A 110,838-nucleotide genomic window follows, 5' to 3' on the forward strand; every position below is an offset into this window, starting at 1 on the left:
AAATTGATCAAGTTGACGATGCCGTACACCATCGTGTACCCCAGGGCCACCAGGGCATACATGCTGCCCAGCACCAGCCCGTTAATCAATTGCTGGAAAAATGTTTCCATATGCATCTCCGGTTTGGCTTGGGTGCCGGTTGGCCCCTTGCCCATTCAATGTTCGATGAGCAAAAAAAAACCCGCCGCAAAGTCGGCGGGCCTTGTTGGCCATCAAATCCTGCAGGCTCGCCGCAGATTGTAGGAGTCAGCCATGGCACGTTTCCGATAGTAAATACCCGTATCGACGCCCATGCAAACCCGGCACCTCGCACTTGAATTTCGGACCCGCTGCGCATGTCATAACCTGCCATTCAAGTAGTCTCCGCGCTGCCCACCAATCGCTATTCCGCCCCTGCATCCAGCTCACGCAAAAAGGCCATTTTTTGGGCAATCTTGGCCTCCAGGCCGCGCGGCACTGGCTCGTACCACTGCGGCTCCGCCATGCCCTCGGGCAAATAGCTTTCCCCGGCCGCATAAGCGTGCGGCTCGTCGTGAGCATAGCGATAAGCGTGGCCGTGACCCAGCTCTTTCATCAGCTTGGTCGGCGCATTACGCAAATGCACCGGCACCTCGCGCGACTTGTCTTGCTTCACAAAGGCACGCGCCGCGTTATAGGCTTTGTAGCCCGCATTGCTCTTGGCCGCGACGGCCAGATAAATCACCGCCTGCCCCAGCGCCAACTCGCCCTCGGGTGCACCTAAGCGCTCAAAAGTGGTGGCCGCATCATTGGCGATTTGCATGGCGCGCGGGTCGGCTAGGCCGATGTCTTCCCAGGCCATGCGCACGATGCGGCGCGACAAATAACGTGCATCGGCGCCGCCGTCCAGCATGCGGCACAACCAGTACAGCGCAGCATCAGGGTTGGACCCACGAACCGACTTATGCAAGGCAGAGATCTGGTCGTAGAAGTTATCGCCACCCTTGTCAAAGCGGCGCGAGTTCAGGGTCAGGGCGTTCTGGATGAACTCGGCATCAATCGTCTGTGTGCCGGCGGCCCCGGCGGCCGTGCTGGTTTGCTCCAGCAGATTGAGCAGGCGGCGCGCGTCGCCGTCGGCATAGCCCACCAAGGTGTCCAGCGCCACCGCATCAAACTGCAGATGGGCGAGTTGCTTGCCCTGGGCCAGAGCCACCAATTGCTTGAGCTCGTCCTCGCTGAGCGACTTCAGCACATAGACCTGGGCACGCGACAGCAGCGCGGAATTGACCTCAAAGCTGGGGTTCTCCGTGGTGGCGCCGATGAAAGTCACCAAGCCCGATTCGGCATAAGGCAGCAAGGCATCCTGTTGCGACTTATTGAAGCGATCTAAAATGCAATGCACCTGTTGTAAATCAACAGGTTAGGAACGCATCAAGGGTCGGAATTGCACAAATCAACCCAAAACAAGCACAATGGATTGCCCCATGGGATCTGATTGTGCAATTTGGAGTCGCCATGTCTGTCTATCCGGTGAAGTACAAGGTCCTGAACAAGGATACGGGCCGCAAGGTGAGTGTCACCCGCTGGCGTGCCCAGATTCGCAAGAACGGGGAGAACTTGAGCAAGCTCTTTGAGGAAGAGGAAGCTGCACGGTCGTGGGAGAAATATGAGCTGGATCGGCTCGCCATGGGTGTGCCCCCTGCCCTCATCACTGATTTGAAGTATCAGCTTGAAATGCCTGACATGCAGGTCTTGCTCAAGACCTACTACACCAAGCATGCGGTCAACCACCTTTCCGAGTCGTCACTGAAGACAGCCAAGAACCGTTGTCTGTCTGCCATCCCACGGGTGCCCATCTACTTCGAGGATTTGGGCAAGCGGCTTGAGAAGTACCGCTATGACAATGCTTGGCTTGAGAAGATGATGAAGAACACTCTCGACCAAAACTTCATCGACTTTGGCAGCTTCAAGATTGACACGGTTGATAGCTGGCTGCTCATCCACTACATGAACTCCCGTCGCAAGACTGGAATCAAGGACAACACCATCCTCCGCGAGATTTCGACAATCTCGTCAGCCTTTGAGGCCGTCTACAAGCTCTACCCTGACCAGTTCCCAGATGGATTGGCAAATCCAGTTCGCCTGTTGCCAAAGGCTGAGAAGCCCAAAGCCTATCTTGGCCGCAAGCGGGTGCTGTCCGACGAAGAGGCAGTTCTGATTGCTGAGTGGCTTTCAATGAAGACCAATCAGGAGCCCTATTTCCTCTTCATCACTTGCCTTGAATCTGGAGCCCGCAAGAGTGAAGTTCTTGGTGCTCGTTGGGAAAACCTGAACCTGACTTCTTGGTCCCTCTATCTTCCGAAGACAAAAAACGGAAAGCCTCGGGACATAATGCTTCCCGAAGATGAAGAGTTCAGAAGCTGGCTCAAGGAAAAGCGGCTTGCCAAAGGAATGATTTTCAAGCTCACCGCTGACAACTTCCGTCAGTATTGGGTTGATGCTCTGAAAGCACTTGGGATGTATGACGATGCTGAAGATCGTCTTCACTTCCATGACACAAGAAGAACAGCTCTCACAAAGCTCATCAAGCAAAAGAGGCTCAACAACTGGCAGCTTGCCAAAGAAATTGGAGCCTCACCCGCAACGATTGAAGCTGAAGTTGCCAAAATGCCCAATAGGCTTGAGCCCATCTTTGCGAAGCTTCGCAATGGGCAATCACTCAATGAAGAAGAAATCATGTTGCTGGCTGGACATAGCTCTTCAGCCATCACCAATGTCTACTTCGGTGATCGGAATTAAAAGCTCTTCTCAATGCTGAAGTGATAGGCCGTTGCTTCGTTGTAGGCTTTGAACCTTGGAAGAACGGTCAATCTCAAGCTTGTCTCTTGAGTCAAAGGAATCTTGACACTTGGTGCCAACATCAAGCTGAGCTTGGTTCCTTTTATCTTGTTTGGGTAGCCCGACACAACACCTACTGTCAAGCTCACTGTCTTCACCAATGGAAGACTTGGGGTTTCATAGTCAAAAGTGTAGCCGCCATAAATTGATGTCTTTCTTAGACTGTTGCGGTAGATTCCACCCGTCCAACCGCCAGACCTCACATAAAGACCTGGGTTGACATTGTTGTAGTCACCACGATCATGAATGCTGCCCAAGTGAATTCCCAAGGTCAGTGACTCCTTCACCCCTTCAGTCTTGTCTTGAGCATTTGCTGTCAAAGCACTTAAGGCAATCAATCCTCCAAATATAAGTTTTTTCATCATACAATCTTTCTTCTTGTTGTCTATTTAATATATCAAGTAATATACAAATAGCAAGAGCAAGAAGAAAATAGAAAGGCCATCAATGTGATGGCCTTTTCTACTTGAACTGAAGAAGCTGTTTAATCATCCTCCTGAAGGATTGCCATTTCATAGGCTATGCGATTCTCTTTTGCAATGAGTTCAACTCTTGAAAGAAATTCGTGCCATCTGAGTGAATCATCTCTGACATCACGAATCAACTTCTCAAATGATTGAATGCAGCCACTTGCCACATGCTCAGGGCTCTTCAGGTAGGCCATCATCAGGTTAAGAGTGAATAGATTGATCTGGTCATTGTTCATGCCGCCTCCTTCATCTTGTTCATTGCATAGCAACGGCAAAAGGATTGAAGGTACTTTTTGAACGAAGGATTGTTCAGGTCAAGACCAGTTGATGTCATCAAGACATACAGCTCTTCAATTCCAAGTTGGCACAAGGCATGAAAGCCAATGCCAAGTTTGGCCTCAAGCTTCTTCCTAGCTTGGAATTGCTCATCTGTCATGGGAATGTACAGACTGCTGACCTTGTAGCCTTGAGCACTCCAATACTTTCCGCCTACTGAATCCAGCTTGTAGATATAGGACAGGATGAACTGAATTGCTCTTAGGTTAGAGCAATTCAACTCAATGGCTATGTGCTGTAGAAGCTTGGCGTGCTCACCTGACACCTTGAGGATGTACTTTTTGTGTGGGGTTTTCATGAAGTCCTCCTATTCTTGTTATTCATTGATTTCTCCCTAGCTTGATTAAATATATCAAATAAACAATAGAAATCAATTGCTAATTATAATCAATTCATATATAATTAGAGAATAACAAGGAGAATTGACATGATCATAGACTACAAAGGAGCAGAACTCACCAAAGAACAACTTAGAGACAAGCTGAAACGCGATGTCTTGTTCTATGGGAACTATCAGATAAGACAAAAATTTTATGGAACGGTAAAGGTTAGAGGTGGGCCAGCTTTTCCAGAAACTGAAACCTACTTGCTATGCCATCCAAGCCAAATTGCATTCTGGAGAACCAGGCTTGAACAAATCCTGAACTCCAAAAAGCTTGAATACAGACTCTTTGACGGAAGGAACAACTACATCCTTCTTGATGCTGTAGACCAGATTGCACAGAGCTGGACAAGCAATGACAGCAAGAAGGCAAAGCTACTGAAGTGGTTGGCATCGGCTCAACTTGATTCTTCAAACGAAATTGCTAATATGACTTCATAACTATTATTAGAGGGAGTCAATATGGCAACAACAAAGAAATTTCCAGAAAGAGAAGAGAAGGACTACCAACAGATTTTGACTGACAGTGTCATTGCGAGAATGGAAGAGTCGAAGGCATTGAATTGGTCGAAGCCATGGATTTCTTGCTCAGAAGCACCATTCAACCCAGTGACAGGCACAAGGTATAGAGGGGCAAACTTTGTATCTTGTTTGACAGCAGGCTTTGCTGATCCCCGCTTCTTCACCTTCAACAATGTCCGTGAGTTGGCTGTGAAGACAGGTCAAGACATTCATGTGAAGAAAGGTGCCAAAGGCATTCCAATCTTCAAGGCTCTGCAAGTGAGCTATCTTGACAAGAAGGAAGGTGAGCCCGACGAAGAAGGCAAGCTCCGTTCGTTCGTCAAGATGAAATATGCGGGGACAGTCTTCAATGGAGCCCAGATTGAAGGACTAGAGCCTTGGATTCAGAAGGTCAACAAGGTTCAGGATTTCCAAGAAGCTGAGCTTCTTTCCTTGGCTCTTCAGGAGAGAACCAATCTCATCGTTGAGCATTCCGAAATGGGGCGGGCCTACTACACCCAGCTCGGGCACAAGGTCCATATGCCCAACAAGGACTTGTTCAAGTCCTCTGCCGCTTACTACGACACGCTTGCCCATGAGTTCGGTCATTCAACAGGCCCAGCTCTTGGCCGAGACATGACGGGAACAAAGGGCTCAGCCGCCTATGCGAAGGAAGAGCTGGTTGCTGAGCTGACTTCCATGTTCGTCTGTGCTGAGCTGGGCATTCCCCACGATCCAGCAGCCCATGAGAACCATGCGGCCTACTTGGAGTCTTGGTTGCAGTGCTTGAAGGGGGACAAGAACCTCATCTTCAAAGCAGCGGGCCAAGCCAGCAAGTCAACCGAGTTCCAGATGAAGCACCTACAGGGCTACAAGCTCTCCCATGGCCTCGTTGACCAGGTGGAAGGTCAGAGCAACAAGCTGGAGTCGAAAATCATCCTACCTCCAGCGAAGCAGATCGCCCGCCCTGCCCTTGTGGCCGTCTGATTCCCTCCAGTCCGAATTGAAAAAGCCCTCGCATTGAGGGCTTCGTTCTTTCTGGAGCACATCACATCGAGGCAACTGGGCCTTTGACCTCCTTGGTGGCCTTCGCTGTCTTGGCCGCAGGTTTCTTGGCTGGTGTCTCAGTGCCCTCAGGCTTCGCAGGATCGGGCTTCTGAGCTGCTTTCGTCTTCTGTGTGGCTTCGGGCTTGTCTTGCTGTGGTGAAGCTGAGCCCAAGCTGTTTACGGTGGCCGCCCTCAACCACTCAGGGCCAAACTGGTTGCGAACCTGCTGCAAGAGCCCCTGATGCTCCTTGGGTGTGCTCTTGTAGTCGCCTGTCTCCCAAGCAAGCCCAAGGCTTCGCTTCCAAGAGATCCCGTTGGCCTGCACATAGGCGAGTAATGCGGCCTTCTGCTGCTCGTTCGGTTGCTCAGCACCCTTGGCCTGCTGTGGCTCTGAATAGAGCTTCGGTGCATAGGGTCTGATTTCGATCTTGCTGTCTCTGCCCCAAGCGAAGTAGTACTTCGGCCTGCCCTCCTGAGGGTTCCATGAGTCGGTGCCCTCTGGGAACTTGTTCCTCATGACCTCATCACGGTTCCTGAACTCTTCACCCTGCAAGAAGCGTGAGCTGTTGATCATGCGGACAAAGACTTTTTCTTCGTTCGAGCCGCAGTGCTGAGCCACGAAATATTTGCCAGTTCGGACAATCTCACCAGTTGAGAAGTGATGGTCAGGTGGTCTGTACATAAAGGCCACGGTCTTTCCCTTCTCCATCAAGTCAAAGCTGAGGATGTCTTGAAAGTCCTTCCTCTCAGTCTCTATCTCTCGATGAGTTGTGCGAGCCATTGCCACCTTCTCATTCAAGGCTTTGATGTCGGCCTGGCTGGTAATCTTCAACGAGAACACTGCTCTTGATGGATCTTGCGAGTCCTCACGAGTGCAGAAAGCTGCACCGTTGCTCTTCAAGAGTGGGAAGTAGATTTCATAGTTGTTCGGGGTTTCAATCATGTACTGCTCAGTAGCATGAGCACCAATGACCTCTACTCCATCCGCAAAGCCAATTTTGACTTGACCCGATTGTTTTTGTTGTTGTGCTTGGGTTGCCATAAGTTCTCCATAATAGTTATGGATTACTTATAGCGTGACTGACTTCATTGTCAAGATTTGAAGATTTGCTGAAATAGTCCTTGCTTCTTCTCAGCCTGTGGAGTCGGGAAGTTGACGAACTTGGCTAGGTGCTGGTGAAGGAATTTTGAGTCGCCAGTTTGCATGGATAGCTTGTAAGAGCTGTGAACATCAGGAAGGTATTGCTCCATAAATCTGAAAAACTGATCGTTCGTCTGAATTCTCTTTGCTTCCTCAGGGAAGTCAAAATCAATGGCAAAGCGAACCTCCCTCAAGGTGTTCTTGACCGCCTCTGTCACCTTGAAGTTGATGTTCGGCTCCTTCATCACATTGTTTCTAAGTTCCCATGCCTCGCTTTCATCGGCCTTGGAAAGCTGATGACGAAGCTCAGTGATGAAGTTGACTGCTGGGTCTGTGTTGATTAAATCTTGCATGGTTTCTCCCTAGTTTTATTCATTTAAGCAAAAATAAAGGCAGAGTCAATCTGCCTTCATGTTTAGTTCGGGTTTGAGTAGAACCCTGTTGGTTGATAGGCCGGAACCATCACGATTTTTGGCATGGCCTTCCAATTGACATCCAGCTCAATGGTTGGAGCGATCCCTTGTTCAAAGAGCTTTTCCTTGGCTGCTCCAAAGTCGTCATTGATTTGATCGTCGGCTGGCCTCTTGGTGTCGATCTTCTGACCGGCTATCTTGGCGATTGAGCTGAAGTTGGCCGGTGCTGCTGTGGTGCCCAAGAGGTAGCCATAGGCTTTGGGATCGGTGAAGAGGCTTGCGAGGTACAGGGTGCTTCTCTTGTCCTCGTACACCTTCCCATTGAGCTTGTAGGTGTAGGTGAACTGTTCAGCAGCCTTCTTCGCCAGCTCTGGCACCGAGTTGATGGCATAGGCTTGAACCGCAGTGATGAGCTTCGTGAACTTGGCCGCTCCTGTTGGTCCCACCTTGTAGACGTGGTAGCTCAAAGCAGCCTTCTGGTGAGGTTGCAGCTTGTCGTAGAGGTTGGCACCGACCAGGCCGCGAATCGGCTCCTCAAACTGGGCTCTCATCACCTGTGTTGCCTTGATGGCCTGCTCTGGGCTGATTGAAACCACTGGCAATGCTTGGACTGCCGCCATGCTGGACAAGCTGGCAAGTGAAGCAACTTGGCTGGGTGGAAGGCCGATGGCCTGACCTACCTTCTCGTTGGTTCCCCTTCCCTGCAAGGACACATTCCAGCCGTTGCCGATGGCATAGCCAATGTTGTCTGAGTAGATTTGGGCACGATAGCCCTCGACCTCGCTGACGATGGACTCATAGAAGTTGCCTTGGCTGAGCTGGTCGACGGCGACCTGGCGAGAGGTGGATTTGATCGAGCGGATGAACTGCACTGGACCTGTGGGGTTCACGGCTGGAGTCGCCAGACTTGAGCCGGGGCTGTTGCCTGTAGCGTCAGCTTCAGGCGTGTCCTTCTTGAAGTTGAAGGCCATGTCCTTGTCGAAAAGTGACTTGGGCTCTTCCTTCGTACAAGCCGTGAGGCTTAAAGCAATCACGGCTATGGCTAGAGCTGCTTTTCTTGGAGTCATGCTGCCTCCTTGAAAAGGATCTCTTCGTACTGCTGACCCTCGTTGTCCAGCTCGTTCCAACCCTTGAAGACATCTTCAAAGCCCACTGGTGGCTTGTCAGATACCAAGATTGGCTCGAAGTTCGCATCCAATGGGATGGTCTTGATGATGTCTCTGCGAACAACTCCAGCTCTTTCAATCACGGCAATCGCAGTGAACGGCTCGTTGAGCATCTGCAAGTGATGAGCTTGCAAGACTGGGATTGGCTCTGCTGTCCTCTCAAAGGTGGAGAACTCAGTGATGTTGTTGCCCTTCAAGGAATCTGCAAAGGACTTGCGAAGAGTCATCTTTGCTAATAGCTTGCTTCCATGTCTTCTCAACCATGTTCTCTCTGAGTTCTGGGTGTCGAAGATGGAGCTGGTCAAGATGTGGTTGGATGTTGATCCAAAGGCCAAGGAAGATACTTTTCCTTTTGACACCAAGGCTCTGTGCTTGCCAATTCGTTTGCTGATCAAGTCGTAGGTCGCTTCTGAAGACTGCAAGCAGATGATTGAGCGGAAGGACTCAACGATTGCCTTGGCTCCAGACTCACCGAATCTCTCAACGTAGTTGTCAAAGTTCTGTGTGGCATATACGGCTACCAATCCCAATGAGCGGCCCTGAGGCAAGATGCTCAAGTCAGAGTCGTCAAAGATTTTTTGTGCTTCATCCACGAACAAGCAGACTGGCACCTCTCCGGTGTCTCTCCACTTCTCGCCAAACAATCCACGGTCAGCAATCTTTGTGAAGAGTCTTGCCTTCATCAATGCAGTGATTGCTACCCCAGCGATTCCCAACTGAGACTCTGGAAGCACGAAGCCGATTTTTGAGCCAACCAAGATGGAGTCGAAGTCAAAGTCGGACTCTTCACTTTCAGCCCAGTGTCTGATTTGCTCGGTTTGCACAAAGGGCAAGAGCCATGACTTGAAGGTCGCCTTGATGTTCTTCTTGGTTTCCTCAGGCTCACTCATCAGCTCCATGAGGAACTGAATTGCGTCGTTAAGGACTGTTCCAGGCTTGAACCCTCCAGTTCGGTAGTCCAACTCAGGGTGCCCCTTGAACAGCTCAACGATTGGATGTTTTCCGTCCTTGTCGCAAGGCTCGGTCAACTGCATACCGATGTTAAAAAAGCTCATGTAGCTCTTGGAAGCGGTGCCATGCTTGACAGCTGCTTCTTGGAACACCTTGGCATAGAACACCATGGTTCTTGCCCCTGAAGTGAAGAATGAGCTGTTGCCAGTCTGGCCCTTCTTAGGTGCGAACTGGTTTTCAAGAACTCTTGCCAACACCTCTGGCTTCAAGTCCCAGATGAAGTTGAAGTTCTTGATGGTCTGAGGTGATACGAGGATGTCTAGGTACTTGGCACAGTCTTGAGCCAAGACGGATTTGCCGTCCAAGACCATCATTCCGGTTCTGGATTTTTCGATCTCCTGAGCCTGGACACGCTCCTTGAACACTTGTCTCAAGTTGGTTGTCTTGCCCTTACCGATGGCACCGAAGAAGGCCAAGTTGGTTGACTGATCCTTGGTGGTCTGTCCGACTGGCAAGCCTTGGTCTGGAGCGAACTCGTCACCAGTTTTGCCAAAGGAACCTGTAGCTGATCCGTAGTGGCAGAAGTAGCTGTTGTCCTTCTCTGCATTGGCAGCTTGCAAGAAGCGAGCACGGTTCTTCGCTGTTTTAGGCATGCCATCTGTGGCACCGCCAAAGGTCTTGTCCAAGTTCACCAAAGCCGCTGCTCTGGCTTTCTTCTTGATGAAGAGGTAGACCAATGGGGCCAAGGCTGGGCTGTAGGCCACGGCTGCGAGGATGGTGTTGCTGAAGCCACCGATGACCTGGCCGACAACTGGAAGGCTTGTGGCCATGGAAACGGCTGTTGTGGCTCCTACGGTGCCAGCCAACATCAACATGGTTCCCCAGAACCCAAGGAAGATATAGAAGACGGTGAAGTACAGGACATTCAAGGCCAACGCGACCTTGCCTAGTCCCATCACAGTCAACATTCCACTCAAGATGAAAATGACTGAATAGAAGCCGATGATGAACGGCAAAACTGGGCTGTCTGAGCCGATCCCGATGTCTTCAGGTAGCAAACGTCCAGCGACTGGGAAGCCGTTGTCCGTCATCAAGAAGTTGCCCTCTTTGTCCTTCAAGTCCGCAGGAACAGATTCCCTGTGCGGAACATGGTGGGCATAAGCTATTGAGCGGATTTCTTGGTTGGCCTGCTCTTCCCATTCTTTGGTTGGCAAGAAGCGGCTGATGTTCAGGTAGCTTAATGCTTTCAATAATTTCTCTTTCATAATTTTCTCCCTTGTTCTTTTATTTGGTTAATTCTTGAAATTCTTTGTCAATCTCTCCAACACGCTTCAGGTAGTCTTCCTTTGTGACTTCACCTGAGTTGGCCTTCCTTTGCAGCTCCTGAGCCTCTTGTCTTAGTTGCGCGACTCGTTGCTCTTTGGCTTCCTTGTCGTTGCTTGAGGCTGCAAATTTGGTCTGAACAGTTCCAATTGCTTGCTTTGTTTTGTTGACGGTGAAAAGAAGACCTGTACCGGCCACATATGCACCAGATGCAAAGACAGTGGCTGCAATGCAAGCTGCTGCGAATGCCTTTCTGCGGTGAAAGTTCACTCTCATGTTTCTAGTTTGCTGGCTCCATTGGATGGCTTGAGTCTTCAGCAATGGATTCGCTGCAACTCTGTCAATGGGCATGCAATAGAACTCTCTTGAAGAGCAATCTAATCCCCATTGCTTTGGAGCCCCCATCACCTTTGGCCCGATGAAAGCCAAGATGTTGGATGTGGAGCTGATGATTTTGTAGATGATGGTTGCTTTCATGACTGCTCCCCTGTTGTCTGCACTGGGGTAGCTCTGGTCACGAATGTCTGACCCAAGCCCTTCAAGTTCAACTCGTTGACCAAGTCAGAGCGACGGTCAAAGCATTTCTTCTTGTCTTCAACGGTGTACGGGTCGCCAAACTTCTTGTCCTTCAAGAAGACCTTGACCACGTTCTCACCACTCTCAAGCTCGATGTACTGAGTGAATGTGTCGTTTTCGAGGTAGAGACGCTTCTTGCCCTCTTTCTCCCAAACCTTCCCTTTGAACCCATTCATCAAAAGGTTCTCTGCAATCAAATCAATATTGTCTAACATATAATCTCCTTTTCTATTGCAATATGCTTTATTTAATATATCATGTAATATATAAATAGCAATAGTGTAGAAGGAATAATATGGAGAATATTGAAATTGAAGATATTGAAAAGATAGTTGAAGAGAAAGACAAGCTTGAAATGGTCAAGCTCATTCAAAGGCTTGGCTTGGACAAGAACGATGAGCTGATGGCTCAGCTCTATGCCTTCACCTACATGAGGCTGATTGGCTCAGACATCCCGAAGGCCATTGATGGAGCTGCCGTCAACCTCAATGAGCTGGTCAAGGGTTTCCAGCAGACCTTGATGTTTGAGTCTGGGAGGTTCAGTGAAGTGATCGCTGAGCTGGTCAAGTCAGAGACTGGTGACTTCGAGACCAGGCTGGAAGACTTCTCCCGTGACATCGATGAGTTCGTGGCAGCGAACCAAGCCAGCCTGCATAGCTCAATCACGCAACTGGAAGCCGCCAAGGGGAAGGTTCTGGCCGAGATAAAGGCTGCTGAGGCGAGCTACAGGCAAGCGGTGGACACGATCAAGAAGGACACAACCAAAGCCTTCGTTGAGGCCATCAAGCAGGAGGTCTTCAACCAGACTGCTTGGGACTGGAGAAGATGGGCTCTGACCGCTTCTGCCAGCTTCGCGGGGATGTGGCTCTTCCATGTGCTGAAGAGCATGTTCTGAAGTGCTGCTGACCCATTGAAAAAGCCCTCGCTAGGAGGGCTTCATATTTTCAGGGTCTGGGTTCGTGCTGGAGCTGGCCGCTTCTGAGCTAGTGAGGCTTGAAGCTTCTCATGGGCGATGGCTGACTCAAGTGTCTTGACCGGATCTTTGCCGTTACAGAGTTCTTGCAATTCCCCTGAAGCATGCCGAATTGAGTTTTGATTCTTCGATACAGCCTCAAGAACAACATCTTTATCAGACTTCAAGGTGTCAGAAGCCCACTGGAGAGCATTTCCAATTTGCCTGACAGCAACACAAACAACTTCCTTGTCTGCCTTAAGCTGTTCAGAGGAATGCTTTAGCGAACCTCCATACTTATTCACCGCCTGAAGCACGACTTCCTTGTCAGCTCTTAGCTCGTCAGATGCATATTGCAGTGCCCACGTGTCTTGTTTGATCGCTTCAAGAACAACCCCCTTATCTCCCCTAAGTCTTGGCGATGCATATAGCAAGTCTTGGCCATATTGCTGTACAGCCTGAATCACTGTCTGCTTGTTATCTTGAATCGACTCAGGAGCTTTATCAAGCGTCACATTTCTCTTCCCCTTGAAGTTAAATGGAAGAGTGATAGTCATTCTTTCTGATTCGTTACTCATATCTCACATCCCCATCTTCAAACCGAGACTTGGCTTGTTCTGAGGTCTCATTGCTGCCATGCGTTCCTGAATCGCTGCGATGGCGTCTTTGTGAGCAAGGGCGGCCTTCTCTGCTTGGGACTGGCCTTGTGCCTCCTGTTGACCAGGTTGGGCTTGGCTCAAGTCCTTCTTCACTTCTGGAGCTGCCTGTACTTCAACGGTGCGAGTGGCTTTCTGCTCGTAGCCCATGGTTGAAGCTTTGAAGTCCTTGTACAGGTCTTTCAGCTTCTGCTCTCCATCGAATTGAGCCTGAAGGGTTGTGTACTGCTGCAAGTCCACCTTCTCTTTGTGATCGACATGGTGGCGTTCAAAGGCATGCAGCTTTTCCATGGTTGGCCTGTCTTGGTGATCCACCTTGGAAAGCTCATCCTTGTGCTTCAAGGTCATTTCACGGATGACAGCATCGTTGGCAAGCTGGACTTGTCTGTCGTCCTTCCCCAAGAACTGAGCACGGTACTCACCAGAGTTCATCAGGTTGTGCCTGAAGAAGAAGTTCCTCTGTGTCTCGTGGTTCTTGGTTGTGTCGTAGAAGTTGCGAGGGCCGTTTCTCCAATCCGAGTTCATGCCATTGCGTTCCAAGTCCAAGTTCATCCTTGTCTCAGATAGCTTTGGGTGATCGGGTTGAAGCTCCTTGCCAGACTCACTGATGTAGACGGTCTGTTGCTTCTTAATAGACTGAGCCGCAAAAAAGTCTGATGACCCTGCGGCTTCGTTCTTCATTTCTTCTGTGATCATAGTTTCCTCCTAGATATATCATTTAATATATAGACAGGAAACGAAAAGTCAAATCAGGCAGTCTCAGCAACGATGAGCTTCATGATGTTGGCAACAAGTTGGACTGTGGCTTCACCGGCCTTCATAGAAATCTCAAACCCATCATCAAGCTTCAAATTCACCTCTTCAACAAATGGCTTGTACTTGATTCGACCAACCATCACTTCGGCTTGAGAAGATTCTTCCTCTGGCTCGTTGAATGGGTTGTCACCAGGCTGAATATTCAATATCGACTCAAGCTGTCTGTCAAAGTCTTCTTGAGCTTTGGTTGTGACGATGGTTCCGTTGTATTTGTTCTCTATGAGCAAGCCTTCAACCAAAAGCTGATTGACTGCCTGATTGAAGCGTGAGGGCTTGAAGCAATCCACCTCTGCCAACATGTCAGCCTCAACATCCTTCCTTGTTTCAGGGGATGAGAAATATTCCGAAAGGATGTGCTCTTTGTATGCCTCAAGACTATCTCCAATGTCCCTCTGAAGCCAAGGCTCAGGTAACTTTGCTCTTGGTGAGCGGTAGGCGACATACTTTCTCAAGTAGTCCTGATTCTGTAGGCTAACCTTGTGATAGCCAGTCAGTTCAGCAAGTCTCTTAATAGTGATCTTCTCGCCTGCTGAATCAAGCTCTGCAATCGCCAATTCCACAATTCCCTTATCTAATCTCTGCTTCATAGCTTCCCCTTATTATTGTTGCTATGAATTCAATATATCAAATAGACATTTGATGTCAAATCATGTGCGATGAGAGGAAAGACTTCAGACGATTGGATCGGGAACGACATTTCCTTGAGCTTGACTCTTCTGCTCAAGCTGCCACTCAAGTTCAAGTGAATCAAGTTCGCTAAATTCTGCCGATGATGGCGATAGAGCTTCAGGCTTTTCCTTGTTCCAATATTTGTCCATGTCCTTCCACTTCACTTCAATGGGGGTAGCTGAAATCCATGAAGCTGGCTTGGACTCGTAGAGCACTTCATACGGGATGATCTTGTTCCTGAGCACATAGGCTGGATTCAGTCCATCTGGCAAGTAGAGGTAGTGAATCTCTTTGCCCTTGGTGCCAAGCAAGGTGTTGATTTCGTCAGCCGTGATGACCTGAGCGGTGTCCTTCTGGAAGCTCTCGTTGAACGAAACACCGTCCTTCGATGACGTCTTGCTCTGGCTGCGGATTTGCACCTCTCTCTTGCCCACCAGCTCGGACAACTTCTCAGCGGTGGTGCCTTGGTTGACCCCCATGAGGTAAATGCCAGCGACGTTGGAAGTTAGGAACTGAACGGCCTCAGGCCCGTAGAGCTTTTCAATCTGGCTGAGGTCTTGGAACGCAAGGGTCAGGCCAACACCTCTGGAGCGGTACAGAGCCAATGCGGGCAACAAGAACTTCTCGATGTTCCCGTTGGATTGCAGCTCGTCAATCAGGATTTGGAACTTGCGGGTCTTGCTGTCCTTGAGGTCGGCCAAGATGACCGAGTTGGCATAGAAGAGCATTCCCCTGATGAGCCCTTCTGTGAGTGTTGGGAAGGCTTCTGACGGCTGGAGCACCACAACCTTGACATCAGGGTTTTCGTTCATCAGCCACTCTCTGAACTTCAGCTTTGGCCTCGCTTCGATCACATCCCATGTCTTGGCCGAGGTCACGATGACACTGTTCAGCTTCTTCCAACCTGCGGTATGGCCTGGGCTGAACTTCAGCAAGTCGAACTGCCCCAAGGTCTGTTTGGCTATGGCAAGCTGCTTGTCCATGTCTGTAGCCTTCAGGAAGCGGCCATAGTCGATCCAGTTCCAACCAGGCTGAATCTTGTTCAAGTGGGTGGTGATGGCCTTGAACATGAGGCCCTGCATGTTTCTGATCCCCTCAGGCATGTCGAGATCACTCATCAGGTCATCGGCCACCATGTCCAAATAGTCAGGCAGCTTGAGGGCCGCTGCCGTCGCTTGGCAGATTGGCTTCTTCAAATCAAAGCCATCGTGAATGCGGGCGAGCTGGATGAAGCTGCTGGCATAGGCCCCCACGTTGAACATCACACTGGAAAGGGTCTGCTCTGCTGAGCGGAGAACCTGTGTGGCTTCTGGGTAGTGCTTCATCAAGATTGGACTGAGCTGTTCAGCCGTCTTCATGAGCATGTGGGCCAACATCCCGTAGTTCCAGAGATTCGGTGCAACGGCAATGAGGCTGGCCGTTATGCCTGTGGTCATTTGCCTTGCTGAAGTCGACCAGATCGGGTCTTTGTCGTTCGCAGGAATGACCCCTTCCCAGAAGGCTTGAGCTACCAAGTGATGGTAGATGTCGGTGCCGATGTTCCAGCTCAATGAGCCCTTGGTGTGCGGTGACACCCTGAGCATTTCACTGGCCTTGAACAGGCGAGAAAAGTCCTCTTTGGGCGTATCCACGATGAGCAACTTGAACGGCTCACCTTGCCTGATGTGGTGCCTGATGGGAGCAACCATGTGGGTGATGATGGTCTGTGTCTTCCCTCTCCCGGTGCCTCCGATATACAAGCCATGCCGGGAACGCTTGTCCTCGGGCAGCTCCACCAGGTCAGAAGGTTTCTTCGCATAGAAGCTGGCCTGTCGTGGGTCGTAGCCGCCATAGCAGCCGATGAAGAGTCCTGATGGTGCTTGCAGGCGATAGGCGAGCAGCAAATCAGCAAATGCCTCCCTTCCCTTCAGCAGTCGCTTGCCTCGTAGATGGATCATCCCCGACGTCGGTTTGAAGCCAATGAGGAAGAACCAGATTGCACAGCTCACGCCGGCAATAGAGGTCAGTCCCCATCTGCGGAGAACTGCTGTCTGAAGGGGATCACTGAGGCCCTGCAAGTAGCTCTTGTAGGCCGTCAGACTGGATGAGTCCAGCTTGGGGTAGACCAGCTCCAGCATGGCGAGCAAGTAGCCCTTGAAGTGGTGAACGATGGGCTGATTGCTGGGTGGTCTGGGTAGCCAACTCGTGTTGATGAACATGAGGGCTACGAAGGAGAGGAAGAGGCCAAGTGCCAAACCTAAAAAGCCCATCAAGAGGGCTGATCCGACATAGCGGACTGGCTTAGCACCATCAATTAGTTTTCCTGAGTCTCCCGGCCAAATGTCTATTGGTTTCTGATCATTCATCGATAGGCATGTCCTTTCAATTGTTAGAGTCAAATTTCTTCACAACCATAGGCCCAAGGATTGCCATGGCTGAAAGGCCAAGGATGGACAAGGCACCTACTGTTGGATTGTTCTGAGAAGCGATTGTTAGGCAATACAAGCAAAAGCCTGTTGTAGCTCCTAAGGTCAACGAAATGACAGCCTGTGTGCCTCTAGTGATTGACCATGCGGCTCTTTGCCCCAAGGTTGAAACATGCCCATCTGCTGGGGGTATGTAGCCCTTCATGATGGCTGGTGGAATGTATGTTTCGTGGTCTTGATTGCACCACTCAATGTATTCGTCTACTGGATCAACTGTCTTCTTGCTCATGTGATTCTCCTTATTCTTGTTCTCATAAATTCAATATATCAAATAGACTTCGATAGTCAAATTTTGTAGGATGAACGGTCCAAAATGACCGTTAGTCATTCTCAATTTCTTCATCTAAGTCTTTGTTGACCACAAGGCTTTGAAGATTGTTCTGAAGATAGGATTGAACTGAGTTGGTTCCGCCGTTCTTCTTTGAAGCTGGATCGTTGTGGAAATCAGCAAAGGTCTTCTGAGCTGCTTCACCCAAAGATTGCTTGGCCTCGTCAGAGGAAAGACCTTGGTCTTTGAGCTTCTGAGCCATGTCTTTGAAGGTTTTGACCGCACGGTTGAACTCTGGCCCTTGGTAGCCGTTTCCAATCATTCCGGCCACTCGACCCACTCCTTCTCCGAACTCAGCATTCAGACCCTTATTGAGGGCAGAAGCGATGTGCTCCTGAACTGGCTTGTCTGGTGTCTTCTTGATGGACTCGTTCAAGCGAGACATAAATGCAGCCCCGCCCAAGCTGTCTTTGCCGCCCACGTGATCGATGGCCTCTCTGAGCTTCGCTGTGGTTGCCTGCATGGCATAGCCGCCCTCCTTAGTGCCTGCTCCCCCGGCTTGGTCTTCAGCAAACTTAGCAATGGCTGCTGTACCTGATCCAAGCTCCTTGTCCAAGTCGTCAAAGTTCTTGGTGCGAGCCATGTCCTTCTGCTCGTTCTCGACCTGCAATGACTCGTTGAGCTTGTCGTTTTGCTTCTTGAGCTGGCCCAATCCTTCACCAGTCTGGATGGCCTGCTGAATGCCTGTGTTGGCTGCGATGTAGGTTTGGGTTCCACCTACTGCCTCGGCTGTTCTTCCAAGCTGGGCACCGCCACCGCTGAACCAGTTCAAGAGCTGGTCCGGGATCATGTACATGATGGTGAACAACTTGCTGATCACCTTGAACATGACAATGCAGTAAATGATGGGACCGGCGATAAACGACGCGAGCCAGATGAAAAAACCGCTGTCCTGCTGATTCATCACGAACACATCAGCAAAGATTTTGTTGATGAAGTCGCCCACCACTGAAAGCATGATGAGAGCTGCTGCGAAGCCAAACACCATCAGCACGGGCCTAAGCACAAGGCTCAAGACCAGGTTGTAGCCATTGGCCCCCTTCCCTGCCACATCGTCACCGTTGGGGTGCAAGTGCATAACGGCCCAAATAGGTGCAGCAACGATGGCCTCTACACAGAGGATGAGGTAGCCAACAACAACCCCAATCCACATGATGAAGGGCAAGTTCGGCAACACGAAGCTCAAGGCAAATCCTGTCAGCACGAACACGGGCAAGGTCATGATGGCCGTCACCGCAATCAGCAAGCCAACACCAGGTGCATTGCCGATGGTTGCAAGCAATCCAGCCTTGGCGATGTAGGCAGTCCCTGCAATGCCAAGCAACCAGTTGCCAAGTCTCTTGGTCGCAAGCAGCGGGTGCTCTCCGTCTTGGATGGCGAAGTTGGTTCCCGATGTGAAGGCTTTCTTCATCAAGGGAATGGGATCAAGTCCACCGGCCACCGAGTCTTTAACAGCGTCCCACCATCCAGTATTTGAGCCGCCCTGCTCGTTCCCAACTCCAAAGTTCGCAACACCGCCCTTGGTCTTGATCAGGCTGTCCATCATGGCTGGGTAGACCTGTGCGAAGGACTCCCCGAAGACACCGCCGCCTGTGGCCTTGGCACCAGAAGCAGTTGCCACGTTTGACATGCTGCGGTTCACAAGATCGGTCATATAAGCGAGCTTCATCATCCAAGCCCCAGCGGTTATGAATCCATCATTGGCCGCATTTTTTGAAACCTCTTCAAAGGGTTTCATTTCCGCAATGACCGTTGCCGCTTTGGTTCTGACGGCCTCTTCGTAGGCTGCAACTGCTGAGTCAATTCGCTCTGGTGCGATTGGCTTCTTGGTCTTCACCAACTCAGCGGCCAAAGGCTGCATTGCATTGATGAGCTGAGCAACTTGGTTCTCGTGCTCTGTGGCGATTTCGGACATGCGAGCTACAGCAGCTCCACCGTTCATGACCATGCCAATGGCACTGCCTGATTGAGGGCCAGTGACTGGGGTCTGAAACTTGGCAATCTCCACCTTGCCGCAGACATCGGAACGGAAGCCACCGAGTCCGTTGGTTGCACCGAAGGCCACGGTTTTTGTGAGTGCTCCGCTGTCGTTGGTCATGCCGAACTGGACACCGGGGATGAGGACCTTGCCAGCCTCGGAATTGGCCGCTTCCTTCAGGGCCTCAACACAGACCAGCGACTGAAAAAGATTGGCTCCCAATTCCGAGACTTCTGGCTTCTGAAGTCCAACACTGCTGACCTTTACAAGGTTGGATGAGCTGACGAATGAGGACCATGTTTTGTCGGCCAGGCCGATCCCTTGGACGATGAGCCAGCCCACGATGACTTGCATGACGCAATAGCCACCTCCGACGACTGGAAGGACCAGGGCCGTACCCAATGCGGTTCTGATGGGCACCCAGACAGAAGAGAACTTCTTGCCCAGCATTTCGCCATCGTGAGCCGTGGCCAGGGTTCCAGCAAAGATGGTGTAGGCCACCAGGATTCCGCCTACTGCCAGCACTCCACCGAGGAAGGCATTCATGGGCTCAACGAAGGCATCGGCTCCTGATGTGCCGAACACTCCCAGCTTCCCAAAAATGCTGGCAAGGATGACAAGGGCTTTGTCTCCGGGAACGGGCTCAAAAATGTTGGCCTGAGCATGGGCCAGTGCTGGAAGAAAAGCTGCCAGCATGAGGAATAGCGGCTTTAAGAATTTCATTTGCCACCTCCCACCATCTTGAAGACTTCATGGACTAGGATGACTCCAACCAAGTCCAAGTAGCCCAAGGTGATTGTGGCGACGACTGAGAAGGCAGTCAGAGCTATGAAGAAGACTGCGGTTATCTCAGCCCAACTAATGATTGTGTCTGCCGCCCACAATCCGAACTTCTTGATTGCAAAGACCAAGTGGCTCATGTAGCCATTGATCCACTCCATTACAATATATTCCCACATGATTGAATTCCTTTTTATTGTTATGAATTCAATATATCAAATAGAAATCAACAATCAACCCCAGAATGAAGAAAGGCCAGCGATTTGCTGGCCTTTTCGTCTGTTGCTTGTTTCATATCTTCATTGACTGAGTAGGTCTTTTCGCTGAAGACTTCTGAGCGAGAGTCGATTGAAGCTTCTCGTGTGCGATGTGGCTTTCAAGTGCTTTTGCAGGATCTTTATCTTTACAGATTTCTTGAATTTCTGAGCTAGCAAACCAAATGCTATGAGGATTCTGTTTCACAGCTTCCAACACGACTTCTTTGTCAGCTTGGAGTTGGTAACTGGCATCTGCAAGATATTTGCCTTGGACTTTCACAATCTCAAGAACAAATTCTTTATCACCTCTAAATTTATCCATCTTTTTGCTGGCAAACAGCCTTACATCAACATCCTCCGTCAGCTTCTTGAGTGCAGCATCCCTGTTCTTATATGTCATGAGCAATCCTCAATCAACAGCGTTATAGATGCATGACATTGCAGTCCATGTGACTTCATCAATCCAAGTGATTGAGACTCTGCAAGCTCCAAGGTATGGACTCATAGGTCCTGGGTTGCACCACCGTTTGTCTGGCTTATATTCTTTCGTTACGATTATCTTGTGACAGACATCTATTGAATTTTCTATGCCCCACGGAGTCCACGCGGCACATGAAAGTGTTGAAGCCAATGCCAATGATGTTGCTACCAATACTTTTTTCATAACAGTCTCCTATATTTGCGTTATCCATTCAATATATCAACTGAAATACGAAAAGCAACCCTATAAAGAAGAAAGGCCAGCTCTTGGCTGGCTCTTTGTATTGACTCTATTTATATAGAGAGTGATTTTTGCTTCTGAGCTTGCTGCTGAGTTGCAAGCTGCTTCTGTCTCCCAAGCTCTTGAGCCTTCTGGAGTCTGATTGCCTCGTAGGTTTGCTTCTCTTCACCGCTCAGAACCTTGAAGTCGAAGGTTGTCTTCTTGAAGGCAGTCTTTTGAATCGCTTGGTTCAGGGAAATGAAGTCATCGAGTGGGTGTCGCTTCTCACCTTCAATCTGGTAGTAGGTGTCATTGAGGAACTTACGGGTTTCAAGGAAGCTGCCCAAGGTTCTCTCATCCAGCTCCACACCCTTCTTCTTCGCAATGGACTGGGCGACTTCAACCATGGACTTGGTTGGGCTCTTGTCGGCCAACTGGCTTGCCATCGCGTCCACCATGTTTTTGGAGATGTAAACAAACACATCGTTTTTGTGGCGGCTACAAGCCACGTATGCCTGATGAAGATTGTTGCCGTTCGCTGCTGGAAGCCAGTAGGCAGTTCGTTTCGTCTGCCCCTGTGCCTTGTGAGTGGTCACGCTATAGGCATGGTTGATGTTCTGCTTCTTGCCCGTGCTCATCCAAGACTCTTCCCCGTTGTCCATGCGGATGCGAATGGCACTAACCTTGTCGCCCTTGAAGCTCTTCCTGAAGCCCGCGACTTCACCAGTTTGGGAGTTGTTCAGCTCCGACTCTGCCAGGTCGTCGGATTTCTGGTTCTTGGTGATGATGATTCGATCACCTAGGCCGTACTCCCTCTTGATTCCGTCCTTGCCTTCAATCGGGATGGCCTCGTTGCCCACCTTGCCTGCGGCCACCAAATCTCTGCGAATGAGGTGGTTGAGCAAGTCGACGTCGTCGTTCTTGGCCGCGATGACGATCTTGTCCTTGGCTGCTTGAGGATTGGCCGTGTAGTCCTTGACCAGCTTGCTCAAGCGGTCGCCGTTCGTGTTCTCGATGAAGACCTTGCCTTCGTCGTAGAGGGTCTTCATCGCCTTGGCACCACGGCCAGAAGCAAAGTCCTCAACCATTTCTCGTTGCACGGATTCCTTCTGGCGGTTGATTTCAGTGACCTTGGCTGTGACGAATTTTTCAGAGAACGGTTTGAGGATTTGGCCTGCTCCAACTGCTTGCAACTGGATGGACTCTCCGAGAAGGATGAGCTTCGCCCCGGCCTTGTTCACGTGTTTGATGAGGCGATGGGCTGATTGCAAGTCTAAGAAGCCAGCCTCATCCACGATGACAACAGACTTCGATCCAAGCTGCACGGTGCCCTTGTCCAGCTTCTTCAACAGCTTCGCCATGTTCATGGCTTCGTCAGCATTGAGGCCAGCATCTTTGGCAAGGACCTGGGTTGCGATGGAGCTGGTGGAAGTGCCAAGTACATCGTGGCCGTTGGCCTTGTACTGCTGCACGATGATTTCAGAGAGAGTGGATTTTCCTGAGCCCGCACGGCCTTCAATCACGGCCACTGCACCAGGCTGAGTGGTGCCAGCAAGGATGGCTTCTTTCTGCCCTATGCTGAGTTGAAAGCCCTTGCTGCTCTCGTAGCTCAAGATGGCCTGCTTGACCTCGTTGGGCTTGAGCTTGAACTGTGTTTCGTTCTCTCGGGCCTTCAGGCTGGTGCTGTTGTAGCTGTCCATTTCCATGATGTGGTTCGTGGTGAACCTGACATCACGGGCATAGCGGATCTGAGCATGTTGGTATTCGGCTGGGTCGGTGATTTGGCCGGTTAGAAACGGCTCGTGTTGCTTGGCCTTCTCTGGGTCCATGACCATGACCGCACGGCTGCTGAAGATTCGCTCGGCTTCCTCTTCTGCACGACCTGGCGGCATGTGGCCGATGAGCTGCTTCACGACATGGGCCTTGAAGCTGTCCTCGGTGCATTCAACGGTCTTCAGGTGACGGAAGAAGCTCTCTTCGATCTTGTCGTCGCTGGGCGGCTGCGGCAGCTCCTTGGAAAGCCTTTCCTTGGACTTGGCAAGGTCCGCGGCCATCTGCTCATGTGTCCAGCCGCATTCATCGATGACGGCCTTCCACTGGGCTCTTAGCTCCGATGGGGACAAGTCGGTTTTCTCGTCGCGGGTTTCAAGGCGAGCAATCTCCTTGGCATCCATGCCAGACATCTTCAGCTCACGAAGTTTCTCTTCGATCTCGTTCTGTCGGGCTCTGCGGTGCTCACGGACATTGGCAGGGATAGCCTCGTCGGGAATATCGAAGGACACAACCTTCTGATCGTCGGCTTCAAGGAACTCGTCTTCAACATCGGCCTTGTGAATGACCTTCTCAAAGCCGAAGCCGAATTCTTGTTCTAGACCTTCCTTGCAGGCCATCATGAAGATGGCGTCGTACTTGCTGGCGTTCTCGCCAATCACATCGGTGCAAAGGGAGTAGGTCTTGCCATCGAAGCCCCTTGCCACGTTCATCAAATCGAAGTGGAAGTGGTAGTTGGCATTGAGGCCGTTGGCTCTGTTCTCAGAGTGCATGAACGGAACAACAAGAAGCTCTGCCACCTTCTCCAACTGGGCTCCATCCTTGCCCTTGCGGATGAGGGCATCGTTGAGCATTTCGGGAAGAATTTTCTCGTTGAAGACCTTCATGCAGACATCGCGGAAGCGAAGCTCTACTGCTGGGTCATTGGTCGCCATGTGCCCGATGACGGTGCTGAGGTTCGACCCGAAAGTGAAGAGGAATTCAGTGCCCGGTCTGTGGGCCTTCTCACCCTCCTTGGGCTGGTAGTAGCTGCCGTCTGGATTGATCGGGGTGCTCGCATTGGTGAGCTTCAACATCTGACCCCTTGGGGTGTCGATGAGCTGCTTCTTCGGAAAGCCGTGATTGGCTGGAAGCAATTCGGCTGGTAGCCATCCTTGGCTCAAGTCCCTCCACAGGTCCACGGTCATGACCTGGCTGGAGATTCCTAAGGATTCAGCAAGTCCACCAATGGGCTGAGGATTGAAGGGGCTGTTATTGATGATGTCCCAATATTTCGGATTGCTCAAATCCACAGGGGCATCAGCAGCAAGAGCCTCACTCTTTCTTATCTCAGCAAGTAATCCAGTTAAGTTGTATTCAATCTGTTTCTCATGGTAGGCAAGGGACTCCATTGCCTTGTAGCGCCTCATCATCATGATTGACCTCCCTGCACATCCAGCTTGAAGTAAAGCTGCTGAATTGAGTCATTGAGGGTTTGGATGGTGGAGCGAAGCTCAGCAACCTCTCTGGGTAGCTGGTGCAAGTCCACATAGGTCTTCAAGGCCACTCGGTAGGCTTCGGACTTGTTCTTGTTGCCCGATTTCTCCATCACATAGCTCAAGGCTTCGTCGTCCTTTTTGGAGACCTTGAAGGTGTCGGTGCGGATGTGCTCGTTCATAACTTCAACCCCACTCTCTGCTTAGGGGCTGGAGCCTTTTGGGCCAATGTGGATTGAAGCTTCTCGTGGGCAATGACTGATTCAAGTGTCTTGACTGGATCTTTGTCTTTACAGAGTGCTTGAATGTCATCCGAAGCGAATTGGATTGATTCTGATGATTTTCTTACTGCCTCAAGGACAACTTCTTTGTCAGCCTTCAATTCATTAGAAGCAATACTAAGAGCCCATCCACGAGACTTGACAGCTTCCATGACAACTTCTTTGTCAGCCTTCAAATCAACAGAAGCATACTGAAGAGCCCATCCTTGTTGCTTAACCGCTTCCAAAACAATTTCTTTGTCAGCCTTTAATTCATTAGAAGCATAGTCAAGAGCAGTTCCATCCTGCCTAACTGCTTCCAAGACAACTTCTTTGTCTTCACGGAATAGGTCAAATGGTTTGTTGGAGAAGTCTTTTCCAGCGCGAATGTGCTTGATTGCTGTTTCTTTTGTTTTGTAGTGTGTGCTCATATGCCACCTCTCATAATGATTGCGGCTGAAGATATCAAGAGCCCAGCCATGACGATGACCAGGCAGAGCACGGCATGTTTGAGCCCTTCGTTCTTCTGGGCGAGTTGGTGATTGGTATTGGTGAGGTCGTGACAGTGCTCGTTCAGAATGTCGATCTGAGCACTGGCTGATTTGGAAAACTGCTTGTATGCCTGCAACTGACTGTTGAGTCTGTTGATTTCTTCTTGTGGGGTCAGGTAGTTCATATAGCCACCCCGCAAGCTCTGTAGTCAGAAGCTACTTTGTCGTAGAACTCTAGGACTGACTCTGAGAAGCTTTCTTCATCTGTGGAAGAAAGAAGAACCTCATGGGATAGACCCATCATGCGGGCTGGGAAGTCCGCTTCTTTATATATAGAGGTTAGTGCAAAAACCTTCCCTTTGGACACTTTAATCTTGAATCCGAAGGTCTTGAGCATTTCTCCTATTTCTTTGTAGTTGGACATAATTTTTCTCCTTGTTATGAATACAAGGTATCAAATTCAAGTCCAAAGTCAAGGTATTACCTGAGTGAACGGCAAGAATTGACGGAATGATTAGGATTTATGCGGGTTCGCGGGATATTTTCTCGGCACAAACATTTTAATGTGATAAGTGCTTAGACCCAGGGAAAGCCGAAACCAAGAACAATCTGCATTCATCCGAGTTCCAATTTCTCAATCCGAATCCATTCTGTATTTGACCTGTATTACATCCGCATGCCATCCGGGTTCACTTCTGCATATCGATCCGAGTGAATATCTTGACTTTCCAAGTATTTTTGATAATTTGATGTATGAATCCGTATGAATTGGAGAATTTATGACACTGCAAGCAGACCTAGATGATTTACTTGAACAAGCGAAGAGAGAAGCCTTGAATGTAGCCCCGAAAGACAAGCTCATTGATGTATTTCGAGCCAACCATGACAACTGGGTAGAAATCGTTTTTCCTTCTTGGAAGATGAATGGCAAGAACAATTGCTATGCGTTGCTTGCTGGATTTCTTCGTGATCGCGGCTTCCCGAACATCACTGACGATACTGTTTCCTCATACATGAAGAAAGTCCGAGATGAGAGGAAGAAGTCCGGCCAACCTACTGAGAAGAAAATTCTTAAAGCCACTCCTGTAGGCGTTACTCCTACATCTGAGCCGGTTGTCTTCAATGACATTGATAGAGACTGGAGAGCGATTGAGAAGCTTGCCAAGGGTGCTACTGAGTGGACTCCTGAAATGGAAGAGGCATGGCTTCATCTGAAGTGGATTGCTGATCAGAGGAAAATTCCATTCCAAGCAAGAAGGGCCATGGACATCTGGGCTCAAATCGGTGGGGAGCCAATGAAATGTGCTTGGCTACAGCTCAAGTTAAGACGAAAAGATTATTCAATGAATCCTGATTTATGAAGCTCCCCCGGGAGCTTTTTCTTTATCTGAATATATTAAACACTATTGCAAATTCAATTCTATTTGATATATTGATTTCATAACACAAATAAAAGGAGGATGTTATGAAATACAGATTAGGCGCGATAGCGACTGCAATACTTTTTCTATCAATCAATGCTTATGCCGATGGTGTCAATGCAACCAAAGTTGGTGTGGGCGCTACAGCAGAGGGGGATGACTCAACGGCGGTTGGTGTGAATGCCACGGCCTCTGGGAATCAATCAACTTCAGTAGGTAAAGATTCTTCTGCCACTGGGCTTGGTGCCACGGCCACTGGATCGAATGCCAAAGCCTTAGGTGATTTTTCAATTGCCAATGGTCTGGCTGCAAATGCGACTGGGCAGTCTTCTATAGCGATTGGCCTCAGTGCTCAGAGCTTAGGGATTGGCTCGATGGCTTTCGGTCCTTCTTCTCAGGCTTTGAAGAATGGATCAATGGCCTTCGGTGGGAGTGCTATTTCCAATGCTTTGGACGCGATTGTTTTTGGAACATCTGCCAATGCAACGGGTGACTACTCCATCGTTTTTGGTCGTTTGGCTTCTTCCACAGCTATGCGATCCATCGTCTTTGGAGACTCAGCCCAAGGAACGGGAATCAACTCCATCGTCATGGGCTTCAATGCAAGAGGCCAGAAGGATGGATCTATCGCTATCGGTAAGGTGGCGAATAGCAATGGAACGGGTGCGGTTGCGGTTGGTGACTCTGCTGCTGCCCTAGGAGACAACTCAGTTGCTGAGGGTGCTGGTGCTCAAGCGACTGGGAACTTGTCCTTGGCAGAGGGCTACGGGGCGAAAGCCTTGAAGGACAAAGCGGTAGCTCAAGGGTCAGGGGCGAACGCCAATGGTGTGTCTGCGGTCGCGGTGGGCGAATCTGCTTCTGCTGCAAATGATGAGGCCGTGGCCATCGGCAAGGGGGCAGTGGCCATGGGCTTGGATTCCACATCCGTTGGAGCTGGAACATCTGCAACAGCTATCAACTCCACTGCCCTTGGAAATGGCTCTACAGCTCAGGGAACTTCAGCCCTTGCTGCCGGCGATCAGTCTCAAGCTCTTGGTGCAAATTCGGTTGCTCTTGGTGCTCAAGCTCATGCTGACGTGAACGGGGCAATTGCGGTTGGCGACCAGGCCGCAGCAACTGGCATAAACAGCATCGCTGAAGGCACTTTGTCCAAAGCACAGAAGGACAGAGCCGTTGCGATGGGCCGTGGAGCCAATGCGAACGGTGTTGAGGCTCTTGCTTTGGGTGATGGGGCCTCTGCAACCAATGACCAGGCTACAGCGGTGGGCAAGTCCACTAATGCTTCAGCAATTGGCTCTACCGCCGTGGGTGATGGTGCTGCGGCCATTGCAGGCAATGCAACCTCGTTGGGTCATGGTGCCTTGGCAAGTGGAGCTTCCAGCTTGGCTGGTGGTGATAGTGCAGTGGCTTCAGGAACTTCAGCAGTTGCCTTGGGCAAATCCAGCTCTGCAACAGGAATGAACTCAACCGCAGTGGGTGGAAGTTCAATTGCGGCCTACATCGGTGGAACCGCTTTGGGAAACAACTCCAGAGCCAACCAGAACTTCACAACTGCTTTGGGTGGTGGTGCTCAGGCCAATGCCATGAACTCCGTTTCTATCGGCTACAACACCATCAACAACGAAGCCACAACTGTGGCGGTGGGCAACCGCAAGGTCACTCAGGTTCTTGATGGTGTGAACAACAACGACGCGGTCAACGTCCAGCAGCTCAATGCGGCGAAGACCAGTGCCAATGCCTACACAGATGCAAAGATTGCGGCCTTACCAACTGGTGGTGGCGGCGGGATTACACAGGCCCAGCTCGACGCTGCGGTAGCTGAAGCGAAGTCCTATGCGGACACCAAGAAAACTGAGGCCATCACATCCAGCCAGTCCTATGCCGATGGGACCAAGACCGCTGCTGTGAACGAGTCCAAGACCTACACCGACAACTCATCTTCAACAACTTTGACTCAGGCGAATGCCTACACAGACTCAAAGATTGCGGCTTTGCCGTCTGGTGGTGGCGGTAGTGGTGGCATCACCCAAGCTCAGTTGGACGCTGCCAAAGCTGAAGCGATCTCCACTTCCAACACCTTCACCACAACTTCTGTGGCTGCTGGGGTAGCAAGTGCGAACGCCTATACCGACTCCAAGATTGCTGCTTTGCCACCAGGCGGAAGCACTGTGAACCAAACCGACATTGACAATGCCATGAACAATGCAATCAATGTCTCCAAGGTCTACACCGACAACTCATCTTCTACAACTTTGACTCAGGCGAACAACTACACCGATGTCAAGGTAGCTGGAATTCCTTCTGGTGGATCTGGAAGTGGTGTGACTCAAGCAGATGTTGACTTGGCCAAAGGGCAAGCAATCAGCACATCCAACAACTACACCGACATCAAGGCCATAGACACCTTGAATCAGTCCAAAGCCTACACTGATTTAAAAACTGGTGAAACATTGGTTCAGGCCAACACTTACACCGATTCAAAGATAGTGGAAGTCAAGAGCTATGTGGATGTGAAATCAGCTCAAACCCTCGTTCAGGCCAATGCTTATACAGACAGCAAGGTTGGAGAGGTGAAAAGCTATGTTGATGTGAAGTCTGCTCAGACTCTTGTTCAAGCAAATAACTACACCGACTCAAAAGTTGGTGAGGCAATCACCATCAGCAAGAACTACACAGATGAAGTTGGGGCTGATGTCTTGAAGAAGGCTAATGCCTACACTGATGTTGCAAAAGTTGAAGCAGTCAACATAAGCAAGGTCTACACCGATAAATCAAAGGCTGAGGCGGTTGCTGAGTCCAAGGCTTACACAGATGTCAAAACATCAGATGTGTTGGTTAAGGCGAACAACTACACCGACATGGCGAAGTCTGAAGCCATGGAGTATGCAGACAAGCTTTCTGAGCAAGATAGACATTACACCGACTCAAGAATTTCTGAAGTCAAGGGTGACATTGCAGCATTGAGAGGTGAAATCAAAGGCTTCGACAAGAAGATTGATTCATCCAATGCAATGGCTTCTGCTCAGTCCAACATTGTATTCAACCCATACGGCGGAAGAATGCAAGTTGGGGTTGGAGTTGGTAGCTCTGGTGGATCAAGTGCGATTGCCTTCAAGCTAATGGGAGTGACTGATGGCGGGAAGATTTTCTCAGTCGGAATCTCTAAGGGTGGCAAGGGCAAGGCGAGCATCGGAGCTGGGATGACTTGGAACATCCGTTGAGCCCGGAAAGCTGAAATGAAGAAGCCCTCCTAGCGAGGGCTCTTTTCATGGTCGAGAACGTGCAGCTCTTGAAAGTGGCCGTCAAGCGGCTGGATGAGTACGGCTACGACATCCGCCAGTTCGCCAACATGATCATCAAGAACAACGTCATCGTTGCCACCTCGTCATGCTCGGAGGCGAGTTCTACGACAAGGAAGGCTACTTCCGCCACGCGGTGCAAGGGCTGGAGGAAAAGAAGCAAATCCTCTATCTGCTAGGCCCGGTTTAAGACCTGAAGTGCTCTTTTGGGCGAAATTCGGCCACAGATTGCTGAATCAAATCAAGAACTTAGATGAACTAGCCGTCACGCTCAACAACCCGATGACTGCGGACGGATTGCGTGACCATCGACGGCAACATCCAAATAAATCAACGACTTGGAAGCCTTGCCCTGCCTGGAAAAGCGACGGTTGAGGGCCTGGCGCAATTGGGCCGCAGTGGTGTTTGCTTGCCTTCGACCCACAATGTTGCTCATGGCTGGTCCGTTATGGTCAGCAGCAGCAAGGGGAACGACATGGCGGCAATCATCAAGGCACTGTTGGACAGCAAAGAGCGGAAGGCTCAGGTGTTGGATCGACTCAAGCCCTTCGGGGCTGGCCCGGTGCTGCTCGGGCTCTTCTTGCTGATGTTGCCAGCCATCATCCTCAGTGCTGGGCTCGTGGCCTATGCAATGACAAAGCTCCCCTGAAATGGAGAGCTTTTGGACTTCTTTGCTGGAACTGGCGGCTTGCCTTAAGGGAACAAGCGGTTGATTTCGTCTCTCGTTTCCTTGATGAAGCCTTCAACAACCATGATGTCCATTCTGTTGGTCAGTGGGCTGTCAACAAGTGGGAACCATCCACCATCAGGATTGATTCGCTCGTCTCTTGGCACATAAATATCTCTGAAGGGTCTGCTTTCAACCAACTCGATGATGTTCTTGGTCAAGAGCTGATTGATGGTCATTGACTCACCGTTGCCAATTTCTTTTTCAATCTCAGGCAAGAGTGAAATCAATCCCTTCTCTTTCAAGAGTCCCTTGTTGATGACTGCAATGTGTCTTGCTTCAGGGAAAGTGACTTTAAGAAACTGGAAGGACTCCAAGCTCTTCTTGTCGGCAATGACACTTGGAATGGTCACTTGCCAATCATCATAAGAGAACATTTCCATGAAGTTCTCGGCACCATCCAGCATGGTCAACAACTCCGCGATGGAGTCATACGGAAAATCAATGATGATTTTTCTGGATTGGGAAGCCAATGCTTCACCAATGACTGTTCTTTCTTCTGGGTTGCGGATGTCAAACAACTTGACTCCAATGGATGGATCGTTGTGTCTTCCGTCAACCCCTCTCTGACCGAATCTTGAGAAAAGAGCTGTGTGCTTGGTGTCAGCCACATAGGCATCCAAGGGCTCTACTCTTCTGATTTCTTCAAGAACTCTTGAAGCGAACAATGTCTTCCCGACACTGCCAGCCAATCCCAACATGAGGATTGCTTGTTTCTTTAATTTCTGACTTTGTATGGCATTCAGATGTGCCTGTAGTTGTTTTGACATTTTTGCTCCTTATTGTCATTGTTGTCTATTCAATATATCAAACGATATATGGAAAGCAAGAGCAAAGATGAAATATTTGGCTTGGCTTAGAAGAGCCTAGTTCTCTTTGTTGATGGTTTGTTAGACAGAAGTGATTGAAGCCTCTCGTGGGCAATGGCCGACTCAAGAGCCTTGATGGGATCTTGGTCTTTGCAGAGTTCTTGAATTTCAGGCGATGCCCACTGAATTGCACACGCATCATTTTTCACGGCTTCAAGAACCATATGCATATCTGACTTGAAGTTTTCAGGAGCCCCGTAGAGAGCACGTCCATAGGTTGATACAGCGAGAAGGAATAGCTCTTTATCCGCTCTCAGGCGTTTTGATGCTTCCTTGTAGGCACCTCCATAGTTTTTTATCAAAACATGCATTACTTCAGCATCGTCTCTCAACTCAGCAGTAAGAAGTAATGAAAACGTCCAACGATATTTGGCTGCCTCCATTACGAATTCTTTACTCTTACGAAGTCGCTCTGAAGCGTACTGAAAACCACTGTCACCAAATCGGATTGAGGATAAAACAACGTCCCAGTCATCCTTCATAGTGTCAGAAGCGAATCTGAGATAGTTTCCGTTCTGTTTAACGGCCTCAATCACAACTTCTTTATCATTTCTGAGTTTGTCGGATGCATATTCCAAAGCCAAGCCATTATTTTTTACAGCTTCAAGCACGACTTCTTTGTCACTCTTGAATTCCTCCAACATTTCGGCAAGTGCCCAACCCTGTTTTCTAACCGACTTAAGAACGAAATTCTTATTCGCACGAAACGACATTGAAGCAAATTCAAGGGCTGATCCGTGTGTATTGATAGCCTCCAAGACAACTTCCTCGTTTGACTTCAAATCGTCGGAGGCAAACTTGAGGCTTCTTCCGTACTCTTTCACTGCAATTAGGACAATCTCCTTGTTTCCTCTAAGTTCATTGGAAACATACTCAAGGGCATCGTAATTTTTCTTTACGGCCTCAAATGAAACTTCGAAATCATTACGAAACAGGTCGAATTCTCCATTCTTGAATTCTTTGCCTGCCAGCACGCCATTGATTGCTTCTTCTTTTGTCGTGTACATAGCATCCCTTGTGAGTGAGAGAGTTTCTTAAAGCCACTTCAAATTTTTTCCAGCTCTCTTGAGTGTGACTTGCTGGAGAGTTTCTGAATGAGGCTGTTGTAGTCCCGAATCCTCTTCATTGGTTTGCGAACCTGAAGCTTGATGGGCTCTGGTTGCAGTCTTCAGTGAAGTGGAGCTGAAGGCTGTTTGTACTTCGATCCAAGCAAAGCCCCATAGGCCAATCGATGTAGCAAGGCGCACCAAATGCTGTGGGCATGGCCTTGATGATTGCTGGGTCGGAGTAAAAGGCTTCATCCATGTAGAGGCAGACTTCGGATTTGCCATCTTTAAGGGCTTTCAACACTTTCTTTCGATTGTTGGCGAAGCTCGAAGAGAGGTAGCGAGAGCCGTTGAATCCGAAGGGGTGTGGACACTTGGAGCGTTCAAAAATTTCGTTTGTGAATTCTTCATCCCACCTCCACTCATTCTTGACTCCGCACTTGGGGTGATCGAAGACATAGGGGTTGAGGATGACTGCTTCTTTGACGACCTCCTTGTCTTCCCAGAAGTTCTTGAATTTGGCAGTCCAGAAGCTTTCTCCAGCAAGGATGTGTTTGATTGCTGTTGCTTTGGTTTTGTAGTGACTAGGCATGATTCCTCCCTTGCTGTTTAGGCGGCCTTCTTCAGCTTGCCCTCTTCTTCTTTGAACCTGCTCATGATTTCCGTGCAGGCATTGAACTGGGGACTGAGGGACTTCGTGTACTTGGGAATCCGCTCCCAGAGGTAGATGAGAGTCTTGGGGCCGTAGCCCTTGATTTCATCGTCGTAGTCCGTGATCCCATTGCCGCAGTGGATGTTGATGCTGGCCGGTTGGGCACCGTGGATGAGGACATTCATGCCAATCTGAACGGCGGTAAGCATTGCCATGGTGGGATCAAGGTCGACTCCAGTGACATGGACGCGGCTGAGGGCTTCGGGGCCTTCATCGTGATAGATGTACTTGAGCTGGCCGAGGATGAGGGAGCCGGCTCCACAGCCTGCGGGGTCAGCAATGTGGATCTCATCCTCAGGCGGAACGATGGGGCCATTGATACCCATAAGGAAGGGCAGCAGGCCAGCGGCCAGGTCAGGAGGTGTGAGGAACTGGCCCAGTGACTCCCCGAGGTGGGGAGCAAAGAGTTCGTTCATGACATCCGTGAACGGCTCGTTCTCAGCAATGGTGCGAATCCAAATCGTGATGGCCTCAAACAGGGCTTTGTCGGCCTCGGGCTGACGATGGAAGTCCCTCGGATTGGTCTTGAACTCAGGGCGGTAGTAGAAGCCGCTAACGGGGGCGGCACTGGCAACCAGTTGAGGGGTGGTCAGGATGTTGAAGAGGCCCTGAGTCATGTCCTGAATAATTTCGATGGGACGGCTCCGGTGCTTGCTGATGGCACTGAGCTTGTCCATAGCCTTCTTGATGTCGTTGTTCTTCATGCTGCCACCTTCGCTTGTTGTTCAGGCTCTTCCTGCATGAGATTGACAGAAATTTGAAGACCATCACCCTCCGCGAGAATGTCAATCTCAATGGAGTGTGTCCGTTCAAATTTTCCGTTGAGATAGAGGCCAACCAGAATTTGCATGACAGACTGAGCTTGGTACTCACGGAATTTGGCAAGAGGATGGGCATCATCAGTATTGTTGGAGATATCCTTGAGGACATTGATTGAGCCAAGTGCCTCTGCCCGCTCATTGGGCTGAAATTGGTTGAAGAATGCATTGACAAAGTGCTGAATTGCGTGGCGGCAGAAGAGCGTTTCGGTATGGGTAGTGGGCTTGTTCATTTGCTATCTCCTTGTTGGCAACAGTGTCTTGAAGGTTTGGCTTAGACCAATTCACCTGCTTCGTTGAGAAAGGAAATCTTCCCATTCGTTGCCACAATCGCGGAATAGACCTCATCCAGAGTGCCATTCTTAATATTGTGAAAAATGAAGTAGGCGAGGTGTTTTTTCACTGCACTCTTTGATTCACCATCGAGACCGCCGTGATGATCAATAAATTCATCAAAATTAAGATTGGCACAAGCACTCAGACGGTCGTCAATATTTTCATTGCGACAATAAGCAAGAAAAGAATTGATGAGCTTTACGGCTGCAAGTTTTTCTGCAATCTGAGCGGCGAACTTCTGTTCTTCCAAAGTAAGCTTCTCAAAGTTTTCTTTTGTATAGATGCTGACATCGAATTCAAATTCCTTAGCCAGTTCATTGGTAGTGGTGTTCATTTGCTATCTCCTTGTTGAATCGCGTTGTTGCGATGGAATGAACTATTCCAAAAGGGCGGTAAGCTCTCGATGAACGAGAACGGGCCTTCCGTTCCTTGACAGACAGGAAAAAGCGAGCTAACGGATGGCGAAGTCAGCGGGGGATGTGAGCGAGCTGGACAAGCTCAGAGGCGAAACATGGGTTGCTCACTGCTTGGCCGTGGCCGAGTGCAAGACCTTGGCTCAGCTCCATGAGAAGGTGCCCGTGCTGTCGTCGGTAGACCTGTGGAGCAAGTACAGGGGCGGCAAGGCCAAGCCCCTAGAGTCCACGGTTCGGGTCGTCAACCTCATGTTGGTTGGGACTGCTGACACATGGTTTCATGGCCCTCTCGCCCTGCCCTTGTGGTCGGTCCTGGCCCTCGACCTGGTCGTTGCTCGCCAGCTTGTTGAACAGGCCATAGGAAGCCAGCCTAATCACAAGGACTGGATGGTTGCCTCCTATGTGCCCGTGCGGGAAATGGACAACCTAGAGCTTGCTCAAGCCCTGCTGGAGTTGAGCATCACTGAAGCATGGTTTCGGCCACGGCCAAGCCCTGATGTCTCGGACTTGAACCTTCCCCATGTGTTCGAGAACATCGACAAGTACGGTGCTGACGAATGGCTTGCTCGTGTCCAAGAAGCGGAGAAGCGGACTGAAGAGCTGGAAGCTGCGAATCCGCGAATGGAGCACATTCGTTCAGACAACTTTCTCTCGCTGGCAGAGCTGGTGGTCCTCGAGCCCAACCCATTGGCTCATCACTACTGCATTCACAAGAAGCTCTTGGCAGCTTCAAAGTTTTCGAAAAAAGTGAACCGCTACCCCATCCTTCAACCGCAACGGCTGCTTGCACTGTTGGCCGCTGCCGTGGTCAGCAATGGGTCTGATGAGCTGCTGCTGAAGGATGTTGCCAACTTCCTGACCCAAGGGCTCAAAGAGGCAATGACTGACCTGTTCGGTGCGGGTGTGGCCCAGTTCGTTGAGGACAACATCTGACCCTATGCCTCGTCGTGAACATCGGCCGCAAGGCCATGCCCCTACGGTTCTTGAAGCCAATGTTCTGAAGCTCAGGGCCTTCGAGATCGTGCTCGTGCTCTTCTACATGGAAGACCTGAAGCGGTTCATTCTCAGATCCATCAAGGTCAGCGACATGCTCACCGGATATGGTGATCGGCTCAGCGATGGCAAGGTCAAGACCAAAGAGGGAAAGAAGCTGGAGCTGGCCCGTGAGGTCTTGGTTGCAGAGGGTGTTATTGACCAGGCCGAAAGCGATGAAATCAAAGACCTGGTGGACTACCGAAACACAATCGGCCATCAGATCCACAAGATGACCGTTGATGTCGGGGCCTACTCAGAACTCGTGCGTTTCGATGGCGAGCTTGGGCCAGTCAAAGGCTATGACCACAAGGCCGCGAAGCGAGCTGCTGAGCTTCGGGACAAGGTCAAGAACGGGATGATGAGCAAGTTCGTCATGGAGTTGAGCTTTGACAGCTTGGCCTTCGAGGCTGCTGAGCGAACCTACCTCTTGGAGATACGGCGGCTCAATGCCAAGGTGGACAAGGGCATTGCTCAGCTCAACCAGCTCATTGAAGAGACCAACCAGTCCATCAGGGCGATTCCAAAGGCCGTGATGGAGTCGGCCCAACCTCTCCACCCCAAACATCAAAAGGCCAATGGCAACCTGACAGATTCAGGCAAGAGCTGCATCTTCCAGCTCTTCAATGCCAAGGCCACTCCCTATGCTGCTGCCCACCTGATGAAGATTTCTTTGCGGGCCTCTACGCTGTGGTTCAAGCGGTGGCAGGCAAGCCGTTAGGTCAAGAAACTTCGTCGTCAATCTCGAAGTCAAACATGCCACCAAATCGCTTGCGAACCTCTTCAGTCATGAACAGGTTGTTGAGCCGGTGGTAGGTGATGGCCTCGGTCTTGATGGCTGTAATCTTGTGGAAGCGAAGCGAGCCTTTGACGACTGCCAATCTGGCTTTGGGCTCGAAGACACACTCAGGCTCATCTTCAAATGGGAACTCGGTTGCGGGCTTCGTGAACTGCTGGGCACTGATGACACTGGCTTCAGGGAACAGGACAACATTGGTGCCCTTCTCTCCTGTCTGCACGGATGGGAAGACCAGGCCGTCGACCTGTTTGCCAAAGCGAAGCCGCAGGTACTCGAAGACGACTTGAGTTGACAGGTAGCTCAGCTCGTCGTTTTTGCTTTTTGGCTTGGACAGCTTCTTGACCAGCGAGTTGATGAAGGTCTTGAGGTGCTGGGAGTCCAAGTAGCCGATGTCCAGCAATGTGAGCTGGGGTGGCTCGACTTGTTCCAGCTTGGTCAAGTCCAAGAGCTTGAGGCTCGTGATGGGTGTCATGCCGACACTCACCACATCGTCACCCGTGATGGATCGGATTTCGCTCAGGCAAGTGCTTCTCTCAAGAGCACAGTACAGGGCTGAAATCCCGTTGGGGGTCATCCGTTGGCTGCTGGCCCTGTCCTTGGGAGTTGGGCCAAGTTGTGAGGCTGGATCGTCGGCAATTTCCTTGGCCTTCTTGTAGCCATCGGCACTGCGGGCACGGAACAGCTCAGTCCCGCGATCCAAGGTGCGAATAACCTCAGGCTTCAGCTCATCGTTTTCAGTGACTAGCAGCTTGAAGACATCATCAAGGAAGCCACGGGCATTCGGGTTGAAGAAGCGGTGTGAGTGCCTGATTCCGTCGATGAACTGGCTCCAGCGGTCTTCATAGAAGTTCCGCTCCAAGAGGCCATCGTCGTTGTAGAAGTGGGTTTCCTTCCCTCTGACATTGATCTTGAAGTCGTGCGGGGCAGCATCGCAGAGTTCATCAAAGTACGGCTCATCACCGAGGTTGAACCACTCCATCAAAACGATGTCGTAGCTGCTCACATTGATGACATCTGAGCCCAGCTCATAAATCAGATCGTGCTCGTAGTGGGAGAGGTCATCTTCACCAGCCACGTTCTCCCGAACACGGTCATAGATGTAGTCAAAGAGAGCTTGCTTCTCGACTGTTTGACCTGTCTGGTTGCAGTAGCTGCAATGGCCCAGAAGGCCCTTGGCATTGATGAAATTCTTGAGGGGCTGAGGTGTGACACAGGCCGAACAAATCATCTTTTCTCCCTGATGGTTTGGCCCAGTGTAAGAGGCGGATTAGAGCCTTTGCTTCAGGGAATCGCTCTTGAGCCAGCCAGTCAATCGCTTGGGCTCATGTGTTTGGTGAGCAAGGAAGCTCTCCAAGGCTTTGACGGGGTCTTTGTCGCGGCACAAGTCCTGAATCAGAGGACTGGCGAAGGTTATGCAGTCAGGCACTCGGCAGACGGCCAGCAAGACAACCTGCATGTCGTTCTTTATGAGGGGTGGAGCGAACTGAAGGTTCATGGGGTTGTGGGCGATGGCGGAAAGCCATTGCTGCCTCATCGCCTCCATGTTCACTGCTGGACGTTCGGGGAACTTCATAGCTTCATCCCCAACTTCTGCTTCGGAGCTGGCCCCTTCTGTGAGAGGGTTGATTGAAGCTTCTCGTGTGCCTCGATTCTCTTCTCGGTCAGGATTGCATCCTCAAGTGCATTGATAGCTTCGTCGGTTGACTTCCAGCTCACGATGCCTTTGATTTCCTGAGAACCAAAGTCCCTCACTGCATCCCACCAGCCATGCTTGACTGCTTGCAATCCAATCTCTTTGTCGGCTCGCAGCCTTAGGGAAGCATGCTCAAACGCAAAGCCTCCACCCTCCAGCACTTTGCTGACGAATTCCTTATCGTCACGTAACCTGTCTGAAGCGTACTGGAGAAGGTGTCCGCAATTGGAATGGCTTTCAAAAATCTCCGTCATGAATTGCTTGTCATCGCGAAGTTCTGCGGAGGCATGAGCTAGTACACCAGGCTTAGACTTCATGCTTTGCTTGATGAAATCCTTGTCGTTGCTCATGAGCTTAAACATTGAGTCAAGCTTGCCCGAGTCCACAAGGCTCTTAGTGAAGAATTTGATCTGTTCGTTGTTGAACTCACTCACAAGCTCATCCCCATGCTCATAGAAGGTTTACGGGATTGAGCCATCTTCGTTTGAATCTGCTCCATCACTAGATCGGACTTCAAGGTCTGCTCTGGGCTCTTGCCTTGGACTCTTTCTTGAAGCCCACGGGTCAAGTGGCGAGACATCTTGGGGTCGGCCTGCACGGCAGCTAGAGCGACTTCCTTGTTGTTGCGAAGACTGAAGCTCATGAAGCGGTAGCAGTCAGCACCGTTGATGTCGTCCACTCCAAAGAACTCAGATGGAGACTTGTGGGCCAAGATTTCTTTGGCCTCTTTCACTGAGAGGTCGTAGCTCGCCAATTTCTCCTTAGTGAACTGAAGTGACTTGTCTTCTTCCTTAACCTTCTCATCAAGACTCTTGAATTGGGCTGGGGTCAGCTTTTCGCCTTCGGCATGGTGTTTTGCGGCTTCAGCATTGAAGTGGCTGAATTCTTGGTCCAGAGCCTTTTGGTAGTCGCTGATGAAATCCTGTTGTTTCTTATTCATGAATTCCCTTTCTTGTTCTATTTAATATACGAAATTCAAGGCGAATGTCAAATATTAAAGCAAGAAAAAGCCATCACTAGGATGGCAATTTGTTGAGCAAATTCCGTTCATAGGAACATCTTCTTTCTTGCCTCGACATTGCTCTCCATTATGGCTTGCATGATTGCGGCATCACCGCAAATCTTCTCTTTAGCCGCCCTCTTCTCAATCAATTCAGAGTAGAGACTAGGTCTTTCTGCCTTTGCTCTCTCAATCATTTCTTCTTCGGTCAAGCTGAACTTCATTGGGTCGGCCCAGTACATCTTTCCTATGAAGTCCAGAGTCTCCCTATTCGCTTGAGCACATGCAAGGTCGGACTCTTGCTTGTACTCGCTGGCCTCAATCTCCATCTTGTTCACTTCCCCCCTCTTCTTCTGAATGAGGTGTTCGGCCCCAAGTACCACAAAGATCAGAAAGCAGCCAAAATAGACAAGTTTCATCATTAATTTCGGGCCGTAGCTGTAGTCAATTTCTTCGTCCTTCATAATAAATAACCTCCTATTGCCAAAAGTGTGATGATGATTGCCGCCACAAGTGCAGCCTTCTTGTTGATGTAGTGAGTGTCATACTTGTTCATATTCAAGCCTTTCCTTTGTTTAGTTTGTTGTTCAGATTGCTCAAGCCCAAGAATATTGAGTCAATGAGTCTGCTGTAGTTGTTCATTGCGAAAATCGCTAGCACTGCAAAAATGATCGCTAAAAATACATAAATCATGATGGTTCTCCTTAGTGTTTTTAGTTAATGGTTTAGTTGGCGAAGTCAAATTGTTCATAGTTGGAGTCGTCTCTGACCTTGCCTCTGAGTCGTGTAATCAGTGCAATTTCTTCAACTTGGAAGTTGGCAAGGTTGTCTATCTCTTCATCGCCAATGTCCTCCCAGTCTTCAATCTCAAGGTCAGGGAATTGGGCTCTGAAAAGCATGAGGTTCTTCAATCTCTTCTCAGAACTTACTCTTTCGCAGAATGGCAAAGCTTCAACGGTGCTTTTGAAGTCGGACATGAGTTTGTCGTTGCGAAGCTTTTTGAAGTCTGTAGTTGCACTGAGCAAGAAGTCAGAAATCTTTTCTGCTGGAGTCTCATTTCTCAAATCAACGAAAACGCGAGCCTGGACCATGGCATTCAAGGATGGTTTGAAGTAGTTGAATGAGATTTCGTCTGAGTACTCGCTGTAACTTGTGAGTGCGAGTTGGATGTCTGCGAATTTTTGCTCCAATTGCTCTTTTGTCATTTTTAGTCTCCCTGTAATTGCTCTTATATATTAATCAGTATATTAAATAGAATTTCAAAAGCAAGGGCATATCCTGCTTTGACATGACTTATATTGAACTTTCGGACGAACGGTTAATTGAATCAATAAGTGGCTTTAAGAATATTTCAGGCTGATGAGGTGGAATGCCGTGAGGCATAAAGATGGGCGAAGCCTTGAAATGAGGCTCCTGCGACCAAGCAAAAGAAAAGCGGCCCGTGAGCCGCTTTATCTTTCTCTGTCTGTTGGTTCATAGAGCTTCCTGCCAGTTGTCCCCATCACTTGAGACAAGAGCCCCATCCCAGTAGTAGGGCTGGAACTCGATTCCTTTGAGGAAGTCCCCTTGCCTGATGTTGGTGTGCAAGATGGTGTCGATGGCTGCTTGAAACCTCTCGGCCTGGCTGGAGTTCACCAGCTCCAACATGAGGGCCTTGAGCCTGCTCTTGGTCTGCTGGACGTTCTCACAGTCGATGTCCACGCCATAGAGGCTGGAGAGCACTTTGAGGCTGTAGATGTCCTCGGGCTCAGACAGTCCATCGGCATAACTGAGCTTCTTCCTCAAGATGGCGACAAGAAAGTTGCCCGTGCCGCATGCTGGCTCAAGGAAGGTAGCAAGAGGGTTCAGAAATTCGTCGGCTGGGAGAAGGTTGAGCATGGCATCAACCTCTCTGTCATTCGTGAAGACCTCACCTAGCTTCTTCACCCTCTCTTTGGACTTGATCTGATTCATGCTTTGACCGCGATTGCTTGTGCAATCTCTCTGTAGAAACCCAAGTTGTCTTTCTGCATTGCTTCCTCGTTGTTCTTGAGTGCATTGCGTTTGGCCTCGTGAGTCGTTGGTTTTGTGTCGTCCAAGAAGCCTTCTCTGCCAATTGCAGTCAACACTTGGTTTCGCTTGTAGATATTGCCCATGGTGTTAGGCACAGCCAAGACTTCGCTGTAGACCGTTCTCAGGAATGGGATGAATGCTTCATTGAGGTGATCCGCTGCCTTGAACTTGAATCGGTCATGCAGCTTGTAGAGGCCGTCCAAGTCGTCTTCTCTCATGTCAGAGTTGAAGTCCTCGCGTGCTTCTTGTATGAGAGCAGCCAAGCTTTTGCGAGCTTGAGACTCGTTCTCTGGTGTCTCAGTGAATGATCCGTACTCTTTGCATTCCTTGATGATTTCCTCAAAATTCTTCATTGTTTTTCTCCTTTTGGGTTAGTTGAGTTAAGTGGTTTGCCGTCGAAGGCTTCAATCTTTGCTGTGATGACTTCTCTGAGCCATGTCGGCCATTTGAAATGGTGCTCTGCACTCACTCTCTTCATTGCATTGAGAAGCACATCGTCCATCTTGACTTCAATCTTCTTGTCCTTGCTCATTTCATGTCTCCTTGATCGAGACTGAACTCAAAGATTGGAGTTGGATTTGTTGGCAATTCTCTTTCAAGTTCGTCAATCAATCCAAAAATGACGCCTCCGACCTGTGGGTCGTTGTAGATGACTTGAACCAATGCCTTGGCCCATTCTGTTGAGTCTGATGTTGGATGAGGCTGGGACTCGTACTTTTTCAAAGTAGAGACTGCTCTTTGCAGAGCCTCAATCACTCCTTGAACTTCTAATTGGTGTTTTATGCTCATGTCTCTCTCCCTCAAATTTTGTAGTTGATTGTTCTACGCGCAACCTTATCTATCGGCTCAACATTGGCTTTCTCGTCTTCAGATCGAATGACAGTGAGGTTTCCAGATTTTCGGGATTCAGAGAAGTTCATGGTGTTTCGCGGTCTACTTTGGCTCATTGCCTGAGCTTCTGCCTGTGCTTTTATTGCCGCATAGATTTCGTAAGTGCCTTCTTGACTTACCACCTGATTTTTGATTCCTATTGCAAAGCTACTTGATTCGTGTTTCATAATTTTTCCTTTATGGTTCTTGTTGTAGAGCCCGTTTGGTGGGCTAGTCCATGTGTTCAATCGTGGCAGCCATCATCCTCAACTGGGTTGAGAACTCTTTGCAAAGCTTCGCGTATGGATTCCTTGCTGCGAACCATGACAGACGTGGTGTAGCTGTGATCGCCTGTGGTTGAGACTTGGAACTCAAAGCCAAGCCAGTAGTTTCCGCTGTAGCTCATGAAGTTATGGATATTGAAGATTCCGAACTCATTTTCTAATTTTGTTTTGACCGATTTATTCATATCAATTCCTTTGTTTTTATATATTCAATATACGAAATAAAATTAAGAAGGCAAGGGTTAGCACTGCTTTAGCATGCCTTTTTTGGAACTTTCGGACGAACGGTTCGATTCCCGCCGAATGGTGGAGATAAGAAATTCTTAAAGCCACTTCGTTCTTGAATCAAGACAAAGCTGATAGGTGGGGTAGGCAAAAGCTCAGAAGAACTTAGGAATGCCGTGAGGCATAAAGATGGGCGAAGCCTTGAAATGAGGCTCCTGCAACTTAGCTTTTTTGTGAAATGGACTGTGCCAAGCGTGCCAAGCGTGCCAACCGCCACTTTTTTTCACTTGGCACAGCAAAACCCTTTATCCATGCGGGTTCCGGCTTGGTGTGCCAGACGTGCCAAGTGCTTTTCAATACTTCGAGGTAAAAAATTCCTATTGCATATATGTCTGTGTTTGTATGGTGAGATATTGAATTTCACCTGGCACGCCTGGCACAGCAGGCGAAATGCTGAATAAAATCAATGAGTTAAGTTGTTCCAGGTGTCGAAAGTGCTCGGTTGGCACGCTTGGCACGCCTGGCACACTTTTGAATCGGGCACAAAAAAAGCGGCACATGGCCGCTTTCTTATCTTCGTGTCAGTCATTTCAAAACACTTCTAGCTCTTCCTTTTGATTCCTGCTGAGCTTCCAAGAGTTGATCTGCCTGTCAAAGTCCTCTGCTGGAACAGGCTTGACTGCTGGAGGCTCCACCTTCTTTGATTGGTCAAGGGCTTCTTCCAATTCACCTTGGAAGCTGAGGAAGACATAGCGTTTGAACTCGCCGCCTACCCTCTTTCTTTCTTCTTTCATACTTGGGAAACGGGCCTTGAGTCTTCTCCAGAATTCAGCATTCCCGTAGGGCATGAAGCCGGAAGTCTCACAGTAGGCTTTGTAGCGGCCATAGACCTCATCCTTCTGGATAGAGACTGCTGACTCTTCGAGCATGCTGTCGGCCACGAAGGGCAGGACTGAGTTGCTGAGTTCCTTTTCCTTGATGGTGGATGACTTCACAACATCGGGAATGTCGAACTTTTTTCTTCTGAGCAGTCTCTGAAGTCCAAGGAGGCACCAGTTGACGACATGGATTAGCTCGTCTCTGATGATGAGCTTTTGCAAGTCCAAGATGATGTCTGGGCTGTTCTCAGCGATCACAACATCCCACTCAACAATCATCACCCTTCGCCAGACTCCGTTGGACTCGTCTTCGATTTTGGGGAAGCGGTTGCACGAGACAAGCCACTTGGCCGTAGGTGCATACTCAAACTGGTTCTTGAACTTGCCTTCCAGGGTCACGACATCGCCTGAAATGCAGGACTTCAAGACTTCCTCGTTGATCCCCTTTTTGGGGGCCTCGGCTGAGACTGCCAAGGATGCGTCCTTGAGGCTGTAGGTGCCGAATCCATCCAACTTGTCCAATCGCATGGCTGCGACCTTCTGATGGAGTGCTGACACGATGGAGATGAGAACGGACTTGCCGTTGCTGCCCTCTCCTGTGTTCACCAAGCACTTCTGAAAGCGGGTGTCTGGGATGAGGGTGTAGCCGCTGTATTCCTGAACCAGCTCTTGCTTGTCCTTGTTGGGAAGCGAGCTGTTGAGGAACTTGAAGAGTCTGCTGGACTCTGGAACTGCCTTGGGCACATAGGGGCCAACTCTGTGGTTCAGGTAGGCAGCAATCTCGTAGGTGATGCCCATCTTCTTGTTGGGCTTGATCACTACGAAGCTGCCATCCTCTTTCACCTCAAGCCAGTTGTCCTTGAACGGAATTACCGTGGCTGTTGGTTTCGCTGGAAGACTTCTTGCAGTCAGCAAGGCTGTTCGATAGCAAGCACCGGCCATCCTGTCATTGGCCTCATCTGGGGCCATCAAGGTCAACCAGTTCATAGCCAGCTTTTTGGCGTCGTGCTCACTGATTGAGGCCCAGTGTGTTCCTGTCCAGCGGTACATATAGACCGCTTCTTCTTGAGCTAGAACAGCAGTGTCTTCGTCAGCCTGGATGATTCGGCTGTACTTCAGCTCAGTGGCAATATCATTTTTCTTTTTCTTTTTTGAATTACTTGCAGCGAGCATGTTTGCCGCTTTTGCAATCACTGATGCTGGAACACTTGCCCCTGTTGCCCTAGGAATTAGATCATCATCATCAAATGGACTGAAAATAATTTCTGATTCGCTATTGATTTCCTTGTATTCTTTTGTTAACATATATTTACCTCGGTGTTCTGATTATTGCGTCGTCAACGCTCCTTGTTCCTTTTTTGCACTTGGGTTGAAAGCCTCGCTCCAACAAGCGGGGCTTTTTTATGCCTTCATCAACCCTCTTGCAATCAACTCTTTCCTGATCGCATTACGAATTAGCTGATTTCTGTTCATCCCTTCAGTCTCGCAGAAGTCATTCAGGATGTTGAACAGATCCATCTGTTTCTTGTCTCCATGACTGAATGTGACGGGAATTTGTGCTCTTGCTGGTTGTTTTTCTATCATTGCCATCTCCTTATATATTTGCAATACTTGTATATATTAAGGAAAGATATTACAAATGTCAATAGACTATTGCGAATTAATTAATTGGCATACATATAAGTGAGTTCTCTGAGCCCAGCTTTTGGGACAAGCTATAGGAAGATCGAAAAGAAACGAGAGGGGCCTTGACGTTCAGGGTCCGATGCGTTGGAATGAATTTATGACTTAGGGAGAACCATGATGACCATGACCGTAAACAAGTTCGCCTTGCGCGACCAGGTAGAAGACCGTTTGAATGCACGTGCCAAGCTTTTGGCATTGGGCTGGCTTGGTGTGGCCTGCCTTGTTCTGATGGCTGGCCTTGGCCTGTCAGGTCAACTTTTCAACTCATCCCGAGTTGAAGAGCATGGTTCCCTCATCGCAGTGGCCTTCAGCCTTTACCTGATGGTTCCAGTAGCCATCTTCTTGGCAGCATGGAAGAAGCGACATCTGCCCTACTGGGCACTTGCTCTGTACTTCTTCGTCATGCCCTTGGCGATCTACTTCGTCATCCTGAAGTGGTTCGACTCCAAGACGGCGGGTTGAACTCGATCATCAAAGTTAGGGATAGCCTCGGCCATCCCGCTTGTACTGCTGTCCGTTCAGTCGGAGAGCATGGCTTTTTTTGCCTGACTACTGCCGAAGGGAGACTCTGTGAGTGAGAGCCAAATGTTCATGGAATTGACCAACTTGAGGAACATCAATTCCGCTTTGAACCAGCGAATCAGCAACTACATCCAGAATGAAATGAACCTCACGGGGCAGATTCATGCCCTCACGATGCAACGGACGGAGCTGGAACAGCAACTTCAGATTTGCCGAACGGATCTTCGCCTGCTGAAGGAAGCGACCCCCAAGGATGTTCAGCAGCTCCACTCTGAACTTTCCAATCTGCGAGCCACAAATTCAAACCTGAGTGCTCGGCTGAACGGATATGAGAAGAAGGAGAAGGAACAGGAGGCTCAGACCAAGGCTGCTGCTGACAAAGAGCAGAGGCAAGCTGAGGCCAAGAAGCATGCTGCTGAAGTCAGTTCAACCCCTGCCGCCAAAGCTCCATCTTCATCCCGCAAGGGGTTGCTTGTTCTTTTTTATATTGGATGTGCCTTCATAGCAGGCAGTGTCTACTACCTGCTATGAACTGGCATGTTCTAGCAGGCAAAGAATCGTTGGCAAACACGGCGAACCATGCTAGCGTGCCTGCATGGCACGGATCAACCTCAGAAAATTCATTGCAGAGCACTACAAAGGCGGCGTTTTCGCACGCGATGTAATTAGAGAGGCTCTGACCAACTCAATTCATGCAGGTGGAAAGCTCATTTCTGTTGATCTTCATTTTTCAGAGAAGCAATCAGAAATAGGGGCAGGCTCTGCTGAAGGTGAAAGAAGAGTTCTGGAGCAGATCACCATTTCGGATGATGGCGAAGGCTTTACTTCCGATAATCTGAATTTCTTTGATGAGATATGCACAAGCCACAAGGACAGCATTGGTGGCAAGGGTGTTGGTCGCTTGGCTTTTTTGAAGTATGCCAACAGGGTTGAGATCCGAAGTCAACTCGCCAATGAACTGATTGAATTCCCTTACACCCCTGAGTTCAAGCTTGAAGATGTAAAGAAATCACCTATCGGCGGCTTGCCATCGACCGTTGTCACTCTTCGTGATTTGAAAGAGAAAATCAACACTCAGGTCACGAAACTTGTGAACTCCATTTGTGATGACCTAAGGCTTCTTCTCTTCCTGAAGCACCAGTCGGGTCACACGATTAAGCTGAAGTTTACCCATAACTCAAGGCAGCCATTTGATGATGTTTTCACATTCTCCGGTGAAGACATAAAATCCGAACTGGATCGCGAGTTTGAACTTGATGGAATGAAGTTCAAATGCTATGCATTTAGGGATGAAGCCCCACGAAAAGGCATTGTTGCCCTTTTGTGTGCTGATGAAATTTGCGTCGAAGAATATGTGATTAGCAGACGTTTCGCAGTCTGCCGACATTTGATTTTCGTCACTTCAGAGTACTTCAACAGAAACTCTGACATTGAGCGGCAGAGCCTGACAATTCCGAAGACCGAAGACAAAGTGGACATGATGTCCCCGATTAGTCGGGAACGACTTCTTCCGCGAATTCATAGCGAATGCTTGTCGATGATCAATGAGTCTGCTGAAGGGGATATTGATCAGTTTAAGAGCGACAACATTGAAAAGCTAAAGAAATATTATCCCTTCATCAGGGTTGATTCGTTGGGTGGCAATGCCGCTTTGCTTGATGCTGATGAGGTAGTGAAAACCTACAGGGCTCAGCAAGCTAGAAGAGAAGACCAAGTTGTTGAAACATTAGAAGCCGGCAAGGCGGTGTCTTGGGATGATGTTTCGCATTTGGCTAGTGAAGACCTAGCGAGGTTCATCGTTCATCGTGCGCTAGTCGTAGACTCGCTGGCCAACATGCCTTCGACAAGTGCCGAAGAAGCCATCCACAACGCCATTCTGCCCAAGAAGAGCACCGGCACAGAGCTTCGTGAAAATAATGTCTGGTTGGTCGATGACAAGTTTTTGTCCTACTCCAGTATTTACAGCGACGAAGGTCTCTCCAAGATCGTCAGAGAGGTAGGCGAGTCGGTTGAATCCAAACAGCAGCGAAAGCCCGATGTTGCCGCCTTCTTCTCTAAGGATTCTGAAAACCATCCCAATAAGCTAGTCATCATCGAATTCAAAAAACCCGGTGCGGACATTTTTGACAACAACAAGGCCTTGTTGCAATGCAGACTCTATGCAGGTGAGCTTGTTGATCGAATTTCGACGGTTAGAGAAGTATTCGCCTTTTCAATTGTGGAGATCGATGACGAGTTCTATAGAGACATGAAGCAGACTGGCTACAAGGATGTTTTTTCTCTGAACGACCGTGTCGTCTATAATGACTTTTCAATTGGCGAAAAGAGCGACGTTCCCCTTCACCTCTACGTGATGCCCGCATCTGCACTTATCAAGGATGCCAAGGCGAGGAATCGGGTTTTTGAAGAAGTACTTCAGTTTGATGTGAAGAGGCAGTAGCCCACCGCCTTCCACTTATGTATACCAACTAAAAAAGCCCCATGTTAGGGGCTTTTTCTATTTCTACTTGAATAGGGTTCCAATCCCCTCTTTGACAAACACTTTTGCAGCTTCAGCACCGACAAACTTTCCAACAGCCTTGATCTGCTTGAGGTATTTGAATTCTTTCTTCTCGGGTGGCTCAGCCTTGATGTAGCTATCAACCACTTCATACAGCTCATGGAAGCCGTTGATGAGGTTGGTGTTATCTAGAGAGACAACTTCCACGTCCTTGAAGCCATCACCTTCAAGCTTGAAGAACACCATGCACGGTGTGTTGGCCGTGCCCTTCACACCGAGAGCGACTTGGAAATAGCGGTTGAACCGCTCGAAGTGCTGCTCGCTCCCGCTGTGCAGGTAGAAGATGCTCAGGTCATGGCCCGAGAGTCGATCCAGCTTCGCGAACACCCCGAGGTCCTGAATGACCTGGCCGAGCTGGTGGTCGTTGAAGTTGTAAAACAGGAAAGCGAATGCCTTGGCCCTGCCCTCCTGCAAGTGCTCTTGGCATATCAGTTCGAACCGGTCTATAAAGCTGTTGATGTCGTAGCCAAGGCTTTGACCGCCACTCTGGCTGAAGATTGGAACCATGTTTCCTCCTTTTATGGCCTTCACTGTGCGGGCGGGGTTGTGTGCTGTCAATGCGAAACTAACAACCTTCCAGCACGGCCACGATGTCCTTCTGCGGCCTTCGTTCGTAGGCCATGACCCAGAGGTCGGCCAGCTCGTGGACCAGGGCCAGCAAGGGGACTCGCAAGATGAAGGCTTCCTTGATCCAGAGGGGCTGGTTGTCGTGCTTGGCTGACTCCACGGTGTAGGTGAAGGCATAGAGCAACCTGGATCTGTCCAGCTCTATGAAGCCGATGTCTCTTGCTCGGGCCTGATGGGCTTGCAGGTACTTCACGAAGCTCAAGAGGCTGTCGATGGCCGTGTGGGTTGTCTTGCCCGTGTAGGCCATGCCAAAGCCCTCCAGCAGCTCATTGCTGGTCAGGAAGACTTCGCCTTGCTGCTCCAAACCATTGGCAATCTTCAGCCCCAGCTTCGAGGGCTCGATGCGGTACATGCCGCCGATGTCTTCAGGTCTGCTCATGGTGCCTCAGGCGTGAAAAAGCGACCCGTAGGTCGCTTCTGGGTGGTGCAGAGAAGGATTACTTCTTCAGCATGACGTTTTTGGTCTTTACGAACTCAACGAACTTCGCCAGTTCTTCCTTGCCTTCTGCTGCGAAATACGCCTTGCCAGCCTCAGTGAACTTTTCGGCCAACTTCGCATCGAAATTGTTCTTGTTCGCTTCGTACAGAGCTTTGAAGCCTGCTGGAACATATTGAGGCAGTGCCTGACCCTTGTTGTACTTGGCCGGCTGACCGCGACCGCTGGCACTGGCGACGGAAATAAGAACCTCGCCCGTCTTCTGCGATGTCTTGGTGCCAGTGCCCTTGGCTTTGCCACCGGCCTTGCCGCCAGTGCCCGCACCGAGGACTGCACGGGCCGCATCGGAAAGCTCGGTCAACTTGATGCCCTGCATGGTAACGAGCCCTTCGATGTGCTTAATCGCCTCACCACGGCTCTTTTCCAGATCATCAATTTCCTTCTGGATCGCATCAATCTTGGCAAGAGTCGCCTTGCGATCCTCAGGAGATTGTTTTTTGATGATGTCCAGAGCCAGAGTTGCAAGTACATCATTCAGTTGCTGGACAGTTTTGCCAGAACCAGCAGGCTTAGTCGTTGCGTTCATCTTTGATTCCTTTGGGTCAAGAACTTGTTAGTGGACTCAACAAACAAGGAACCGTTTGTTGATGTGATGGACTCTATGTCTTGAACTTCTTAGCGTCAACACATCTTTGCAGAAAAGATTGATCATCTTTCATTGCGTCGAAAGAACAACAATCATTTATGACGAAAGACCCAAGGCTCTATGGGATGGGAGTCTGACCAAAGCCCCAACCTTCTAGTCTTGGCTAGTTCTTGGGCTTCTTCATAGAGGGATCTGTCTTCCTTTGTCTGCTCCTTCTTGTAGGCCGTGTAGTGCCACGCCATGCCAAGTTGAAGCTGATGAAGATTGCAGTCCCGCTCTTGAACCATCACCTTACCAATGAGCCTACCCCACTTGTCCCGCTTGCTTCCTAGAACTGTGGCGATCTGACCATAGGAACAATCAGAGAGGGCTTGCTTGGACTTCTGGCCGAATGGCTGGCCCTTCTCTGGGGCGTCGATCCCCATGAGGCGGATGGTGTGCTGCACCTGGTTGGAATCCAGCACTTTGATGGTGTCTCCATCAAGAACACCCACCACTCTTCCTGACACATCGGCAAAAGCTGGCAGGCTGGCCCAGAGGATTGCCACCAGTCCAGCAGCTCGACCGATAGACTGGGCCTTCAACCAAAAATCAGGGGAATTCATGCTCTTCGCCACTCCAGAGGCATTTAAGGAAATCCTAATTCAGCTATCTGTACTGAGATACGTAATTTCCGCGAGCTGCAAGGCCGGTAGAACAGATCCCGCCAAGGATGCTGAGAGTTTCATGTGCAAACTTCTCAATCATGTAAGGGGCTTGGGACTGGTCAACCTCAATACGGATGATCCTCGCAAAGCCGCAATTGATCTTGGCAGCTCGGCAAATCGTCTGGCGATCCAAGTCACAGCAACGAGTTCTTCCAAGAAGGTAAAAGACACCATTGCCAAGTTTTTCGCCCACAAACTTGACAAAGAATACGATGCCCTTTGGATTCTCGTCCTCACCACGAACAAGCAAGATGAGAAGGACTACGATTGCGGGGATGTCAAATTCAACATTTTCGACATAGATGACGTTCTGCTCTGGATTGAAAAAATGATGGAGCTACCGAACTACAACTATCACTCGTTGCAACAATTCATCAGATCAGAACTCCCTTCTATCGTCGCCGCATTAGCTCCACCAGAGAGCCTTTTTGCCCGAATGGAAGTAATTCAAGGACATCCTGCCGAATCCGCCAAAAAATTCATTGAAGAATTGTATGGAGACATTGACGAACCCATTGCAAAACAGGCTGTCAACGAAATCAACTCCCTCTACTACTACCTTCAAGATGAATGCTATTTGAAGCTCAGGGAATTCCTATTTGCCCTTGTTCGCTTCTCTAAGGAACGGGATCACTGGAGCGGCGTTCTTGAGATTCCGCCTCTGAAGATCGAGACAATGGTGAAGATGTCTCAGGCCCACTCCAACTTGATGTACCAGGAACTTCATATGAAAGGCATTGCGGAAGTTGAAGATGACTACCCGAGAATGCTCCATACGAGGTACTACATCGAATCGCTTGACAGTAACTTTTTCCTCATGCTGAAGAGATTTCTTAAGAACGATCCTGCGAAGCTCAAAGCAGTTCTAGTTGATTTGGACTTCAGACTGTTGGACTGACCTCAGGCCCTTGCAATGGGCATGTCTTCCCATCTGGTTGTGTAGGCAGGGGTTCGCCTGAGCTGCTTCATTGACCAGTTGCGGCGATCTCCTTCAAGACCAGCAGAGGCAACCAAGACCGTGCCCTTGCCGAAGCGACCATTGAGGTTGTCGACGGCCGTCATGAGCTTGCCGTTGTCGGGCTCTTGGTCCTCGAGATCCAACTCCCCTTGACTCACGGTGTCAGGGGTCAGCTCCATCAGCATGACTCCAGCCTTTGCCAACAGGAATCCCGGCTTGTAGATGGCCCTCAATGCCATCAAGGCGGCTTGAACGATGGGGCGGGTGTCGTTCGTTGGCCTGCGAAGTGGAATCGTCATGCTGCGGCTGTACTGCTCGCACTTCCTGAATGGACTCGTGCGAACGAAGGCAAGGACCTGGGCCGCAACACTGCCCTGCTTCCTCAGCTTCTCCGCTGCTCGTGAAGCGAACTCGGTGACAGCCTCTTCAAGGTCTTTGTAGCCCTCCACGGGCTTTCCAAATGACCTGGTGCAAGCAATCTCCTTCTTGTTCGGTGCGACCTCTTCTAGGCTGATGCACGGGGTTCCTTGCAGCTCCCGAACAGTCCTCTCCAACACAACACTCCACCTTGCGCGAACGGTCGCGGGGTCAAGTCTTGTCAGCTCGTAGACCGTCCTGATTCCAGCCTCTTTGAGCTGTTCAGAAATGCGGGGGCCAACACCCCAGACCTCGCCTACATCAGTGGCTTTAAGAATATCGGCCAGCTCGTCCCGATTGAGCCTGCTGAAGTCGCAGACCTGAGCCAACTTCTCTGGGTAACTGCCCGGCTTCCTCTCTGCTGTCTTGGCAACATGGTTGGCGAGCTTTGCAAGGGTCTTGGTCGGGCCAATGCCGACACCACAAGGGATGCCAACCCACTGAAGAATTCTTTGCCTGAGCCTGCGGGCTCGTTCTTCCAGATCGCAACGAAGACCCGTTAGGTCAACGAAGCTCTCATCAATGGAATAGACCTCGTGGCTTGGGCCGAGTCCAGCGACCAGGCTAGCAACCCTGTCGCTCAAGTCACCATAGAGAGCGAAGTTGGCAGACAGCACCACAAGGCCATGAGTCTCTTCCAATCCTCGGAACTGGAAATAGGGCTGGCCCATCTTTATGCCGATAGCCTTGGCCTCATTCGATCTGGCAATCGCGCACCCATCGTTGTTGCTCAGGACAACAACAGGCAGGCCATTCAGAGAAGGTCGGAAGACCCTCTCACATGAGACATAGAAGTTGTTCCCATCGACCAGTGCGAACATGGTTCACAGGGCAAACTTCTTGAAGGCAGTCAGGACAACACCCCAGATTTCGACGGTCTGGCCGTCCTTGGGGATGATGTCTGCATAGGTCGGGTTCGCTGCCTTGAGCTTCATGCGGCCAGCTCGGATGTAGAGCTTCTTGCAAACGAACTCGCCATCAACTACTGCGACCACGACATGGCCTGAGCGAGGGGTGATCGCTCGGTCAACCAAGATGACATCGCCATCAAAGATGCCCTCGTCACGCATGGAATCACCCTTGATGACCATCTGGTAGGTGGCCTGAGGGTGGCGGATCAGGTGCTCAAGGACATCAATCCTCTTGGCCCCAAGGTCTTCAGCCGGCGACGGAAAACCAGCGGGCACCTTGGCCTGCACGTCGAAGGCATGGAGCTGGGTTGGCCTCAATGGCTCTGGCGGTTGGCTGGCCTCAATACTGTACATTCATACAGTATAAGAGCTGCGGCCACTGAGGACCAGTGAAGACTTGGCAGAAGCAACCGGCCATCAGCCGTTTTCGGACTTCGGAAGGGGCTTGGGCCTCGTCTTGCTGGCTTGTTCAAGCTCGGCCTTACTGAGGGGTTGGCCTTGGCTGTTCAGCTTCTTGAAGAGCCGTTCCTTCAATGGAATCGGGGCTGGAATTTCTCCGATGCCTGCTTTGGTTCCTTTAGCCATACCCTGCCCTCCTATCTCTCCGCGATGCTCTGCGAATCGGGGTCGTATCGGTAGTTCAGAATGTCGCCGCTGATGAGCATGTTCGCTGCGGCTTCGATGATGTGCAAAGGGGCCACAAACCACTCTCTAGGCGAGACTCGTTTGCCCTGCTTGTCGTAGACATCAACATTCAAGCAAGCCTTGCCGAAGAAGGTGTGCAACATCAGCTCAAACTTCTGAGGGTTGAGGTTGTAGCACTCGAAGACAGCAATGACCTTTACCTTCGCCATCAAGTACGTTGGCTCTTCAGCAGCGTTTTTGATCCGCTCCTGAACAGGTGTTGTCGAGTAGCCAATTTTGTAGAGATTTTTTATGGCTGCAATTTCAGGGACAACACTCAGGGACTGAAGGACATAGAGGTAGCCAGATTTCTCATCTTCAGCCTTGATCTGCTCCAGTGCTTCAAGTGCCTTTTCAGTGGGGTCAAGAATGCGTCGGCCTGTCTCGTCCTTATACAGCTCTGTCGCAAGCGAGCGAAGCAGCATGTTCGACTCGGTTCCGTTTTCGAAGATGCATCGCAGCCGTGCATTGACCTTGCCGTTCTTCACTTCCTTCTCACCCACCTCAGCGACATAAGCTGTTATGCCGTTAAGAATGAAGAAATGACCAGGCTGAATCTGCTGCTCTCCGGTGAAGCTGCGAGCCTCCCGAACACCTGATGCCAGCTCAGCATGGCACTGCTTGAACAGCGGTTCAAACTGCTCAAAGTCCTCGCAGCGTTTTCGCTGAGCGATCTTCTCAGGCATGTCCCTCGGGACGGGAACATTCTTGAGGTCGAAGATGCTTGCAGCCTCGTTGTCCAGAAGGCCCAAAGTGTCATCGGCAAAGATGTCGGCAACCGAGGTGATGGCCTTAGGTGGCTCAACGAACTGAAGCAAGTTGAACTCGTCGGCATCCTTCAATGCTTCGCACTTCTCTTGACTGGCTCTGAAGCCCTTCAGGCGGTTGAATAGCTGGAACTCAAGGATGTCACTCGGGTTGGAAGTCGGCTCCTTGCCATGCTTCCTGAAGAAGTCGTTGATTTGCTGAAAGGAAGCGAGCAAACGGTCATCAGGGGTCGCACCTGACCGCTTGGGCTTAACGGTGAGCAGTCCAAGTTCATCGTCTTGCAGAATCTTCAGCAGTGCGTCCTTTTCCACGGCTTAGACCCCTTGCTGTCGCCGCTGTGCCTTGAGGTAGACCACGGCATCGGCCATCCGCCGCTCAAGCGGATCGAGAGAGGAAATGTTGGGTTCGCGGCTGTGGGTTTTCACGAACTCTTTGATCTTCGGCCAGAGCAACACGGCCTCTTCATCACTCATCTGGACACGGGTAGCTTCAATCGTGTCTTGAATGACTTTGAAGACCTTGGTGGTCAGCGACTTGGACAGGATTTCAAAAGCCTTCTGGAAGGGATTCACGCGGTCAATCAAGTCAATGTGTAGGTCATCGATGTTGATGAACTTGTCGGCCATCCGAACAAAACGCTTGTCCCCCTCCTGCTTGATTTCGCCATTCTTGATCACGGAGTCAACGACGACATGCTGACGAACTTCCTCGACTTCCGCTTCAGTCAACTCGGGGTACTTGATCTTGATGATTTTCGGAATCATCACCTTGTTGATGACCTCAGGGTCAACATTTCCAGGCAAGGCTTTGACGATCTTGTCGTCAGAAAGAATCGCGGCTTTCAGGTCATTCAAGTCCGACTCGATGATGTCTTTGACCCGCTTGGATGAAGGCTCCTTCAAGCCCCGAACCTTGATTTCAGTGTCAGTGCTTTCATCGTCGTCACTGACCTTGGTCTTGAACTTGAAGTTCGGGGCCAAGACCTGCTCCATTAGCAGAGAACATGTGATGGCCTTCAGCATGTTGTTCACCGAGAGCCGCACAAGGTCATCGGCAGCATCAGGTTGAGCGATCAGATTGGTGAACTGGGCATGGCTCTTGTTCTCACTATCACGAGTACACCGGCCAATGATCTGGATGATCTCAGTCAGCGAGCCGCGATAGCCAACGGTTAGGGCATGCTCACAGAACTTCCAGTCGAAGCCCTCTTTTGCCATTCCGAGGGCGATGATGACGTCCACATCCTCCGGCTTCTGAAGCTTGCGAAGGTTGTTCAGAATCTCGTCCCGAAGCGGGCCTGATTCGTCGTCCACCAAGTCCGCGACGACGATGACCTTGCCGTCGCCATGCCTCTTCACATGAAGAAACTGCGTCTTGGGATCACGGTGCGAGACAACACCAATGACATCCAAGATGCGGTTCACCTCTTCGTACTTCCCTTCTTGGGTGGACTCGCCTGACTGAGGTCGGGGAATGTGCAGGATGGTCTTCTTGTCGGTATCCAACACCTCACCAATGGCCGTCGTGTACTTGCCTTGGTAGAAGTGGTATCCGATGCCCAGCGACTTCAGGAAGGTGTAGCCGTTTAGCTGCTCGTAGTAGTTGTATGTGACCTTGGTGAACTGGGCTTCGTCTTCGGGCAGCAGCACGGGAATGCTGTCGCCACGGAAGTAGGAGCCAGTCATTGCCACGATGTGGGCATCGGACTTCGCCATGACGGAGCGAAGCAGCTCACCTAGCCGGTTCTCACCGTCAGCGGACACATGATGAAACTCGTCAATGGCGAGAAGCACATTGTCAAAGTCAGACTCTTCCGTAGCCTCAAATGCGAACCTCAGAGTCGCATGAGTGCAAATCAGGATCTTGTCTGTGCCCTTCAAGAAGTCGACGAAAGCATTGACCTTGCTCTTGTCGCCGCCAGGCGTGGTGAGATTGTTCTTCGGCTCGACTGTCCAGTCCGAGAAGAAGCCAAACTTGCTCAGCTCTACCGAGTCAAATGACCCACCAATAGACCGCTCTGGCACGGCGATGATGGCTTTGGACACGCCCTGATTGATGAGCTTGTCCAGTGCGATGAACATCAAGGCTCTGGACTTACCAGAAGCTGGAGGTGCCTTGAGCAACAGGTACTGGGCATTGCGAGCCTCAAAGGCCCGCTCTTGCATTTCCCGCATGCCATATTTGTTCGTGCTCGTGCTTTTGCCTGTCTGGGCATAGGTGACATCAACAATATTAGGCACTCTTAGCCTCCGTCATCTTTTCGTAGAGCTTAAACAGGTAGGTCAAGAGATCGTCATCGTTCTTGAACTCTGTACGGTCGTAACAAGCAAGGACAGCAAGATCAAGTTGCTTGTGAGCCTCTAGGAGGTCAGGCGGCATTTTGTCAGGGTCATAAAGATCAGAGATTTTTCGCTCTGGATATTGCTCACGCTTAGCCAGAACTTCAAACACACAATTGCGGATTTGCTCCTTCTTCTTCTCCGAAATATCAGGAATCGGGAAGTTGTTGTAGCAAAGAACATTCGAGTACCGAATACGCGACTCTAGACAGCCCCCGACCGCCTTAGTCCAAAGCATGTGTGCCCGCGACGAAATCACTCCAAAAACAAAAGGATCAGCGTCATACAAAATCTGAGCCGAATGTGTTGTCAAATAATTATAGTCAAAGAAGCCAAGCTGTAAATAGTCACGCTTTTCAGACGATGTGCAGGGAAGAAGAATGAAAGACTTCTTTGCCCTATGGCGATATCTAAACTGATGTGAACGCTCCACGAGGGAACTTGCAACCTGCCCCCCGTTCTCTCTGAAGCTTCTTACCGACTCAATACGAGTTTTAATCGCTGGAATCGCAAGAGCCTCACTAAGCTCGCCATCTTCAATCCAGATGCACCATCTTTCCAAATTCTTCAAGAATTCATTGCCACCAATGAGTGGTTTAATGAATTTTTTCGCCCTAAGGTCTGCCGCTACCAATTGCTCTTTCTCTTCTGGAGTCAAGATCAAGAACCCGCCCTCGATAGGCTGGTTGCCATAGGCCATTTCAGGAAGTCGGGAAAGTGGCGTCGTTCGCTTGTAGATATAGGTGTTTTTGGTGGCAGTCAGATACGGCGAAATATTTGCCACTTCTTGCGAAAAATCACCGCTGAACAAAGTTCGCTTGCTAATAGAGCCTTGAGCTAGACCTATCACCACACAGGTAACACCAGCTTTATTCTTGGCATTGTTCGACCACTTAAAGGATGTGTGTGCGAAGTTGATGCAGACATCCAACTCTTCAAGAATGTGCGGCCAAAGCAATGCGACCTGTTCTCCTTGAGTGATCGAATTCGTGCTGACAAATGCCACTCCCTTGGCTCCGTCACGCACATAGGCTGCTCCCTTGTAGAACCAAGTAGCAATGAAGTCCAGGCTGTTGACACCATCCAGATGCCCCAGAACTTGCCGCATCTCGGCTTTCTGATCCTCGTCTTGGGTTCTCGCACCAAGATATGGCGGATTTCCAAGCACGTAAATTTCAGCATTAGCAGCAGGTTTGCAGAAGTCCGGCCAATTCACCTGATTTGAGCTTTTGCAAATGACGTTACCGCTGCTCTTCAGAGGCAAAGCTGGACTCGCGTAGCCAAACACAGCCTTGAACTTCTGGTTCATCTGATGCTCTGCTAGCCAAAGAGAGAGAATTGCAATCTCATGAGCAAAGTCATCAAGCTCAATTCCGTAGAACTGGGACAGTTTTATTCTTGAAAGAGCAATCAAGCCACCCTTTGACAGCTCTTGAATCCGTTGAAAGATATCAATCTCTAGCTGCCTAAGCTCTTTGTAGGCAATGATAAGAAAATTTCCAGATCCGCAGGCAGGATCAAAAATCTTCAGGTTCTCGATTCTAAAAAGCAACTGCTCAAGCTTGGACTTGCTTTCGTAGTGCTTCTCAAACTCACTACGAAGATCAGTGAGAAACAGGGGCTCAATGACTTTCATGATGTTGGGCACGGACGTGTAGTGCATGCCCATATTGCCCCGTTGACTCGGGTCGACTACCGCCTGAATCATTGAGCCGAAGATGTCTGGATTGATCTCCGACCAATTTAGGTCTGCACCACACTCAATGAGCATGGCACGAGACTTCCTACTGAACTTCGGCACCGGCAGGTTGTCTGCAAAGAGTCCGCCGTTAACATATGGAAAATCAAGATAGTCTGGGACACCCTCCCGACTTTCCTTGTTCATCACATCAAAGGCACGACTCAAATAGTCCGAAAGATCCTCACCTGACTCTGAGGTGTGCGATGCGATGTGATTGGTAAAAAGCTTCTGCTTGAAGATTCCTGTATCTTCAGCGAAGTAGCAGAACAAAATTCTTGACAGAAAAACGTTCTGCCAATGAATCTCTTGACGTGTGTTGGCGGGATTGTCAGCACGAAGCAAGTCAAAGAGCTTCGCCATCTTCTCGGCGGCTCTGACATCGGCTGGATTTTCACCCTGAACTTGAGTTTTCTCCATTCCGGCCCAAGGCAGGAAGAAGTCAAACTTCTTATTTAACTCCGACAGAGGGATGTCGAGAGTGTCTTCAGTTCTTGTATCAATCGCCAACAAATGAGTAGCATTGATGGCTATGATGAATCGGGGCTGGTGCTTCTCAACAACCTCCGAATCTTTCATGTCGTCGATGACAGACAAGAGCTGCGTGCTGTCTGTGGACTTGAAGAAAACCTGCTTCTTCCACAGCACTTCGTCATCTGATTTGGAAAGGTTGTAGCTACCCTTCCCAACCATCTTCAACCGAGTGATTGAAGCCTTTGGCTTGCCATAGCAGTCCAACAAATCAAAGAGGAAGCTCTCATGATTGATCTGTTGGACGAGGCTTTTCACCTTCTCTTCTATCTGAGCAATATTCATATTTTCTAATCATTCATCCCTGAGAGGGTCAAGTATGCAGGAAGAGAAGCCTGTCAACATGCCGAGAAATCCGCATGTCGCGCGACAAAAAGAAAAAGCCCCGACCACACAGAGGGGTCAGGGCTTGAATGCCTCTTCGCTGTCATCACGAAGTTGCACCTGCTCAGGGAGGAAAAGCAGGGAGCGTTGCTCGGGGCAGAGTCTAGCAGTGCCATGAGCCGTGCAGCTTCAGGGGTAGCACTGACGATCAGACCTTGTACTTGGTCATGAAGGTTCGCATGCCCTTGGACAGGTAGCCCCAGCTATAGCCGCCACGCTCCTTCCAAGACACAGACTCCTTCAAGGTTCCGTTCTCTTCGCCACGGGCAAGCAACTCGTTCTGCACGATGTCATGCGGGTAGACATAGACATCCTCGGTCTTGTCCTTGTTCCGATTGATGAAGGCGATGTAGATGTCTTTGCCGCTGTACTTCTTTTGGATGAACAACCGGCTCTTGAGCTGCACCTTCAAGAAGGACTGGCCGTCACGGTGGCAAGCGATGAAGTCAGCCCCTTGCCAATCGTCAGACAGGCGAATGCAGTTGAAGCCGTAGTCCGCGAGGTGAGCCGCAATCTTCTGGAAGTTGTAGTTCTCCTGTTGGCGAGAGTTCAGGTCTTCGTAGTCAACTTTCTTGAACTGGTAGCTCATCGGCCAAGCCCCTTCAATTGATTGAGTAAGTCCATCGGATCGGGTGGATTGGTCTTGGCAAAGAACTCAGTGCCAACCAAGAGCGGGATGTACTGAACCTTGTACCTGCCCACCATTTCAGCAGCCCTGCCGATAAAGATCATGTCGTCAAAGCTCGGTGGGGCGTTGTAGAGCTTGGCAAGCCTAGGGGGCAGTGCGGCATCAACAATGGTGTCGTCGCCCAAGCAAATCCAAGCATGGACGTTCTGAACACCCGTCAATGGCTCCGTTGCCCTCACCTCTTCTTGCAGCCCTTCAAGGGTCGTTTCAAACTCATCCGTGCCGTTGACGATGACATTACCAAGAACGATGTTGGCCGGAATGCCGACAAGGTTCAGGTGGGCAAAGAAGTTGGTCGAAAGGGTTTGGCACGAATTGCCCCAGTAGCCCCGAATGACCTGACTAAGATGACCTGATAGCTCTCCCGTGAGCTGGGATGCAGCCCGCAGAACATCATCAGAAATCCGTTCTTCGGGGGAAATGATTGGGGGCCTGACGAAGCCCAGCTTGCCAGACTCAACGATGGCAGTAGCCAGTTGCTGGCGGTAGAGGTCTGAGTAGTCCAAGAGACTGATTTCTTTCTTCTGTTGTTCAGTTGGCATAGCCGCTCATGCAGTCGCCACACATCCATTCGCCATCGTCGTAGATGCCTCCGGTCATATCGGTGTTCCGATGGCACCAGCCACAGACAGACATGATTGGCCGGTAGACCTCGTAGTCGCGCTTCGGCTCTTGGTAGCCCTTCTGGTTGGATGGCAAGAGCTTGGGATCAGGTGGTGTGGCGAACTTTCCGCAGTTGGAGCACCAGTGCCCTCCATGATGAGGAACCGTGCTGGACTTCTTGCAGTGTCGACAGACAACAAGATTGGGATCAACGACTGGCACCACATCAACGGGAACCAGCTCAGCAATGCTCTCAATCCTTCGGCATGTCATGCCGTTGCTGTTGAGGTGGCTTAGCAATGGGTCAAAGCCCTTGTCGCTGCTCAAGACAAAGCATTCAGTCTGAGGGGCAGTCTCGAAGGTGCGGCCCAGCTCAAAAGCAATGTGGAAGTCCAAGGCATTCTTGCCAGCACCGGAAATCTTCAAGAAATCCACGCGACTGAACCGATGAGCTGTCTCGGGCTTGCGAGCTGCCTTTGGCGGATTCTGATTGGCTCCAACAAAGATGATGGCCTTGAAGGACTCATCCAGCGGTGAGAGATCGACCTTTTGCTTGTTCTCAAGGTCAATGAGCAAGAGCTTCTTGGTCATGCTCGGGCCTAGATGAAGTTGAGCAACAAGCGACCAACAGAGTTCGTCAGGTCGCGGGCGAACACAGCAAGCCATCGCTGGCTGTCGTCGTTGAAATGGGATTCGCTGAAGCCGTTGCGAGAGTTGGCAATCGCATTGGTCAGGGTCGGCAAGGCATTCACGATCTCAACAGGGAACGGGCCTTTGGCCAGCAGCTTCTTGCTGATGTCGTCCTTCACAACCTTGCACAAGGGGATGAGGTCAGACAGCCCCGAATGCTCAGGCACATGCTTGCGGACATATGCCTTGTAGAGCCCTTCAAGGCATGTGTAGCTGAGGGTGGTTGCTCGGTTGTACTGGTGGACATCGATGGCATGGTCGATGTCCTTGAGGCTGTTGTTCAGCTTCTCCGAGTTCCACAGGTCCGAAGGAACAATCGTCAATGGAACGGCTCGCCCGCCACCAAAGACAACTTGCTTGACGGCCTCTGCCGCTTCTTTGTCGTGAGGCTCCAAGTCCTCAATGAACAATCTGAAGAGCTGAAATCGCTGGGGCTCAGGTAGAGCCTTGATGATGTCCAGAAAGTAGTCTTTGCGGCTCTGACTGAGGCCGCGACGCTTCCGGTCATCCATCAATTGCGAGTAGGTCAAGCAATCAGGATCGACCTGGCTGACCATCTTCAGAAACCCCGGACCACTGCAATAGGTCGGAGTGCCATCCTTGTTGATCGCCATGAAGAGGCGATTGAAAGCGACGATCCAGTTGACTTGGCTGTTGTCCATTTTTTTCAGCCACTCCCTTTTTTCTAACTACTAGCCGCCCTTCCCCGCTTCCTCATCAAGCTTGCGAAGGAAGGAAAGCTTCTCACCTATCTTGACCTCAAGACCTCGGGGCACGGGCTGATACCAATTCGGCTCTGCCATGCCATCTGGGAGATAGGTTTCTCCAGCAGCATAGGCATGGGGCTCATCATGTGCATATCGGTACTCGTGCCCATAGCCCAGCTCTTTCATGAGCTTGGTAGGTGCATTGCGAAGGTGTACAGGAACCTCACGGCTCTTGTCCTGCTTCACGAAGGCTCTGGCCGCGTTGTATGCGTTGTAGCCCGCATTGCTCTTGGCTGCGACTGCCAGATAAATAACGGCCTGACCAAGTGCAAGTTCACCTTCAGGACTTCCAAGCCGCTCAAAGGTCAATGCAGCATCGTTGGCAATTTGCATGGCTCTAGGGTCGGCTAGGCCGATGTCTTCCCATGCCATCCGAACAATGCGACGGGCCAAATATCTTGGATCGGCCCCGCCATCCAACATGCGAGTCAGCCAATACAAAGCACCATCAGGATTGGAGCCCCGAACTGACTTGTGAAGGGCTGAAATCTGGTCGTAGAAGTTGTCCCCGCCTTTGTCGAACCTTCTTGCATTGAGGCTCAAGGCATTGGTGATGAACTCTGCCGTGATCTCAGAAATGCCAGCCGCTCCAGCCGCTGTGTTGCATTGCTCCAGCAGATTCAAGAACCTTCTTGCGTCCCCATCGGCATAGCCAATGATGGTGCTGGTCGATTGCTCATCAAAGCGAAGATGACTCAGGGCCTTGTCCTGTGCTCTCTTCAAAAGCTGCTGAAGCTCTTCGTCAGACAAAGACTTCAGGACATAGACCTGAGCCCGCGAAAGCAAGGCTGAGTTGACCTCAAAGCTCGGGTTTTCTGTAGTAGCTCCGATGAAGGTGAATAGCCCAGATTCAACATGAGGAAGAAGAGCATCTTGTTGGGATTTATTGAACCTGTGGATCTCATCCACGAACAAGATGGTGTGCTTGCCTTGCGATAGGAAATGCTGAGCTTTTTCCATCGCCTCCCTGATGTCTTTGACACCAGAGAAGACGGCAGACAAGGCAATGAATTCGCAATCAAAGGCGGTGGCTGTGAGTCTGGCTAGAGTCGTCTTGCCAACTCCCGGAGGCCCCCAGAAGATCATTGAATGGGGCTTGCCAGACTTGAAAGCCAACCTCAGTGGTTTGCCCTCACCCAGCAAATGCGACTGCCCAATGACCTCATCCAAGGTCTTTGGCCGCAGGCCTTCGGCCAGCGGGGCGGCTGGCTCTTGGGAGAACAAATCACGCATAGCTAGGCCCCTGAATTCGTTGTGCAAGCACAATTTTTTGCACAATCGATTCTCTAAGCCATTGATTTACAAGGGACTTGACCGCCTTGTTGAAGCGGTGGATTTCGTCAACAAACAAAATCGTGCGCTTGCCCAGGGCCAGGTATTGCTGGGCCTGCTCCATCGCGGCGCGGATGTCTTTCACGCCAGAGAACACGGCCGACAAGGCAATGAACTCGCACTTGAAGGCCGTGGCCGTCAGCCGCGCCAGCGTGGTTTTACCCACCCCTGGCGGGCCCCAAAGAATCATCGAGTGCGGCGTGCCCGACTCAAAGGCGAGGCGCAGTGGCTTGCCCGGCCCCAGCAAATGGGACTGACCGACGACCTCATCCAGCGTGCTCGGGCGCAGCGCCTCGGCCAAGGGCGGCGTGGGTTGGGCGGCGAAAAGATCCATGCGGCTTGAGCTGCTAACTCACTGCTCGATCAAATCGGCTCCGGCGGGCAAGACGAAGCGAAATCGCTCGGCCGCCACGCTGGCATTGGCATTGACTGCCGAGAAGTCCAAGCGCGAGCGTTGACCGAAACCGTCAACGATCTCCAGCGCCGCCAGCACGGAGCCCTTGAAGCCGATCTTCAAGGACTGAAAGCCACCGTCCGCCAGCTTGGGCTCGGCCTGCACCCAGTCCAAGCCCCCTTCGGAGGCCAAGGCTTTGAGTTTGAAATCGCGCTCCAGATTGCCGCCTGCCAACAGGGCCGCAGGCGTCGCACCCAAGGCCTGATTCATGCGGCGCGAGCTGGCCTGCTTGAGGTCGGGGTCGAAGATCCAGACCTTCTGACCATCCGCAACGATCAATTGCTCGAACGGCTTGGTGTAGACAAAACGGAATTGATTGGGGCGCTGAAACTCAAACGTGCCCGAGGACATCTTTTTGCGCACGCCGTCGGGCGAGCTGACGGTCTGAGTGAATTCGGCACGCCCGCTTTTGACCTCGCGCACAAAGTCTTTCAGGGCCGAAACGCCATCGGCCTGGGCAGCGCCAGCCAGCATCAGCAGCCCGGCCAGGCCCAGCGACTTGATTCGATTCAACAACTTCATCTTCATGGATTGACCTGCTTTACTCGTCGCGCTTCGGAATGATCAGATCACGATTGCCATTGGTGCCCATACTGGACACCAGGCCCGACTTCTCCATCTGCTCGAGCAAGCGCGCCGCCCGGTTATAGCCAATGCGCAGATGGCGCTGCACCAGCGAGATGGAGGCCCGGCGATGCTGCAGAACGATGGCCACCGCCTGGTCGTACATGGGGTCGGCTTCACCCTCCCCACCCGCGCCACCGCCGCCGGCCTCACCGCCCTCACCTTCTAGCACGCCGCCTTCCAGAATGCCTTCGATGTAATTGGGCTCGCCCTGCGACTTCAGGTACTCCACCACGCGGTGAACCTCCTCGTCGCTGACAAAAGCGCCGTGCACACGGATTGGGAGGCCGGTGCCTGAGGGCATGTAGAGCATGTCACCCATGCCCAACAAGGCCTCGGCGCCCATCTGGTCGAGGATGGTGCGGCTGTCGATCTTGCTGCTGACCTGGAAGGACAGTCGGGTCGGAATATTGGCCTTGATCAGGCCGGTGATCACATCCACCGAGGGTCGCTGGGTGGCAAGAATCAGGTGAATACCGGCCGCACGGGCTTTTTGCGCCAAGCGCGCGATCAGCTCTTCAATCTTCTTGCCCACCACCATCATCAGGTCGGCCAACTCGTCGATGACGACGACGATGAAGGGCAAGCGCTCCAGCGGTTCGGGCATCTCCGGCGTCAGGCTGAAGGGGTTGGGAATGAGTTCGCCGCGTTCGCTGGCTTCGTCGATTTTCTTGTTGTAGCCGGCCAGATTGCGCACGCCCAGCTTACTCATCAGCTTGTAGCGCCGCTCCATCTCGCCCACGCACCAGTTGAGCGCGTTCGAGGCCTGCTTCATATCCGTCACGACGGGGGCCAGCAAATGCGGGATGCCTTCGTAGACGCTCATTTCAAGCATCTTCGGGTCGATCAGAATCAGGCGCACATCGCGAGCTTCGGCCTTGTAGAGCAGGCTCAAAATCATCGCATTGATGCCCACCGACTTACCGGAGCCGGTGGTACCAGCCACCAGGCAGTGCGGCATTTTGGCCAGGTCAGCCACCACGGGCAGGCCAACAATGTCCTTGCCCAGGCCCATGGTCAGCTGCGAGGACGCATCGGCATAAACCTGCGAGCCGAGAATTTCCGACAGGCGGATGGTCTGGCGCCGCGCATTGGGCAGCTCCAGAGCCATGAAGTTCTTGCCGGGAATGGTCTCAACCACCCGGATCGACACTAGGCTCAAGCTGCGCGACAAATCCTTGGCCAAGCCCACGATTTGAGAGCCCTTCACGCCCGTGGCGGGTTCGATCTCGTAGCGGGTGATCACCGGGCCGGGCGAGGCGGCCACCACGCGCACCTCAACGCCGAAGTCGCGCAGCTTCTTCTCGATCATGCGCGAGGTCATCTCAAGCGATTCGGGCGTGACCGACTCCACCCGCAGCGGCGCGGTGTCCAGCAGATCCACCTGCGGCAGCTTGGTATCGCTGGCGTCCACGAACAAGGTCTTCTGACGCTCCTTGGCCACGCGGGTGGACTTGGGCACCTCCACCACGGGCGCCTCAATCACGATGGGCACATGGTGTTCTTCCACCACCTGGCGCTCCACCTCCACCACATGTTCACGTTCTTGCGCGGCCTGCTCGCCGACGCGTTGATCTTCGGCCTGCTCGCGACGTTCTTGCTGGCGCTCGCGAAACTCATCAAGGCGCGTGCCCAGGGTCTCAGCGAGCCGCAGCCAGGAAAAGCGCAGCGCAAGGCCGGCGCCCAACAGGAGCAAGGCAATCCACACCACACCCGAACCCGCAAAGCCCAGGGCGCGCATGCTCCAGGGCCCGAGCGCATAACCCAGCACGCCACCGGCATGTCCTGGCAAGCGCGCCTCGAAGGAATAAAGACGGGTCCACTCGAGTGCACAGCTGGCGCTCATCAAGAGCAGCAGGCCCAAGACCCAGAGCGCGATATAGCGTCCGGCCGAGCGTTCAGGCGCTGGCGCTTCCGCCCTCAGCAAACCGGCCAAGCCGCTGAGCCACTGGCGCAAACTCACCAACAGCAGCCACCAGGCCGAATAGCCAAAACTAAACAACAGCAGATCGGAAATCCATGCACCCAAGGCGCCGACGCGATTGCCGTAGAGCGCATGCGTGCCTGAGCTCGAAAAGGCGGCATCGGCAGGGTCGCGGGTCAGCATCGCCAACAAGACCAGGCACCACAGCAAACCGCCCAGCAGCAACCATACCGGCGTGCTCAGCGGGTTGTGGCGAGCGACTGGCGCGCTAGCGCCCTTCTTGCCTTGCCGTTTGTAGACTTTGTCGTTTGCGCCGAGCTCGTCGTCGCGCAGCAGGGAACCCAGGGGAAAACTCATGCCACCATTGTGGCGCAGGTTTCAGGCGGCCTGCGCAAACGAGCCACCGCAGCACAAGGTCACTGCCGGACGCAAAGCCTTCAAGCAATCAATCAGGGAAGCGTTCCTTGATGACCACCGAGCCATTTTCCAAAGTCTCGATCACGCCGCGCTCTTCCAGGTCCTTCATCACCCGGCTGACCATCTCGCGCGATGCACCCACGACCTTGGCCATGTCTTGACGCGACACCTTGCCACGGATGATCTTCAGGCCTTTTTCCTCTTCCGACATATCCAGCAACGTGCGTGCCACGCGGCCGTAGACATCAAGCAGAGCCAAGGACTCAATCTGGCGATCCGCATTACGCAAGCGCGCCACCAAGCCACGCAAAATGGCGTAGGACAAGCTGCTGGTGTCGGGCAGGCAGCGCGCAAACTCCAGGCGGCCCAGCACCAACATATCGGTTTGCACCTCGGCGCGCACCGTCGCGGAATGAGGCTCGTGGTCGATCAAACTCATCTCACCCACATAGTCGCCGGGCTGCAGCACCGCCAGAATCACCTCGCGGCCACGGGTGTCGGCCGTCAACACACGGGCTCGGCCATTCAGCAGAATGAACAAGGCATTCGACTTGGTGCCCTGCTCAACGATCAACTCGCCGCGCTTGAAGCGCCGCTTGACCACACTGTCCGCAATGGACTGCGCCTGATCGGTCGTCAGCAGTGAAAACAAAGGCACCCTGCGGATCAGGTCCAGATTGGACAACATTGCCATTAACGGCCTCCTTTGAATAATGGTTTGAAATCGGCACAAACCCCAAAGCATGAAGCGTACCTAAAATGCGCTCAGCGATTGTGCCAATACCTTCTTGCAATCACATGCCATCTGCAGCGGAAAAACCCGATCCAGGCGCCTTGTGTGTGCGGGATACAACCCCATAGTAATGTCATGAGCTCAACCACCCAACACCACTCGCTGCTGATTCTCGGTTCCGGCCCTGCCGGCTACACCGCTGCGATCTATGCTGCCCGCGCCAATCTGAAGCCCACCTTGCTGACCGGCATGGCCCAAGGCGGCCAATTGATGACCACCACCGAGGTGGATAACTGGCCTGCCGATGTGATGGGCGTGCAAGGCCCGGAACTGATGCAGCGCTTCCAGGAACACGCCGAGCGCTTCCAAACGCAAATCATCTTCGACCACATCAACGAGGTCGATTTCTCCAAGCGCCCCTTCACCCTCAAGGGCGATAGCGCGAGCTACACCTGCGATGCCCTGATCATCGCCACCGGCGCTTCGGCCAAATACTTGGGCCTGCCTTCGGAAGAGGCCTTCATGGGCCGCGGCGTCAGCGGCTGCGCCACCTGCGACGGCTTCTTCTACCGCGGCCAGGAAGTCTGCGTGGTCGGCGGCGGCAACACCGCCGTCGAGGAAGCCCTGTACCTGTCCAATATCGCCAGCAAGGTGCATGTGATTCACCGCCGCGACAAGTTCCGCGCCGAGCCCATCCTGATCGACAAGCTGACCGAGAAGGCCAAGTCCGGCAATGTGGTGCTGCATCTGTGGAACACCCTGGACGAAGTGCTGGGCGACCAGAGCGGCGTCACCGGCGTGCGCATCAAGAGCACCGCCAACGGCAGCACGCAAGACCTGGCCCTGCAAGGCTGCTTCATCGCCATCGGCCACCAGCCCAACACCGACATCTTCAAGGGTCAGTTGGAGATGAAGGACGGCTACATCGTCACCAAGAGCGGCCTGAGCGGCATGGCCACCATGACCAGCGTGCCTGGCGTGTTTGCCGCTGGCGATGTGCAAGACCATGTCTACCGCCAAGCCATCACCAGCGCCGGCACCGGCTGCATGGCCGCACTGGATGCCCAGCGCTTCTTGGAACAAGAACAGGCCTGATGGACTGATAAACAGTGGCCTGCACTCTTGGCGGTGCAGGCCACTGCGTCAACGCTATCGCCCGTGTCGCCCGTATCGCCACGAATGCGTGCAAGGTCTGGTGCCGCGCAGGGCTGACCTGCAAACCCTCACTGGCGATTGCCGTGACACTTGGCTTACGAGCTACCCCGCCCCACTCGCACACGACTTCCCGTCGGACCCGTGCACCCGAAGGACGGCTTCAACAGCCTTGCCCTTCACCCGTCAAGACCACCTCTGCGCCCAGCTGATTCACGCCGCGGCCTAGCCGCCCTGGCGCAGCACCCACTTTTACGCTATACTCGCGGGCTTGCTTGCTGGATGGATCACGCTCGATGAGTCAAATCAAAGGGTTTAGCAGGTAATAAGTGGTCATGTGGTCAATGCCGGCTTGCAAAGCAAGCTGGGTTGGCTGGTCAATATTTCGATACAGGAGAAGCGTCATGGCACGCGTCTGTCAAGTCACGGGCAAGAAGCCCATGGTGGGAAACAATGTTTCTCACGCCAATAACAAAACCAAGCGTCGCTTTCTGCCTAATCTGCAGTACCGCCGCTTTTTCCTGGAGACCGAGAACCGCTGGGTTCGTCTGCGCATCAGCAATGCTGCCCTGCGTTTGATCGACAAAGTCGGCATCGAAAAAGTCGTGGCCGATCTGCGCGCCAAGGGCGAGCTGTAAGCCAAGCCCTGATCTAGAACTGATATAGCAAGGACAAAATCATGGCAAAAGGCGCACGCGAAAAGATCAAGTTGGAGTCGACCGCAGGTACGGGTCACTTCTACACGACCGACAAGAACAAGAAGACCACGACCGGCAAGCTCGAATTCATGAAATTCGACCCCAAGGCTCGTAAGCATGTTCTGTACAAGGAAATCAAGCTGAAGTAATTCAGCCTTGACTGCCGGGGCTGCTTCGCCAGCCTCACAAAAAACCCCGCAGCGCAAGCTGGCGGGGTTTTTTCATTGGGCAAGCCCATTGCTTGCCTGGAGTATTACTTCGCCTGTTTGCTTGCCGCAATTTCGGCCGCGAACTCCTTGGCAAACCAGTCGTCCATCATCTTCTTCTCGTAACGCAGCGAGTCATTGCCATCCACGCGGTTAAAGCTGTCCAGATAGCCCATATCTTGCAAGCGAACCTTGGCCGAGCGCAACTCCTTGCCGCCTTCGCTGAGCGTGTAGCGCAACTCCATCGACGGGATGGTCACATTTCGCATCACGCGCAGCATCTCCATCGAACGGCCATGCGGCTCAAGCTCGCCAGCCAAATTCACATCGCTCACTTCGATCACCAGGTCCCGACCCGGCAGCAAGCGGTCACCCAAGGCCCGTAGATGCGCTTGTACGTCCGCCAGCACACGCTCCCGATCCACTGTCGAACGCCCCACATCGGAGAACTTTTGCGGCTCAAGAAAACGCACTTCCACATGCGCCTGCGCCGCACTTGCAAGCAGCAGAGTGCCACTCAACACCGCCATGGAAATTGCCTGTCTAGTTTTGAGCTTCATCGGTCGATCTCCTCTTTAAAACAAGTCATGCCCAAGTCTAGGCGCCAGCCATGAAAAAGGGCACCCACTTGGGTGCCCTTTCTGTGCCGGCTTTGTGAACTTACTTTGCCCGTCAACCCAAGCAGACTAAGCCAGACGAAGTCTCAAGAGGCAACTCAGGCCGCCATGCGGGCCTGACGCAAGCTCATCGAGAAGGCCCGCAATTCAGCAATGCCGCTCTCTTCCGCGCGCCGGCACCAAGCCTGCAAGTCGCTAACCAACTGTTCGGCCGAGACATTGGTGCGGGTCCAGAGTTGACGCAACTCTTCGCGCATCGTCATCAGCTTGTCCAGGGCGGGACTCGCCGCACGGGCGCCCGCCAGTTGAGGCAGCAAGTCGGCAGGGATACGGTCCTCATCACGATGCAGCCAACGCTTCGCGGCCTTGAACTGGGCCCACTGCGCGCTGTGCTCTTCACCTTGCGCCTTCAGCTTGGCCAACTCGGCCGCACAAGCCGCCTTCAGACCACGGCGATAGCTGGCCATGACTTCGTAGCGATTGGCGATGATGGCCTCAAGCGTCTGCTTATCGGCCGGCTTGATGGCGCCCGTCAGCAGCTTGGGCACAGTCTTGCGCACCTTGGCCCAACCCAGCATTTCAAAGGCACGGATATAGCCCCAGCCAATGTCGAACTCGAAAGGCTTGACCGAGAACTTGGCCGAGGTCGGGTAGGTGTGATGGTTGTTATGCAACTCCTCACCACCGATCAAGATGCCCCAGGGTGAAACATTGGTCGATGCATCGGGTGCTTCGAAATTGCGGTAGCCCCAGAAGTGGCCAATGCCGTTGATCACGCCCGTCGCCCAAACCGGAATCCAGGCCATCTGGATCGCCCAGATCGTGGCACCGATCGCGCCGAACAAGGCCAGATTGATGATCAGCATCAGGCCAACACCTTGCCAGGAATAGCGGGTGTAGAGATTGCGCTCAATCCAGTCGTTAGGCGTACCAAGACCATACTTGGTCACGGTCTCCGGGTTCTTGGCTTCGGCGCGATACAACTCCACACCGGTCAAGAGCAAGGCCTTCAGACCGCGCGTTTGCGGGCTGTGAGGATCCTCTTCGGTCTCGCACTTGGCGTGGTGCTTGCGGTGAACGGCGACAAATTCCTTGGTCACCATGCCGGTGGTCAACCATAACCAGAAGCGGAAGAAGTGCGCCGGAATGGGGCCCAAATCCAAGGCACGGTGCGCCTGCGCACGGTGCAAGAAAATGGTCACACCCAGAATCGTGAAGTGGGTCACGACCAAGGTGTAGATAACTATTTGCCATGCGCTGGCATCGAGCAAGCCGTTGCTGAGCCAAGCCACAAGGCCGTCATGTATCGTCGTCAAGAGGTTCATTCGATCCTTAAACTGGTAGCCGGCGCTTCATTCTGAGATCGAATTCACCGGATGCTCCCTCGGGGCGGACATGTCGCTTTTATGGGACGACCGTGCACACCTTGCTTGGAAAATTTGTCCAACGATTGTAGAGGACATGACCCAAAACTCCCAGCCCTTCCGTCGGCCGGCTGGCTGAGCCAAATCAAGCCATGTCGATCGCGCGGGCTTAGTTTTTCTGCCAGACGGCCGCAAAGAAGCCATCGGTCTGATGGCGATGGGGCCACAGGCGCAGATAGCCATTTTCCACCAACTCATCGGCGCGGTTGACGTGCGCTTTGCTCAAGACTTCACCAGCCGGCAATTTGGTGAATTGCGGATGGGCGGCCTCGAACTGCTGCGCGATCACCTCATTCTCGGCATCCAGCAAGCTGCACGTGGCGTAAACCAAGCGGCCACCGGGTTTTAGCAAGCGCGCGGCGCTGGCCAGAATAGCCGCCTGCTTGACCTGCAACTCTGCCACCGCCTGCGGCGTTTGGCGCCACTTGAGGTCAGGGTTACGGCGCAGCGTACCCAGTCCAGAGCAAGGCGCGTCAACCAGCACCCGATCGATCTTGCCGGCCAAGCGCTTGATGCGCTCGTCACGCTCATGCGCGATTTGAGTCGGATAGACATTGGACAAGCCACTGCGCGCCAGGCGCGGCTTGAGCGAAGCCAAGCGATGGCCCGACACATCAAAGGCATACAAGCGGCCGGTGTTGCGCATGGCATCACCCAAGGCCAAGGTCTTGCCGCCAGCACCTGCGCAGAAGTCCACCACCATTTCGCTGCGCTTGGCGTCCAGCATCAAGGCCAGCAACTGGCTGCCTTCGTCCTGCACCTCAACGCCGCCGCCGGTGAACAACTCCAACTTGTTCAAGGCAGGCTTGCCCGGAATGCGCAAACCCAGTGGCGAGAACGGCGTGGGCTCGACCTGGATATTGGCGGCAGCCAGCACGGCTTGCGCTTCTTCGCGCTTGTTCTTGAGCGTATTGACGCGCAGATCCAGCGGTGCGGGCTCGTTCATCGCATTGGCCAGGGCCCAGAACTGCTCTTCGCCTAAGCGTTCCAGCAAGGGCGCGGCCAACCATTCGGGCAGGTTGTGCTGCAACTTGGCCGGCAGGCTGCTTTGATCGATGGCCTGCACCTGCTGCAACCATTCCTGTTCTTGCGGCGTCAGGGCTCCGCGCAAAAAGGTGTCGTTGCCTTGCCAGGCCAGAATCGCCAGGCGGCGCTCGGTCGGGCCACGGCCTGACTGCGCCAGATGCTGCCAGAGCGGGCGGCGGCGCAGAACGGCGTAAGTTGTCTCGGCCAAAGCGTGGCGCTCACGCTGGCCAAGGCCTTTGTGTTGACGGAAAAAGGCGGACACCACGGTGTCTGCAGGCGCGTCGAGTTTGAGAACTTCACGCAGAAGTTCGCTGCTCATTTCAAGGAGGGCATTAGGATGCATGCCCCGATTATCCCAGCACCTGAGCACAAGCCCAATGAATGATGACGACTTGCCCGCATTGCCCGCCACAAAGCTGGGCCGCTACCGCCACTACAAGGGTGGCGAATACGAGGTGATCGGCGTGGCCCGCCACAGTGAAACGCTGGAGCCCTTGGTGGTTTACCGCCCGCTCTACAACGCCACCGGCCTGTGGGTGCGGCCACACGCCATGTTTTTTGGCACGCTGGAGGTGGCGAGTCAGACCGTGCAGCGCTTCCTGCCTATTGACTGAAATTCAGTTGGATTTCAGCTGAAACTCAGCTGAAGGCCTGAGCCTCGCCCGCCAACTGGCGCACTAGGCCGTTTTCCAGCGCCAACTGTCCCTGCACAAACCAGCGCACCGCCGCCGGATACATGCGGTGTTCCAGCTTGAGCACCCGGGCCGACAAGCTGCCTTCATCATCCCCTGCCTGCACCGGCACCACCGCCTGCGCCACGATGGCGCCGTGGTCCAACTCGGCGGTGACGAAGTGCACGGTTGCCCCGACGAATTTGCAGCCCATCTCCAGGGCACGCGCATGGGTGTGCAAGCCAGTGAACGCTGGCAGCAAAGACGGGTGGATATTGAGCATGCGCTCGGCATAGTGCGCCGTGAAGCCGGGCGTGAGAATGCGCATAAAGCCTGCCAGCACCACCAGATCAGGCGTGAAGCCGTCGATCACACGCTGCAACTCGGCATCAAATTCCTCGCGCTTTTGCGGGCCACTGAAGGCCTTGTGATCAACCACCGCCGTGGCGATGCCATGCGCTTGCGCAAAGGCCAAGCCCGCCGCATCGGGCCGATTGCTGATCACGGCGGCAATGCGCGCCGGCCAGGCCTCGGACGCGCAAGCGCGCACGATGGCCTCCATATTTGAGCCGCGGCCGGAGATCAGAATCACGATGTTTTTCATGGGGCCGAAGTGTAGGCCAAGGGCGCCCGACCACAACACCTCCCTACAATGCCAACCCATGTCAGAAGCCCCCACCGATACCCTGAGCAGCCGCCCGCGCGTGCTCTCCGGCATGCGCCCCACCGGCGCCCTGCACCTTGGCCATTACCACGGCGCCCTGAAGAATTGGGTCAACCTACAGGCCACACACGACTGCTTTTTCTTCGTGGCCGACTGGCATGCGCTGACCACCCATTACCAAGACCGCAGCACGATTGAGCGCAATGTCTACGACATGGTCGTGGACTGGTTGGCCGCCGGCATCGACCCCGAGCAAGCCACCCTCTTCATTCAAAGCCGCATGCCCGAGCATGCCGAGCTGTTCACGCTGCTGGCGATGAGCACGCCCGCCGCCTGGCTGGAGCGCATCCCCAGCTACAAAGACCAGCTCGAGAAGAACCGGCCCAACGGCGAAGGCGCCACCTACGGTTTTCTCGGCTACCCGCTGCTGCAAGCGGCGGACATCTTGATCTACAAGGCCGCCTGCGTGCCGGTGGGCGAAGACCAGACCGCCCATGTGGAAGTGACCCGCGAAGTGGCGCGCCGCTTCAACCGCATTTATTCGCCCGAGCGCGCCATCCTGCCCGAGCCGCAAGAGCTGCTGACGGCCACACCACGCCTGCCCGGCCTGGACGGCCAGAAAATGAGCAAGAGCGCCGGCAATGCCATCGCTATGCGCGACGGCCCCGAGGTGGTGGATGAAAAAGTACGCACCATGCCCACCGACCCACAGCGCGTGCGCCGCAGCGACCCCGGTGAGCCCAGCCGCTGCCCGGTCTGGCCCTTGCATCAGCTCTACAGTGATGCCAGCACGCAAGCCTGGGCCAGCGAAGGCTGCCGCAAGGCCAGCATCGGTTGCCTGGACTGCAAAAAGCCCTTGATCGAAGCAATTCAGGCCGAGCAAAAGCCCTGGCGCGAGCGCGCCGAGGCCTTTTTGGCCAACCCCAAGCAAGTGCAGTGGATTGTGGAAGTGGGCACCGAGCGCGCCCGCGCCGTTGCCCGCAAAACCCTGCGCGAGGTGCGCACGGCCATGGGCCTGGCCTACTGAATGCGGCCGCAGAACTCTCCCGAAGCAAGCATGGCCGGCATCCACATCACCGACATCGAATCCGCCATCAACTGGTGGCGCGAGCGCCAGCCCTCCGCCGACGGCCTGCAGGCCTGCGCCGAGGTCTGCGCCCTGGCGGAGGTCTACGGCCAGTTGGTCTATTACCGCGAGACCGAATGCGATGACGCCAGCATGCCCGCCGCCGCACTCGAAGCCTGGATGCAGTGGTACGACAGCACGCCCGACGCGCCCTGCATCGCCATTTGCTCCACCAGCCAGGGCGACGAGCTGTGCAAGGGCTGCGGCCGCACTTTTGACGAAGTGCAGAACTGGCCGGTGATGAGCCCCGCAGAAAAGCGCGTCACCTGGCGCCGCATTTCCATCGAAGCCACCGCCTGGCGCTTCAACCGCTATGCCGAGCGTGCACGCGAGTTCACCGGCGTCGATCATCCCCAGGCACCATCCCCCTCCCCATCGCAGCCCGGGGTCAAGTCTTGACGGGCACGACGGCGCCCGCCGCGCCAGGCCATCTGGACACCCTCCGCCGCCTGGCGCCCTTGGCTTGGCCAGTATTCATCGGCCAGGTCGCGGTGTTGGCCTTCAGCACGGTGGACACCGTGCTGGTGGCACGTTACTCCGCCACCGATTTGGCGGCGCTGGCCGTCGGCGCGGCCATTTACATCACCGTGTTCGTGGGCTTGATGGGCGTGGTGCTGGCCATCTCACCGATTGCCGGGCAGCTATTTGGCGCCCGCAAGCTGAATGAAGCCGGCGAGCAACTGCACCAAACCGTGTGGCTGGCTTTGGGCTTGTCGGTGCTGGGCTGCTTGGTGCTGCTGTTTCCCGAACCTTTTTTGGCCAGCTCGCACGCCAGCCCTAAAGTCGCCGCCAAGGTGCGCGGCTATTTGCAGGCCCTGGCCCTGAGTCTGCCCGCTGCCCTGCTGTTCACCGCTTTTCGCGGCTTCAACACAGCCGTGTCCCGCCCCAAGGCGGTGATGGCCATGCAGCTCGTCGGCTTGGCGCTGAAGGTGCCGCTGACCGCTTTGCTGATTTATGGCTTCAGCGTTGGGGGCATGCAGATGCCTCCGCTGGGCGCCGTGGGCTGCGGCATTGCCACCGCCCTGGTGATGTGGGCGCAGGCGCTGATCGCCCTGGTCTGGCTGCGCCGCGATGGCTTTTACGCCAGCTTTGGCCTGCACGGCACTGGCCTGCACGCACCCCGCGCGGCCGACATCAAGGCCTTGTTGAAGCTGGGCATCCCGATGGGCGCAGGCATCTTGATCGAGGTGACCGGCTTCACCTTCATGGCCATCTTCATCGCCCGCCTGGGCACCACGCCGGTGGCGGGGCATCAGGTAGCGGTCAATCTGGTCTCGCTGATGTTCATGGCGCCGCTGGCCCTGGGCAATGCGGCCCAGACGCTGGTGGCCCAGCGAGTCGGCGCGCATGACGCGGCGGATGCACGCCGCCTGGGTTGGCACAGCCTGGAGATTGCGCTGGCCCTGGCTTTTTGCCTTGGCGCGCTGGTGTTTTTCGCCCGCGAGCAGGTGCTGGGCTTTTATACCCAGGACCCGGTCATCATCGCCGCCGCCATGCCCTTGCTGCTGTGGGTGTGGGTCTTCCACATCGGCGATGCTGGCCAAACCGTGGCGGCCTTTGTGCTACGGGCCCACCGCATTGCTGTCGTGCCCATGGTGGTTTATGCCCTGGCGCTCTGGGGCCTGGGCTTGGGCGGCGGCTACTGGCTGGCGTTTGGCGACACCGCCTGGGTGCCGGCGGAATTCCACGGTGCGCGCGGCTTTTGGTCGGCCGCTACGGCCGGGCTGGTATCGGCCGCGCTGGGTTTGAGTGGCTTCTTGGCCTGGGTGCATGGCCGCGAGGCAGCCGGGCAGATTTGAGATCGACGTGAGGCTTGAGCCTTAAGCCAGCGGCAGCGTCAGCACAAAACAGCTACCGCCCCCCGGCCGGGACTCGCAACGCACCGTGCCGCCATGCCGCTGGGCGATTTGCTTGACCAAGCTCAGGCCCAGGCCAACACCACCGGCTTGTTCGGCATGGCCGGGCAGGCGGAAAAAGGCCTCGAAGATTCGCTCACGCATGGCCTCGGGCACGCCCGGACCGCGATCACACACGCGCACCACGGCAGCTGAGCCGCTGCGGCTCAAGTGCAGCAAGACTTCGTCGCCACCGTAGCGGCGCGCGTTCTCCAGCAGATTGCGCATGGCACGGCGCAGCAAGCGGTCCTCGCCCATCAGCTGCAATTGGCTCAGGCCTTGCTCGGCCTCAAACTGCGCGCCGACACGAGCTGCCTCCTCGGCCGCCATGCCGAGCAGATCCACTTTTTCAGCCACGGCGCCGGACACACCTGAGTCCAAGCGGCTGGCCAACAAAACTTCTTCCACCAAGGCATCCAGCTCGCGGATATTGGTGTGAATCTCGGCCGTCAGCCGGGCACGCTGCGCCTCGCTGGCATCGTCCAACATGGCGAAGGCCATCTTCAAACGGGCCAAGGGTGAGCGCAGCTCATGGCTGGCATTGGCCAGCAAGGTCTGCTGTGAACGCAGCAAAGTCTCCAACTGGCTGGCCGCACGATTGAAGCTCACGGCCAAAGCGGCCACTTCATCGTTACCCTGGTCGTCCACCCGATGCGCCAGATTGCCGGCACCGAAACGCTCCACCCCCTGCTTCAGGGATTCCAGCCGACGCGTCAGCCGACGCACCACCGGAAAGGCGCCGATGGCCACACCGAAGAACAGCAACACCAGCAAAGCCAACAAAGCATGCCCGTTCGGGCGCGGGCCAAAAATGGGCTGGAACCAAGCCGATTCCATATGTGCAGGCTGGCCGCGCATGCCACGCACATCGCCGCCCGCACGCAGCGGCAGACCGGGCATGGGCCGGCGCTGGCGCAGCACCAGCAGGCTGCGCCCATCATCCAGCACGAGCTGTACGGGCACGGCAGCAGGCGCGCCCTCCTTCGCCGTTTGGCGAAGCTCGGCCTCACGGCGCAGGAACAACTCCGAGCTGGCCACGCGCTCACCGCGTTTGTCCTCCAGCGCCACCGCCAGATGCAGGCGCTGGCTCCAATCCTCCAGGGCCAGGGCTTGCTGAACCTGCGGCGCATCGGCCACCGGCAAGGCATTGCCCAAGAGTTCAAGCAAGGCCGCCATGCGCTCACTGGCCGAGGTTTCTTGGCTGCCGCGCTCCTGCTCGATATGGCGTTGAAACAACCAGGCCGACCCAAATGCAAAAGCCAGCAGCAAAACCACCAGAGTCAGGTAGATGCGCAGGTAAAGCGCCTTCATTCGCAGCATCACGGGCGCTCAACTCGCTGTGTCGGCATCTTGTTTTCGTGCGAACAAATAGCCCGCACCACGCACGGTCAAAACCCGGCGCGGGTTCTTCGGGTCGTCCTCAATCAAGGCGCGGATGCGCGAGATATGCACATCGATGGAGCGGTCAAAAGCATCCAACGGGTGACCCTTCAAAGCATCCATGATCTGGTCGCGCGACATCACCCGGCCGGGGCTTTGGGCCAGCACCACCAGCAGGTCGAACTGATGGCTGGTGAAATCGCAGGACTTGCCGTCAATGCGCGCCACCCGTTCGGCCAGGTCAATCTCTAGCCGGCCAAAGCGCAGCACATCGTCCTCGGCGGCTTGCGGCTCCACCCGGCGCAACAAGGCCTTGATGCGGGCCTGCAACTCACGCGGCTCAAAAGGCTTGGCGAGATAGTCGTCAGCACCCAACTCCAGGCCCAGGATGCGATCCATGGGCTCGCCGCGGGCCGACAGCATCAGAATCGGCAAGCGCCGCGTATGCCCGTGCGCTCGCAGTTCGCGGCAGAAGTCCAGGCCATCGCCGTCACCCAACATCAGGTCCAACACCAGCAAATCAAAAGCGCCCGAGGCCAATACCGTGCGCGCCATCGCCAAGGAACCGGCCACGCTGATCTCGAAGCCGGCATTGCTCAGGTAGTCGCTGAGCATGGCGGTGAGTCGGGTGTCGTCGTCGATGAGCAGCAGTCTGGAAGGCATGGTGGCGCTGGCGTTGCAGTGAGATTGGGAGGCCGGCTTGCGCGCGGACAAGGCCCGCGCGGCCGCTTGCGCCTCGAGTGAAGGGCTAAGCATAAGCGAGCCTCGCTGCGCGGCCATCAATTCACCGCGGAGGCGGGCTTGGCGGGTTTGGCAGCCTTCGGCGTGCCACGCTCATGTCGATGTTCGCGATGCTCGGCATGATGCGCTTGCATGGCCTTCATTTTTTCACCCAGCTTGGCGCGCTGCTCGGGGCTGAGCACGCGGGCGGCATCCACCATGGCTTGGCTCATGCGCTTGCTGGCTTGCTCGCGCAAGACCTGACCCTGCTGACGCAAAGCCTCGACGGCAGCCGCATCCACGGTGGGGGCGGTCAGCAAGGCCATGCCTTGCTCGTGCAGTTTTTGGCCGCTGGCGTGCTGAGCTTTCAAGTCGTCGCGAGCGGCTTGCATGATTTGCTTGATCTGGGCGCGCTGGGCCTCGGTGGCATCCACCATGTCCAACATGCGGCTCATGTGGCGGCCACCCATCATCATGCCGGGGCCGCCCCGATCGCCCCGTTCGCTCATCTCGCCCATGCCGCGCATCTCGCCGGGGCCACCGTGCATGCCGTGGCCTTGGGCCATCACCAAGCCAGCGCTCATGGCCAGCACCGAGGCCAAGAGGCCTGTCTTCAGTTTGGAATTCAGCGTCGTCAACATGGTGTGCTCCTTGAGTCCATCTATCAATCAAGCCAGGATCTGGCGTGAATGAATCATCTGCGCCTCAGGTAAGCCGGGCATGCATGGGCCGTAAAGTTCTGTGAACAGGCATGAAAAAAGGGAGCCTTGCGGCTCCCTTTGATTTAGCACCCAGTGCAGCGCGATGGCGCTTACTTGATCGGCTTGAAGCGCATACGCTTGGGGCGCGCGCCTTCTTCGCCCAGGCGCTTCTTCTTGTCGGCTTCGTACTCATGGAAGTTGCCGTCGAAGAAGAACCACTGCGAATTGCCTTCGCAAGCCAGGATGTGGGTGCAGATACGGTCCAGGAACCAGCGATCGTGGGAGATCACCATGGCCGAGCCGGCGAACTCCAGCAGCGCCTCTTCCAGCGCGCGCAGGGTTTCGACGTCCAAGTCGTTCGACGGTTCGTCAAGCATCAAGACGTTGCCGCCCTGCGCCAAGGTCTTGGCCAAGTGCAGTCGGCCGCGCTCACCACCCGACAAGCTGCCCACCAGCTTTTGCTGGTCATTGCCCTTGAAGTTGAAGCGACCCAGATAGGCGCGGCTAGGCATCACGAACTTGCCAACAGTGATGTTGTCCAGGCCACCGGACACGTCTTGCCAGACGGTTTTGTCGGCTTCGAGGTTTTCGCGGCTCTGGTCCACGAAGGCCATCTTGGCGGTCTTGCCGATCTTGACATTGCCGCTATCGGGCTGTTCCACGCCTTGCAGCATGCGGAACAGCGTCGACTTACCGGCGCCGTTGGGGCCGATGATGCCGACGATGGCGCCAGCCGGCACCTTGAAGCTGAGGTTGTCGATCAGCACGCGGTCGCCGAAGCTCTTGCTGACGTTTTCGAACTCGATCACTTCATTGCCCAGGCGCTCGGCCACGGGGATGAAGATTTCGTTGGTGACGTTGCGCTGTTGGTACTCCACATCGCTCAGCTCTTCGAAGCGGGCCAGACGCGCCTTGCTCTTGGCCTGACGGCCCTTGGCATTGGAGCGCACCCACTTCAGCTCTTCCTTCATGGCCTTGGTGCGAGCGTCTTCGGTCTTCTGCTCAGTCTCCAAGCGCTTCTCTTTCTGGTCCAGCCAGTCGGAGTAGTTGCCCTTCCATGGGATGCCGTGGCCGCGGTCGAGTTCCAAAATCCACTCAGCGGCGTTGTCCAGGAAGTAGCGATCGTGGGTGATGGCCACCACGGTGCCGGGGAAGCGCTGCAGGAACTGCTCCAGCCATTCCACTGACTCGGCGTCCAAGTGGTTGGTCGGCTCGTCAAGCAACAGCATGTCGGGCTTGCTCAGCAGCAGGCGGCACAGGGCCACGCGGCGCTTTTCACCACCGGACAGCACGCCGATGACGGCATCCCATGGCGGCAAGTTCAGCGCGTCAGCGGCCAGTTCCAACTGCAAGTCGGTGTTTTCCGAACCGGCGGCAGCGATGATGGACTCCAACTCGCCTTGTTCGGCGGCCAAAGCGTCAAAGTCGGCGTCCTCTTCGGCATAAGCGGCATAGACCTCGTCCAGACGCTTCTTGGCGGCCAAGACGCCACCAATGCCCTCTTCCACCGCTTCGCGCACGGTCTGCTCGGGGTTGAGCTGCGGCTCTTGCGGCAGATAGCCGATCTTGATGCCGGGCATGGCGATGGCTTCGCCTTCGTATTCCTTGTCCACGCCGGCCATGATCTTCAGCACGGTGGACTTACCTGAACCGTTGACGCCCAGCACGCCGATCTTGGCGCCGGGGAAGAAGGACAGCGAGATGTCCTTGAGGATGTGGCGTTTGGGAGGAACCGTCTTGTTCAGACGGTTCATCGAGAAGACATATTGAGCCATGGCGAAGATCCTGGGGTTTCGAGAAGGTGTAGGGCTGCGGGCTGAAGCGTCCACCGGCATGACCATGAGTCATTCCTGTGCGCTTAGGGTCAGGGCTTGAGGGCTGGGGTCGAAACGCGTCCCCCTATTCCTGGCACCCTGCATCCCTGCCGCCCGCTGCGCCTCGCTCGTCCTGAGGCGGTGCGAGGCGATCATTCAACCCGCTATTGTCGCAGCTTCACAGCCGCCGCCGGCGCTCGACCGACATTGGCAGCGTGTTCAAACCACGAAAACGCTTCAGATAGACCCGGCCTCGCCCCTCCAGACCTGACTTGCGCAAGCTGATTGGCGCCAGCGGATCTGGCCCGGCATGCGTCGACAAGCGGGCGGCAAAGACCGCGCCGTTAAAAAATGCCTCCATGACAGGGCAATCCCCTGCCGTCTAGGCCTCAAGAATCAGCCAGCATTGCCCGACATCAAAGTCTGCATCCGCAACATGGCCGCTTGCTGAGGCACGTGGTTGCATTCGCTTTGGCAGATGGAAGCGCCAATTCTCATTGCGATCAGTGCGATCAATGCGGGCGCTGGGCCAGCAATGACTGCGAAACACCCCTCAACCTTGAATCATCGACATGAGCCCATCCTCACTTTCTGAACCGATTGCCAGCACGCCCGCTTGGGCCCGACCCGGCGTGTATTGGTTCCGCAAAGTGATGTTCCCGACCAAGGCGGCGGTGATTCTGGTCCTGCTGGTGCTGCCCATGCTTGGCACGCTAGGCGTGTTGACCGCTGACCGTTACGCCGCCTGGCAGGCCACCGTTGCGGAGCGAACCGGCTTGGCTGCCATCCAAACCATCTTGCCTGCGGCGGATGCGACACGGCAATTGCGCCGCGCCTTGGTCGACCAGGCCAATGGCGTTGAGCGCAATGACTTGGCAGCGCTGCGCGAGCAGTTCACCAAGGCGTTTGCGCATCTCAATAAAGAAGGCAAGCCCCTCCTGGACAGCTTTGCGAACAAGGCCAATAAACACTGGCAGCCGCTGATGGCGACGCTAGAGGAGGCCCGCCGCCAAAGCAGCACGCAGGGTTTGAGCGCCGCCGAGGTGCGCAAGCCCTATGCCAGCATGACCGAGCAGCTCGACGAACTGACCCAGGATGTGGTGGACGCCAGCGGTTTGGCCTTGGACCCGGAGGGCGACACCTACTACCTGATGTTGGCAGCCACCATCAATCTGCCAAAGGCGATGGAGAACCTGGGACTGTCGCGTGGCGCCATGAGCGCCTACTTGGCCCAACCCAAGAACAGCTTGCTGGCTGCGGCCGCCGCACGGGTCGCCGTGGACCGGGAACTGATCGGCAATCTCCAGCAGGCTGTCAGCCATGCCATCGACTTCAACCCCGCGCTGGCCAAGCTCAAGCTCGACGCCCGCCTGGCCAGCACCGAAGCCTATGTCAGCAATAACGAGGCCCTGCTGCGGCAGGACGAGCCCCCCAGCGTAAAGCCGGAGTCCGTGGTGCAACAGGCCAACGCCGCCCTGCTCGATTTGGGCCAGGCACAGCGCAGCTTGGCCGACCAACTCGACCAACTGCTGGAAGCGCGCCAACAGCGCCTGATGCAGCGCATGGTGCTCGGTTCGGTATTCAGCCTGGTCCTGCTGCTGGCAGGCCTCTATTTCTTCTACTGCTTCTATCGGGTGATGAGTTCGGGCATGGGCACCTTGGTGCAGCGCATGCACGCCATCGCCACCGGCGACCTGACCGCCACCCTGATTCCGAAGGGCCACGATGAAACCGCCCATTTGATGACCGCCCTGGCCGACATGCAGGAGGCCCTGCGCGGCACCGTCAAGCAGGTGCGCGAAGCGGCGGATGCCATCAAGCTCTCGGCCGATGAAGTGGCCGGCGGCAGCATGGATCTATCGCAACGCACCGAGCAAGCGGCCGCCAATCTGGAACAAACGGCCTCGGCCATGGAGCAAATCGGCTCCACCGTCAAACAGACCACCGATGGCGCGGCCCAAGCGGCCGGCGTCGCCGGCAACAATGTGAAGTTGGCCGACCAGGGCGGTCAGGTCATTGCGCAAGTGGTCAGCACCATGGCCGAAATCCAGGACTCCAGCCGCCGCATCGGCGAAATCATCGGCGTGATTGACGGCATTGCCTTCCAGACCAATATCCTGGCCTTGAACGCCGCTGTGGAGGCGGCCCGAGCCGGCGAACAAGGCCGCGGCTTTGCGGTGGTGGCCAGCGAGGTGCGCGCCCTGGCCCAGCGCAGCGCCGCCGCTGCGCGAGAAATCAAGCAACTGATCCTGGCCAGCGGCGAGCGGGTCGAGGTCGGCAACCGCATCGTCAGCGAAGCGGGCAGCACCATGCGGGCCATCGTCGACAGCACCGGCCAAGTCGGTACGCTTCTGCAAAACATTTCCAGCGGCGCCCGCGAGCAAGCCCTGGGCATCGATCAGGTGGGCAAGGCCATCCATGAACTCGACCAGATGACGCAGCAAAACGCTGCCCTGGTCGAAGAAACCGCCGCCGCCTCCAGCGGCATGCGCCAGCAAGCCGAGCAACTCTCCGTCGCGGTGCATGTCTTCAAGCTGCCCTGAGCCAGCTTGAAGGCGACTCGCTAGCAGGCGCTAGGACACCGCCGCAGAGATTCATCCGCGAGCGCCACACCCAGCGCACTTGCAGGCGTGCTGCTCACTCCGCCATCGAGTAAGGGCCGCCCCGCTCCAGCGCGCGCCGGTAGGCCGGGCGCTGCTGAAAGCGGCGCACCCAGGCATCCAGATTCGGATAGTTGGCACGCAAGCCGCGCGCGGCCTCGCCCACAAAACTCATTTGAATGTCGGCACCGCTCAAGCTGTCGCCGACCAACCAGTCGCGGCCTTGCAAGGCCCGGTCCACATAGCCCAGATGGTTCTTCAACTCGCTGTCGATGCGCGGCGCCAGCGGCGCGCCAGCCTCACCCAGGCGCGACACATAAAGCTTGAGCAGCAGCGGCAACATGGCCGAGCCTTCGGCGTAATGCAGCCACTGGTTGTAGACCTCAAAGGCCGGTGTTGACAGCGCCGGCTGCAGGCGCCCGCCACCGTAGCGGCGGATCAAGTAGTCCACGATGGCGCCGGACTCGATCAGGGTTTGACCACCATCTTCAATAACTGGCGACTTGCCTAGCGGGTGCACGGCCAGCAACTCCGGCGGCGCCAGTCGAGTTTGCGCGTCGCGGGCGTAGTGGCGAATCTCGTAAGGGAGTTCCAGCTCTTCCAGCAGCCACAACACGCGCTGCGAGCGCGATTCATTCAGGTGGTGTACGACGATCATTGGCTTGCCTTTGTTTGGGTTTGACCACGCAGCGTGGTGAAGTCCGGGCATTGTGATCAAAGCCGCCTGGACCTGCCTAGCCCCAAGGTGACAGTGAAAGGAGCCGCGGCCGCGCCAGGGCCGCGCGGCACCGGACAAAGACCTGGCCGAGAGCTTGGGCAAGAGCCCACCTGCCAACTAGTTCCGGGGCCGAGCTACGGGCCAACCCTATAATGCCAGCTTCGCCACGCTTCTCAGTCTTGCGCGGCGTTTGCTTTTCCAAAGCTCAAGTACGCATCCCACGCAGGCTCGAAGACTGGCGCTGCTCCACGCAGCGCGGCCCGGCATCAGGGACTCGTGCCCCCCAAACAGTTGTCAGCTGTCCTGCCTGTGATCCACAGGCATGGGCGCTGCAACGTCTAAAAGTAATCAATGACTTTTGAATCCCTGGGCCTCGCCCTCCCCCTGCTCAAAGCGATCGCAGACGCCGGCTACACCACGCCGACCCCCGTTCAAGCACAAGCTATTCCTGCCGTCCTGAAGGGCGGCGACCTGATGGCCGGCGCCCAAACCGGCACCGGCAAGACCGCCGGCTTCACCCTGCCCATGCTGCATTTGCTCAGCACCGGCGCACCGGTCACCAATAAGCGCGGCAAGCCCGCCATCCGCGCCCTGGTGCTGACCCCGACTCGCGAACTGGCTGCCCAGGTCGAAGAAAGCGTCAAGACCTACGGCAAATACCTGCCCCTGAAGAGCATGGTGATGTTCGGCGGCGTTGGCATGCAGCCGCAAATCAACCGCCTGCGCGACGGCGTCGACATTCTGGTGGCCACCCCCGGCCGTCTGCTCGACCATGCCCAACAAGGCACGCTGGACCTGAGCCAGGTGCAAATGCTGGTGCTGGACGAAGCCGACCGCATGCTGGACATGGGCTTTGTGCACGACATCAAGAAGGTGTTGGCCCTGCTGCCGGCCAAGAAGCAGTCGCTGCTGTTCAGCGCCACCTTCAGCGATGACATCAAGAACCTGGCCGACCGCCTGCTGAACCAGCCCGCCCTGATCGAAGTGGCCCGCCGCAACCAGACCAATGAGTCGATTGCGCAAAAGGTCCACCCCGTTGGCCGCGAGCGCAAGAAGGAATTGCTGGTCCACCTGATCAAGACCGGCGACTGGCACCAAGTGCTGGTCTTCACCCGCATGAAGCATGGCGCCAACCGCCTGACCGACTATCTGAATGACCAGGGCATCAGCGCCATGGCCATTCACGGCAACAAGAGCCAAGGTGCCCGCACCAAGGCCCTGGCCGAGTTCAAGAGCGGTGATCTGCAAGTGCTGGTGGCCACCGATATCGCAGCCCGCGGCATCGACATTGACCAACTGCCGCACGTGGTGAACTTCGAGCTGCCCAATGTCTCGGAAGACTATGTGCACCGCATCGGCCGTACCGGCCGTGCCGGCGCGCAGGGCGAGGCCGTTTCGCTGGTTTGCGTGGACGAGAACGGTTTCCTGCGTGAAATCGAAAAGCTGATCAAGCGCGAGATCCCCAAGGAAATCGTGCCCGGCTTCGCGCCCGACCCCAATGAGCGCGCCGAGCCCATCGTGCTGGGCCGCATGATTTTGAACGGCAACGGCAGCCGTTCCAGCGCCGGTGGTGGTGGCGGCCGCGGCAATTCGCGTGGCGGTGGCGGCGGCGGTGGCCGTCCGGCAGCGGGCCGTGGCCCGGCCGGTGGTGGCCGCCCAAGTTCACCGCAAGGTGAGCAGCGCGCGCCGCGTCAAGCAGCGCCGCAAGGCCAGCGCAATGCTGGTGGTGGCCATGCGGGTGGTGGTAACGGCGGCGGCAACGGTGGCGGCGGTGCTCGCTCCGGTGCCCCGCGCGGCAATGGCGGTGGTGGTGGCCGCAGCGGCGGTGGCGGTGGCGGCGGTGCGCGTCTGACCAGCCCCAAACGCTAAAAATGCGTTAAGCAGCGTCAAATAACGCTGAAGCCAAGCTGACCAAGGTCAGATCACGCTACGAAGCCCAGGCCCCAAAGCCTGGGCTTTTGTGTTTTAGGATTCCGGGATGACAAACCCTGTGCCCCAACGTCTCTGGCTGGCCGGCGCTACCGGCCTGATCGGCCGCGAAGTGCTGGACCTCGCCCTGCAAAACCGCTGTGAGGTCCATGCCCTGCTGCGCCGCGCCGCGCCCGAGTTGCCGAACAGCCCGCATCTGCACGCTCACCAGGTCGACTTTGCCGCCCAAGCGCAGGGCCTCAGCAGCCCCTTGCCGGCGGCAGACGCACTGATCATCTGCCTGGGCACCACCATCAAGGTGGCCGGCTCGCAAGAGGCCTTTCGCGCCCTGGATTTCGGCGCGGTGCTGGCGGTGGCAAAGGCAGCTCGCGACACCGGCGTGAGCCGCTGCGCGGTGGTCTCCGCGCTTGGCGCCGACCCTGCGTCCGGGGTGTTCTACAACCGCGTCAAGGGCGAGATGGAGCAGGCCCTGATCGCATTGAACTTCCCGCAGCTGCTGATCGCCCGCCCCTCCCTGCTGGTGGGCGACCGGGCCCGGCTCGGCCAACCCGCCCGGGCCGGCGAGCAATGGGCCGAACGCTTAAGCCGCCCTTTCCGCGGCTTGATCCCTGCGCGCTGGCGGCCCATCGCGGCCAGTGCGGTGGCGCGTGCGCTCTGGCTCGGTGTTAGGAATGAAAGCGGGCCGCGCCTGCACATTCTGGAGTCCGATCAATTGCAAGCGCTGGCCGGCACACAAGCATGCTGAACCGCTTCAGTGAGTTACTGGGGGCCGAAGGCCCGCTGGTGCTGGGTTTGCTGGTGGCCTTGGGCGGCGGTCTGCTGCTGGGGCTGGAGCGTGAACACCACCGGGCGCGCGGCGCCGCGCCGGTGATGCAAGCCGCTGGCCTGCGCACCTTCACCATCATCACCCTCAGCGGCGCCTTGGCACAGGGATTGGACATCCCCGGCTTGGTGGCGGTGGGCGCCTTGGGCGTGGCGGCCTTGGTGGCCATAGCCTACTACCGCAGCAGCGAAAAAGACATCAGCCTGAGCACCGAGGCGGCCTTGCTAGCGGCCTATTTGATCGGTGTGCTGTGCGTGCAATCGCCGGCCCTGGGTGCGCCTGCGGCCGTGCTCCTGGCGGCACTGCTCAGCGCCCGCGAGCGCCTGCATCGCTTTGCGCGCCACTGGCTGCGTGAGGCCGAGTTGCGCGATGGCCTGCTGCTGGCCGCACTGGCCCTGATCGTGCTGCCGCTGATGCCCACCGAACCCCTCCCCTGGCTGGCCGGCCTGCGGGCGTCCACCATGATGGGCTTGCTGCTTCTGCTGCTGGGCTTACAGGCCTTTGGCTACCTGGCCCTGCGGGTGCTGGGCGCGCAGACCGGCCTGGCCTTGGCGGGCTTGATGTCAGGGCTGATCTCCAGCACCGCCACCATCGCCGCGATGGGCCACCGCGCACGTGCCGAGCCGGCGCTGTTCTGGGCCTGCTGCGCCGGTGCCGTCATGTCCACCGCCGCCACCTGGCTGCAGGTCAGCCTGATGCTGCTGGCCCTGGCGCCGCAAGCCGCTCAGCTCTTCATGCCCGTCAGCGGAGTGGGCATGTTGGCCGCCGGTGCGGCCGGCCTGCTGCTGGCGCGCCGGGCAAAAGCCGCCCAGGATGCCGATGGGCAAACGACCTCGCCCGATCAATCAGATGCGCCCGCTGCCGACGACAAAGGCCCATTGCGATTGAAGGAAGCCGCGCTGATTGCGGTGACGCTCAGCGCTGTCGCCCTGCTGGTCAGTTGGGCCGAGCGGCAATTCGGCAGCGCCGGCATGTTCAGCGCGGTGGCCTTGGCCGCGATTGCCGATGCGCACGCGCCGGTGGCCTCGCTGGCGGGCCTGAGCAATGCCGGGCAGATCAGCCACGCCCAGCTGGCCCAAGGCGTGATGCTGGCCATTGCCTGCAACAGCATCACTCGCGCCATCACCGCGACGCTGGCTGGCGGGCGCCGCTTCGGTTTGCTGATCTCTTTGGTGCTGCTGGCTTGCCTGGGCCTGACCGGCCTGGTCTTGCTGCTGATCCTCGCTTAGCCTTCTTTTTCGTGAAAACCCAAGCCATCATTCCCGCCGAGGTCGACTTCGCGGACCCAGCCGCCCCTCGTGCCCCGGCTTTTGACGACGTCTATCACAGCCGCGCCGGCGCCCTGGCGCAGTCCCGCCACGTTTTCCTGGCCGGCAACCAGCTCCCCGAACGCTGGGCGGGCCGCCCGCGTTTTGTGATTCTGGAAACCGGCTTCGGCCTGGGCCACAACTTCCTGGCCACCTGGGAGGCCTGGCTGCAAGACCCGGCACGCTGCGAGCAGCTGATCTTCATCAGCATTGAAAAGCACCCCCTGCGCCAGGCCGATCTGGCGCAGGCGCACCAAAGCTCGCCGCTGCCCGAATTGAGCGCGCAGCTGCTTGAGGCCTGGCCGCCGCTGACGCCCAATCTGCACCGATTGGTATTCGACGGCGGCGCAGTGCAATTGCTGCTGTGCCTGGGCGATGTGCACCGCTGGATGCGCGAGCTGGTGGCCGAGGTGGATGCCTTCTATCTGGACGGGTTCAACCCCTCCAGCAATGCCGAGATGTGGGACGGCCATGTGCTCAAGGCCTTGGGTCGGCGCGCCGCAGCAGGCGCCACCGCCGCCAGTTGGAGCGTGGCCCCGCAGGTGCGCGAAGGCTTGATGGCCGCTGGCTTCAGCCAAGAACGCCAGCGCGGCTTTGCCAACAAGGGCGGCATGTGTGTGGCGCGCTACCAGCCGCGCCATCAAGCGCAAAAGCCGGCCGGGCGCGAGCCGCTGGCGCCCAAGGCCCAGCACGCGTTCATCCTCGGCGCTGGTCTGGCCGGCGCAGCCTGCGCCTGGGCCCTGGCAGGCCAAGGCATTGCCAGCACCTTGATCGACGCCCGCCCCGGCCCGGCGCAAGCCGCCTCGGGCAACCCCGGCGGCCTGTATCACGGCACGCTCAACCCGGACGATGGCCTGCATGCGCGCTTCAATCGCGCGGCGGCATTGGCAACGGCCCACACCCTGCGCCACTTGCCCGGATTGCCATGGCATCAGCAAGGGCTGCTGCGCCTGGAGCAAGCCCGTGCGCTGGAACAAATGGAGGCCTTGCTGGCGCGCTTAGGCCTGCCGCCCGACTATGTGCAGGCACTGAGCCGGGCTGAAGCCGCCGCACTGAGCGGCTTGGACCTGCCCGGCCCAGCTTGGTTCTACCCGGCCGGTGGCGCGCTGCCGCCGCCCGCCTTTGCCCAGGCCTTGTTGACAGCAGCCGGGCCGGCCGTCAACAGCCGCTACAACTGCCGGGTCGCTCGCATCGAGTCCGTCGGCGCGAGTTGGCGGCTGTGGAGCGCCGAGGACAAGCTGATCGGCGAGACCGAGCTGTTGGTGCTAGCCGGCGGGCATGAGGGTCAGGTCTTGCTGGCGCAACTGGCGCCTGAACTGGCAGCCCAGCTTTCGGTACTGCGCGGGCAGCTGAGCCACCTCAGCCCGGCGGGCATTCGCCCGCGCCTGCCGGTGGCGGGCCTGGGCTACGCGATTGCCGATACGGACCAGGGCCTGTGGTGCGGCGCTACCAGCCAGGCAGCTGACACCGAGCCACAGCTGCGCTTGGCCGACCACCAACGCAATCTGGCGCAATGGGCCGAGCTCAGCAAGCAGGCTGGCGCTGTAACTGGCCTGGAAGCTGGCCTGGAAGCTGGCCTGGAATCACAGCTGCAAGGCGGCCGCGTAGGCTGGCGCCTGGCCACGCCGGACCGGCTGCCCCTGGTCGGCGGCCTGCCGCTGCCCGACTACAGCGGCCGCCAGGACCAGGCCCGCTTCATCCCGCGCCAGCCGGGCTTGGCCTTGTGCACCGCCATGGGCTCACGCGGCATTGCCTGGGCGGCCCTGTGCGCGCAGGTGATGGCGGCACAGGTCACAGGCGCGCCAGTCCCTTTGGAAGCCAGCTTGCTGGACGCGCTGGATCCGGTCCGCTTTGCCTTGAGAACCGCGCGCGACACGCGCCCGGAGACAGTCGCGGACTAAGATAGGTGCGATCTGCGAACCGATAACCTCAATTTCTATCGGGATATGTCGATCTGCTAGGGACCTCCCTCTAAGTCGCATCGGTTCGCGACTCGACCTTTCCTTGAAAAGAGTTTGCATGTCCGTCACCCAGTTGTCCGGCCGCTCGATTGGCCGCCGTTTGAATATCGCCTTCTCCATCGTCTTGCTGATCGCCCTGGCTGGTTCTGTCATGGGTTATTGGTCTTTGCACAAAGTGGCCAATGAAACCGCCACCATGTATGAAGAGACCCTGCTCACCGAGCGCCTGGCCAGCGACTGGCAGCGCAATATCGTCAGCGGCATCAACCGCTCCACCGCCATCGCGGTGAGCAAAGACAATGCTCTGGCCGAATACTTCAGTGCCTCGGCGGCTGAATCCACTCGCCAGTCCAGCGAGCTGCAAAAGCAGCTGGACGTCTTGCTGACCAGCCCGCGCGAGCGCCAACTGTTTGAACAGCTCAGCCAAAACCGCAAGCCCTATCTGAGCTCGCGTGACTCGCTGACTAAGGCCAAAAAAGCGGGCGACGCAGAGCGTGCCGAGGACATCTTCAAGCAGCAATTTCTGCCCGCTGCAGCGCAATTCCAAGACAGCATCAAGCTGATCGTTCAGGAGCAACGCGATGAGCTCGACGCCGCTGCTAAGCGGGTGGCCCAAACCAATAGCCAAGCGCGCGCTGCGCTGCTGGTTTTTTCGGTCTGCGCCCTGCTTGTCGGCGCGACACTGGCCTTGCGCCTGACACGCTCCATCGCCGGGCCATTGAGCCAGGCAGCGGCCTCCGCCGACGCCATTGCGAACTTTGACCTCAGCCGCCACATCGTTGTGGAGTCCGACGATGAAACCGGCCGCTTGCAGCAAGCTCAGAAGACCATGCAGGCAGCCCTGATTCGCCTGATTGGCGAGGTGCGCAGCTCCACCGACAGCATCAGCACGGCCAGCGCGGAAATTGCCACCGGCAATCTCGACCTGTCGGCCCGCACCGAGCAAACCGCCTCCAGCTTGCAAGAAGCCGCCGCCTCGATGGCGCAGCTGACCGGCACCGTGCGCCAGACCGCCGACTCGGCCGTCACCGCCAACCAGCTCGCCAACTCGGCCGCCGAAGTGGCCCGCCGCGGCGGTTCGGTGGTGGCCCAGGTGGTCAGCACAATGGAAGACATCAGCGCCAGCTCGCGTCGCATCACCGACATCATCGGCACCATTGACGGCATCGCCTTCCAGACCAATATCCTTGCCCTGAACGCCGCGGTGGAAGCGGCACGTGCCGGTGAGCAGGGACGCGGCTTTGCGGTCGTGGCCTCCGAGGTGCGCAGCCTGGCCCAACGCTCCGCCGAAGCGGCCAAGGAAATCAAAACCCTGATCGGCGCCAGCGCCGAGCGGGTGGAGTCTGGCACGCAGCTGGTGCAAAACGCCGGCGCCACCATGAGCGATATCGTGACCAGCGTGCAGCGCGTGTCCGACATCATTGCCGAGATCAGCACCGCATCGCGAGAGCAAAGTGATGGCATCAACCAAGTGAACAGCGCCGTCGTTCAGCTCGACCAGATGACGCAGCAAAACGCCGCCCTGGTGGAAGAGTCGGCCGCTGCGGCTGAGAGCCTGCGCGACCAGTCGGGCCGTCTGGCTTCAGCCATTGCGGTGTTCCGCCTCTGAGGCCCCACTAAGCAAGGCCAAGCCCCAAATGCAAAAAGCCCCTCACGGGGCTTTTTCTATTTCAGGACGGACATGGCCCTCTGTGCCAACAGGCCGTGCCTGAGCCTGGCTCAGTCGAACTTGAGCGTCTTGACGCCTTCGGCCGTACCCAGCAAACACACCGAAGCCCGGTTGCGGGCAAACACGCCGACCGTCACCACGCCAGGCCATTGATTCACGTCGGCTTCAAAGGCCTTGGCGTCCTTGATCTGCAAGCCGCGCACATCGAGGATGTGGCAGCTGTTATCGGTCACCACACCCGCACGCAGCGTGGCGCTGGCACCCAGGGCGGCAAAGCGGCGCGCGATCTGCGCCGCAGCCATCGGAATCACTTCCACCGGCAGCGGGAACTGGCCCAGCACATCCACCAGCTTGGACGCATCGGCGATGCAAACGAATTGCTCGGCCAGGTCGGCCACGATCTTCTCGCGCGTCAGTGCTGCGCCGCCGCCCTTGATCATGTGACCGCCGTGGTCGATCTCATCAGCGCCGTCAATGTAAACGCCCAGGGACTCAACCTCGGCCGCTTCAAACACAGTGATGCCCAAAGCCTTCATGCGCTCGGTGGAGCGCACCGAGCTGCTGACCGCGCCCTTGATCTGAATGCCGCTGGCGGCCAGCGCGTCAATGAACTTGTCCACGGTGGATCCGGTGCCAACGCCGATGATGCTGCCGGCGGCCACGTATTGCAGGGCGGCTTGGCCCACCAGGGTCTTGAGTTCGTCTTGGGTCATGGCTGTGCTTTGAAAAAGTGAGGGGGATGGGCGTCATTATCCCAAGCTGCTAAAGCCTGCCCCATCAAGCCGCCCTTCAATCGCCCAACTATGCCCATCAAGCAGCGTAAAACTTGCCGTGGAAGCCATAAGTGACCCAGTACGGCAGCCACACCTTGGCGATGGGGCCGGCGCTGATCGCCTGGGCATCGAAGACGCTGGCGAAGCTCAGCTGACGCCGGCTATCAAAGCACAGGCCCAGCAACCAGCCCTCGCCCTCCACCCGGCTGCCGGGCTTGGGCACCAGCACATGCTCTTCCACCACCACCTCATTGCCAAAGCAAAAGCGCTGGCGTTGGCCGCTCTCCAGGTCCAGATGCAGCAGGCCGTTGAAGCCCCAGCGCTCGCCGATGTCGATGGCCGTGGGGTAGTAAACATGACGATAGCGCTGCGCCACCACGCGCGGGTCCACCACGGGGAACTCGACCACGTCCTCGCGGCTTCGCAGCTCGATGCGGCCGCTGGCCAGGTCGATGCGCATGAAGCGCGGGGTGGTGTTGCGCTGCGCGGCGGACGGTCGCTCGCCGCGCATGATTTGCGTGAGTGCCAGCTGGGCCTGCGGCAGCTCGCGGTTTTGCACATAGTCCAGCTGCAAGGTCTGGCCATCGTCCCAAGCATTGCCGAAGTGGAAGACCATGGCGGCCGGTATCTCCAGCACGCGGCGGCGTTCGAAGTCAGCCTTATCCACCACCAAGACGCGGGTGGCTTCCTGGCCCTGCCAGCGCATGGAGCTAGACAGACTCTCACCTGCGCGCAAGGCCTGCTGGTCGATGTGTATGGGCGCCAGCAAAAACACCAGATAGCGCTGCGACACCGCAAAGTCATGCACCATGCCGATGGCGCCAGGCGCCTCAAACACCGTGCTGCGCAAGACCTGACCCTGGGGCGAGATCTGGTACAGCGCCATCCGCGTGCCGAAGGTACCGAAGTTCCACACCGTGCCGTCCGCTTCCACCTTGGGGTGGGCCGAAAAAGGCATGCCGGCCAGCTCGGGCGACCAGCTCTTTGGGCCGCGCGTCTGCAGGGTAGCGGGGTCCAACTCGTAGGCGCTGCCGCCCTCCCACAGGGCGTAAAGCTTGCCGCCTTGCCGCAGCACACTGGTGTTGGCCGTGTTCATATCGTCGGCGCCGCGCACCGGCTTGCGAGCCGGAATCGGTGTGCCGAAGCCGGGCACCAGGAAGCGCCCTGCCGCTGCCTCGGCCTTGAACTTGGCCGTTTGCACAAAGCGGGCCTGGTGGCTCACGCCCGCTTCGCCAAAGGTCCAGGCTTGCAGCAGGCCGTCGCCGTCAAACCAATGGCGATAGCGTTCATCGCCACGCGCCATCAAGGCCGGGCCGTTCTTGTAATACACACCGCGCAGGCCGGCGGGCAACTTGCCTTCCACCTTGAGGCTTGAGGCCTGCATGTCTTGGCCGGGCAAGCCCAGCAGCGGCGCCAGTTCGGGCGCGCTGCTGAAGGGCTTGGCCGTTGATGGCGTTGATGGCGTCAATGCCGCCAATGCCGGGTCCAAACCCGCCAAGCTGGCAGCACCGGCCAAGCCGGCTTTGAAGAGTTCGCGTCTTTGCATGCGCATGGCGTCCCCCTGACTCAGTTGAACTGCACGCTGATGCGGGCGCCGGGCTTGACGCTGAACTGCGCCTTCTCGAAGCTGGGCGGGCCGAACATGCCGCTGGCATTGTTGGAGAAGGCGTAAGGCTCGGTGGGCATGCCCATGCCGTTCTTGTCCAGGCGGCCGTTGCCGTTGACATCGTGATAGATGCTCAGGGCCAAGCTGCCCGCGTCTGCGACGGGCAGCTTATTCAGACTGATGAGCAGGCGGCCGTCTTTTTGCTCGGCCGCTTGGGCGCGGGCCACGGCCACGGGCTTAGCAAGCCAGCTGCCGGCATCGGCAAACACCGCCACCATGATCTGGCCCTGGCCTTGGGTGATGCCACTCAGCTCCAGTTCCAAATCGGCAGCACGGGCGGCTGTAGCAAAGCCCAGCGCCGCAGCCGCCAGGGTGATCATCACAGTGAAAGACGCTTGTTTCATCGCTTGCCTCTAGAACTCGGGTTGGGATGACCGAACTCTAGGCAAGCCGCCCCGCCGCCACGACGGGCTTGCGACCAAACGCAAACCGGCGGCGCGAAGGGGGCGATTGCGGGCGTCAGCTGCGCGAGGCTTGGCGCCGGCTGCGCACGGCTGCGGCCAACTCGCGCAGCAGGGGTTCCGTCTGGCTCCAGCCCAGGCAGGCGTCGGTGATGGACACGCCGGGCAGCAAATCGGCCTTGGTCTGGCCGTCCGCCAGGTCTTGGCGGCCGGGTTGCAGATGCGATTCGATCATCACACCGGTGATGCGCGCATCGCCGCCAGCGATCTGGGCAGCCACGTCGCGGCCGACATCGATCTGGCGCTCGAACTTCTTGCTCGAATTGGCATGCGAGAAGTCCACCATCACCTGCTCGCGCAAGCCCGCCGAACGCATGGCCGCGCAGGCCGCTTCCACGGAAGCCGCGTCGTAATTGGGGGCCTTACCGCCGCGCAGGATGATGTGGCAGTCGTCATTGCCACGGGTCTCGAAGATGGCTGCTGCGCCCATCTTGGTCATGCCCATGAAGGCATGGCTGGCCGAAGCCGCCAGCACCGCGTCGCTCGCCACCTTGATGCCACCATCGGTGCCATTCTTGAAACCCACCGGGCAGCTCATGCCCGAGGCCAGTTGGCGATGGCTTTGGCTCTCGGTGGTGCGCGCGCCAATCGCGCCCCAGGCGATCAGGTCAGAGATGTATTGCGGCGACAGCAGGTCGAGGAACTCGGTACCGGCCGGCAGGCCCAGGCTGGTGACGTCCAGCAAGAGCTTGCGCGCCAGGCGCAGGCCTTCGTTCATATGGAAGCTGCCGTCCAGGCGCGGGTCGTTGATATAGCCCTTCCAGCCCACGGTGGTGCGCGGCTTCTCGAAGTAGACCCGCATCACCAGCAGCAAATCGCCCTTCAACTCATCGTTGAGGCCTTTGAGCAGGCGGGCGTAGTCCATCGCCTGCTCGTGGTCGTGGATGGAGCAAGGCCCCACCACCACCAGCAAGCGGTCATCGCGCCCATGCAGCACCGCGCTGATGTCACGGCGGGCGCGCTCGACCAATTCCAGCGCCACATCCGGCGGCGGCAGCTCGTCCAGCAGCAAAGCGGGCGAGATCAAGGGGCGCACGGCGCCGATGCGGGTGTCGTCGGTGCGGGTGGTGTCGCGGGTCTCATCGCGCGAACCCACTTCGCGGTCGTGGCGGGGGTCGTCCAAAGGCTTCATGCGGGGCTCCTACTTCTTGATTGCCCCCATTATCAACGCCAGCTCCTGAGGCACTTCAGCCCCACAGCTCATCCACGAGAAAGCGCTAACAGCCAGACACGACGGCAGCCCAAACGCTCAAACCAGCAAAGCCGAGCAGTCAAGCCTCAAGCGCTCGCGCAAGATGCCCGATTGGCCCGCGCCAAGGACGCTGCGCCGAATGCGACAATTCAGCTATGTCTTTGATCCCCTACGCCCTCACCCGCCCTTTTTTGTTCGGCCTTGATCCCGAACATGCCCACGAGCTCACGCTGGGCGCCATCGCCAAGCTGCAGAACACCCCGGCGCAATGCCTGTGGTCGCAGCCGCGCATCCAGGATCCGCTGGAGCTGGCCGGCCTCAAGTTCCCCAACCGCATCGGCCTGGCCGCTGGCCTGGACAAGAACGGCCGCTGCATCGACGGGCTGGGAGCCATGGGTTTTGGCTTCATCGAGGTCGGCACGGTCACGCCCAAGGGCCAGCCCGGCAATGACAAGCCGCGCATGTTCCGCCTGCCCGAGGCGCAGGCCCTGATCAACCGCCTGGGCTTCAATAACGAAGGCTTGGCCAGCTTCCTGGCCAATGTGCAGCGCGCCCACTCCTTCCGCGCCTGCGGCGGCCTGGTCGGCCTGAACATCGGCAAGAACGCGGCCACGCCCATCGAGAACGCGGTGGATGACTACCTGATCGGCTTAGAAGGCGTGTTCCCGCATGCCGACTACATCACGGTCAATATCTCCAGCCCCAACACCAAGAATCTGCGCGCGCTGCAAAGCGACGCGGCCCTGGATGCCTTGCTGGGCGCGCTGCAAGCCCGCAAGCTCAAGCTGCAATCGGCCTCCGGCCGCCACGTGCCCATGTTCGTCAAGATCGCCCCCGATCTGGATGAAGAGCAGGTCGGCGTGATTGCCCAGACGCTCAAGTCCAATGGCATTGACGGCGTCATCGCCACCAACACCACCATCGCCCGCGAGGCGGTCAAGGGCATGGCCCATGCCGAGGAAACCGGTGGTTTGTCAGGCAAGCCCGTATTTGAAGCCAGCAACCGCGTCATCCGCCTTCTGCGCGCAGCGCTCGGCAGCGGCTACCCCATCATCGGTGTGGGCGGTGTGATGAGCGGCGAGGACGCACGCGCCAAGGTGCAAGCTGGCGCCGACTTGGTGCAGATCTACACCGGCCTGATCTACAAGGGCCCAGCTCTGGTCAACGAATGCGCTCGCGCATTGGCGCGGGTCTGAGGCTAGGGCAGCGCCACTAAAGCAGCGCGCCTCGCTGCCTTACGGACGAAAAAAAAGAGCGCCGATTGGCGCTCTTGGTTTTTTTGAGTAGGCGTCCAAGCCCAGCTCTGTCCTGCTTTGCGTTTTCAGGCCGCGCGACGACGCTTGACCACGAAAGCGATGCCAGCCAAACCAGCCAGCAGCATGGCATAGGTTTCCGGCTCAGGGACTGGCGGTGGCGCAGCGTCAGGAACTTTAGTCACCGTCAAGTTCCCCGAATAAGCAGCTTGAGTCGCAGCAATCGGATTGTTGCCGAGAATTTTCAGAACGAACGGCGCGTTGTCTGAGCCTTCCAGGAAGCCAAAGCTGAAATTGCCGTACTGACCGGATTGAGCCTTTTGATCGTTCAGGGTCAGATCGCCCAGAATGAAGTTTTGACCCGAGAAGTTCAGTTGGAAGTTGTACTTCCCGCTCGTCAAGCCGAGAAAACTGATGACATCGTCACCACCGGCCAAGGCAGTGCCCATGCTCTGGAAAGCGGCAGTCCAGACAGAGGTGCCCGCTTGGGCGGCACCACCGCCAGAGACACTTGCAAAGGTCACGCTCTGGTCATCGGCCATCGCGCCGGTCGAAGCAAATGCGGCCACCAGGGCCAGCAAACTAGAAATCTTCTTAAACTTCATGAAGGGTTCCTCTACCTTGATGCCCGCAACCTGCAAGCACCGCGCCTGCAGGCGAACACCGCAAAATGTAGCCGAGCCGGCTTTCAACGCCACCCCCTAGGAAAGGGGGTGCGGGAATAGGACCCAAGAAAACCTGCCTCAAAACAGATGGGATAAGAAGGCTAAGGGCAGCGCTCGACGCTGTGCACACCGTGGCCTTTAGCCTGCCACTTGGGAAGAAAAGCAAGGTCCTCAGCGTACGCTCGAATCGGCACATTTTTTGACACCACTTTGCGCACCCGCTTGGGCTGCAATCAAACAAAACAATAGAAGTACCCCATGGGCATCGAAATCGAACGCAAATTCCTGGTCGTCGGCGAGGCGTGGAAGCAATCCCCAGGCCAGCGCTATAGCCAAGGCTATCTGAACCGCGACCCCGCCCGCACCGTGCGGGTGCGGGTAGTGGGCAGCCAAGCCTGGCTCACGATCAAAGGTCGTAACCAGGGCGCCACACGCGCCGAGTTTGAATACGAAATTCCCTTGGCGGATGGGCAGCAACTGCTTGGCCTATGCGAAGGGCCGCTGATCGACAAGATCCGCCGCCTGGTTCCACATGCGGGCATGACCTGGGAAGTGGACGAGTTTCTGGGTGAGAACGCTGGGCTCGTGGTGGCAGAGATTGAACTCAGCACGGCCGATCAGGCTTTCGAGGCACCGCCTTGGCTGGGTGCGGAGGTGACCGAGGACCCGCGCTACTTCAACTCGCAGTTGGCCAACAAGCCCTACACCCTTTGGGGTGAGTAGCAGAGCCGACAAAGCAAGGGCTATTCCCCACAAGCTAACGTCAAAACCACTGTCACAGTGAACCTCATTGAAAACAAATTGATGAGGGATGGTGCAATGAGGATACCGACGCGAAAGTCTCGCGGCTTGCAACGCTGCTTGTGCCTAGGCAGCTTGGCACTGGCGACCTTCACTGGTCAAACCAGCTGGGCGCAAAGCCCAACAGCCGGAGCAGCATCCACAGCGCCGCCCATAGAGGACTTCTTCCGCCTACCGCAGTATTTCGGCGGCGAGCTATCTCCTGATGGCCAATGGCTGGCGGTCATCGCCTCCCCCGAAGGTCGACGCACCCAGCTGATCGTCGTCAATCTGCGTGACCTGAAAAGTGCCCGCGCCCTGGTCACCATGGACGATAGCGATATCCACCAGGTCCACTGGGTGAACAACAAGCGCTTGGTGTTTGACATCGCGCAACTGCAAGAAGCGACCGACAAGCCCAATGCACGCGGCCTGTGGGCCGTGGACCGCGACGGCGGCGATTTCAGGCAGTTGGTCAACGCCCGCTCCAGCGTGCCCAATACGAATATGGAAGGGGGCTCCCGCCTAGCCAACTCCCGCCTCAAAGAGCGCAGTGAAACCCTGCTGCCCTGGACCTGGCGTCTGCAAGATGTGGTGCGCGATGGCAGCGCCGACGTCATCCTGCGGCAAAACAACTATGACGGCAATGGCGATTTCAGCTCCGCCAGCTTAGCCCGCATCAATACCTATAGCGCGCAAAAACAGCAGTTGGTGGACGACGCACCCGCCCATGTCCATCACTGGCTGACGGACAGCGCGGGCAAGGCTGTCGGCGCCATCACCCAGGAAAAAGACAAGATTGCGCTCTACCTGGCTCGCAAAGAAGGCTCAGGTTGGCAGCTTTGGCGCCGCGCCCCTCGCGTGGAGGAAGGCATTCCCCGCTGGCTGGACATTGCCAGCACTGGCGAGATTTTTATGGTGGGCGCCGGCAAATCGCCCGGCGCAGGAGAGGCCTTGCTGCTGCTAGACCCCAAGAAGCCCCAGCAAGAGCTGCAAGAACTCTTGCGCATCAAAGACTATGACTTCCGCGGTGAGTTGGTGCTGGACGAAAAATCCGGCCGCCTGCTGGGCGCTCATTTCGAGGCCGAGACCCAAGACAGCATCTGGCTCGATCCTGCGATGAAAGCCCTGCAAGCCGAGGTCGACCAGGCCATGCGCAGCACGGTGAACCAAATTCTTTGCCGCGATTGCCTGAACTCGGACCTGGTGGTGGTGAAGTCTCACTCCGACCGCCAAGCCATGGCCTTCAGCATTTACGACCGTCAAAACAAGAGCCTCAAGACGATTCTGCTGTCCCGGCCCTGGATCAAGCCCGGCGCCATGGCCGCACGGGAGAACGTGCGTATTCCGGCCCGCGACGGCCTGATGCTGCCCACGCTTGTGACCCGCCCCAAGTCCAGCCAACCCTTACCCACCGTGGTTCTGGTGCATGGCGGCCCCTTCTCCCGCGGCAATCACTGGGAGTGGAGCGCCATCCCGCAATACCTGGCCTCACGCGGCTATTTGGTGATCGAAACCGACTTCCGCGGCAGCGAAGGCTATGGCAGCAGTTTCGAGCGCGCGGGCTGGAAGCAATGGGGCACCGGCATGGTAGACGATGTGGTGGACGCCACCCGCTGGGCCGTGGCCAAGGGCTATGCCGATGCCGCACGCATCTGCATCGCCGGCGGTAGCTACGGTGGCTACGCCAGCATGATGGCCTTGATCCGCTATCCCGAGACCTTCAAGTGCGGCATCAACTGGGTCGGCGTGTCCGACCTCTCGCTGCTCTACACCTCGCTCAACAGCGATCAAGGCGCGCTGGGTCTGAGCTACGACATGCCCATCATGGTGGGTGACCCCAAGGCCGATGGCGAAATGCTCAAGCAGAACTCGCCCCTGCAACAAGCCGCGCGCCTGAAGCAGCCCCTGTTGATGGCCTATGGAGCCATCGACCGCCGCGTGCCCATGGAACATGGCGTGAAGATGCGCGACGCCTTGCAAGCCAGCGGCAACAAGCAAGTGGAATGGGTGCTCTACCCCGAGGAAGGCCATGGCTGGCGCGGGCCTGAGACCCACAAGGACTTCTGGGGCCGGGTCGAGCGCTTTTTGGGACGCCATCTGGCGGCGCAGTGAGGCCAAATGGTGTGGAAGTGGGCGAGCCATGCTCGCCCTTTCGATACTTAGCCGATGGCCTTGACCACCAAGCCGGCCAGCTCCGCATGAATGGTGTTGAGCTCGTCCACGCTTTGCGCTGAACCGCTCATGAAAACGGCCATCAGCAAGGGTGCCTGCTCAGGCTTCCACGCAATGGCCACATCATTGACGGCGCCACCCGCCCCGGTGCCGGTCTTATCGCCGGCGCGCCAGCCTTCGGGCAAACCGGCGCGCAAGCGCTGCAAGCCTGTCGTGCTGCCCACCATCCACCCCACCAGCAACTGAAGGGCGTCTTCGCTCAGGCGATTGCCCAGCAGCAAGGCTTCCATGCTGGTGACAAAAGCGGCCGGTGTGGTGGTGTCGCGTTCATCGCCGGCTTGATTGCTGTTCAGCGCCGGCTCGATGCGGTCAGAGCGGGTGTGCGGGTCACCCAGCTCGCGCAGGAAGCGCGTCAGCCCCGGCGGGCCGCCCACCAAGGGAAAGAGAAGATTGGCGGCCGGGTTGTCGCTGACCGTCACGATGGCCTCGCACAACTCGCCCACACTCATCACACCCCGGCCATTAACCAAACGGCCCGAGGTGATGGGCGCATGGGCCAGCATGTCATTGCTGCTGTAGCGGATGGGCTTGTCCAGATTCAGCTGACCTGCATCCACGCGCGCCAACACGGCCGCGGCCAGCAAGAGCTTGAAGGTGGAGCAAAAAGCAAAGCGCTGATCGGCCTGAAAAGCGATCTGCGCCCGGCTGCGGCTGTTCAGCGCAAACAAGCCGATGCGGCCACCGCTACGCTGCTGCAGCGCTTCGATGCGGGCCTGCAACTCGCCATCGGCATTGGCCGCCCGAACACCCGAGGCCAGCCCCAGGCCTGAAATCAGCAGGGCTCGCCGAGCGATATCGGCGCCGCTTAAACCGCCTTTCAAGGCGCCTGCACCCGCAAGACTTTTTGGAAGGCTTCAACCGCCTTGCCCTTGCGCGCCCGCTTGCCGGCATAAGCAGCCAAGCCAACGCCCTTCAGAATCTCTTCCTTGGGCTTAGCGCCGCGGCCCAGGCCCTGCACCAGCAGGCTTTGGCTGAATGCCGCCACGCCCAGCAGTTGATCCTTGCCTTCCAGGTCCATCAGGGTCAGACCGCGGCCGCCCTTGGGCTGATGCTTCAGTTCGTCCAGGGCATAGGTCAGCAAGCGGCCCTGTTCAGACAAACAAGCCAGTTGCAAGCCCAGCACTTCGCCGGCGGGCAGCAAGGCGGGTGGCAAGGGCTTTTCGTTGCCTTCCAGGCTGAGGAAAGTCTTGCCGGCTTTTTGGCGGCCGACCAGATCACTCAGCTGCGCCACCAAACCAAAGCCGCCGCTGCCGGCCAGCACCAGGCGTTGGTTGCCGGCGCCGGCCAGGTAATGCGCGATTTGCGTGCCGGATTCCAGCTCGATCAAGGTGGTGATGGGCTGGCCATCCCCGCGCCCGCCCGGCAGCACCGACACCGGCACCGAATAGACCCGGCCATTGCTGCCGAACACGATCAAAGGATCTACGCTGCGGCACTGGAAGGTGCCGTAGAGCTGGTCGCCCGACTTGAAGGCCAGGGCGGCCGGGGCCACTTCATGGCCCTTAAGCGCACGCACCCAGCCCTTTTGGCTCACCACCACCGTCACCGGCTCATCAACGATGCGCACCTCGGCCGTGGCGCGCTTTTCTTCTTGAATCAGGGTGCGGCGCTCATCGCCGTACTGCTTGGCATCGGCCTCGATCTCTTTGATCACGGTGCGCTTCAAGCTGCCGGGGTTGCCCAGAATGTCTTCCAGCTTGCCTTGCTCCAGGCGCAGCGCGCTCAATTCCTGCTCGATCTTGATCGCCTCCAGGCGCGCCAATTGGCGCAGGCGGATTTCAAGAATGTCCTCAGCCTGGCGATCGCTGAGGCGGAAGCGTTCGATCAGCGCCGGCTTGGGCTCATCGGCATTGCGGATGATGCGAATCACCTCGTCGATATTAAGCAGCACCAGCTGCCGGCCTTCCAGCACATGGATGCGGTCCAGCACCTTGTTCAGGCGGTGCTGGGTACGGCGCTGCACCGTCACCTGGCGGTAGCCCAACCATTCGACCAGGATCTGGCGCAGGCTCTTGAGCGTGGGGCGGCCGTCGGCACCAATCATGGTCAGATTGATCGAGGCCGAGGTTTCCAGGCTGGTGTGGGCCAGCAGCGTGGTGATCAGGTCTTGCTGCTCCACTGTGCGGCTCTTGGGCTCGAACACCAGACGCACAGCGGAGTCTTTGCTGGACTCATCGCGCACGCAGTCCAGCACCGCCAACAAGCTGGCCTTGAGTTGCAATTGCTCTTGGCTCAGCGTCTTCTTGCCGGCCTTGACCTTGGGGTTGGAGAGTTCCTCCACCTCTTCCAGCACTTTTTGCGAGCTGGTGCCGTGCGGCAATTCGGTCACCACCAGCTGCCATTGGCCGCGTGCCAAGTCTTCGATCTTCCAGCGCGCGCGCAGCTTCATGCTGCCGCGGCCACTCTGGTAGGCCGAGCGGATGTCGTCGGCTGAGCTGATCAACTGGCCGCCGCCGGGATAGTCCGGCCCGGGCAACAAGGTGTAGAGCTCATCATCCGAGAGCTTGTCGTTCTTCAGCAAAGCCACGGCGGCCGAGGCCACCTCGCGCAGATTGTGGCTGGGTACCTCGGTGGCCATGCCCACGGCGATGCCGCTGGCGCCGTTGAGCAGCACAAAAGGCAGGCGCGCCGGCAGCTGGCTGGGCTCTTGGGTCGAGCCGTCGTAATTGGGCACGAAGTCCACCGTGCCTTCGTCGATTTCGTCCAGCAGCAAGCGGCTGATGGGCGCCAAGCGGGCTTCGGTGTAACGCATGGCCGCTGCGCCATCGCCGTCTCGACTACCGAAATTGCCCTGGCCATCGATCAGCGGGTAGCGTTGCGAGAAGTCCTGCGCCATCCGCACTAGGGCGTCGTACACCGACTGGTCGCCGTGCGGGTGAAAGCGGCCCAGCACATCACCCACCACGCGCGCACCCTTGACGGGCTTGGCGCCTCCGCCCATGCCAGTGCCGCTGAAGCTCAGGCCCATGCGGTCCATGGAATAGAGGATGCGGCGCTGCACCGGCTTTTGCCCGTCGCAAACATCCGGCAAGGCGCGGCCCTTGACCACGCTCAGCGCGTATTCCAGATAGGCCCGCTCGGCGTAGCGGCCCAGGGTCAGGGCATCACCGGGCTCATCGCCCGAGCCGGAGCCGCTGCCGGCATCGGGGGGCACGGGCGGCGCGGGTGGCACTGCAGGCGCGGCGGCTTGCGAGTCCAACGATTGCGGGGCCGCCTCGCTCAGAAGCTGTTCCGGCGTTTGCTCCGCTGCGCTTTCCAGCTTGTTGTCCGGCTTGTTTTCCGGCTTGTTTTCCGGCACTTGCTCCGGCGAATCGAAATCAATAGGGGTCTGGTTCATGGTCAGGATGAGTGAATCTTCAAGTGCTGAGCTTGGGCCGGCAGCCGGCTTTGCAGCAGGGCCCAGTAAAGCTCCAGCACCAAATGGACATGGGCCTGGGTTTCAGCGATGGGCGGCACGCGCCCGCCGGCGCGGCGCACCGCGCCCTCGCCGGCATTCCAGGCCGCCAAGGCCGCATCGATGCGGCCAAAACGTTTGATCAAATCCGCCAGCATGCGCGCACCGGTCATGACATTGGTGCGCGGGTCAAACAGCAATTGCTGCAAATTGGCATTGGCGTTGGCCACCAAGCCGGCGCTGGCGTAGCGGCTGGCGGCGATGCTGGTGATCTGCATCAGCCCCACCGCACCGCGTGGCGACAGGGCATCCCGCTTATAGCCCGACTCCACCGCGATGATGGCCTTGAGCAGCTCCATATCCACGCCATGGGCCGCGGCCGCCTCGCGCAAAAAGGGCTGCACCGACTTGACCTCGGGCGCAATCTCCAGCCAAGTCAGCAGGCCCTGGCTGCCGTCGCTCTTGCCCGGCACGCGGCCATTGCCTGCTTCCGCGCCAGCGGGCTTGCCGGCCCCGGCCAGCACCAGGGAATAACTGCCGTTCAAGGGCTTGCTGGCCAGATGGGCGACGCCCTTGCCATCGACAAAGCCCCATAGCTCGGCCTGCACAGGCGCAGCAACACCAAGCAGCAGCACGATGCCGGACAGGAGCAGAGAGCGTGTTTTCACCCGACCTCCTGCCCCAGCGCCACGCGCGCTTGGTATTCGCGGTCCAGCATGGACATGACGATTAAGCTGTCATAGCCGTCGGCGCCCTGGCCGCTGAGCTTGACGCTCTCGCGCAAACGCCCTTCCTCGACAAAGCCTTCGCTGGCATACAGGCGCAACGCACGCTGATTCAGCGCCTTCACATCGAGCCAGAAGCGGTGCGCGTGCAACTGCGTGAAAGCCATCTTCTTGAGCAAGCGCATCGCCGCCCGGCCCAGGCCTTGGCCCTGGCCTTTGGGCAACAAGACGATGCGTTTGAGCTCCACCGAGCGATGCGGGTTGCGGCAGCCCTGAAAAATCACATAGCCGCCGCGCTTGGCCTCAGGCCCCATCTCGACGATGAAGTGGCGCGAATCCGGGAAGCGCAGCGCCCCCTCATGCTGGGTGCGCTCCCAAGGGGTAATGAAGGGCACATTGGCCGCGTCCTGCTCCACCGACACCACGAAGTCCAGGTCGGACAACATGGTGGGGCGCAGATGGATGCGGGGCGTGGGCGCGCTCATGGCTCAATCAAACGTCGATTTCAATCGCGTCGCCGTTGATTTCCATCAGCTCGCGGCGCGAGGCCGCTTCGCCCTTGCCCATCAGCTTGTTGATGGCAACTTCGGTCTCGCCCAGGCTCAAGTGGCCGTAGCTGATCGGCGACAGGCGGCGCGTCTCGGGGTTCAGGGTGGTATCCCACAACTGAGTCGCACTCATCTCGCCCAGGCCTTTGAAGCGGCTGATGCTCCAGCTGCCTTCTCGGGCGCCTTCTTTGCGCAGCTTGTCCAGGGTGGCGGTGAGCTCGCCCTCGTCCAGCGCGTAAATCTTGGCGGCCGGCTTCTTGCCGCGCGCTGGCGCATCGACCCGGTACAAGGGCGGGCGGGCCACATAAACATGGCCGGCCTCGACCAGCTTGGGGAAGTGGCGGAAGAACAGCGTCAGCAAAAGCACCTGGATGTGGGAGCCGTCCACGTCAGCGTCTGAGAGGATGCAGACCTTGCCGTAGCGCAGGCCGCTGAGGTCGGGCGAGTCGTTCTTGCCATGCGGGTCCACGCCCAGCGCCACGGCGATGTCGTGGATTTCGTTATTGGCGAAGAGGCGGTCGCGCTCGACCTCCCAGGTATTCAAGACCTTGCCGCGCAGCGGCAAGATGGCTTGGGTTTCCTTGTTGCGGCCCATCTTGGCGCTGCCACCGGCCGAGTCACCCTCGACCAGGAAGACTTCGTTGTGCAGCAGATCGCGGCTTTCGCAATCGGTCAGCTTGCCCGGCAACACGGCCACGCCCGAGCCCTTGCGCTTTTCCACTTTTTGCGAAGCGCGCTGGCGGGTTTGCGCCTGCTTGATCACCAGCTCGGCCAGCTTTTTGCCATGTTCCACATGCTGGTTCAGCCACAGCTCCAGGCCAGGCTTGACGTAGGTGGAGACTAGACGCAGTGCGTCGCGGCTGTTCAGGCGTTCCTTGGTCTGGCCCTGGAACTGCGGGTCCAAAACCTTGGCCGAAAGCACGAAAGAGGCGCGCGAAAACACATCATCCGGCATCAGCTTGACGCCCTTGGGCAGGAGGCTGTGCAGCTCGATAAAGCCCTTGATGGCGCCGAACAAGCCGTCCTTCAGCCCCGACTCATGGGTGCCACCGGCCACCGTGGGGATCAGGTTGACATAGCTCTCGCGCATGGGCGCGCCTTCTTCGGTGAAGGCCACGCACCAACCCGCGCCCTCGCCTTCGGCGAAATTCTCGGTCTCGGCCTTGCTGGCGTATTGCTCGCCCTCGTAGAGCGGGATCAGCGGCTCGGCGGTCAGGGTCTGCAGCAAATAGTCGCGCAGGCCGCCCTGGTAGGTCCAGGTCTGCACATCGCCGGTTTTCTCGTTCGTCAGCGTCACGATGACGCCAGGCATCAAAACGGCCTTGCTGCGCAAGAGATGCACCAGCTCATGCTTGGGCAGATCGGCGCTCTCGAAATACTTGGCATCAGGCCACACGCGCACGGTGGTGCCCTGCTTGCGGTCGCCGCGCACGGCGGGCCGGGCCACCACGGGCTCCACCACATCGCCGTTCTCAAAGGCCAGCGTGGCCACTTGGCCTTCGCGCCAGACCGTCACTTCCAGGCGCTTGGCCAGCGCATTGGTCACGCTGACGCCCACGCCGTGCAGGCCGCCGGAAAAGCTATAGGCCCCGCCCGAGCCCTTGTCGAACTTGCCTCCGGCATGCAGCCGGGTGAACACAATCTCCACCACCGGCACGCCCTCTTCGGGGTGCAGGCCGAAGGGGATGCCACGGCCGTCATCGGCAATGGTCACCGAACCGTCTTGGTGCTGGGTCAGGTCAATGCGCTTGCCGAAACCGGCCAGGGCCTCGTCGGCCGCGTTGTCGATCACTTCCTGAATGGTGTGCAGCGGATTGTCCGTGCGGGTGTACATGCCCGGGCGTTGCTTGACGGGTTCAAGCCCCTTGAGCACGCGGATGGACGCTTCGCCATAGGAAGCGGGGGAGGAATGGGTAGTGCCTTTAGTCGTCGCCATGGCGGCGATTGTAGAGAGCAGGATTCCCCCCTTGCCCCGAAAAAGGGCGCCGCCGGATCCAAGAAGGCTTAAGCCCCCTGTTCAAAGCCCTGCAAGACCGCCAGCACATTGAGCCCAATCGCTTCGGTGGCATAGCCGCCCTCTTGCAAAAACAGCGTGGGCAAGCCAAAACGAGCCAGGCGCTCGCCCAGGCGGGCAAATTCCGGCTGGTCCAGCTGGAAATGAGAAATCGGGTCGCCAGCAAAGGTATCCACGCCCAGGGACACGATCAGCAAATCGGGCGCATAGGCCTGCAGCCGGGCCAGCGCGGCCTCCAGGCGCTCGAACCATTGCTCATTCGTGGCGCCGGCCGGCAGCGGAAAATTGGCATTGAAGCCCAGGCCCGCCCCGGCGCCAGCTTCATCCGCATGGCCCAGGAAGAAGGGGTATTCGGTCTGCGGGTCGCCATGAATGCTGGCGAAGAACACATCAGCGCGCTCGTAAAAGATCGCTTGGGTGCCGTTGCCGTGGTGGTAGTCAACGTCCAGGATGGCGATTTTTTTCAGGCCTTGATCCAGCGCAGCCTGTGCCGCCACCGCCGCGTTATTGACGAAGCAATAGCCGCCAAAGAAGTCGCTGCCCGCGTGATGGCCGGGCGGGCGGGTCAGCACATAGGCGCTGCGCTCACCGGCCAGCAACAGGTCCAGTCCGGTCAGCGCGGCTTGAGCACCCCAAAAAGCCGCATCCCAGGCGCCGGCGGTCAGCGGCGTGCCGCTGTCCATGGAATAAAGCCCCATGCGGGCGGCAAAGCTCTGCGGCTCGATATCGTCACGCAAGCTGCGCACCGGCCACACGGCGGGGAAAGCATCGCCCTCACCGCCCAAGGCCTGCCACTCATCCCAGGCGCCAGCCAGAAAGTTCAAGTAACGCGAGCTGTGAACCCGCGCCAAGGCCTGCAAGCCGTGATTGACCGGCGCAAGAATGGGCCCCAAGTCGGCGCCCTGCACGGCCTGCAAAATGAAATCGGCCCGCGCCGGTGTCTCAAAAGCCGGCACCAGGCGGCCGCGGAAGAATTCATGCGTGGCGGCGTGCGCCGGATGCTTGTCGTTGTAGATGGTTTTCAAGACGGGTCCTCGGGTAGCTGCAAGCAGATCTCGGCGCAAGCTCAAGCGCCTTTGAACTGGGAATGCCTGCAGTTTGCACTAGCCCGGATGTTTCACAAGGGACGCGGGAATTGCGTGGTGCAGGGCGCAGCGGGATGGCCCGAGACGGCCACAGGCAATGCCCAAAGGCATTGACGAGGAGTTGAGGGCCCGCCAGCAAGCCCTGTGCCGCGCTAGCCCACGTAGGCCCCTGCATCCAAGTTGGATCGGGCATCGAGCGGAGAAAACTTGCAGGACATCGCTGTTTCAAGTCCGTCGGGGCCGAGCTTGTGAAATATCCGGGCTAGCATGGCGCCCCTATGAAGAAATGTGCTCTCGTTCTCATTCTTGCCACGCTCAGCCTTGGCCAACAGGCGCACAGCGCCCCAGCCCCGCTGCCCGAGCCTGAAACGCCTTACTTCAAGGCCAGCGCCCCGATGAGCATGGAGTTGAAGAACGCCCAATGGTTCGACGGCAAGGGCTTTGTCCAGCAAGGCACTTTGTACGTGCAAGAGGGCCGCTTCACCCGCAAAAAGCCCAAGGGCAAGCCGCAGCGCCAGATGGACCTGAAGGGCCAGTTTCTGCTGCCACCACTGGCCGATGCGCACAACCACAATTTGCAGACCCTCTGGGGCTTTGCCCGCTATGCCAGCAGCTATCTGCGCGACGGTGTGTTTTACGCCGCCATGCAATGCGGCGAGCCCAAGGCCGTGGCGGAAATGCGGCCCATCGCCGCGCAGCCGGCCTCGCCCGAGGTTTTGTTCAGTTCGGTCTGCATCACCTCCCCCGACGGGCAGCCGCTGGCCCAGTTGATCGGTGACGAACCCAAGCTCAAGGCCGAGGATTTCACCGACAAGGCGGTCTTGGTGATGGACGGCAGCGCCGACCTGAACGCCAAGTGGCCGCTGGTAGCCGGGCGCAAGACCGACTGGGTCAAGCTCATGCTCAGCCGCAGCGAAAGCCCCGAACTGCGTGCCGACCCCAAGCAGTTCGGCCGCTTAGGGCTCAAGCCCGAGTTGGTGGCCCCCATCGTCAAACGCGCCAAGCAAGATGGTTTCAAGGTGGTGGCCCAGGCCGACACCGCGGCCGACTTCACGCTGGCGGTGCAAAGCGGGGTGGACCTGGTGGCGCGCCTGCCGGGCCTTTACTTCTTTGAAGGCACGGCGCCGGAGCGCTACCGCATCAGCACCGACGCAGCCAACGAAGCCGCCAAGCGCCATGTGGCGGTGATCACCGCCATCTCGGGCAGCCGATTCTTCGAGCCCAGCGATGCCGGCCTGGCCACGCTGCGCCAATTGCAGGCCGAGAATCTGCGCCGCTTGCTGGATGCCAAGGTTAGCCTGCTGCTGGGCTCCGACCTCTACAACGGCACAGCCTTTGCCGAGTTGCGCCAGCTCGACAGCCTCGGCGTGATGGATCGCGCCACGCTTTTGCGCATCGCCACCATCGACACGCCGCGCGCCTTGTTCCCCAAGCGCCGCATCGCTTGTTTTGACGAGGGCTGCGAGGCCAGCTTCTTGCTGCTGAAGAGCAACCCTCTGAATGACCTGGACAGCCTGGGCCGTATCCTGCTGCGGGTCAAACAGGGTCGTTTGCTAAGCCAGTAAGC

The 110,838-nt window shown here is 55.9% G+C and carries 110 protein-coding genes and 4 pseudogenes; 31 read left to right on the forward strand and 83 right to left on the reverse strand.

Going from position 1 to position 110,838, the window contains the following annotated elements:
* Positions 1 to 110, reverse strand: a pseudogene (locus AABB87_RS02745) (branched-chain amino acid ABC transporter permease); the annotation flags it as partial.
* A gap of 272 nt (positions 111 to 382) precedes the next feature.
* Positions 383 to 1,348 (reverse strand): annotated as a pseudogene (locus tag AABB87_RS02750) (replication-associated recombination protein A); the annotation flags it as partial.
* Positions 1,349 to 1,473: 125 nt separating this feature from the next.
* Here AABB87_RS02750 and AABB87_RS02755 point away from each other — a divergent pair.
* The gene (locus AABB87_RS02755) at positions 1,474 to 2,757 is read left to right on the forward strand and encodes a tyrosine-type recombinase/integrase (RefSeq protein ID WP_341969682.1); all 1,284 of its coding nucleotides are present in this window, start codon (positions 1,474 to 1,476) and stop codon (positions 2,755 to 2,757) included.
* On the opposite strand, the gene AABB87_RS02760 is transcribed toward AABB87_RS02755, so the two are convergent.
* From AABB87_RS02760 to AABB87_RS02770, 3 genes are all read right to left on the reverse strand, one after another.
* Positions 2,754 to 3,221 (reverse strand): hypothetical protein, encoded by a 468-nt coding sequence (locus AABB87_RS02760; RefSeq protein ID WP_341969683.1) that lies wholly within the window; start codon positions 3,219 to 3,221, stop codon positions 2,754 to 2,756. The two genes, AABB87_RS02755 and AABB87_RS02760, sit on opposite strands and share 4 nt — an antisense overlap.
* A 119-nt stretch (positions 3,222 to 3,340) precedes the next feature.
* A complete protein-coding gene (locus tag AABB87_RS02765; protein WP_341969684.1) occupies positions 3,341 to 3,562 on the reverse strand; it encodes a hypothetical protein in 222 nt (73 codons plus the stop codon).
* Complete coding sequence (locus AABB87_RS02770) at positions 3,559 to 3,960, reverse strand: hypothetical protein (RefSeq protein ID WP_341969685.1); 402 nt, start codon at positions 3,958 to 3,960, stop codon at positions 3,559 to 3,561. Before AABB87_RS02770 ends, AABB87_RS02765 begins: the two co-directional genes overlap by 4 nt.
* Positions 3,961 to 4,089: 129 nt before the next feature.
* Between AABB87_RS02770 and AABB87_RS02775 the strand changes: the two genes are divergently transcribed.
* Entirely contained in the window at positions 4,090 to 4,485 is a 396-nt protein-coding gene (locus AABB87_RS02775; RefSeq protein WP_341969686.1) for a hypothetical protein, read from the forward strand.
* Positions 4,486 to 4,506: 21 nt separating this feature from the next.
* Positions 4,507 to 5,532 (forward strand): ArdC family protein, encoded by a 1,026-nt coding sequence (locus AABB87_RS02780; protein ID WP_341969688.1) that lies wholly within the window; start codon positions 4,507 to 4,509, stop codon positions 5,530 to 5,532.
* Between the two features lie 61 nt (positions 5,533 to 5,593).
* Here AABB87_RS02780 and AABB87_RS02785 read toward each other — a convergent pair whose 3' ends face one another.
* The 6 genes from AABB87_RS02785 to AABB87_RS02810 all read right to left on the reverse strand — a co-directional run bounded on the left by AABB87_RS02785 (position 5,594) and on the right by AABB87_RS02810 (position 11,377).
* Positions 5,594 to 6,634: a hypothetical protein gene (locus AABB87_RS02785; RefSeq protein ID WP_341969690.1), complete on the reverse strand. Its 1,041-nt coding sequence runs from the start codon at positions 6,632 to 6,634 to the stop codon at positions 5,594 to 5,596.
* Positions 6,635 to 6,684: 50 nt separating this feature from the next.
* Entirely contained in the window at positions 6,685 to 7,086 is a 402-nt protein-coding gene (locus AABB87_RS02790) for a hypothetical protein (protein WP_341969691.1), read from the reverse strand.
* A gap of 62 nt (positions 7,087 to 7,148) precedes the next feature.
* Complete coding sequence (locus tag AABB87_RS02795; protein WP_341969693.1) at positions 7,149 to 8,213, reverse strand: hypothetical protein; 1,065 nt, start codon at positions 8,211 to 8,213, stop codon at positions 7,149 to 7,151.
* The gene (locus tag AABB87_RS02800) at positions 8,210 to 10,528 is read right to left on the reverse strand and encodes a TraM recognition domain-containing protein (RefSeq protein ID WP_341969694.1); all 2,319 of its coding nucleotides are present in this window, start codon (positions 10,526 to 10,528) and stop codon (positions 8,210 to 8,212) included. The genes AABB87_RS02795 and AABB87_RS02800 overlap by 4 nt, the downstream gene beginning before the upstream one ends.
* A gap of 19 nt (positions 10,529 to 10,547) precedes the next feature.
* Complete coding sequence (locus AABB87_RS02805; protein WP_341969695.1) at positions 10,548 to 11,063, reverse strand: hypothetical protein; 516 nt, start codon at positions 11,061 to 11,063, stop codon at positions 10,548 to 10,550.
* A complete protein-coding gene (locus AABB87_RS02810; protein ID WP_341969696.1) occupies positions 11,060 to 11,377 on the reverse strand; it encodes a hypothetical protein in 318 nt (105 codons plus the stop codon). Before AABB87_RS02810 ends, AABB87_RS02805 begins: the two co-directional genes overlap by 4 nt.
* Before the next feature lie 80 nt (positions 11,378 to 11,457).
* Between AABB87_RS02810 and AABB87_RS02815 the strand changes: the two genes are divergently transcribed.
* Positions 11,458 to 12,057 (forward strand): hypothetical protein, encoded by a 600-nt coding sequence (locus AABB87_RS02815; protein ID WP_341969697.1) that lies wholly within the window; start codon positions 11,458 to 11,460, stop codon positions 12,055 to 12,057.
* Between the two features lie 41 nt (positions 12,058 to 12,098).
* Here the strand turns inward: AABB87_RS02815 and AABB87_RS02820 are convergent, their stop codons facing one another.
* The 13 genes from AABB87_RS02820 to AABB87_RS02880 form a co-directional block, all read right to left on the reverse strand.
* Positions 12,099 to 12,692: a DUF4116 domain-containing protein gene (locus AABB87_RS02820; protein ID WP_341969698.1), complete on the reverse strand. Its 594-nt coding sequence runs from the start codon at positions 12,690 to 12,692 to the stop codon at positions 12,099 to 12,101.
* Between the two features lie 3 nt (positions 12,693 to 12,695).
* The gene (locus tag AABB87_RS02825) at positions 12,696 to 13,466 is read right to left on the reverse strand and encodes a hypothetical protein (RefSeq protein ID WP_341969699.1); all 771 of its coding nucleotides are present in this window, start codon (positions 13,464 to 13,466) and stop codon (positions 12,696 to 12,698) included.
* 53 nt (positions 13,467 to 13,519) lie between these two features.
* Complete coding sequence (locus AABB87_RS02830) at positions 13,520 to 14,173, reverse strand: hypothetical protein (RefSeq protein WP_341969701.1); 654 nt, start codon at positions 14,171 to 14,173, stop codon at positions 13,520 to 13,522.
* Between the two features lie 84 nt (positions 14,174 to 14,257).
* Positions 14,258 to 16,600, reverse strand: coding sequence for a type IV secretory system conjugative DNA transfer family protein (locus AABB87_RS02835; protein ID WP_341969703.1), 2,343 nt, complete (start codon positions 16,598 to 16,600; stop codon positions 14,258 to 14,260).
* 16 nt (positions 16,601 to 16,616) lie between these two features.
* Positions 16,617 to 16,949, reverse strand: a complete 333-nt coding sequence (locus tag AABB87_RS02840) for a hypothetical protein (RefSeq protein WP_341969706.1) — start codon at positions 16,947 to 16,949, stop codon at positions 16,617 to 16,619.
* A 91-nt stretch (positions 16,950 to 17,040) separates the two neighbouring features.
* Positions 17,041 to 19,749: a DotA/TraY family protein gene (locus tag AABB87_RS02845; protein WP_341969707.1), complete on the reverse strand. Its 2,709-nt coding sequence runs from the start codon at positions 19,747 to 19,749 to the stop codon at positions 17,041 to 17,043.
* Positions 19,746 to 19,985, reverse strand: coding sequence for a hypothetical protein (locus AABB87_RS02850; protein WP_341969708.1), 240 nt, complete (start codon positions 19,983 to 19,985; stop codon positions 19,746 to 19,748). Before AABB87_RS02850 ends, AABB87_RS02845 begins: the two co-directional genes overlap by 4 nt.
* Before the next feature lie 112 nt (positions 19,986 to 20,097).
* The gene (locus tag AABB87_RS02855) at positions 20,098 to 20,463 is read right to left on the reverse strand and encodes a DUF4116 domain-containing protein (RefSeq protein WP_341969709.1); all 366 of its coding nucleotides are present in this window, start codon (positions 20,461 to 20,463) and stop codon (positions 20,098 to 20,100) included.
* 374 nt (positions 20,464 to 20,837) lie between these two features.
* Positions 20,838 to 23,948, reverse strand: coding sequence for an AAA family ATPase (locus tag AABB87_RS02860; RefSeq protein WP_341969710.1), 3,111 nt, complete (start codon positions 23,946 to 23,948; stop codon positions 20,838 to 20,840).
* Entirely contained in the window at positions 23,945 to 24,190 is a 246-nt protein-coding gene (locus AABB87_RS02865; protein ID WP_341969711.1) for a hypothetical protein, read from the reverse strand. Before AABB87_RS02865 ends, AABB87_RS02860 begins: the two co-directional genes overlap by 4 nt.
* On the reverse strand, positions 24,187 to 24,699 hold the full coding sequence (locus AABB87_RS02870; protein WP_341969712.1) for a DUF4116 domain-containing protein: 513 nt from the start codon (positions 24,697 to 24,699) through the stop codon (positions 24,187 to 24,189). The genes AABB87_RS02865 and AABB87_RS02870 overlap by 4 nt, the downstream gene beginning before the upstream one ends.
* Positions 24,696 to 24,944 carry a hypothetical protein gene (locus AABB87_RS02875; protein WP_341969713.1) on the reverse strand — a complete coding sequence of 83 codons (249 nt, stop codon included), beginning with the start codon at positions 24,942 to 24,944 and terminating at the stop codon, positions 24,696 to 24,698. Before AABB87_RS02875 ends, AABB87_RS02870 begins: the two co-directional genes overlap by 4 nt.
* A complete protein-coding gene (locus tag AABB87_RS02880) occupies positions 24,941 to 25,183 on the reverse strand; it encodes a hypothetical protein (protein WP_341969714.1) in 243 nt (80 codons plus the stop codon). The genes AABB87_RS02875 and AABB87_RS02880 overlap by 4 nt, the downstream gene beginning before the upstream one ends.
* A 355-nt stretch (positions 25,184 to 25,538) precedes the next feature.
* Here AABB87_RS02880 and AABB87_RS02885 point away from each other — a divergent pair, with 355 nt between their 5' ends.
* From AABB87_RS02885 to AABB87_RS02900, 4 genes and pseudogenes are all read left to right on the forward strand, one after another.
* Entirely contained in the window at positions 25,539 to 26,120 is a 582-nt protein-coding gene (locus tag AABB87_RS02885; protein ID WP_341969716.1) for a hypothetical protein, read from the forward strand.
* 104 nt (positions 26,121 to 26,224) lie between these two features.
* On the forward strand, positions 26,225 to 29,401 hold the full coding sequence (locus AABB87_RS02890; protein ID WP_341969717.1) for a hypothetical protein: 3,177 nt from the start codon (positions 26,225 to 26,227) through the stop codon (positions 29,399 to 29,401).
* 196 nt (positions 29,402 to 29,597) lie between these two features.
* Positions 29,598 to 29,666 (forward strand): annotated as a pseudogene (locus AABB87_RS02895) (hypothetical protein); the annotation flags it as partial.
* A gap of 114 nt (positions 29,667 to 29,780) precedes the next feature.
* Positions 29,781 to 30,128: a hypothetical protein gene (locus tag AABB87_RS02900; RefSeq protein ID WP_341969719.1), complete on the forward strand. Its 348-nt coding sequence runs from the start codon at positions 29,781 to 29,783 to the stop codon at positions 30,126 to 30,128.
* A gap of 44 nt (positions 30,129 to 30,172) precedes the next feature.
* On the opposite strand, the gene AABB87_RS02905 is transcribed toward AABB87_RS02900, so the two are convergent.
* The 6 genes from AABB87_RS02905 to AABB87_RS02930 all read right to left on the reverse strand — a co-directional run bounded on the left by AABB87_RS02905 (position 30,173) and on the right by AABB87_RS02930 (position 34,321).
* Entirely contained in the window at positions 30,173 to 30,976 is an 804-nt protein-coding gene (locus tag AABB87_RS02905; protein WP_341969721.1) for a hypothetical protein, read from the reverse strand.
* A gap of 86 nt (positions 30,977 to 31,062) precedes the next feature.
* Positions 31,063 to 32,082 carry a DUF4116 domain-containing protein gene (locus AABB87_RS02910; RefSeq protein WP_341969723.1) on the reverse strand — a complete coding sequence of 340 codons (1,020 nt, stop codon included), beginning with the start codon at positions 32,080 to 32,082 and terminating at the stop codon, positions 31,063 to 31,065.
* Between the two features lie 115 nt (positions 32,083 to 32,197).
* Entirely contained in the window at positions 32,198 to 32,713 is a 516-nt protein-coding gene (locus AABB87_RS02915) for a hypothetical protein (RefSeq protein WP_341969724.1), read from the reverse strand.
* Between the two features lie 17 nt (positions 32,714 to 32,730).
* Positions 32,731 to 33,537: an N-6 DNA methylase gene (locus AABB87_RS02920; RefSeq protein WP_341969725.1), complete on the reverse strand. Its 807-nt coding sequence runs from the start codon at positions 33,535 to 33,537 to the stop codon at positions 32,731 to 32,733.
* Positions 33,534 to 33,884: a hypothetical protein gene (locus AABB87_RS02925; protein WP_341969726.1), complete on the reverse strand. Its 351-nt coding sequence runs from the start codon at positions 33,882 to 33,884 to the stop codon at positions 33,534 to 33,536. The genes AABB87_RS02920 and AABB87_RS02925 overlap by 4 nt, the downstream gene beginning before the upstream one ends.
* 41 nt (positions 33,885 to 33,925) lie before the next feature.
* Positions 33,926 to 34,321 carry a hypothetical protein gene (locus tag AABB87_RS02930; RefSeq protein ID WP_341969727.1) on the reverse strand — a complete coding sequence of 132 codons (396 nt, stop codon included), beginning with the start codon at positions 34,319 to 34,321 and terminating at the stop codon, positions 33,926 to 33,928.
* A gap of 145 nt (positions 34,322 to 34,466) precedes the next feature.
* On the opposite strand from AABB87_RS02930, the gene AABB87_RS02935 reads away from it, so the two are divergent.
* Together AABB87_RS02935 and AABB87_RS02940 are read left to right on the forward strand one after the other, a co-directional pair.
* A complete protein-coding gene (locus tag AABB87_RS02935; protein ID WP_341969728.1) occupies positions 34,467 to 35,333 on the forward strand; it encodes a hypothetical protein in 867 nt (288 codons plus the stop codon).
* Between the two features lie 4 nt (positions 35,334 to 35,337).
* Positions 35,338 to 36,153 (forward strand): hypothetical protein, encoded by an 816-nt coding sequence (locus AABB87_RS02940; protein WP_341969729.1) that lies wholly within the window; start codon positions 35,338 to 35,340, stop codon positions 36,151 to 36,153.
* Position 36,154: 1 nt separating this feature from the next.
* Here the strand turns inward: AABB87_RS02940 and AABB87_RS02945 are convergent, their stop codons facing one another.
* The 14 genes from AABB87_RS02945 to AABB87_RS03010 form a co-directional block, all read right to left on the reverse strand.
* Positions 36,155 to 37,459, reverse strand: a complete 1,305-nt coding sequence (locus tag AABB87_RS02945; RefSeq protein ID WP_341969731.1) for an RES domain-containing protein — start codon at positions 37,457 to 37,459, stop codon at positions 36,155 to 36,157.
* Between the two features lie 39 nt (positions 37,460 to 37,498).
* Positions 37,499 to 37,804, reverse strand: a complete 306-nt coding sequence (locus AABB87_RS02950; protein ID WP_341969733.1) for a DUF4116 domain-containing protein — start codon at positions 37,802 to 37,804, stop codon at positions 37,499 to 37,501.
* Positions 37,801 to 38,358 (reverse strand): DUF4116 domain-containing protein, encoded by a 558-nt coding sequence (locus AABB87_RS02955; RefSeq protein WP_341969735.1) that lies wholly within the window; start codon positions 38,356 to 38,358, stop codon positions 37,801 to 37,803. The genes AABB87_RS02950 and AABB87_RS02955 overlap by 4 nt, the downstream gene beginning before the upstream one ends.
* The gene (locus AABB87_RS02960) at positions 38,355 to 38,864 is read right to left on the reverse strand and encodes a hypothetical protein (RefSeq protein WP_341969736.1); all 510 of its coding nucleotides are present in this window, start codon (positions 38,862 to 38,864) and stop codon (positions 38,355 to 38,357) included. Before AABB87_RS02960 ends, AABB87_RS02955 begins: the two co-directional genes overlap by 4 nt.
* 107 nt (positions 38,865 to 38,971) lie before the next feature.
* Positions 38,972 to 39,388, reverse strand: a complete 417-nt coding sequence (locus AABB87_RS02965; protein ID WP_341969738.1) for a hypothetical protein — start codon at positions 39,386 to 39,388, stop codon at positions 38,972 to 38,974.
* Between the two features lie 261 nt (positions 39,389 to 39,649).
* Positions 39,650 to 40,129, reverse strand: coding sequence for a hypothetical protein (locus AABB87_RS02970; protein ID WP_341969739.1), 480 nt, complete (start codon positions 40,127 to 40,129; stop codon positions 39,650 to 39,652).
* A 268-nt stretch (positions 40,130 to 40,397) separates the two neighbouring features.
* Positions 40,398 to 40,877, reverse strand: a complete 480-nt coding sequence (locus tag AABB87_RS02975; protein ID WP_341969740.1) for a hypothetical protein — start codon at positions 40,875 to 40,877, stop codon at positions 40,398 to 40,400.
* Positions 40,874 to 41,329 carry a hypothetical protein gene (locus AABB87_RS02980; RefSeq protein WP_341969742.1) on the reverse strand — a complete coding sequence of 152 codons (456 nt, stop codon included), beginning with the start codon at positions 41,327 to 41,329 and terminating at the stop codon, positions 40,874 to 40,876. Before AABB87_RS02980 ends, AABB87_RS02975 begins: the two co-directional genes overlap by 4 nt.
* A complete protein-coding gene (locus tag AABB87_RS02985) occupies positions 41,326 to 41,508 on the reverse strand; it encodes a hypothetical protein (RefSeq protein ID WP_341969744.1) in 183 nt (60 codons plus the stop codon). Before AABB87_RS02985 ends, AABB87_RS02980 begins: the two co-directional genes overlap by 4 nt.
* Positions 41,505 to 41,765: a hypothetical protein gene (locus AABB87_RS02990; protein WP_341969746.1), complete on the reverse strand. Its 261-nt coding sequence runs from the start codon at positions 41,763 to 41,765 to the stop codon at positions 41,505 to 41,507. Before AABB87_RS02990 ends, AABB87_RS02985 begins: the two co-directional genes overlap by 4 nt.
* Before the next feature lie 11 nt (positions 41,766 to 41,776).
* Positions 41,777 to 42,034 (reverse strand): hypothetical protein, encoded by a 258-nt coding sequence (locus AABB87_RS02995; RefSeq protein ID WP_341969748.1) that lies wholly within the window; start codon positions 42,032 to 42,034, stop codon positions 41,777 to 41,779.
* A gap of 56 nt (positions 42,035 to 42,090) precedes the next feature.
* Positions 42,091 to 42,315: a hypothetical protein gene (locus AABB87_RS03000; protein ID WP_341969749.1), complete on the reverse strand. Its 225-nt coding sequence runs from the start codon at positions 42,313 to 42,315 to the stop codon at positions 42,091 to 42,093.
* Between the two features lie 630 nt (positions 42,316 to 42,945).
* Positions 42,946 to 44,538, reverse strand: a complete 1,593-nt coding sequence (locus AABB87_RS03005; RefSeq protein WP_341969750.1) for a DNA primase family protein — start codon at positions 44,536 to 44,538, stop codon at positions 42,946 to 42,948.
* A gap of 96 nt (positions 44,539 to 44,634) precedes the next feature.
* Positions 44,635 to 44,817: a hypothetical protein gene (locus AABB87_RS03010; protein ID WP_341969751.1), complete on the reverse strand. Its 183-nt coding sequence runs from the start codon at positions 44,815 to 44,817 to the stop codon at positions 44,635 to 44,637.
* A gap of 216 nt (positions 44,818 to 45,033) precedes the next feature.
* On the opposite strand from AABB87_RS03010, the gene AABB87_RS03015 reads away from it, so the two are divergent.
* From AABB87_RS03015 to AABB87_RS03025, 3 genes are all read left to right on the forward strand, one after another.
* Positions 45,034 to 45,381, forward strand: coding sequence for a hypothetical protein (locus AABB87_RS03015; protein WP_341969752.1), 348 nt, complete (start codon positions 45,034 to 45,036; stop codon positions 45,379 to 45,381).
* Between the two features lie 129 nt (positions 45,382 to 45,510).
* The gene (locus tag AABB87_RS03020; RefSeq protein ID WP_341969754.1) at positions 45,511 to 45,972 is read left to right on the forward strand and encodes a hypothetical protein; all 462 of its coding nucleotides are present in this window, start codon (positions 45,511 to 45,513) and stop codon (positions 45,970 to 45,972) included.
* Positions 45,973 to 46,036: 64 nt separating this feature from the next.
* Positions 46,037 to 47,881 carry an ATP-binding protein gene (locus AABB87_RS03025; RefSeq protein WP_341969756.1) on the forward strand — a complete coding sequence of 615 codons (1,845 nt, stop codon included), beginning with the start codon at positions 46,037 to 46,039 and terminating at the stop codon, positions 47,879 to 47,881.
* 63 nt (positions 47,882 to 47,944) lie between these two features.
* Here the strand turns inward: AABB87_RS03025 and AABB87_RS03030 are convergent, their stop codons facing one another.
* From AABB87_RS03030 to AABB87_RS03045, 4 genes are all read right to left on the reverse strand, one after another.
* On the reverse strand, positions 47,945 to 48,508 hold the full coding sequence (locus AABB87_RS03030; protein WP_341969757.1) for a hypothetical protein: 564 nt from the start codon (positions 48,506 to 48,508) through the stop codon (positions 47,945 to 47,947).
* A 58-nt stretch (positions 48,509 to 48,566) separates the two neighbouring features.
* Entirely contained in the window at positions 48,567 to 49,007 is a 441-nt protein-coding gene (locus tag AABB87_RS03035) for a hypothetical protein (RefSeq protein ID WP_341969758.1), read from the reverse strand.
* Positions 49,008 to 49,065: 58 nt separating this feature from the next.
* Positions 49,066 to 49,650, reverse strand: coding sequence for a hypothetical protein (locus AABB87_RS03040; protein ID WP_341969759.1), 585 nt, complete (start codon positions 49,648 to 49,650; stop codon positions 49,066 to 49,068).
* Between the two features lie 152 nt (positions 49,651 to 49,802).
* Positions 49,803 to 50,315: a thermonuclease family protein gene (locus AABB87_RS03045; RefSeq protein ID WP_341969760.1), complete on the reverse strand. Its 513-nt coding sequence runs from the start codon at positions 50,313 to 50,315 to the stop codon at positions 49,803 to 49,805.
* On the opposite strand from AABB87_RS03045, the gene AABB87_RS03050 reads away from it, so the two are divergent.
* A complete protein-coding gene (locus tag AABB87_RS03050) occupies positions 50,314 to 51,315 on the forward strand; it encodes an SMEK domain-containing protein (protein WP_341969761.1) in 1,002 nt (333 codons plus the stop codon). The two genes, AABB87_RS03045 and AABB87_RS03050, sit on opposite strands and share 2 nt — an antisense overlap.
* 2 nt (positions 51,316 to 51,317) lie before the next feature.
* Here the strand turns inward: AABB87_RS03050 and AABB87_RS03055 are convergent, their stop codons facing one another.
* The 15 genes and pseudogenes from AABB87_RS03055 to AABB87_RS03125 all read right to left on the reverse strand — a co-directional run bounded on the left by AABB87_RS03055 (position 51,318) and on the right by AABB87_RS03125 (position 67,340).
* Complete coding sequence (locus AABB87_RS03055) at positions 51,318 to 52,613, reverse strand: Y-family DNA polymerase (protein WP_341969762.1); 1,296 nt, start codon at positions 52,611 to 52,613, stop codon at positions 51,318 to 51,320.
* 3 nt (positions 52,614 to 52,616) lie between these two features.
* The gene (locus AABB87_RS03060) at positions 52,617 to 53,057 is read right to left on the reverse strand and encodes a LexA family protein (protein WP_341969763.1); all 441 of its coding nucleotides are present in this window, start codon (positions 53,055 to 53,057) and stop codon (positions 52,617 to 52,619) included.
* Positions 53,058 to 53,120: 63 nt separating this feature from the next.
* Positions 53,121 to 53,288: a hypothetical protein gene (locus AABB87_RS03065; RefSeq protein ID WP_341969764.1), complete on the reverse strand. Its 168-nt coding sequence runs from the start codon at positions 53,286 to 53,288 to the stop codon at positions 53,121 to 53,123.
* 11 nt (positions 53,289 to 53,299) lie between these two features.
* Positions 53,300 to 54,466 (reverse strand): GIY-YIG nuclease family protein, encoded by a 1,167-nt coding sequence (locus tag AABB87_RS03070; protein WP_341969766.1) that lies wholly within the window; start codon positions 54,464 to 54,466, stop codon positions 53,300 to 53,302.
* Positions 54,467 to 54,469: 3 nt separating this feature from the next.
* Positions 54,470 to 56,395 (reverse strand): DEAD/DEAH box helicase, encoded by a 1,926-nt coding sequence (locus AABB87_RS03075; protein ID WP_341969768.1) that lies wholly within the window; start codon positions 56,393 to 56,395, stop codon positions 54,470 to 54,472.
* Positions 56,388 to 59,048 (reverse strand): DNA methyltransferase, encoded by a 2,661-nt coding sequence (locus AABB87_RS03080; RefSeq protein WP_341969769.1) that lies wholly within the window; start codon positions 59,046 to 59,048, stop codon positions 56,388 to 56,390. The genes AABB87_RS03075 and AABB87_RS03080 overlap by 8 nt, the downstream gene beginning before the upstream one ends.
* Before the next feature lie 247 nt (positions 59,049 to 59,295).
* Positions 59,296 to 59,736 carry a hypothetical protein gene (locus AABB87_RS03085; RefSeq protein WP_341969770.1) on the reverse strand — a complete coding sequence of 147 codons (441 nt, stop codon included), beginning with the start codon at positions 59,734 to 59,736 and terminating at the stop codon, positions 59,296 to 59,298.
* Positions 59,733 to 60,377 (reverse strand): hypothetical protein, encoded by a 645-nt coding sequence (locus AABB87_RS03090; RefSeq protein WP_341969771.1) that lies wholly within the window; start codon positions 60,375 to 60,377, stop codon positions 59,733 to 59,735. Before AABB87_RS03090 ends, AABB87_RS03085 begins: the two co-directional genes overlap by 4 nt.
* Positions 60,367 to 61,029 (reverse strand): PIN domain-containing protein, encoded by a 663-nt coding sequence (locus tag AABB87_RS03095; protein ID WP_341969772.1) that lies wholly within the window; start codon positions 61,027 to 61,029, stop codon positions 60,367 to 60,369. The genes AABB87_RS03090 and AABB87_RS03095 overlap by 11 nt, the downstream gene beginning before the upstream one ends.
* 8 nt (positions 61,030 to 61,037) lie before the next feature.
* Positions 61,038 to 61,790, reverse strand: a complete 753-nt coding sequence (locus AABB87_RS03100) for a hypothetical protein (RefSeq protein ID WP_341969773.1) — start codon at positions 61,788 to 61,790, stop codon at positions 61,038 to 61,040.
* A gap of 30 nt (positions 61,791 to 61,820) precedes the next feature.
* Positions 61,821 to 63,128, reverse strand: coding sequence for a replication-associated recombination protein A (locus AABB87_RS03105; protein WP_341969774.1), 1,308 nt, complete (start codon positions 63,126 to 63,128; stop codon positions 61,821 to 61,823).
* A gap of 40 nt (positions 63,129 to 63,168) precedes the next feature.
* Positions 63,169 to 63,561 (reverse strand): annotated as a pseudogene (locus tag AABB87_RS03110) (AAA family ATPase); the annotation flags it as partial.
* Between the two features lie 18 nt (positions 63,562 to 63,579).
* Entirely contained in the window at positions 63,580 to 64,203 is a 624-nt protein-coding gene (gene lolA, locus AABB87_RS03115) for an outer membrane lipoprotein chaperone LolA (protein WP_341970258.1), read from the reverse strand.
* A 19-nt stretch (positions 64,204 to 64,222) separates the two neighbouring features.
* Positions 64,223 to 66,586 (reverse strand): DNA translocase FtsK, encoded by a 2,364-nt coding sequence (locus AABB87_RS03120; RefSeq protein ID WP_341969777.1) that lies wholly within the window; start codon positions 66,584 to 66,586, stop codon positions 64,223 to 64,225.
* A gap of 88 nt (positions 66,587 to 66,674) precedes the next feature.
* Positions 66,675 to 67,340 (reverse strand): Crp/Fnr family transcriptional regulator, encoded by a 666-nt coding sequence (locus AABB87_RS03125; RefSeq protein WP_058719933.1) that lies wholly within the window; start codon positions 67,338 to 67,340, stop codon positions 66,675 to 66,677.
* 174 nt (positions 67,341 to 67,514) lie between these two features.
* Here AABB87_RS03125 and trxB point away from each other — a divergent pair, with 174 nt between their 5' ends.
* The 3 genes from trxB to rpmG all read left to right on the forward strand — a co-directional run bounded on the left by trxB (position 67,515) and on the right by rpmG (position 69,378).
* Positions 67,515 to 68,474 (forward strand): thioredoxin-disulfide reductase, encoded by a 960-nt coding sequence (trxB, locus tag AABB87_RS03130; RefSeq protein ID WP_341969781.1) that lies wholly within the window; start codon positions 67,515 to 67,517, stop codon positions 68,472 to 68,474.
* Positions 68,475 to 68,935: 461 nt separating this feature from the next.
* Entirely contained in the window at positions 68,936 to 69,169 is a 234-nt protein-coding gene (gene rpmB, locus AABB87_RS03135; protein ID WP_058719935.1) for a 50S ribosomal protein L28, read from the forward strand.
* A gap of 41 nt (positions 69,170 to 69,210) precedes the next feature.
* A complete protein-coding gene (gene rpmG, locus AABB87_RS03140) occupies positions 69,211 to 69,378 on the forward strand; it encodes a 50S ribosomal protein L33 (protein WP_058719936.1) in 168 nt (55 codons plus the stop codon).
* A 104-nt stretch (positions 69,379 to 69,482) separates the two neighbouring features.
* On the opposite strand, the gene AABB87_RS03145 is transcribed toward rpmG, so the two are convergent.
* The 3 genes from AABB87_RS03145 to AABB87_RS03155 all read right to left on the reverse strand — a co-directional run bounded on the left by AABB87_RS03145 (position 69,483) and on the right by AABB87_RS03155 (position 72,845).
* Positions 69,483 to 69,995, reverse strand: coding sequence for a DUF3016 domain-containing protein (locus AABB87_RS03145; RefSeq protein WP_341969783.1), 513 nt, complete (start codon positions 69,993 to 69,995; stop codon positions 69,483 to 69,485).
* Positions 69,996 to 70,150: 155 nt separating this feature from the next.
* Positions 70,151 to 71,377 (reverse strand): DesA family fatty acid desaturase, encoded by a 1,227-nt coding sequence (locus tag AABB87_RS03150; protein WP_341969785.1) that lies wholly within the window; start codon positions 71,375 to 71,377, stop codon positions 70,151 to 70,153.
* A gap of 208 nt (positions 71,378 to 71,585) precedes the next feature.
* Positions 71,586 to 72,845, reverse strand: coding sequence for an RsmB/NOP family class I SAM-dependent RNA methyltransferase (locus AABB87_RS03155; protein WP_341969786.1), 1,260 nt, complete (start codon positions 72,843 to 72,845; stop codon positions 71,586 to 71,588).
* A gap of 34 nt (positions 72,846 to 72,879) precedes the next feature.
* Between AABB87_RS03155 and AABB87_RS03160 the strand changes: the two genes are divergently transcribed.
* Positions 72,880 to 73,116: a DUF1653 domain-containing protein gene (locus AABB87_RS03160; RefSeq protein ID WP_341969788.1), complete on the forward strand. Its 237-nt coding sequence runs from the start codon at positions 72,880 to 72,882 to the stop codon at positions 73,114 to 73,116.
* Positions 73,117 to 73,141: 25 nt separating this feature from the next.
* Here AABB87_RS03160 and purN read toward each other — a convergent pair whose 3' ends face one another.
* The gene (gene purN / locus AABB87_RS03165; RefSeq protein WP_341969790.1) at positions 73,142 to 73,777 is read right to left on the reverse strand and encodes a phosphoribosylglycinamide formyltransferase; all 636 of its coding nucleotides are present in this window, start codon (positions 73,775 to 73,777) and stop codon (positions 73,142 to 73,144) included.
* 58 nt (positions 73,778 to 73,835) lie between these two features.
* On the opposite strand from purN, the gene trpS reads away from it, so the two are divergent.
* The 3 genes from trpS to AABB87_RS03180 are packed head-to-tail and all read left to right on the forward strand — an operon-like array spanning position 73,836 to position 76,762.
* Positions 73,836 to 74,864, forward strand: a complete 1,029-nt coding sequence (gene trpS, locus AABB87_RS03170; RefSeq protein ID WP_341969791.1) for a tryptophan--tRNA ligase — start codon at positions 73,836 to 73,838, stop codon at positions 74,862 to 74,864.
* 30 nt (positions 74,865 to 74,894) lie between these two features.
* A complete protein-coding gene (locus tag AABB87_RS03175; protein ID WP_341969792.1) occupies positions 74,895 to 75,362 on the forward strand; it encodes a DUF3717 domain-containing protein in 468 nt (155 codons plus the stop codon).
* Positions 75,359 to 76,762 carry an MATE family efflux transporter gene (locus AABB87_RS03180; RefSeq protein ID WP_341969793.1) on the forward strand — a complete coding sequence of 468 codons (1,404 nt, stop codon included), beginning with the start codon at positions 75,359 to 75,361 and terminating at the stop codon, positions 76,760 to 76,762. The genes AABB87_RS03175 and AABB87_RS03180 overlap by 4 nt, the downstream gene beginning before the upstream one ends.
* Positions 76,763 to 76,783: 21 nt before the next feature.
* Here AABB87_RS03180 and AABB87_RS03185 read toward each other — a convergent pair whose 3' ends face one another.
* From AABB87_RS03185 to ettA, 4 genes are all read right to left on the reverse strand, one after another.
* Complete coding sequence (locus tag AABB87_RS03185; RefSeq protein WP_445944826.1) at positions 76,784 to 78,178, reverse strand: ATP-binding protein; 1,395 nt, start codon at positions 78,176 to 78,178, stop codon at positions 76,784 to 76,786.
* 9 nt (positions 78,179 to 78,187) lie between these two features.
* Positions 78,188 to 78,901, reverse strand: a complete 714-nt coding sequence (locus tag AABB87_RS03190) for a response regulator (protein WP_295080316.1) — start codon at positions 78,899 to 78,901, stop codon at positions 78,188 to 78,190.
* A gap of 116 nt (positions 78,902 to 79,017) precedes the next feature.
* Positions 79,018 to 79,599 carry a Spy/CpxP family protein refolding chaperone gene (locus tag AABB87_RS03195; protein WP_341969795.1) on the reverse strand — a complete coding sequence of 194 codons (582 nt, stop codon included), beginning with the start codon at positions 79,597 to 79,599 and terminating at the stop codon, positions 79,018 to 79,020.
* 170 nt (positions 79,600 to 79,769) lie between these two features.
* Positions 79,770 to 81,434, reverse strand: a complete 1,665-nt coding sequence (ettA, locus tag AABB87_RS03200) for an energy-dependent translational throttle protein EttA (protein ID WP_058719945.1) — start codon at positions 81,432 to 81,434, stop codon at positions 79,770 to 79,772.
* 611 nt (positions 81,435 to 82,045) lie between these two features.
* On the opposite strand from ettA, the gene AABB87_RS03205 reads away from it, so the two are divergent.
* Positions 82,046 to 84,016, forward strand: coding sequence for a methyl-accepting chemotaxis protein (locus tag AABB87_RS03205; protein WP_341969796.1), 1,971 nt, complete (start codon positions 82,046 to 82,048; stop codon positions 84,014 to 84,016).
* A 94-nt stretch (positions 84,017 to 84,110) separates the two neighbouring features.
* Here the strand turns inward: AABB87_RS03205 and AABB87_RS03210 are convergent, their stop codons facing one another.
* Positions 84,111 to 84,731 (reverse strand): glutathione S-transferase family protein, encoded by a 621-nt coding sequence (locus tag AABB87_RS03210; protein WP_341969799.1) that lies wholly within the window; start codon positions 84,729 to 84,731, stop codon positions 84,111 to 84,113.
* A gap of 411 nt (positions 84,732 to 85,142) precedes the next feature.
* Between AABB87_RS03210 and AABB87_RS03215 the strand changes: the two genes are divergently transcribed.
* The 5 genes from AABB87_RS03215 (at position 85,143) to AABB87_RS03235 (ending at position 92,420) form a co-directional block, all read left to right on the forward strand.
* Positions 85,143 to 86,660: a DEAD/DEAH box helicase gene (locus AABB87_RS03215; protein WP_341969800.1), complete on the forward strand. Its 1,518-nt coding sequence runs from the start codon at positions 85,143 to 85,145 to the stop codon at positions 86,658 to 86,660.
* Positions 86,661 to 86,781: 121 nt separating this feature from the next.
* A complete protein-coding gene (locus tag AABB87_RS03220) occupies positions 86,782 to 87,465 on the forward strand; it encodes an NAD(P)H-binding protein (protein ID WP_341969802.1) in 684 nt (227 codons plus the stop codon).
* Positions 87,459 to 88,772, forward strand: a complete 1,314-nt coding sequence (locus tag AABB87_RS03225; RefSeq protein WP_341969803.1) for an MgtC/SapB family protein — start codon at positions 87,459 to 87,461, stop codon at positions 88,770 to 88,772. Before AABB87_RS03220 ends, AABB87_RS03225 begins: the two co-directional genes overlap by 7 nt.
* Before the next feature lie 11 nt (positions 88,773 to 88,783).
* Complete coding sequence (mnmC, locus tag AABB87_RS03230; RefSeq protein ID WP_341969804.1) at positions 88,784 to 90,751, forward strand: FAD-dependent 5-carboxymethylaminomethyl-2-thiouridine(34) oxidoreductase MnmC; 1,968 nt, start codon at positions 88,784 to 88,786, stop codon at positions 90,749 to 90,751.
* Between the two features lie 118 nt (positions 90,752 to 90,869).
* On the forward strand, positions 90,870 to 92,420 hold the full coding sequence (locus AABB87_RS03235) for a methyl-accepting chemotaxis protein (RefSeq protein WP_341969806.1): 1,551 nt from the start codon (positions 90,870 to 90,872) through the stop codon (positions 92,418 to 92,420).
* 110 nt (positions 92,421 to 92,530) lie between these two features.
* Here the strand turns inward: AABB87_RS03235 and rpiA are convergent, their stop codons facing one another.
* From rpiA to AABB87_RS03255, 4 genes are all read right to left on the reverse strand, one after another.
* Positions 92,531 to 93,193: a ribose-5-phosphate isomerase RpiA gene (rpiA, locus tag AABB87_RS03240; RefSeq protein WP_341969808.1), complete on the reverse strand. Its 663-nt coding sequence runs from the start codon at positions 93,191 to 93,193 to the stop codon at positions 92,531 to 92,533.
* Between the two features lie 97 nt (positions 93,194 to 93,290).
* A complete protein-coding gene (locus AABB87_RS03245; protein ID WP_341969809.1) occupies positions 93,291 to 94,805 on the reverse strand; it encodes a carotenoid oxygenase family protein in 1,515 nt (504 codons plus the stop codon).
* Between the two features lie 14 nt (positions 94,806 to 94,819).
* Positions 94,820 to 95,263, reverse strand: a complete 444-nt coding sequence (locus AABB87_RS03250) for a DUF2141 domain-containing protein (protein ID WP_082679925.1) — start codon at positions 95,261 to 95,263, stop codon at positions 94,820 to 94,822.
* 115 nt (positions 95,264 to 95,378) lie between these two features.
* Positions 95,379 to 96,512, reverse strand: a complete 1,134-nt coding sequence (locus AABB87_RS03255; protein WP_341969810.1) for a 3-deoxy-7-phosphoheptulonate synthase — start codon at positions 96,510 to 96,512, stop codon at positions 95,379 to 95,381.
* Between the two features lie 215 nt (positions 96,513 to 96,727).
* Here AABB87_RS03255 and AABB87_RS03260 point away from each other — a divergent pair, with 215 nt between their 5' ends.
* A complete protein-coding gene (locus AABB87_RS03260; protein ID WP_341969811.1) occupies positions 96,728 to 97,768 on the forward strand; it encodes a quinone-dependent dihydroorotate dehydrogenase in 1,041 nt (346 codons plus the stop codon).
* 125 nt (positions 97,769 to 97,893) lie between these two features.
* Here the strand turns inward: AABB87_RS03260 and AABB87_RS03265 are convergent, their stop codons facing one another.
* The gene (locus AABB87_RS03265; RefSeq protein WP_341969812.1) at positions 97,894 to 98,430 is read right to left on the reverse strand and encodes an FxDxF family PEP-CTERM protein; all 537 of its coding nucleotides are present in this window, start codon (positions 98,428 to 98,430) and stop codon (positions 97,894 to 97,896) included.
* Between the two features lie 318 nt (positions 98,431 to 98,748).
* Between AABB87_RS03265 and AABB87_RS03270 the strand changes: the two genes are divergently transcribed.
* Both AABB87_RS03270 and AABB87_RS03275 read left to right on the forward strand, forming a co-directional pair.
* The gene (locus AABB87_RS03270; protein WP_341969813.1) at positions 98,749 to 99,213 is read left to right on the forward strand and encodes a CYTH domain-containing protein; all 465 of its coding nucleotides are present in this window, start codon (positions 98,749 to 98,751) and stop codon (positions 99,211 to 99,213) included.
* A gap of 96 nt (positions 99,214 to 99,309) precedes the next feature.
* A complete protein-coding gene (locus AABB87_RS03275; RefSeq protein WP_341969814.1) occupies positions 99,310 to 101,385 on the forward strand; it encodes a S9 family peptidase in 2,076 nt (691 codons plus the stop codon).
* Between the two features lie 47 nt (positions 101,386 to 101,432).
* Here AABB87_RS03275 and bla read toward each other — a convergent pair whose 3' ends face one another.
* The 6 genes from bla to AABB87_RS03305 form a co-directional block, all read right to left on the reverse strand.
* A complete protein-coding gene (gene bla, locus AABB87_RS03280; RefSeq protein ID WP_341969815.1) occupies positions 101,433 to 102,326 on the reverse strand; it encodes a class A beta-lactamase in 894 nt (297 codons plus the stop codon).
* The gene (parC, locus tag AABB87_RS03285) at positions 102,323 to 104,842 is read right to left on the reverse strand and encodes a DNA topoisomerase IV subunit A (RefSeq protein WP_341969816.1); all 2,520 of its coding nucleotides are present in this window, start codon (positions 104,840 to 104,842) and stop codon (positions 102,323 to 102,325) included. The genes bla and parC overlap by 4 nt, the downstream gene beginning before the upstream one ends.
* Before the next feature lie 2 nt (positions 104,843 to 104,844).
* Positions 104,845 to 105,567, reverse strand: a complete 723-nt coding sequence (locus AABB87_RS03290; protein WP_341969817.1) for a lytic transglycosylase domain-containing protein — start codon at positions 105,565 to 105,567, stop codon at positions 104,845 to 104,847.
* Entirely contained in the window at positions 105,564 to 106,109 is a 546-nt protein-coding gene (locus AABB87_RS03295; protein WP_341969818.1) for a GNAT family N-acetyltransferase, read from the reverse strand. Before AABB87_RS03295 ends, AABB87_RS03290 begins: the two co-directional genes overlap by 4 nt.
* 7 nt (positions 106,110 to 106,116) lie before the next feature.
* Complete coding sequence (locus AABB87_RS03300) at positions 106,117 to 108,108, reverse strand: DNA topoisomerase IV subunit B (RefSeq protein WP_341969819.1); 1,992 nt, start codon at positions 108,106 to 108,108, stop codon at positions 106,117 to 106,119.
* 68 nt (positions 108,109 to 108,176) lie between these two features.
* Positions 108,177 to 109,211: a histone deacetylase family protein gene (locus AABB87_RS03305; RefSeq protein ID WP_341969821.1), complete on the reverse strand. Its 1,035-nt coding sequence runs from the start codon at positions 109,209 to 109,211 to the stop codon at positions 108,177 to 108,179.
* Positions 109,212 to 109,549: 338 nt separating this feature from the next.
* On the opposite strand from AABB87_RS03305, the gene AABB87_RS03310 reads away from it, so the two are divergent.
* Positions 109,550 to 110,836 (forward strand): amidohydrolase family protein, encoded by a 1,287-nt coding sequence (locus AABB87_RS03310; protein WP_341969822.1) that lies wholly within the window; start codon positions 109,550 to 109,552, stop codon positions 110,834 to 110,836.
* Positions 110,837 to 110,838 lie beyond the last annotated feature (2 nt).

This window comes from Roseateles sp. PN1 (assembly GCF_038419725.1).
Classification (GTDB): Bacteria; Pseudomonadota; Gammaproteobacteria; order Burkholderiales; family Burkholderiaceae_C; genus Paucibacter_A.

What these genes read in the sequence shown, in the direction of transcription:
- AABB87_RS02755 (WP_341969682.1), top strand. Translation starts at nt 1,474, where the DNA reads ATGTCTGTCTATCCGGTGAAGTACAAGGTCCTGAACAAGGATACGGGC.
- AABB87_RS02760 (WP_341969683.1), bottom strand. Translation starts at nt 3,221, where the DNA reads ATGATGAAAAAACTTATATTTGGAGGATTGATTGCCTTAAGTGCTTTG.
- AABB87_RS02765 (WP_341969684.1), bottom strand. Translation starts at nt 3,562, where the DNA reads ATGAACAATGACCAGATCAATCTATTCACTCTTAACCTGATGATGGCC.
- AABB87_RS02770 (WP_341969685.1), bottom strand. Translation starts at nt 3,960, where the DNA reads ATGAAAACCCCACACAAAAAGTACATCCTCAAGGTGTCAGGTGAGCAC.
- AABB87_RS02775 (WP_341969686.1), top strand. Translation starts at nt 4,090, where the DNA reads ATGATCATAGACTACAAAGGAGCAGAACTCACCAAAGAACAACTTAGA.
- AABB87_RS02780 (WP_341969688.1), top strand. Translation starts at nt 4,507, where the DNA reads ATGGCAACAACAAAGAAATTTCCAGAAAGAGAAGAGAAGGACTACCAA.
- AABB87_RS02785 (WP_341969690.1), bottom strand. Translation starts at nt 6,634, where the DNA reads ATGGCAACCCAAGCACAACAACAAAAACAATCGGGTCAAGTCAAAATT.
- AABB87_RS02790 (WP_341969691.1), bottom strand. Translation starts at nt 7,086, where the DNA reads ATGCAAGATTTAATCAACACAGACCCAGCAGTCAACTTCATCACTGAG.
- AABB87_RS02795 (WP_341969693.1), bottom strand. Translation starts at nt 8,213, where the DNA reads ATGACTCCAAGAAAAGCAGCTCTAGCCATAGCCGTGATTGCTTTAAGC.
- AABB87_RS02800 (WP_341969694.1), bottom strand. Translation starts at nt 10,528, where the DNA reads ATGAAAGAGAAATTATTGAAAGCATTAAGCTACCTGAACATCAGCCGC.
- AABB87_RS02805 (WP_341969695.1), bottom strand. Translation starts at nt 11,063, where the DNA reads ATGAAAGCAACCATCATCTACAAAATCATCAGCTCCACATCCAACATC.
- AABB87_RS02810 (WP_341969696.1), bottom strand. Translation starts at nt 11,377, where the DNA reads ATGTTAGACAATATTGATTTGATTGCAGAGAACCTTTTGATGAATGGG.
- AABB87_RS02815 (WP_341969697.1), top strand. Translation starts at nt 11,458, where the DNA reads ATGGAGAATATTGAAATTGAAGATATTGAAAAGATAGTTGAAGAGAAA.
- AABB87_RS02820 (WP_341969698.1), bottom strand. Translation starts at nt 12,692, where the DNA reads ATGAGTAACGAATCAGAAAGAATGACTATCACTCTTCCATTTAACTTC.
- AABB87_RS02825 (WP_341969699.1), bottom strand. Translation starts at nt 13,466, where the DNA reads ATGATCACAGAAGAAATGAAGAACGAAGCCGCAGGGTCATCAGACTTT.
- AABB87_RS02830 (WP_341969701.1), bottom strand. Translation starts at nt 14,173, where the DNA reads ATGAAGCAGAGATTAGATAAGGGAATTGTGGAATTGGCGATTGCAGAG.
- AABB87_RS02835 (WP_341969703.1), bottom strand. Translation starts at nt 16,600, where the DNA reads ATGAATGATCAGAAACCAATAGACATTTGGCCGGGAGACTCAGGAAAA.
- AABB87_RS02840 (WP_341969706.1), bottom strand. Translation starts at nt 16,949, where the DNA reads ATGAGCAAGAAGACAGTTGATCCAGTAGACGAATACATTGAGTGGTGC.
- AABB87_RS02845 (WP_341969707.1), bottom strand. Translation starts at nt 19,749, where the DNA reads ATGAAATTCTTAAAGCCGCTATTCCTCATGCTGGCAGCTTTTCTTCCA.
- AABB87_RS02850 (WP_341969708.1), bottom strand. Translation starts at nt 19,985, where the DNA reads ATGTGGGAATATATTGTAATGGAGTGGATCAATGGCTACATGAGCCAC.
- AABB87_RS02855 (WP_341969709.1), bottom strand. Translation starts at nt 20,463, where the DNA reads ATGACATATAAGAACAGGGATGCTGCACTCAAGAAGCTGACGGAGGAT.
- AABB87_RS02860 (WP_341969710.1), bottom strand. Translation starts at nt 23,948, where the DNA reads ATGATGATGAGGCGCTACAAGGCAATGGAGTCCCTTGCCTACCATGAG.
- AABB87_RS02865 (WP_341969711.1), bottom strand. Translation starts at nt 24,190, where the DNA reads ATGAACGAGCACATCCGCACCGACACCTTCAAGGTCTCCAAAAAGGAC.
- AABB87_RS02870 (WP_341969712.1), bottom strand. Translation starts at nt 24,699, where the DNA reads ATGAGCACACACTACAAAACAAAAGAAACAGCAATCAAGCACATTCGC.
- AABB87_RS02875 (WP_341969713.1), bottom strand. Translation starts at nt 24,944, where the DNA reads ATGAACTACCTGACCCCACAAGAAGAAATCAACAGACTCAACAGTCAG.
- AABB87_RS02880 (WP_341969714.1), bottom strand. Translation starts at nt 25,183, where the DNA reads ATGTCCAACTACAAAGAAATAGGAGAAATGCTCAAGACCTTCGGATTC.
- AABB87_RS02885 (WP_341969716.1), top strand. Translation starts at nt 25,539, where the DNA reads ATGACACTGCAAGCAGACCTAGATGATTTACTTGAACAAGCGAAGAGA.
- AABB87_RS02890 (WP_341969717.1), top strand. Translation starts at nt 26,225, where the DNA reads ATGAAATACAGATTAGGCGCGATAGCGACTGCAATACTTTTTCTATCA.
- AABB87_RS02905 (WP_341969721.1), bottom strand. Translation starts at nt 30,976, where the DNA reads ATGTCAAAACAACTACAGGCACATCTGAATGCCATACAAAGTCAGAAA.
- AABB87_RS02910 (WP_341969723.1), bottom strand. Translation starts at nt 32,082, where the DNA reads ATGTACACGACAAAAGAAGAAGCAATCAATGGCGTGCTGGCAGGCAAA.
- AABB87_RS02915 (WP_341969724.1), bottom strand. Translation starts at nt 32,713, where the DNA reads ATGCCTAGTCACTACAAAACCAAAGCAACAGCAATCAAACACATCCTT.
- AABB87_RS02920 (WP_341969725.1), bottom strand. Translation starts at nt 33,537, where the DNA reads ATGAAGAACAACGACATCAAGAAGGCTATGGACAAGCTCAGTGCCATC.
- AABB87_RS02925 (WP_341969726.1), bottom strand. Translation starts at nt 33,884, where the DNA reads ATGAACAAGCCCACTACCCATACCGAAACGCTCTTCTGCCGCCACGCA.
- AABB87_RS02930 (WP_341969727.1), bottom strand. Translation starts at nt 34,321, where the DNA reads ATGAACACCACTACCAATGAACTGGCTAAGGAATTTGAATTCGATGTC.
- AABB87_RS02940 (WP_341969729.1), top strand. Translation starts at nt 35,338, where the DNA reads ATGCCTCGTCGTGAACATCGGCCGCAAGGCCATGCCCCTACGGTTCTT.
- AABB87_RS02945 (WP_341969731.1), bottom strand. Translation starts at nt 37,459, where the DNA reads ATGATTTGTTCGGCCTGTGTCACACCTCAGCCCCTCAAGAATTTCATC.
- AABB87_RS02950 (WP_341969733.1), bottom strand. Translation starts at nt 37,804, where the DNA reads ATGAAGTTCCCCGAACGTCCAGCAGTGAACATGGAGGCGATGAGGCAG.
- AABB87_RS02960 (WP_341969736.1), bottom strand. Translation starts at nt 38,864, where the DNA reads ATGAATAAGAAACAACAGGATTTCATCAGCGACTACCAAAAGGCTCTG.
- AABB87_RS02965 (WP_341969738.1), bottom strand. Translation starts at nt 39,388, where the DNA reads ATGAAGGACGAAGAAATTGACTACAGCTACGGCCCGAAATTAATGATG.
- AABB87_RS02970 (WP_341969739.1), bottom strand. Translation starts at nt 40,129, where the DNA reads ATGACAAAAGAGCAATTGGAGCAAAAATTCGCAGACATCCAACTCGCA.
- AABB87_RS02975 (WP_341969740.1), bottom strand. Translation starts at nt 40,877, where the DNA reads ATGAATCAGATCAAGTCCAAAGAGAGGGTGAAGAAGCTAGGTGAGGTC.
- AABB87_RS02980 (WP_341969742.1), bottom strand. Translation starts at nt 41,329, where the DNA reads ATGAAGAATTTTGAGGAAATCATCAAGGAATGCAAAGAGTACGGATCA.
- AABB87_RS02985 (WP_341969744.1), bottom strand. Translation starts at nt 41,508, where the DNA reads ATGAGCAAGGACAAGAAGATTGAAGTCAAGATGGACGATGTGCTTCTC.
- AABB87_RS02990 (WP_341969746.1), bottom strand. Translation starts at nt 41,765, where the DNA reads ATGAGCATAAAACACCAATTAGAAGTTCAAGGAGTGATTGAGGCTCTG.
- AABB87_RS02995 (WP_341969748.1), bottom strand. Translation starts at nt 42,034, where the DNA reads ATGAAACACGAATCAAGTAGCTTTGCAATAGGAATCAAAAATCAGGTG.
- AABB87_RS03000 (WP_341969749.1), bottom strand. Translation starts at nt 42,315, where the DNA reads ATGAATAAATCGGTCAAAACAAAATTAGAAAATGAGTTCGGAATCTTC.
- AABB87_RS03005 (WP_341969750.1), bottom strand. Translation starts at nt 44,538, where the DNA reads ATGTTAACAAAAGAATACAAGGAAATCAATAGCGAATCAGAAATTATT.
- AABB87_RS03010 (WP_341969751.1), bottom strand. Translation starts at nt 44,817, where the DNA reads ATGATAGAAAAACAACCAGCAAGAGCACAAATTCCCGTCACATTCAGT.
- AABB87_RS03015 (WP_341969752.1), top strand. Translation starts at nt 45,034, where the DNA reads ATGATGACCATGACCGTAAACAAGTTCGCCTTGCGCGACCAGGTAGAA.
- AABB87_RS03020 (WP_341969754.1), top strand. Translation starts at nt 45,511, where the DNA reads ATGGAATTGACCAACTTGAGGAACATCAATTCCGCTTTGAACCAGCGA.
- AABB87_RS03025 (WP_341969756.1), top strand. Translation starts at nt 46,037, where the DNA reads ATGGCACGGATCAACCTCAGAAAATTCATTGCAGAGCACTACAAAGGC.
- AABB87_RS03030 (WP_341969757.1), bottom strand. Translation starts at nt 48,508, where the DNA reads ATGGTTCCAATCTTCAGCCAGAGTGGCGGTCAAAGCCTTGGCTACGAC.
- AABB87_RS03035 (WP_341969758.1), bottom strand. Translation starts at nt 49,007, where the DNA reads ATGAGCAGACCTGAAGACATCGGCGGCATGTACCGCATCGAGCCCTCG.
- AABB87_RS03040 (WP_341969759.1), bottom strand. Translation starts at nt 49,650, where the DNA reads ATGAACGCAACGACTAAGCCTGCTGGTTCTGGCAAAACTGTCCAGCAA.
- AABB87_RS03050 (WP_341969761.1), top strand. Translation starts at nt 50,314, where the DNA reads ATGCTCTTCGCCACTCCAGAGGCATTTAAGGAAATCCTAATTCAGCTA.
- AABB87_RS03045 (WP_341969760.1), bottom strand. Translation starts at nt 50,315, where the DNA reads ATGAATTCCCCTGATTTTTGGTTGAAGGCCCAGTCTATCGGTCGAGCT.
- AABB87_RS03055 (WP_341969762.1), bottom strand. Translation starts at nt 52,613, where the DNA reads ATGTTCGCACTGGTCGATGGGAACAACTTCTATGTCTCATGTGAGAGG.
- AABB87_RS03060 (WP_341969763.1), bottom strand. Translation starts at nt 53,057, where the DNA reads ATGTACAGTATTGAGGCCAGCCAACCGCCAGAGCCATTGAGGCCAACC.
- AABB87_RS03065 (WP_341969764.1), bottom strand. Translation starts at nt 53,288, where the DNA reads ATGGCTAAAGGAACCAAAGCAGGCATCGGAGAAATTCCAGCCCCGATT.
- AABB87_RS03080 (WP_341969769.1), bottom strand. Translation starts at nt 59,048, where the DNA reads ATGAATATTGCTCAGATAGAAGAGAAGGTGAAAAGCCTCGTCCAACAG.
- AABB87_RS03085 (WP_341969770.1), bottom strand. Translation starts at nt 59,736, where the DNA reads ATGAGCTACCAGTTCAAGAAAGTTGACTACGAAGACCTGAACTCTCGC.
- AABB87_RS03090 (WP_341969771.1), bottom strand. Translation starts at nt 60,377, where the DNA reads ATGCCAACTGAACAACAGAAGAAAGAAATCAGTCTCTTGGACTACTCA.
- AABB87_RS03095 (WP_341969772.1), bottom strand. Translation starts at nt 61,029, where the DNA reads ATGACCAAGAAGCTCTTGCTCATTGACCTTGAGAACAAGCAAAAGGTC.
- AABB87_RS03100 (WP_341969773.1), bottom strand. Translation starts at nt 61,790, where the DNA reads ATGGACAACAGCCAAGTCAACTGGATCGTCGCTTTCAATCGCCTCTTC.
- AABB87_RS03105 (WP_341969774.1), bottom strand. Translation starts at nt 63,128, where the DNA reads ATGCGTGATTTGTTCTCCCAAGAGCCAGCCGCCCCGCTGGCCGAAGGC.
- lolA (WP_341970258.1), bottom strand. Translation starts at nt 64,203, where the DNA reads ATGAAGTTGTTGAATCGAATCAAGTCGCTGGGCCTGGCCGGGCTGCTG.
- AABB87_RS03120 (WP_341969777.1), bottom strand. Translation starts at nt 66,586, where the DNA reads ATGAGTTTTCCCCTGGGTTCCCTGCTGCGCGACGACGAGCTCGGCGCA.
- AABB87_RS03125 (WP_058719933.1), bottom strand. Translation starts at nt 67,340, where the DNA reads ATGGCAATGTTGTCCAATCTGGACCTGATCCGCAGGGTGCCTTTGTTT.
- trxB (WP_341969781.1), top strand. Translation starts at nt 67,515, where the DNA reads ATGAGCTCAACCACCCAACACCACTCGCTGCTGATTCTCGGTTCCGGC.
- rpmB (WP_058719935.1), top strand. Translation starts at nt 68,936, where the DNA reads ATGGCACGCGTCTGTCAAGTCACGGGCAAGAAGCCCATGGTGGGAAAC.
- rpmG (WP_058719936.1), top strand. Translation starts at nt 69,211, where the DNA reads ATGGCAAAAGGCGCACGCGAAAAGATCAAGTTGGAGTCGACCGCAGGT.
- AABB87_RS03145 (WP_341969783.1), bottom strand. Translation starts at nt 69,995, where the DNA reads ATGAAGCTCAAAACTAGACAGGCAATTTCCATGGCGGTGTTGAGTGGC.
- AABB87_RS03150 (WP_341969785.1), bottom strand. Translation starts at nt 71,377, where the DNA reads ATGAACCTCTTGACGACGATACATGACGGCCTTGTGGCTTGGCTCAGC.
- AABB87_RS03155 (WP_341969786.1), bottom strand. Translation starts at nt 72,845, where the DNA reads ATGCATCCTAATGCCCTCCTTGAAATGAGCAGCGAACTTCTGCGTGAA.
- AABB87_RS03160 (WP_341969788.1), top strand. Translation starts at nt 72,880, where the DNA reads ATGAATGATGACGACTTGCCCGCATTGCCCGCCACAAAGCTGGGCCGC.
- purN (WP_341969790.1), bottom strand. Translation starts at nt 73,777, where the DNA reads ATGAAAAACATCGTGATTCTGATCTCCGGCCGCGGCTCAAATATGGAG.
- trpS (WP_341969791.1), top strand. Translation starts at nt 73,836, where the DNA reads ATGTCAGAAGCCCCCACCGATACCCTGAGCAGCCGCCCGCGCGTGCTC.
- AABB87_RS03175 (WP_341969792.1), top strand. Translation starts at nt 74,895, where the DNA reads ATGGCCGGCATCCACATCACCGACATCGAATCCGCCATCAACTGGTGG.
- AABB87_RS03185 (WP_445944826.1), bottom strand. Translation starts at nt 78,178, where the DNA reads ATGCTGCGAATGAAGGCGCTTTACCTGCGCATCTACCTGACTCTGGTG.
- AABB87_RS03190 (WP_295080316.1), bottom strand. Translation starts at nt 78,901, where the DNA reads ATGCCTTCCAGACTGCTGCTCATCGACGACGACACCCGACTCACCGCC.
- AABB87_RS03195 (WP_341969795.1), bottom strand. Translation starts at nt 79,599, where the DNA reads ATGTTGACGACGCTGAATTCCAAACTGAAGACAGGCCTCTTGGCCTCG.
- ettA (WP_058719945.1), bottom strand. Translation starts at nt 81,434, where the DNA reads ATGGCTCAATATGTCTTCTCGATGAACCGTCTGAACAAGACGGTTCCT.
- AABB87_RS03205 (WP_341969796.1), top strand. Translation starts at nt 82,046, where the DNA reads ATGAGCCCATCCTCACTTTCTGAACCGATTGCCAGCACGCCCGCTTGG.
- AABB87_RS03210 (WP_341969799.1), bottom strand. Translation starts at nt 84,731, where the DNA reads ATGATCGTCGTACACCACCTGAATGAATCGCGCTCGCAGCGCGTGTTG.
- AABB87_RS03215 (WP_341969800.1), top strand. Translation starts at nt 85,143, where the DNA reads ATGACTTTTGAATCCCTGGGCCTCGCCCTCCCCCTGCTCAAAGCGATC.
- AABB87_RS03225 (WP_341969803.1), top strand. Translation starts at nt 87,459, where the DNA reads ATGCTGAACCGCTTCAGTGAGTTACTGGGGGCCGAAGGCCCGCTGGTG.
- AABB87_RS03235 (WP_341969806.1), top strand. Translation starts at nt 90,870, where the DNA reads ATGTCCGTCACCCAGTTGTCCGGCCGCTCGATTGGCCGCCGTTTGAAT.
- rpiA (WP_341969808.1), bottom strand. Translation starts at nt 93,193, where the DNA reads ATGACCCAAGACGAACTCAAGACCCTGGTGGGCCAAGCCGCCCTGCAA.
- AABB87_RS03245 (WP_341969809.1), bottom strand. Translation starts at nt 94,805, where the DNA reads ATGCGCATGCAAAGACGCGAACTCTTCAAAGCCGGCTTGGCCGGTGCT.
- AABB87_RS03250 (WP_082679925.1), bottom strand. Translation starts at nt 95,263, where the DNA reads ATGAAACAAGCGTCTTTCACTGTGATGATCACCCTGGCGGCTGCGGCG.
- AABB87_RS03255 (WP_341969810.1), bottom strand. Translation starts at nt 96,512, where the DNA reads ATGAAGCCTTTGGACGACCCCCGCCACGACCGCGAAGTGGGTTCGCGC.
- AABB87_RS03260 (WP_341969811.1), top strand. Translation starts at nt 96,728, where the DNA reads ATGTCTTTGATCCCCTACGCCCTCACCCGCCCTTTTTTGTTCGGCCTT.
- AABB87_RS03265 (WP_341969812.1), bottom strand. Translation starts at nt 98,430, where the DNA reads ATGAAGTTTAAGAAGATTTCTAGTTTGCTGGCCCTGGTGGCCGCATTT.
- AABB87_RS03270 (WP_341969813.1), top strand. Translation starts at nt 98,749, where the DNA reads ATGGGCATCGAAATCGAACGCAAATTCCTGGTCGTCGGCGAGGCGTGG.
- AABB87_RS03275 (WP_341969814.1), top strand. Translation starts at nt 99,310, where the DNA reads ATGAGGATACCGACGCGAAAGTCTCGCGGCTTGCAACGCTGCTTGTGC.
- parC (WP_341969816.1), bottom strand. Translation starts at nt 104,842, where the DNA reads ATGAACCAGACCCCTATTGATTTCGATTCGCCGGAGCAAGTGCCGGAA.
- AABB87_RS03295 (WP_341969818.1), bottom strand. Translation starts at nt 106,109, where the DNA reads ATGAGCGCGCCCACGCCCCGCATCCATCTGCGCCCCACCATGTTGTCC.
- AABB87_RS03300 (WP_341969819.1), bottom strand. Translation starts at nt 108,108, where the DNA reads ATGGCGACGACTAAAGGCACTACCCATTCCTCCCCCGCTTCCTATGGC.
- AABB87_RS03310 (WP_341969822.1), top strand. Translation starts at nt 109,550, where the DNA reads ATGAAGAAATGTGCTCTCGTTCTCATTCTTGCCACGCTCAGCCTTGGC.